The sequence below is a fragment of the Bacillus sp. JH7 genome, assembly GCF_001563515.1.
GTDB lineage: Bacteria > Bacillota > Bacilli > Bacillales > Bacillaceae_G > Bacillus_A > Bacillus_A cereus.
Genome location: NZ_LPUS01000001.1, coordinates 2,593,337 through 2,708,679, shown reverse-complemented (window position 1 = coordinate 2,708,679; position 115,343 = coordinate 2,593,337). Strand labels below are relative to the sequence as shown.

Below are 115,343 nucleotides of genomic sequence, written 5' to 3'. Positions count from 1 at the left end.
TACTACCTTATTCATCTTTATTTGTTTACAACTTATAAATTGTGGTGGCAGTTCATCTTCTATAACTAAATAAAGTAAGGGAAAAGGAAATTTTCTTTTTATTGTAATCGTGCTTACAAATTGTTCTCCTACTACATATCCATTTTGGTTTGTTATTCGCTTTACTTCAGCGTCCCGTAAAGCGTAGAAGGGAAGTAGTAGTGAATAAAGAGCAATGGGAATTATGCTGTAAAATAAAAACCAACTGACAAACCCTCCTTGAAACATAGCGTACACAAATGTTAAGACTAGGCATAAAGGGAGTAGCAATAACTTCATAACGTGATATAGCGCTCGCAGCATTCGTTTCATCAAGGGTTCATCGCCCTTTGAGTAGGCACGGTAGTTCGTGCAACGATTTTTGCGATAACTTGTTCGCCAGTTATTCCTTCAAATTTTGCTTCCATTTTTAGAATGAGCCTATGCGCTAAAACGTAAGGAGCTAAAAGTTTAACATCGTCTGGAATAACATAATTTCTGCTATGGATAAATGCATAAGCTTGTGAAGCTTTCATTAAAGCAATTGAGCCACGTGGACTTGCACCTAGCTGTATAGAACTGTACGTACGAGTCTGATTAACAAGCTTTACAATGTAATGCTTAATTGCTTTGTCCATACTTACTACCCGTACGCTTTGTTGTAAATAAAGTAATTCTTCTATTGTAGTAATGGTCTGTAATTGAGAGAGTGGATTCGTTTTTTCCATCCGGTTTAAAATTTCAAATTCTTCTTCTGGTGTAGGATATCCCATTTTTAGTTTCAATAAGAAACGATCGAGCTGAGCTTCTGGTAGAGAATATGTTCCTTCATATTCGACCGGATTTTGTGTAGCCATGACAAAGAACGGCTTTGGTAAAGGTCTTGTAATACCATCTATTGTAATATTGCCTTCTTCCATACATTCAAGTAAAGCAGATTGTGTCTTTGGAGATGTACGATTAATTTCATCAGCAAGTACAAAATTCCCCATAATTGGTCCAGGCTTGAACTCAAATTGGAGCTCTTTCGGATTATAAATAGAAACTCCTGTTACATCTGACGGCAATAAATCAGGTGTAAATTGAATTCGCTTATAATCAGCATCAATGGATTTAGAAAGAGCACGTACTAGCATTGTTTTCCCGACACCAGGAACATCTTCTAATAGCACATGACCTTCAGCTAAGAGAGTTGTCAAAACTAAGATGGTTTCTTTTCGTTTTCCGACCATTATTTTTTCAATATTATTGATTATTTTTTCTACAGTGGGATGTAATGAATCAAGCTGGGGCATCGTAATCCTCCTAATGTTATTATCGTTTTCTAATCTATTTAGTGGACATATTTCTAATTCTATTTGTAGATAGTAAAACTTCCACCTTTAATTCTGAGAATATTCAGATTATTTATTTCGATTACATCTAGTATAATTGTTTCCGTAACTAAGGGCAATACAGTAAATAATGATTTGTAGTTTTATGTAAAATATATCTTGATATAAACTATTGTTGTGGGTAAAACATATAGGAAGGGAAGGAAAGATTGTCCTCAATGAGCAAAATAAATAGCGTAGGAAACCCTACGCGTAAAGTTTGGAACATATATTAATATGCCTTGTGATTAAAATGTATATGAATAAAAAATAAAGTCGACTTCACATGAAGAGGTCAGCTATTTAATTTATTACACTCTTTTATTTTTTATCTTTCTTATATTCTTTTCGTTTATTTAACCAAATATGAATTAATTCTACCAATTCCATTGTTTCAATCTCACAATATTCTCCTTTACCATCTTCGGCTAAATTGTTTAATACAGTAGTTGTGTCGTTCCGAATTTCTAAACCACAAATATTGCCATTTACTACTACATAATTTTTTTCTCCGTTTAAAACATTATGTATTTCTTCTAAAATCCAATCTCCAAAAGCTGTAACTTCAATTCCTAAAAAAGTTTCAACAAGTTTAATTTCTTGAGGAAGTCTCATAACTAAATCACTACTGTTAAGCACTTCAAAACTATATGGATATTTCATGACTATTTTACTCCTTTATTTCTGGCTTTAGTGACTCTATTTACTTCTCTATTAATCTCATAAGCTCTATTAAGGTAATAAATTCTTATACTATCATCACTATTTTCCTACTTAAATTATAGTGAAAATAGATTATTATTAAACTTATCTATCCAATATTTCTCTGATGTAGGTATGAATTCAGTGAAATCTTCATATGTACCACTCCAATCTTTTGGTACATAGTTTTCGTAGGATGCCAGTTCTGGAAACATTGAATATAGTATTTTATTATCAAAGTTAATTAATAAGATTGGACTAAAATCTAATAGATCTTCTCCTGCATTTTTCCTTTTAATATTTTCAAGTAGTAAATAATTTAATTCTTCTTTAGTTGTTTTATATTGATTAATCCTTACTAAAAATACTTCTACATTTTCATGATCTAATACTTTTATTCCATTTCTTTCTTCCGTTTCGTCATTATCTTCAATGCTTATACCTAAATTTTTATATGCATTATCTAATTTATTATAATCTAAAAACCATAGTTCTTTATCTGTTACATACCATCTAAACTCATTTTTATATATGACGGCTACTATAATGTTTTCTGCGTAAAGCGGTTCTAATTTCATAATATACTCCTTGTATTATTATCTTAAAATCCTGCCATTCTTGTTGTATTCTTCTATTGATTCAATCTAAGTTGCTGACAATTCATATGGATTTCCTGGCGTTTTTTGTTCAACTATTTTCAGGATAGTTGCCCTTGATATGGTGGATTTAAAGTATTGTATTTTCATTTATTAACTCATCTAACGATTTAGGTATATTAAATTTAACTACTCCCAAATTACTGCCTCTATTATATAAGAAATTTTTTGCAAGCTCATTATTATCTGTACTTCATCTTAAACTTTGCTAGAAGCAAGGAAGTAATTTAACAGTCGGTGAAGGATGTGAGCCCTCCACACTGATTAGATTTTCACTTTTTTATATTTTTTCCGGAATTTTTGACAATCTCTTGAACTGTGCGAAATGTCACATCTGTATTTTACAACCTCTCTTATAGTAAGGGTATGTAAGAGAGACGTATTAAAGGAGTGAACAGTATGAAGAAAAAAACTTCAGCACTAATGAGACGTTTAAAATATTTTTCACCAATAGATCGTTATAACGATAATCATACACAAGAAACATATGAAGATCGCGAATGGGAAAATGTGTACAGAAAGCGTTGGCAGCATGATAAAGTAATTCGTTCTACACACGGCGTGAACTGTACTGGTTCATGTAGCTGGAATATATATGTGAAAGATGGAATTGTAACTTGGGAAGGGCAGGAGCTTAACTATCCGACTACAGGTCCTGATATGCCAGATTTTGAACCGCGAGGATGCCCACGTGGAGCAAGCTTTTCTTGGTACATTTATAGTCCACTTCGTGTGAAATACCCGTATGTACGTGGTGTTCTTTGGAATATGTGGCAAGAAGAATTGCAAAATAACGAGTCACCATTAGAGGCTTGGAAAAGCATTGTGGAAAACCGTGAAAAGGCACGTACGTATAAGCAGGCGCGTGGTAAAGGGGGATTCATTCGTGCGAATTGGGATGAAGTGTTACAACTCGTTTCAGCTTCATTACTGTACACAGTAATGAAATACGGTCCAGACCGAAATGTTGGCTTTTCACCAATTCCAGCTATGTCGATGTTAAGTCATGCTGCTGGTAGTCGCTTTATGCAACTTATGGGTGGACCGATGCTTAGCTTCTATGATTGGTATGCGGATTTACCACCAGCTTCTCCTCAAATTTGGGGTGATCAAACAGATGTACCAGAAAGTAGTGACTGGTATAACTCTGGTTACATTATGACATGGGGTTCAAATGTACCAATGACGAGAACACCAGATGCACACTTTTTAGCAGAGGTTCGATATAAAGGAACGAAAGTCGTTTCTGTCAGTCCTGATTTCGCTGAATCAACAAAGTTTGCGGATGATTGGATTAGTGTGAAACAAGGTACAGACGGTGCACTTGCGATGGCAATGGGACACGTAATCTTACAAGAATTTTACGTGGATAATCAAGTGGAATATTTCACAAAGTATGCGAAGCAATATACTGATTTTCCTTTCTTTGTCACATTGAAACAAAAAGGAGATCAATTCGTTGCTGATCGGTTCTTAAATGCTTCTGATATTGGACGAGAAACGAAGTTAGGGGAATGGAAACCTGTTCTTTGGAACGAGAATACGAATGATTTTGCAACACCTCACGGCACAATGGGGTCACGTTGGGATAATGAAAAGAAATGGAACTTGCGTTTAGAAGATGAAGAAACAGGTGAAAAGATTGATCCACGTCTTTCTTTACTTGGAATGGAAGAAGCGATTGGAACTGTACAAATTCCGTACTTCTCTGATGATGGAAACAAAGTATTAGAACGTACGATTCCAGTGAAAAAGGTTATGACAGAAGAGGGCGAATTGTTCGTTACAACTGTATACGACTTAACGTTAGCAAATTACGGTGTGAACCGAGGGCTTGGCGGACAAGAACCGAAAGACTTCAATGATGATATACCGTTTACACCTGCATGGCAAGAGAAAATGACAGGAGTAAAACGTGAGCTTATTATTCAAATCGCTCGTGAGTTCGCACAAAATGCTGTTGATACGAATGGTCGCTCAATGATAATTGTCGGAGCGGGTATTAACCATTGGTTTAACTCTGATACGATTTATCGCGCCGTTTTAAATCTTGTTCTTCTCGTTGGAGCACAAGGTGTAAACGGCGGTGGTTGGGCTCATTATGTTGGTCAAGAAAAATTAAGACCAGCAGAAGGATGGCAAACAATCGCGATGGCAAAAGATTGGCAAGGTCCACCGAAATTACAAAACGGTACATCCTTCTTCTATTTCGTAACAGATCAATGGCGTTATGAAGATACACCTGTTGGACATTTAGCATCACCAGTTGAAGGTAACTCTCGTTATCAACATCACGGTGATTACAACGTATTAGCTGCACGACTTGGCTGGTTACCTTCTTATCCAACATTCGAGAAAAATGGAATTGAATTATATAAAGAGGCTGTTGCTGCTGGTGCAACAACGCAAGAAGAAATCGGAAAATACGTTGCACAAAAATTAAAAGAAAAAGAACTGAAATTTGCGATTGAAGATCCAGATAACAAAAACAACTTCCCGCGCAACTTATTCGTATGGCGTGCGAATTTAATTTCGAGTTCTGGTAAAGGACATGAATATTTCTTAAAACATTTATTAGGTACAACAAACGGGTTAATGAATGACGACAGTGATTCATTACGACCAGAAGAAATAAAGTGGCATGAAGAAGCGCCAGAAGGGAAGCTTGATTTACTCATTAATTTAGATTTCCGTATGGCTGGAACAGCACTGTATTCTGATATCGTCTTACCTGCTTCAACTTGGTACGAAAAACACGATTTAAGCAGTACAGATATGCATCCATTTGTACATCCATTTAATCCGGCAATCGGTTCACCGTGGGAAGCGCGCTCTGACTGGGATATTTTCACTTCTCTTTCTAAAGCAGTGTCTGATTTAGCGAAGAAAATCGATCTTGAACCAATGAAAGAAGTTGTGGCAACACCGCTTCTTCATGATACACCGCAAGAATTAGCGCAACCACTTGGCAAAATTAAAGACTGGAGTAAAGGTGAATGTGAACCAATCCCAGGTAAAACGATGCCACAAATTCACGTTGTTGAAAGGGATTATAAAACGATTTATGACAAAATGACTGCGCTTGGACCAAATGCCGGAAAACAACCGATTGGTACGAAAGGGATCTCTTGGTCAGCAGAAAAAGAGTATGAGCAATTAAAGAGCAAATTAGGAGTCGTTCGAACGGATTCTATCGCGAAAGGTTGTCCAGACATCAAGGAAGCAATCAATGCTGCTGAAGCGGTATTAACACTATCTTCTACAACAAACGGTCATATGGCAGTAAAAGCATGGGAAGCACTTGAAAAACAAACAGATTTAAAACTACGTGATTTAGCAGAAGAACGTGAAGAAGAATGCTTTACATTCGAACAAATTACAGCACAACCGAAAACAGTAATTACTTCTCCGGCCTTTACAGGTTCAGAAAAAGGTGGACGACGTTACTCACCGTTTACAACAAATGTGGAACGTCTCATCCCTTGGAGAACGATAACTGGTCGACAATCTTTCTACTTAGACCATGACATGATGAAAGAATTTGGTGAAACGATGGCAACATTTAAACCAATTCTGCAACATAAACCGTTCCGTAAATCACGACCTGAAGTAGAAGGGAAAGAAATTACATTAAACTATTTAACACCGCATAATAAGTGGTCGATTCATAGTATGTACTTCGATTCATTACCGATGTTAACGCTATTTAGAGGTGGTCCAACTGTTTGGATGAATAAAGAGGACGCTGCTGAAGCGGGTGTTGCAGATAATGATTGGATTGAGTGCTTTAATCGTAACGGTGTTGTTGTAGCGCGTGCTGTTGTAACGCACCGTATACCGAGAGGAATGGCATTTATGCATCATGCGCAAGATCGTCACATTAACGTACCTGGTACGAAATTAACAAGTAATCGCGGGGGAACGCATAATAGTCCAACTCGAATTCACGTAAAACCGACACATATGATTGGTGGATATGGTCAATTAAGTTATGGATTTAACTATTATGGTCCAACTGGGAACCAGCGTGATTTAAATGTTGTAATCCGTAAACTGAAGGAGGTAGATTGGCTTGAAGATTAAAGCACAAGTCGGAATGGTAATGAACCTAGATAAATGCATCGGCTGTCATACTTGTAGCGTAACATGCAAAAACACCTGGACAAATCGTCCAGGTGCTGAATATATGTATTTCAATAACGTAGAAACGAAACCAGGTATTGGTTATCCGAAACAATGGGAAGATCAGGAGAAATATAAAGGCGGCTGGGAATTGAAAAATGGTGAAATTCAGCTAAAATCCGGTTCGAAAATGAAACGTCTTATGAATATTTTCCACAATCCAGATCAACCAACGATTGATGATTACTTTGAACCTTGGAACTATGATTATGAAACGTTAACAAATAGTCCGCAGCGTAAGCATCAGCCAGTTGCTCGTCCGAAATCAGCAATTACAGGCGAATTTATCGACAAAATTGAATGGGGTCCAAACTGGGAAGATGACTTAGCAGGCGGACATATAACTGGATTGCAAGATCCAAACGTAAAGAAAATGGAAGAAGAAATTAAAACAGATTTTGAAAACGTCTTTATGATGTATTTACCACGCATATGTGAACATTGTATGAATCCATCTTGCGTATCATCTTGTCCATCTGGTGCGATGTATAAACGTGAAGAAGATGGAATTGTTCTTGTAGATCAAAATGCATGTCGCGCATGGAGATTCTGCGTATCATCTTGTCCATATAAAAAAGTGTATTTTAACTGGCAAACGAATAAAGCTGAAAAATGTACAATGTGCTTCCCACGTATTGAAGCTGGTATGCCAACAATTTGTTCAGAAACATGTGTAGGACGTATCAGGTATATTGGAGTAATGCTATATGACGCTGATAAAGTAAAAGAAGCAGCTTCTGTTGAAGACGAAAAAGATTTATATGAATCTCAGCTTACTGTTTTCCTAGATCCAAATGATCCAGAAATAGCAGCTGAAGCGAAAAAACAAGGCATTCCTGAAGAATGGATTAAAGCAGCACAACAGTCACCTATCTATAAAATGATTATCGATTGGAAAATTGCTCTGCCTCTTCACCCGGAGTATCGTACAATGCCGATGGTTTGGTATATCCCTCCGCTTAGCCCAATTATGAACATGGTGGAAGGGAAATGTAGTAACTGGCAAGCAGAAGAGGTTTTCCCTGCAATTGATAATATGCGTATTCCAATTCAATATTTAGCGAATTTACTCACTGCAGGGGATGAATCACACATTCGTCTTACATTGAAAAAAATGGCTGTTATGCGAACATATATGAGAGCACTGCAAATTAATAAAGAGCCAAATGAAGCTGTATTAAAAGAACTTGGTTTAACGAAACAGGATGTAGAAGATATGTATCGTCTTCTTGCCATTGCGAAATATAAAGATCGCTTCGTTATCCCGACATCTCACCGTGAACAAGTGGCAGATTTATATAGCGAACAAGGAAGCTGTGGTTTATCATTCACAGGTGGTCCAGGCTCTTGTATGACAATTTCTTAAATAAAGGGGGCAGAAAATTATGAGACAAAGTTTACAAACAGCTTTTTCTTGTTCTTCTTTTCTTCTCTCCTATCCTGAACTAGGGTGGAGAGAAGCTGTAACTGAATTGCAAGAAGAGGTTGAAACAATAAAACAGGAAGACGTTAAAGCGTCACTTACAGCCTTTATAAAGCAAGTGCTAAATAAAACGAATGATCAACTCATTGATAGTTACGTATATACATTCGATTTTGGTAAGAAAACAAATATGTATCTTACTTATATGAACACTGGTGAACAAAGAGAAAGAGGTATTGAATTACTGGAGTTAAAACAGCATTATAAAAAATCTGGTTTTGAAGTAACAGATAAAGAATTACCTGATTATTTACCGCTATTGCTTGAGTTCTTTGCAAATGCAAATGAGATAGACAGTGAATCAATTATGAGTAAATACACGGAGAATATACAAGCGTTACACGTTCAATTAAAAGAAGCAGACAGTATGTATGAACCAATTCTTGCGGCTGTTCTACTCGCTATCGAAACATGGGGTGTACAGACAAATTAGAAAGGAGAGTTGTTAAAATGATGGATCAATTTCTATGGGTATTGTTTCCCTATATCATTTTTGCAATCTTTATCGGTGGACATATTTTTAGATACAACTATGATCAATTTGGATGGACATCAAAATCTAGTGAACTATTAGAAAAGAAAATGCTCCGACTTGGAAGTCTATTATTTCACTTTGGGATCATGTTCGTAATTGGCGGTCATGTTATGGGGATTTTAATTCCAGAAGCTGTATACCGTTCAGTAGGTATCTCTGAGCATATGTATCATGTAGTAGCAATTAGTTTTGGGCTTCCGGCAGGTGTTGCTTCTATTAGCGGTTTAATTATATTAACGTACCGCCGCGTAACTGTAAAACGTATCATTGCAACGAGTACAAAGGGAGATTATATTGCGCTTATTTTATTACTTATCGTAATGCTAGCAGGACTTTCCTCAACATTTTTAAATATCGATTCAAAAGGATTTGATTATCGTACAACGATTGGCCCTTGGTTCCGAAGTCTCTTTATTTTCCAACCGAAAGTTGAATATATGATGGAAGTACCAATATGGTTTAAAATTCACATTCTCGCAGGGATGGGGCTTTTCGCAGTGTGGCCATTTACAAGACTTGTACATGTATTTAGTGCCCCAATTAAATATGTAAGCCGTAGTTATGTGATTTACAGAAGACGTATTCCTAATGAGTTGAAAAAATAATACTGCTGTAAACGGATAGGAGCTAATGGTTAAAACGAAACGAGGTCTAATATGGAAGGCCTCGTTTTTGTTTACATAGGGAATAAATGTTAATAAGTAGTTTAAATTGAAAAAAGATTAGCATCTAAATAAGATGCTAATCAATGCTACAAACAGAAGCAGAGCAATCTTCACAAGCAATTTCACATTTTAAAAATTGTAAATCGTGGATTGTAATCTTTCCTTTATGAATTGAAATTGTACCTTGCTTTTTTAATTCATTTAACATTCGATTTACACTTTCACGTGAAGTTGCACAGAAATTAGCGAGTTCTTGATTCGTTAATGGTAAATCGATGAGAATACCATTTTCTTTTAATACACCGTAACTATTTGTCATTCGTATAAGAGTAGAGTACAGGGCACCTTTTTTGCCGTGTAATACTAAATCTCGGAACTTCGTTTGCATTCTTCTTAAATGTTCACTAATCCATTTCATAAATTCAAATACAAGAGCGGGTTTTTGGAGTAATGCTTTTTCTAACGCTTCACGTTTTATTACACCTACTTCAACATCTTCAAGACATTTTGAGTTTAATAAATATTTTGCATTATCCGTGAACAATGTTAATTCTCCAATAATGTCATATTCCGAACAAATTCGAAGTGTTAATTCTTGTCCGTCAGCACTAAGTTTACTAATTTGTACTTTCCCTGAGTGAATGATATAGAGTTCTGTTGCCTCCATACCTTCTTGAAAAATAAAACTACCTTTTTTTATCTGCATTTTATATTCAACAGATGCAAGTAATTCTTTTAAATCTTGAGATAATGTCATACTGTTTGCCACAGTGATCACCTTTCTTCTTATAAGCAATACATTTCCTATTTTGAGTGTAAGTATGATGAAAATGCAAGAGCTATTTAAAAATAAATTGAAATTTCAATGACCGTAAGGAGGAGTGGCTAAAGATGTGAACAAAATGCGAACGGATTTGTGAAAATTTTTTGAATGGGGAAAGTGATGTGAGAAAAGTCACATTGAATATGTAGCTTCTTTTTTATAATGAAGGCAAATAAAAAAATGAAAGCTTACTAAGGATTGCAGCAGAAAAGAAGGGATATAGATGCACGAGAACATGAAAGATTCTTTAAAGCGGCCACTTCAAGATTTACGCATTTCAGTTATTGATCGTTGTAATTTTAGGTGCACATATTGTATGCCTGCTGAAGTGTTCGGACCTGATTATGCTTTTTTACAGAAAGAGTGTTTATTAACATTTAATGAAATAGAAAGGTTAGCTAGATTATTTATAAGTATGGGAGTTAATAAAATTAGGCTTACTGGCGGTGAACCTTTATTGCGTAAAGACTTACCGAAATTAATTGCAAGACTTACAAATCTAGAAGGCTTAAAAGACATTGGACTCACAACAAACGGAATTCATTTAGCAAAACAAGCTAAGGCGCTAAAAGACGCGGGATTAAAACGTGTAAACATTAGTTTAGATGCGATAGAGGACCATGTCTTCAAAAAAATTAACGGAAGAAATGTAAGTACAAAACCTGTACTGAAAGGAATAGAAGCAGCAAATGCTGCTGGATTAGAAGTAAAGGTAAATATGGTCGTAAAAAAAGGGATGAATGATAGTCAAATTCTTCATATGGCTCGTTATTTTAAAGAAAAAGAAATTCAGCTCCGTTTCATTGAGTTTATGGATGTAGGCAGTACAAACGGATGGAATTTTGAAGAAGTCATTACGAAGGAACAATTAATAGAGAAAATTAATCGTGTATATCCAATTGAGCCCGCTCAGCCTCGTTATTTTGGAGAGGTTGCGAAATTGTATCGATATGTAGGGAGTAATGCAGAAGTTGGATTTATTACTTCTGTTTCTGAGTCATTTTGTTCTTCTTGTACGAGAGCTCGTATTTCGGCAGACGGCAAGTTTTTCACGTGCCTATTTGGAGCGAAAGGAACGGATTTGCGAACGCTTCTTCGAGAAAATATTTCTGATGCATCACTATTAAAAATTTTAAATGATACATGGCGATATAGAACAGATCGATATTCAGATGAAAGAACGGTTGAGAATACAAGTAAACGTCCAAAAGTTGAAATGTCTTACATTGGTGGATAGTGAAAGGAGGATTTCTTATGCAAGAGCGTTATTCAAGACAAGTGTTGTTTTCTGGAATTGGTGAAATGGGACAAAGAAAAATAAGAGAAAAGCATGTGCTCCTAATCGGTGCGGGTGCGCTAGGAGCTGCGAATGCAGAAGCACTTGCTAGGATGGGAATTGGGAAATTGACAATTGCTGATCGTGACTACGTCGAATGGAGTAATTTACAGCGGCAGCAGTTATATACAGAAGAAGATGCGCAGCAGTGTAAACCAAAAGCAATTGCAGCAGCAGAACATGTAAGAAAGATTAATTCTGAAGTGGAAATTGTACCAGTTGTAACAGATGTCACAATGCGAGAAATAGAAGAGTTAACAAAAGATGTGGATCTCATATTAGATGCGACTGACAATTTCGATACGCGTCTACTTATAAATGACATTTCACAAAAAGAAAATATACCTTGGATATATGGCGGATGCATTGGGAGTTACGGTGTAACGTATACAATTCTTCCTGGGAAAACACCATGTTTTCGCTGTCTAATGGATCATCCTATGGGCGGTGCAACATGCGATACAGCCGGAATCATTCAGCCAGCTGTACAAATGGTTGTTGCTCACCAAGTTACAGAGGCGATGAAAATATTGGTGGATGATTATGAATCATTAAGAGGGACAATGTTATCATTTGATATTTGGAACAATCAATATCTCTCATTAAAAGTAAATAGACAGAAGAAAAATACATGTCCATCTTGTGGAAATACACGCACGTATCCAAGTTTAACATTTGAAGCACAGATGAAAACGGAAGTGCTATGTGGACGGAATACGGTTCAAATCCGTCCAGGGATAAAACGTGTTCTTCATTTAGAGGAAGTTCAAAAACGATTACAAAAAAGTGTACTTGTCCAAAAAACGCCTTACTTACTATCATTTCTAATTGATGAATATCGTTTCGTTTTATTTACAGACGGTAGGGCATTTATTCATGGAACAAATGATGTGAAAATAGCAAAACGATTATACGCAAAATATATAGGATGAACAGAAAGAGAGTTGCCCCTTATTAAAACGAGGTGAAAAAAGAATGTTAGAAAAACGTATACCAATTCCAGTGGCAGAAGCAGTTGCACGTGTAATGGAATATGCTTACCAAGGTGAAATAGAAAAGGTTTCTCTTATAGAAAGCTACGGTAGAACACTTGGAGAAGATGTTATTGCAGATCATGATGTTCCGCATTTTGATCGCTCTCCGTACGACGGGTTTGCGATTCGAGCGGAAGATACAAAAGAAGCGAGTAGTAGTAACCCCATTCAGTTTGAAGTAATTGGCGAAATTGGAGCAGGCTTTGTTTTTACAGAAGAAGTGAAAGCATTTCAAGCTGTCCGTATTATGACAGGTGCCGCAATTCCGGAAGGGTGTAATGCGGTTGTTATGTTAGAGCTAACGGAAGGATTTGAAGAAAACGAAAAGATTTATATGGTATTAAAACGCTCTTTCTCTTCTGGCGATAACATTTCTCTTAAAGGAGAAGATGTAAACCAAAATAGCATCCTTGTGAAAAAAGGGACTGTTATTAATCCTGGAGTTGCAGCGCTTCTTGCTACGTTTGGTTATAGTACGGTATATGTTGTAAAACAGCCAGTCATTGGAATTGTAACGACAGGAAGTGAACTGCTCGAAGTACATGAACAATTAAAGCCAGGGAAGATTCGAAATAGTAACTCTTATATGGTAGCTGCTCAAATTGAACGAGCCGGCGGAGTTGTACAGTATTATGGGCAATTCGCTGACAATTTTGAGACGTGTTATAACACTGTAAAAAAAGCGATAAAAGAAGTTGATATATTAATTACAACTGGTGGCGTTTCAGTAGGAGACTATGATTATTTACCGGCTATTTATGAGAGATTACAAGCTAATGTACTTTTTAACAAAATAGCGATGCGACCAGGAAGTGTGACAACTGTAGCTGAGTTAGAGGGAAAACTATTATTTGGTCTATCTGGTAATCCTTCTGCTTGTTATGTCGGATGTGAATTGTTTGTTCGACCTGTCATTGGAACATACTTGCATAGGAAAGATCCGCACATATATCGTGCAGAGGCAATATTACAGAAAGACATTTCGAAAGCAAATCCGTTTACTCGTTTTGTAAGAGGGAGAGTGGAATTTGTAGATGGTCAATTACAAGTTACACCAGTTGGTTTAGATAAATCTAGTGCAATTTCTTCACTTGCAGAGGCGAACGCATTTATCGTCCTGCCAGGAGGAACGAGAGGATTTGAAGCAGGAATAACTGTTTCGGTACTGTTATTAGAATCAAACGCTGGAAGTGAGTGGCCGTGGGAAGAACCACTTCGATCATACAAATAATAGAAAAATAGATTACTAACTTATACAAAGATAAGAGGTGCAAAATGATACAAACGTATTATGAAGTAATTGATACACCTATTTCAATTGAGGAAGTTACAAACAAAGTAATTCGTCGTGAGTGCGGCGCAGTTACTACTTTCGTTGGTACTGTTAGAGAATTTACGAAAGGGCGTCGTACGCTACATTTAGAGTATGTAGCATATAAAACAATGGCAGAAAAACAACTTGAGAGAATTGGTACTGAAGTAGGAGAGAGGTGGCCTGGGACATTTGTCGCCATTACACATCGCATTGGTACATTACAAATTTCTGATCTTGCTGTTGTCGTCGCTGTTTCTACACCACACCGGAAAGCTGCATATGAGGCGAACGAATATATTATGGAGCGTATAAAACAAATCGTTCCAATTTGGAAGAAAGAATTTTGGGAAGATGGTGAATCATGGATTGGTGATCAGTTAGAGAATGTAGCATATGAGAATGGTGAGCCTGAAGAGGAGATGAGAATATGATTGAAGTACTATTATTTGCACATTTACAAGAAGAAGTAAGTAAGCCAGCATTACAAATCGATTGTGAAAATATTACAGTTGCTGAACTAAAGAAGGTACTCATTAAGAAATACAACGTAGCGATTTCAAATGAAATCATGGTAGCTATAAATGAAGAGTATGCAAATGAGGATGACATCATTCAAACTGGCGATGTCATAGCGATAATTCCGCCAGTAAGTGGTGGTTGATTCTTTTCGACTTAATCATGTTACGACGTGATTAGGCTGGAGAGAATGAATATAAATATGCATACATAGGAGGGAACAGGATGAAAAGTCCTAATTTTCAATTAAGTTTACAAACTTCTAATCTAATTATAGGTTTTATGGTATGGGTCATTTTATCATCATTAATGCCTTATATTAAAGTGGATATCCCATTAACTGCGGGGCAAATTTCTATGGTCACAGCAGTACCCGTTATTTTAGGTTCTGTTCTTCGCATTCCAATTGGTTATTGGACAAATCGTTTCGGAGCAAGAAAATTATTCTTTATTAGTTTTATTCTATTATTACTTCCTGTCTTTTATATTAGTGTTGCCAATTCTATGATGGATTTAATTATTGGTGGATTATTTGTAGGAATCGGTGGTGCTGTATTCTCTGTAGGAGTAACTTCTTTACCAAAATACTTTCCGAAAGAGAGTCATGGTTTTGTAAATGGTATTTACGGTGTCGGTAACGCCGGAACAGCAATTACTTCGTTTTTAGCGCCTGTTATCGCAACTTCAGTTGGCTGGAGAACGACAGTACAATGTTATTTAGTTTTACTTGCAGCATTTGCACTTATGAACTTTTTATTAGGTGATCGTAAGGAGAAAAAGGTGAATACACCATTAATGGAACAAATAAAAGGTGTATATAAAAATGAGAAACTTTGGTTTTTATGTATCTTTTACTTTTTAACATTCGGATCATTTGTCGCATTTACAGTATACTTACCAAACTTTTTAGTATCTCACTTCGGATTAGAGAAAGTAGATGCTGGTATGCGAACTGCAGGATTCATTGTACTCGCAACAATTATGCGTCCGATTGGTGGTTGGCTCGGCGATAAGTTTAATCCATTTAAAATATTAATCTTCGTATTTATCGGTTTAACACTTTCAGGTATTATTTTATCATTCATGCCTAGTATGAACGTGTATACATTTGGTTGCTTACTAGTCGCATTTTGTGCAGGCATTGGTAATGGTACAATCTTTAAACTCGTTCCAATGTACTTCTCAGAACAAGCAGGTATTGTAAATGGACTTGTTTCAGCTTTAGGCGGACTAGGAGGGTTCTTCCCGCCCCTAATTTTAACATTACTATTCCAACTAACAGGCCATTATGCAATTGGATTTATGGCATTATCAGAAGTCGCACTTGCTTGTTTAATCATTACAGTGTGGATGTATAGTCAAGAAAAGCTGTTAGTGATGTTAAAAAATCATTAATAAGGAAAAAGAACCATCCCAAAGTATTTTGGGATGGTTCTTTTAGTAATAGGCTTCAACATGTTTTTATTGATCTCTCAATAAACGCTTATTTTCTATAAGAATTTGCTTTTAAAATGAAGATGTCAAAAGTTATTCAATTAAAGGGCAGATTAGTTAAGGAAATCTTAAATCTATTCTAAAGATCGAACTCATTTTTAGAATGCAAATATTTAATTGAATCGGGATGTTTAGATGAAAAAAATATAAGTCCACTCAAGATAAACAAGTATCAGGTGTGTTAGGTAGTTTAAGCGACAAGTATAGGATTGATGCAAGTATTCTTCGCATAGTAACTGCATTATCAGATTTTTTTAGGCCAAATTTTTTGGTAAGGTTAATGGATATTGTGAAAAAGTATACTTAAAATAAAGAAGATAGTTTAGGTCAATAAGATAAAATTATGAATTTGTATAAATAATCCATAATTTTCTTTATGAGTTATATTTGGTATGTTAAAGAAAAGAGAGGAGAGGGAAATGAAATAAGAATTTTTGATGCACATTTTCATATTATTGGTTTAAGTTTTTCTGATTATTGAGAATTGAAGGGGTTTTCCGACTGATTAAATGTGATTCATATTTAGTAAAGTGTTTAATCCAACTAAAATATATTTAGAATGAGGTTTTACATGTTTGTTTTTATTATACTAGACGTAATATTACCAATATTAATATTAATGCTAATTGGTGCAATCTTACAAAGAAAGTTCCAATTTAACTTAAAGCAGCTTTCTACACTTATTACTTATTGCTTAATGCCAGCGGCTGTATTTGTGAATATATATGATATTAGTATAGAGACAGGTTTGTTGCTCCAAATAATATACTATTTAATGCTTTATAGTCTGAGTCTGATCATAGTAAGTCATTTCATTTCAAAAACATTAAAGTTAGAAAAAGGAGAAAGTGCAGCTCTAAAAAATAGCATTTCGTTAATGAATTCCGGTAATTATGGGTTACCAGTAAGTCAATTGATTTTCAGTCACAATCCAGTGGGGGTTTCCATTCAGATTTTTATTGTGATTTTCCAGAATCTTTTAACTTATTCATATGGGATATATAACTTACTATCAGCAACAAAAACAATCGGAGGTATTATTCAATCATTTCTAAGACTGCCTGTATTTCATGCGCTCGTATTAGGGGTTCTCTTTCAATCTTTTAAAATTCAAATACCTAATTCTATCTTGCTACCTCTTAATCAGCTTGCGAATGGTTTTGTTGCAATAGCACTCATATTGCTAGGGGCGCAATTATCCAACATTAAACTTAATTTTTTCCATCGAGTCATAACATGGGCTTTAATTGGAAGGTTACTGATGGGACCATTATTAGCACTTGCTGTAATATACATACTAAACATCGATGGTATTGTTGCACAATCGTTATTTATTGCAAGTTCTTTTCCTACTTCAAGAAATACATCAACCATTGCTATGGAATATCAAATAGAGCCTGAATTACATGCACAAATCGTTTTATTTTCAACAATTTTCAGCATTATTACAGTAACTGTCGTTATTTATTTATCATATATTTTGTTTTGAATATACGTGCAAAAACGAAAAGATTTGAGGCGGTAAATGATGGACAGAAGTCCTATAGATATGAGAAGAAAGCAGTCTTTCATATATTGGGTGTCGTTTACAATTGTACCATGTTTCAAAATCTAGTGATTTAATTCAAAAAAAGAAACTTATTAGGGTTTATTTCGTATGGAAATCTTTAAAGTATTTACATATAGACTGGCGAAAAAAAGACACAATCTCGCTTATAATTAAAGTTATATGAGCTTAGGGTGATAGCGATGGGGTGGGAGTGTCAAGTAAGAATTTTATGCATAATTGCCACTAAGGGAGATGATTAAAAGTTGAGTAAACAGAATATCAGCACAATAGTTTCAGGAGATTTGATTGTTACCCATCTAATTGGCCAGATTAATACAGAAGATGTGTATGAATGGTTTAATGATTTTGAGCAGGTTTGTCAGCAATTTATTTCTGAGGGTCGGAAATACAAAGTGTTGGTGGATAGAAAAGGATATACCCCAAATCATTTTTCTGTTCAAAAAGTATGGAAAGATAAGTTCTTCAATGAAACCATTTTGAATCATAGTAAGGCAATTGCATTTCTTCTTGAAGAAGGAGAGATACTGAAGTATTTACAACAATCCAATACAAAAGAATCCGTGGAGTTTTTTGATGATTATGAACAAGCGCTAATTTGGTTGAATGAATATCCAATATAAAAACTGAATAGAAAGAGTTGCTCGTAATGTTACACTTGTCATGAAATTTATTTGTTTACAAGTTGCAAACACCATTTATTTTCTTCATAGATTACTTGTGAAATAAAAGAACGGAACTACAACAAAAAGAACAAACGTCCCCTAAAAAACGTTTGTCCAAAGGTAATTACTATTTTAACTAAGAAATAGATTACAATTTATGTGTACGAGAAATCTTTTTTATAAGTTTAGGCAATATAGATGTTAGTTCTTGCTTCAAACGCTTCGTAAATGATGGATCTTTACCAGAAGTTGAAATAGTGACAACATATTCATTATTTCTTATAACGCCAGGTGTGTGAAAAGATGATTCTGTACCATCACTTACAACGTTAACCCACTGGAAATCATGAGCGGCCTGTTTGACCATCATATTTACAGCGTGTTGATTTGTAGCTGCATAAATAAGGTGAGCATCTTTAATATCATCATTACTAAAAGCTTTTTGCTTCCAAGTAATATAAGAAAGTTCCTTCATTTCCTCGCAAATTTCTGGGCTGACAACAGTGACGAAAGCGCCTGTATCTTTTAATCCAGACGCTTTTCGATATGCAATTTTACCTCCACCAATGATAACAACGACTTTATTTTGTAGATTAAACATAAGAGGGTACATGTTATACATATATGCATTCCTCCATTCGTTCTAACAATGTTAGTTTCATATATGTATCAAACTGAAGACAGTTACAAGTCGTAACATGATTATATTTTTTTGTATGCAATTCAATTTTTTGAAGTAATAATCCGGTAAAGAGAAGGTATGGCATGACATATACATGGGACGCAGTCGATGTTATATCCTTGAGCTCGGCAGTAAAAGAGGGAGTTCCTTTCGTTAAAAAGGAACAGGATACTGGCATACCAAGTTTTCGTTCGACAGCTGCTCCGATTAGTTGTAACTCATGTATCGGTTGTGTATCACTACTGCCTCGTCCTACGAGTAAAATACTACTATTTTGCATTGGCATAGCTTCACGTATTCTTTTCACTACAAGTTCCACCATATGTGGATGTGTACTAAAAGGAGGTACAACTGAAAATGTTATTTGTGGATATTTCTTTTGTAGTTGTTCTATTTCAAAAGGAATATCACGTTTATAGTGAGCTGCTGCAAATAATAAAACAGGTACAATCATTATTTCAGTTACTCCCTCTATTATCGTTTCTGTAACTGCATCCGAAATAGTAGGTGTCGTTAGTTCTAGAAAAGCTATTTTTTGAATTCTTTCGTTTCGCTCTTTCATAACAGATTGAATAAATTGAATGAATTGTTCATTACCTTCTTGTAGCCGGCTCCCATGTCCAACATATACAATTCCTTTCATTGTCTCACCATGTCTTTCTTCATAAGAGTTTCTTGTAATTGATGATCTACGTTATGAAACCCAACTTTATTTGCATAGTATAAAGTTGGAACGTCGGTATACGAGAATGGGAGAGTAAGAATATTGATAAAGCCAAGGCGTTTTATTTCTGCTAGAAACGTATCAATAGAAGCACGACCTTCAAATACAATGCTATCCCATGAGAATTCAGAAAGCATACGTGAATGAATTTCATCGAAGCGATGATCAATTGTGTACTCATGAGTCATCATATAGGAACCAGCACCAATTTTTTCTTGTATAAAAGCAATTCGGTTAATGTTTCGTCCTAAATAAACTGTTGTATTGGAAGAGAACTCTGCTTGTTTACTTAGTAGCCCATATTGCATAAGTTTTTCTTGAGTGGCAACGTTCATATGTTGTAGTTGCGCTTGTAAAGAACGAATATCTTTTTGGTGTTTACTACATGATTGCATCAATATTTCTACACTTTCAGCTGAACAAAAAACAAGACGATTAACGTTAAAAATTTCATTGATTTGTTCAAGTGTTAATGTGTATTCTACCTTTTTGAAAGTAGGAATTTGATATATTTCTGCACCGGCTTCTTGTAACTTTTGCTTCATTGAACTTGTTTTATTCGTTGCAGATGCAAATAAAACTTTCTTGCCGTGCAATGGCTTGCGTTCTTTCCAAGAGATTTGATCCCGTAAGGAAACGACATCACCAACAATTGTCATAGAAGGATTAGAAATATTTTCGTTTTTGACAATAGAAACAATGGTAGACAGTGTCCCTGTGACAACGCGCTGTTTACCAGTTGTACCCCATTCAATGACTGCTACTGGCGTATCTTCTTTTTTTCCTGCTTGTAGTAAGTTTTCACAAATTGTAGGTAAGTTTTTTATACCCATGTAGTAGGCAATCGTGTCGCTATTGTAAGATGAATTATATTTTCCATGATCGGTTAAAGGACCTTTTGCATGTCCGGTTAATAAAGTGACGCTATTACTGTAGTCACGGTGGGTGAGGGGAATACCTGCATAGATACTAGCGGCGATGCTAGATGTAATACCTGGTACAATTTCATATGGAATATTTGCTGATGCTAAAGTTTCTGCTTCTTCACCAACACGGCCAAAAATAGATGGATCTCCGCCTTTTAAGCGGACTATGATTTTTCCTTCTTTCGCAAATTGAAGGAGGTGTGAGTTAATCATTTCTTGACGCATAGTATGATTCTTTGGCATTTTTCCGCAATAAATAAGTTCACATGTTTCTTTTGTATAATTAAGAAAGGAAGGGTTTAATAAGCGGTCATATAAGACGATATCTGCACGATTTAAGCACTCTATCGCTTTTTTTGTAATAAGCCCTTCATCACCTGGTCCTGCACCAACTAAATATACATATCCGTTCATATTCGCACCTCGTCTATTTTTATTTAAAAGGAAGCCAGGGGAGGCTTCCTTTTTTAAATTACATGTATATATAAATATCCCCGTCAATAACTTCTACTTCATACGTTTGAATACAACCGTCATCAGGTTTTTGAACTTCACCTGTTAGTAGTGAAATTTTCCAATCATGTAGGGGACAAAAGACGAATTCTCCAGATACAATACCTTCCGCTAATGGCCCTTTTTTATGAGGACAACGATTTTCTACAGCTCGAATATCGCCATTTGAAAGGCGGAATAGGGCGAAAGACATACCTTTCATTTGCACCTCTTTACCGATTTGAATAGGAAGGTCTTCTGCACGCATAACTTTTATTTTTTCTTTCGTTTGTATCATATAGATCACAGCTCCTTATTTCACAGTTTCTACTTCATACATCGCTTTTAATGATTTCGTTTCTAGTGCTTGTCCCCATGCTTCTTTATATGTGCCACGAGCTTTTTGGAAACGTTCATTTAACTTAGTGACCATATTTGCATCTTGCAGTATTTCCTTTATGTGATCGAAGCCTAATCGTTCTGTCCAGTAGGCAGTACGCTCTCCATAAATACCAGTTTCACGATAATATTGCATGTAAGCTGTAGCGATGCGAAGGACATCATCTTCAGTAGGGACAATCATTACAAAATCAGCTTCGCGTACTTCCGTACCACCATTTCCGCCAATATAAAGTTGGTATCCATTTTCGACACAAACAACGCCAAAATCTTTCGTCAGTACTTCCGCACAGTTACGTGGACAGCCCGTTACACCCATCTTCATTTTATGAGGTGTATCTACCATTTCTAATGATTGTTCAAGCAACATACCAAGTCCTAATGAATCTTTCGTACCGAAACGGCAGAAACGAGAGCCAACACATGATTTTACATTACGAAGAGATTTTGAATACGCATATCCAGAAGCCATATTTAATTCAGCCCATACGTTAGGTAAATCTTGTTTCTTAACACCGTATAAGCCAATTCGGCTCGCACCTGTAATTTTCACAAGTGGAACATCGTACTTTTTCGCAACTTCAGCAATTTTCATTAAATCATCTGCTGTTGTAACGCCTCCGTACATACGTGGAATAACAGAGAAGGTACCATCGTGCTGGATGTTACCATTCATTCTTTCATTCACGAAACGGGATGATTTATCATCTTCATATTCTTCTGGAATCGCCATACGTAAATAGTAGTTTAAAGCAGGACGACATTTCGAACATCCATCTTCATGTACAAAACCAAGAACGTTTCGTACTTCTTTTGGAGATTTTAAACCTTTCTCATGAATGGCCGCTACGACTTCATCACGTGATAAAGGTGTACATCCGCACATACCGGTAGACTGTGCAGAAGCATCAAAAGCATCTCCAAGTGTATGAGATAAAACTTGTTCTACAAGCGGACGACATTTACCACAAGACCCTGCGGCTTTCGTACAGGCTTTAACTTCTTCAAAAGTCTTTAACTCCTGTTCTAAAATGGCGTGAACGATTGTGCCTTTCGTAACACCATTACATCCGCAAATTGTGTCATCCGCACTCATAGTAGCAACGTCAAGTTCACATTCTTCACCAGCTTTGTGAAGAATGGAAGCTGGTGTATATTCTTGTATATCTTCTTCTTTCTTTAACATGCTAAAGAGGCGGGTACCGTCAGCTGTATCACCGTATAAAACGATACCGACGACTTTATTATCACGAATTAATACTTTTTTATAGGAACGTTTACATTCATTAAAGATGGATATTGCTTTCGTTTGATCATCTTCATAAATTTGGCCAGCAGAGAATAAATCACAACCAGCAACTTTTAATTGTGTACCGACGATACTGCCCGAATATCCATCAGTTTGTAAATTTGTTATATGTTTTGCTAATATCGCACCTTGTTCATAAAGAGGAGCAACAAGTCCATATGCGATACCGTCATGCTCTGCACATTCTCCAACTGCATAAATGGACTCATCATTTGTTAGCATATAGTCATTGACTACAATACCGCGATTTACAATTAGACCAGCATCTTTTGCTATTTGCGTATTTGGGCGTATACCGACAGCCATTACGATTAAATCACAATCTACAACTTCACCATCTTCAAATTGAATGCCCTCAACATGGTCTGTACCAAGAATTTTTACAGTTTTCTTTTCCATTAAAAACTTCATGCTTTGTGCTTCTAAATCTTCACGCAGAAGAGCAGCTGCTTTCGTATCTAGTTGTTGCTCCATTAAGCTAGGCATTAAATGAACAACATGTACGTCCATTCCTAAATCAATTAGACCTCTTGCGGCTTCTAAACCGAGTAACCCGCCACCAATGACAACGGCCTTTTTCTTTTCTTTAGCGGTATCTATCATAAATTGTGTATCTTCAATAGTTCGAAATCCTGTTACACCAGAAAGTGCGGAACCTTCAACAGGTAAAATAAAAGCACTAGAACCTGTTGCGATAATGAGCTTGTCGTATGTAAGAGTACGCTTCTTTTCTGTAATAATAATTTTTTCTTCTCGGTTAATACTTTGAACTCTTTCATTCGTATACAAAGTTATTTCGTTTTCTTCATACCAACTGTATTCATTCATAATGATATCTTGCATATTTGTTTTGCCTTGTAAAACATGAGAAAGCATAATGCGGTTGTAGTTTGGATGCGGTTCATCTCCAAAAATAGTAATCTCATATGAATCACTATCATGTTTTAAGATTTCTTCCATACAGCGAATGCCAGCCATACCATTTCCGATCATAACTAAACGTTTTTTCATTTTCGTTTCCCCTTTTTATGTGAAATATTGAACAAAGGATTATATTTTTATTATAGAAAATCAAATAAGGGGAAGATGTGATATTTATCACATTTTTATAATGATTCACAAATTGTTAAAATTCGGTTTTATGTGAAGGGGATGTGAATATTTTTCGCAAAACGAAAAAGCAGGCCATAAGTATTTACACTCATGTCCTGCACTTGATTTATGCTTTCGTAATGGCACGCGGAAATAAAATATTATTTTCTAAATGAATATGCTCAAATAAATCAGACTCTAGAGCTTCAAGACGTTGGTAGACAAGTCGATAAGTACCGCAAGCGCCTTCTGGAGGAGTAAAGTCATTTGTCACTTTACGAAGTTCTTTTATAATATTTCCGGCATGATTGTGCTCATTTTCTAGTTCATCCACTACTTTACGTAACTTTGTATAATTTTCATCAGTTGGATTTTGTTCAAATTCTAAAATTAATGGGAAATCTTCCATTTCTTCTTTAATTAAATGCTGTTCTAATTCCATTTTAAGTTCATGAAATAGCTTATGAATTTGAGCTAAATGAGGCTGACTTGCCCCATGAACACGTAATACTTTTGTCACATATGGACTTAACTGTGGTAATTCTTCATTTAAATAGCGATGATGCTTATTTATAACATAATCAATCAATTCACGATAAGAAGCATTTTTCCAATCAATTTCCGATTCATTTAATCGTTTCGTATTATGATAAAGCGTATTTAACTCTGTAAGCACTTCAGTAGCTGATAAATTTCTTTCATGAATTGCATCAATAAGTGGCTTATTACCGCCACAACAAAAATCTATTCTATATGATTTAAAAAGATCACTAGCTTTCGGAAATTGTGTAACAATCTCACCAACAATTGAAGTTTCAGTAAATGTATGTTCCATATGAATGCCTCCATAAAATTTTAATGTAATATCTGAATTAAGAATAGCGATAAATTAAAATCTATGTAGTGATTGAAATCACTTATTCTGTGTCGTTTTTGAGAATAATAAGAAGAATGTTATTAAAATAAGGGGGAAAGTAATAAGTGGTAATATTTTACGTTAATAAAAAAGAAGCTTAGTAAAAGCTTCTTTTTTATTACTATTTTTCACATGCAATTCCATCGCCATCACGATCAAGATGAGAGCTATAACCTGGTTGCCCTTTATGTAAAGGAGCTTTCCCAGCTGCTCTAACTGCAGCACAATTTTTGTAGTATGCACTATCAGTATTACCATTAGCTGGTTGTGTTTGAGCTTGCTGTGCTTTTTGTTCTTCTTGTTGTTTGCGAGCTTGTTCATCAGCCAGACGTTTTTGTTCTTCTTGTTGTTTACGAGCTTGTTCATCAGCCAGACGTTTTTGTTCTTCTTGTTGTTTACGAGCTTGTTCATCAGCCAGACGTTTTTGCTCTTCTTGTTGTTTACGAGCTTGTTCATCAGCCAGACGTTTTTGTTCTTCTTGTTGTTTACGAGCTTGTTCATCAGCCAGACGTTTTTCATCCTCTTGCTTACGAGCTTGTTCTTCGGCTAGACGCTTCTCATCTTCTTGCTTTTGAGTTTTTTCGTCCGCCTCTTTCTTTTCTAGCTCTTTTTTCTGTTCGCTATCTTTTGGCTCTTCATTATTAGAGGCAACTTTTGTACTAGTTGCTGTCGTTTTTTCAGAAGAAGGAGCTGAAATACCTAATAACGCAACAAAAATGACAAATAATACAGCTGTAATAATAAATTGTTTTTTCGCTACACCTGTTTTCTTAATAACAGATAAGATTGCTAGAACAAGGAAGAATATAAATAGAATGAAACTTAAAGTAGAAAAAAACTCGACGACGGGGTGTTCCGATTTTGGTGTACCGGCCGTTATTAATATAATAGAAATCATAAAAAGAATAACGGTAGGACGTCCATATTGTTTTGATTTTCCATTTTTCTTAAAGAATGAAATGATACATAAGATTAAAAGAATAAAAGCAATAAAAAATAAAGCTGCACCAATATTACTTAAAATCGACATTTTCATACCTCCATTTGTAAGATTCTTCTTATTGATTATATAGGAATTTATTGGATATTACACGTTTTGTATAAATTTAGAAAATTAATATTTTTAATAGACTTATAAACATTTATTTTATATATAAGGAAAAATGGATATATTTCCTATTACTTTTTGAAAGAGATTTCATAAATTATAGTATATCGATTGAAAGGAGGAGATTTGAATGGAATTTCAATTGTTGGTAACTTGTATATTACAAGAAGGTAATGCTTACTTTTTAGTAACGAAGGTAGATGATGTTATTACGTTAAAAGTACCGATTACTGCGGGAGTAGCAGGTTTATTTTTAGCTTTAGGTGTACCAAGATGTTCTTAATTTAAATCTCTATAGTAGAAGGGGAAGGGACATGCCTTCCTTTTCTACTATTACATAATATAATTATGTAAACTTAAATATCATATTTGTGATAGCACGTTTGAAATGGACATGCATATACTATAATGTTTCATTGGATGTTAGCGGTGAAAGGTAGTTTTAATAAGTGCATCCAGTGATATTTTTAAGCTATGAAAATAAAAGAGGTGCTATTATATATGAAAAGAAAAACATTGGATATTCCAGTTACATTGCGAAGAGAGTGGTTTTTAATAGAGTTAGCTCATTTAACGAAAAAATATGGAATTGAAATTGCAACTAGTAAAATGGATGCTGCACCGTTTTTAAAAGATCAAGTTACGGAGTCAAAGATAGGGAAAGGGCTACAATACGATAAATATGATGATGAGTATATAATTGAAAATTAAAGGGTAACAACAAAATTAAATTAATTTATAACAAAATATAAAATAAAGCAGATTCTAAATATAGAATCTGCTTTATTATGAAATACTTGTAGTCAACTAGCCTCTTTCTAGTGTTTTTCCTACATATTTCTCTTGCGTTATTCCAAAAGAGTCACGAAGAATGCGAGCATAATCTTTAGATTCTATTGGTCGTTTATTTTTGGTGCCTTTAAAGGTTTCTGTATAATTTTTATTTGTTAATGATATGTGACCATAAGTAGTTAATTTACAAGTGATAGCTCCTTTATTAAAAGGAGATTCTTTATGCTCTACAATCACTTTTTGAATCTTATTCACTTTTTTCTCATCTATTGGATCTACAGTGAAAGCATAGCCTATTTTCCATTCGTTTGAAGGTTCAGACTGTAAGAAACTTGTAGATTCCCCGTTAGCTCCTTTTCTCATTTCTAAAATATGCGTACCTTTTCGAGTATTTCGCTTACGAATTCGATATTCTCCTGTTTGAGAGGAGATGACTTCTCCGTTAAAAGGGACTGGATGTAAAGGGAGATGAGATGCAAAACCTGCATCCACAACATAATCTTTATCCTCATGACTTAATATGATAATGACATGACCATCATCGGGTTTCCATTTATTATCGTAAAGGTCATAAACAGTACCGGCTACTTTGTATACTTGAAACCCACAATCAATTAAAAAATAATACAATAGGGAGTTTAATTCATAACAAAGTCCACCTCGTTTTTGAATAAGTAACTTTTCTATTAAGTTATCTTTTGAGATATTTTTAATAGTACCAGCCATAATATCAAGATTTTCATAGGGGAGAATCATTCCCATTTTCAAGAGAATTCCATCTAAATCATCAAATGTTATTTCTTTTGCAGGAATTTCTAAGCGTTTAAAAAACTCCTTTTGTAATTTGGTCATCATAAAGTATTCTCCTTTCTTTTTACAGAATTTTCTTCTGCTCACCGATAGGTTAGTACTTCTAAAAAGTTAATTCAAGTGTGCGGAAATTATCATAATATATGTTTCTGGAAATATGATTTTCTATTCGGAAATTTCAGTTTAATTTTTAATCGTAGGAAAGTCTTATAATACAAGCTCCTTTAAAATTAGTTTGTATTTAATGAAAAGAAAGTACATATCTTTATTATATTTTTAAATAACTAACTAGTAATAAAATGTTTTTTTACTAAAATTTTTTCAAGATTTGTATGCTTTATATAAACAATAATGATTTAAAAAATATCTGGGTGTAGCGAAGTTAACAATTATTGAGAAACTTTTTTGTCGTATTCTATCAAAAGGAAGAGGTAGAAACAAAGAGAATAACGAGAGTTAAGGAAGAGGGTATACAACTAGTAACCTTCTAAAAATAGGGCTAACATCTTTTAAAAATAAAAGATTAGCTATTATTAAGGAAGGGAAAATATAAAATATTATAAAGAACACCTTCTTTCAAAAAAATAGGGGGAGTAATATGCGACTGATGAGAAGATGTGTGGCCTTACTAATTGTATTTTTTATCATGGCTCCAACGATTAGCACAAATGTACAGGCAGAAGTTATAAAAGAGCTTGGAAAGGGGGTTCCTGATACAGAAGTATTCACACCTGGAGAATGGTTTTTAGGCCAAAAACCTGCTAATTATGATGAGAATAAACCGCCAATTCTCTTTGTACAAGGAAGAAATGGTAATGCTGATAGTTGGTATGGAAAGACAGTATATCATGATATAAATGATATGTATGATTATGCTTTAAAAGCAGGCTATCAAACAGTGTTTATACAATTGTATGATGCTGCAGGGAAAGGTTCGGCTAGTCAGTGGGATAACGGAAAGTTGTTAGCACAAAAACTTGAAGAAATATATAATCATTTCGGTAAAAAAGTTAATATTGTAGCGCATAGTAAAGGTGGTATTGATACACAAGCCGCATTAGTTGAATATGGTGCGAATCGATTTGTTGGAAATGTTATTACACTTGCTACACCGCATCACGGCTCAAATTTAGCAGATTTGTCATATAGTTGGTGGGCAGGGTGGCTTGCTTCTATATTAGGTCAAAAAGATGATGGTACGTATTCGTTACAAATAGGTGAAATGGCAAAGTTTCGTTCAATAATAGATAACAACCCAGCAGCTAAATTAAACCGTTACTATACGGCTACTGGAACTAGCTGGGGGCCAACATTTTCTGCATTATCTATGGGTGGGTTATATTTATCATCGTACGGTTCAAATGATGGACTAGTAAATGAATGGAGTGCGAAGCTATCGTACGGTACACATTTATTTACAGATTCCAGATTTGATCATGACAATATAAGAAAAGGATCAGCTGTTTTTGCACGAATTGAACCATATTTACGTACGACAAATGTGGGATTACCAGCTTTAGTAGCATCCAGCACTAGTTCAAATGGAGATCTAGAACAATTAAATACAACTTCAAATCAAAATATTTTAGGAGGCGAATTACCACAAAATCAGTGGATAGAGCAAAGTATTTCTGTTGATAAAAAGGCTGAAGGAATAGTTTCTGTACTAACTGCTTCTTCTGATGTAGAAGTACAAATGGTATCTCCAAAAGGAAAAATCTATGCAAATAAAGATAGCGCTATAACGACTGGTGAAGGCGAATCTTTCTTTAATGGGGCGACAATTAGAACATTTAAGTTTGATAAATTGGAAGTAGGCGAATGGAAAATCAAAATGATGGCGAAGCAGTCGAAAGATGCATATTTAGTTGTAAGCGATTACAAGGATGACGCACCATTTGTTCTTCGAATGCCTACAAAAGTTAAAATAAATAAACCTGAGTATAAACTGAAAAAATCACCTGTAGCACCTGAAATGAAAGGGGATCTTTCCATAACAGTAAGAGTCGTTAATAAAGAAGGTAAGTTAGTCTCTGAATTTAATGAATTACAAAATGTTAATACGAATACATTTACAGGTGCTTTGAAAGATATAAAACAACCGGGAGTATATAACGTTACGATGGATATAAAAGGGATGAATAAAGAAGGAAAACCATATAATCGTACGATTGTTAAGTCGGTTTATGTAGAGAAATAAGGAAGAATAAATAAGTATAATAAAAAAGTGCAGAAATCTTGTGTTAGAAAGAATTCTGCACTTTTTTATGTGGGGAGAGATAATAAAAGTTGAAAAAACTGTTATTCAATAAAAAAAGATGCTGAAATAGCATCTGAATGTGAAGAAATAATTTTAACTTAGTTTTGTAACTGTTAATTCAACTGAATTTATACCATTGTCACAAGTTACAATACTTTGACGATTAAAACCACTATTATTTCTAAGTTGAAGAGTTGAATTAGCAGGCACTGTAACAATTGTTTCGCCAACGAGTTGAAGACATTCGTTATTTGATGAAGTATTCATTTGAATAGCGAAGTCACCTTGACTATTAGCAAGTGGATTGTTATTTAAAAATATAGTTATGACTGGGATATGTGGAAATACAGGATTTAAAGTAGTATTAATACTGGAAATGAACGAAACTCTATAATCACCAGCTTGTCTAAAGTGTATAGTAGTAGGATTTAGTAAGGAAACACCTCCTGCTAAAGGTCCAACGTGATTAAATGGAAAAGGATCGCCAAAAGGAACAGTTATAAATTCAGTTTGCCAAAAAGTTCCGTATGCAGGACAGCTTCGTTTATGTGAATGGTCACATGAACATTTTTTATTTGAACTGGAAGAAGATTTGCATGAGCATTTTTTATTTGAACTGGAAGAAGATTTGCATGAGCATTTTTTATTTGAACTGGAAGAAGATTTGCATGAGCATTTTTTATACGAGTTTGAAGAATGATAGTATGAACCCAATATATTACCTCCTATTCTTAATAAATTTAAATCACATAGTAGTTTATGAAGATGAATCACAATTGGCGTGTATGCTTGTACTATAAAAGGAGATAGATTTGGAATATAAAGTGGTCAAATGATGAAGTGTAGTATTTGGGTATTACCTGTAACACCTTTTGAAGATGGCAAGGTTTATAATTTGATAGAAAAATAAATGGAATTTCTAAATAGATTGAAGTAATGAGGAAACGTTTATCCCGCTATTTTCCGAGCAGTAAGACTCCCACCTCAAAATTCAGCGAAAGCAAAGAAGTTAGGTGGGGGATGAATTAAACCCCCACTCATTAAAATTTCACTTTACTATATTTATTTAGTCTGACAAAACAGAAATATTACCTTTAGCTGTATGGATGTTATCATTTGGTGAAGTTATAATATTTATCTATATTTACATTAGGTTATTCAGTTTATTTTTTATTTGCGTAGCTGAGCAGGAAAAAGTCAGAAAATATAGAATAATGTACATATGAAGCATCGTTTGTTTTTGGTGTGAATAGTAATTAAAGATACGCTAAAATATTTAAAATTGTAACGAAAGAGAGATTAAATAATAGAGGGAGCAACTTACATGGAAAATATATTAAAGGTATCTTCAAAATCAAGCCCAAATTCAGTCGCAGGTGCAATAGCAGGAGTACTAAGAACAAGTGGTAATGTGGAAATTCAAGCGATTGGGGCTGGAGCTATAAATCAAGCGATTAAAGCAATTGCGATTGCAAGAGGGTTCGTCGCTCCAAGTGGTATTGACTTAGCTTTTGTTCCAGCGTTTCAAGAGATTTCTATCAATAATGAAGAAAGAACAGCGATTAAATTAATTGTAGGCCCTAGAAAGAAAAGGTCTTAGTAGAAGAGAGCGTTACTATAAGGGCAAAAGGCCAATAGACTTCCCAGGTTAGATACGCTATTTTATGTAACCGATCCTTGGGTGTGGACACGGCATTATACCGGACTCATGTCTGTTAATTTCTCCTTAAATTTAGCGCGTGTTCTAGATACTTAAAAATGCCAAATCCTTTGTGATATAAGGGATTTGGCATTTTTGATGTTTTTAAAAATAAACAACCTTAAAACTGCTCATTCTTTTCCCAAGATTCAACGATATAGTATGAAAAACCTTATTATATCAAGGTTTATAAGTGTTGATTTTCCTTAATGCTCACATTTTGCTCACATTAAATCTTTTCATTTTTTATCAGACGTTTTCATTAGATTTTATTATGTTCTCGAAGTTTTCTGCTGCTTGTTGCTGCATGTTCTGTGTGATGTGACTATACTTGTCTAAAGTCATTTGAATAGATGAATGCCCCAAGCGATCTTGTACGATTTTAGGGTGTTCTCCAGCCTGAAGCATGAGTGTAGCGTGAGTATGTCGTAAGTCGTGTATTCGAATCCGAGGAACACCAGCTTTTTTATAGTGATCATTCAAAAAGCGATGAGGAGCATCTATATGTAAGGGCGAATGTATCGTATTGCCTGTGAAAATAAAGGCCTCTTCACTCAAATGTATACCCCAGCGGAAAAATTCTTTCTTTTTATAGGAGTAGTAGGATTGTAACTTCCCTATAACAAAAGAAGAGATACTAATACTTCTATTTGAAGACTTAGTTTTCGTAGCGGCTTTAAATAGTCCTGTTTCTGTTTTTACAAGCGATTTATTAACCAGGATACGTTTATTATCAAAGTCAATATCTTTCCACGTTAGTGCAAGTAATTCTCCGCGCCTCATACCTGTATAGATTGCAAGTAAGAAGAACATATGGTATTTAATATTTTTTTCTTTTAGATACTGGAGGAATCGATTACATTCTTCGCTAGACCATGTTTTCATTTCACCTTGCTCTTCACGTGGTTTTTTAACCTTATTCATTATATTATCATGTATGATTTCCCATTCTACAGCGTGTTTGAAAATGCATCTTAGGCAGCGATGGATATTGGTGATTGTACCATTTGATAGTCCTTTTTCCTTAAGTTCAGCATAGTAGCTTTGAATCATTACGGGCTTAATACTTTTAATTTTTTTATAACTAAATGGGGGAAGGATATAGAGCCTAACTAAGCTCATGTCTTTTTCATAAGATGTAATTTTTAATTCAGCTTTACGAAGAGGCTTTAACTTTTCCCATACATCTAAAACAGTTAATTGTTTGTCATCAAAATATATTCCTTTCTCTATCTCTGTAATCATTGTAGCAGCAGCATTTTGGGCTTCTTTTTTTGTTCTAAATCCACTCTTACTTTTTTGCTGGCGTTTTCCTGTGGCCGGATCTATACCGATATCTATTGTAAAAGACCACGTATTTCCACGTTTACGAAAACTTCCTTTCATATTTAATACCTCCTGAATCGTTATTTTTGAAAATTACAGTATTGTGATATTTGACTCTGTAATTTACTTGCTAATAATTGATTTTCATAATGTAAAAGCCTTTTTTCAGCAAACTGTGTTGTTACATTGAATTTTTCTGAGATTATATATGCTTTTAACTGTAGGGGAGGAAGCTTTCGTAACATAAAAGTAGGTACACAAAATTGTTGTGCGAAGTTTTTAGCCTTTGCTTCTTGGTAATCTAGAAACATTTGATGCATTAATAATTGATTACCAGAATGAAATAGAATGTGACAGGTCTCATGGCCAAAATCCTCCCATTGTTCTTGCCGAGAGATACGATTATCAATAACTAGGTTAGCTATTTGATTTCTTTCCATTGCATGACTTCCAAACGGAGCAAAGTACAGCCAAATGTTTAGCTTTTTCGCAATCTCTATCATATCAATTTGTTCGGGAACAATGATAGATAATGATTGGTACAAGTGCTGGATATAGTCTTCAAGTTGTGTTGTGTAGTAGGGTTGCGATTGAAACATATTTTCACTCCATTCGTATATTAGGAACGTATGTTCTTAATATACAACAAAAATAAAAAACTTGGAAGAGTAGCCAAGAAGAGACAATGGATAGATAAATTAAGAAATCTTATTTCCCCTAGATCTACAATACGATAGTAGTATCTTAGATTTAGTGGGGAAATATTGACGAATATATACGATATTATCTGTTTATGTTTTAGAAAATAAGGTAAGATATATATGGTAAATTATTCATGACTTTTCGTTTTTTACCGTAGGAATGAGAATGTGATTAAAAAGGCAATTGACTTTATTTTATCTGAAGTTGACGTACCAGCACTTAATCATCCTGAGATAATTAAGGAGATTAAGTATAAAGTTACAAATACTAAGGTTAGAATTAACTCTTTCAAGAAGATAGGTAATTTTTAAATTTATATGAATGGATTTTCAGATGCTTCTGAGAATAGAAATAATTTAGTGTATAACTCGCTAAAGAATAAAAGACTGAAAACTTACAAGGATATATATCCTGAGTTCAAGGAGAAGTTTCAACATTTTTTGATAATGTTACAGTCTCAAATGATTTTGTTAAAGGGAAGACATATACATTTTTGGATATCTCTAATTTTGCTAGAGATTATGATAATAGAAAAGGTATTTATTGAATAGGAGAACCCTCCAATTTGAGCGCAATTTTTATTAAAGTGACTACAGAGAATGGGAAATATGATTTGCTAAATTCCAAAATTAAGAGCTATTTTGAACGTTTGAAATCAGTCTTTTTATCAAAAAACATATATATAGGGAGAGTAAGCAATATATGGGGAAGTTAACTTTGCAGGCTAATTAGAACGAAGGATACTTGAATTACTTAGATAAAAAGAAATCAGGCATTTTTGAACAAAATAAAATGTAGATTTGAAGTTCTTTATTTTATTAACAAATAAGAAGGAGACTATATGTTTATCAAATACTTGAGTATAAAAAAATATAGAAAATTAAAAGATTTTAAAGTTTCATTTTTAGGTAATAGAGATTTTAATAAGCAATATAAAGATTTTTATGGAAATATGAATTTTACAGTCCTAGTCGGTGAAAATGGTGTAGGAAAAACAACAATTATGAGTTTTATTACTCAAATCTTTCATAATTTAGAAAGGTATCATTCTCGTATACCATCTGATTTTGAGCTGCATTACGATATCATTGATGAAAATACAAAGATATCTCAAGAGATAAAGTTACGTAAAGTTGAAAATAATATTTTCATAAAAACATCTAAGGATGAAGAGGAGTATTTGTTATTAGAGTGGACTCATACCGGACAAGGAGAAGGACATTATAGAAGAAAAAATCATCAATTAAAAATAGAGAATAAAGATGTACAGTTCAAAGATATTATTCAATATTTACCATCAGAAGTAATTACTTCAGTTTTCTCAATTCATGGAGAGTACCCATTAAGTAGAAATAGTAATTATTATGGAGAGTATTTAATAAAAAATTACAATATTAATATGATCTATGGAAAAAATCATTTTGGAGGACCATCTATTTCAAAGGGCATTTCAAGGTTTATTCAGTTGTACATTAAGCAATATAAATTAGTGAAAGAACTATTAGCAAGCTTGAATCTAGAATTTATGGGTATGTTGAAAGTACATGATAATACTTTTACGATATATAAAGAAGACTGGTTTATTGATGAAGATTGGATTGATTTATCAATGATAAGTAAAAAAGAGCGAGATATCCTTTTTTATTTAGAAGATAATAACGAAGTTTATTTCAACGATTTAAAATTCATTAAACAAGAAACAGAAATTACTCTGGAAGATATGAGTTCTGGAGAAAAAATGTTTTTTTATAGAATTTTTTCAATAATGAGTTCAATAAATGATAATTCATTAATAATAATTGAAGAACCAGAATTGCATTTGAACCCATCTTGGACTAAACAAATAATAACAATGTTCTATTTACTATTTCAAAATTATAACTCGCATTTTATTATTGCTACTCATTCTTATTCGTTTATTAACACGCTATTTCCAGACAATATTTTGATGTTTAAAAATAGTGAAATAAAGAATCCATCTTTTAATACATTTTTAGCTAATGAAAAAGAGATTATATATAATATGTTCGAAAATTCAAATAACCATAATTACACAGAATTAAAGTTATTGCATAAAATTAAAGTGGCTGATAAAAAAGAGTTAAATGAAATTATGGGCTATCTTGGTGAATCTTTCTACAGGTTCTTAGTTTTTAATGAATTGGAAAATAGTGGAGATTAACTTATGTGGAGAGTAACAAACGAAAAAAACGCAGAAATATTAGAAATTTTCGAATCAAAAGTTATATATTCTTTTTTTCATTTACTATTAAATGCAAGTAGCATGCAAGAAAATAATACATATAAAATTAAGAAAGATGAAGATATTTGGAAATCTACAAAATATTATCAAAACCTTTCAATCAAATCAAAGAAAGTTATTGATAGCTATTTTATAAAAAAGAAGGGAGAAGAATATTTTTATTGCGTTTTCAGGAAAATTGTAAGTCAGTATAGTAAAGAAGAAATAAAGAGGGTAATTTTGTTGTATTTTAGACAAAATAGCCAATTTTTAATTTTTAAAAAAGGTAAAAAGAATAATAACTCCACCATCCAATATATACCGTTTTTAAGAGAGGTAGCCATCATACCAGAAATCGCAACAATTTTTAAAGAATTCTTTTTTGATCATTTTTTAAAGGTAAAATCTATTTGGAAATTGATATATGGTGAGCCAATAAATAAGTTAATTATGCATGATAATTTTCATGAAGAAAATTATCAAATGAGCGTCTGTCCATTTTGTGATATTACTTTAACCTTATCTAAAGGAAGTAGTGAGTGGGAACATTTTTTACCAAAAGTTAAATTTCCACTTTTAGCTATGAACCCGTATAATTTATTCTCTGCTTGTAAGCCATGTAATACTGCAAAAGGAACTAAAGTTATACCAGGAATATATTCACCAGCTACTTTTCAGGTGGGTGATTTTATAACATTTACAATTGGAAAAGATTGTATTAATGTGAAGAATTTAATGGGGATAAAAGAAGTACAACATTTTTTGGATTTATTTAGCATTGAATCTAAATATAAAGAGAAAAAAGTATTTAATCATATGCAAAAAGAACTTGAAAAGTATATTGAGACTTTACATATGGCTAAAATGTTTGAAAAAAAGGAAATTGAAAAGTATTTATCAAAAAGTTATAAGCATAGTTCAATGAGCTTAGCGACAGTGAGTATTTTAAAAACTTATCCAGAATATCAAAATGCAAGATAGTTTATGAAAAGTAATGAATAATGTTAAAAGATAGCTATAGAAAATACACGCAGTTAAGCGTGCTTTTTCTATAGCTAATTATAGATTATCTATTTTTCTTTATGCTGTATAATGAATTCCCAAAAGCGCTTTAACTCATCGCGTTTTTCTGGGGATGAATGCTTAATGTCTTTAAACCATAGGCCTAGCTCAGAATCGTTAAAAATTTCTTGTGAATCGTTTTTCTTAAGAATGCTTGTTCTTCCGAGTAGAAAATCTGTCGTCACCTCAAAATAATTTGCAATACTATTAAGTGTAGCGTAATCAGGTTGACGTTCATTTCTTTCGTACATACCAATAGTACTTTCACTAAGTTTAAGAGTTTGAGCTAATTCCCTTTGGGTAAGTTTTTTTTCTTTTCTTAATTCACGTAGTATATTTCCGAATGTTTTCATTTTATCACCTGTTTATATAATAACACACAGTGTGTTATTTAATTAAGTTTCTAAATATAAACCACACATAAAGTGTTGACAACACGAAATGTGTGGTTTATATTTAGGATTAAGCGCACAAAATGTGTTGGAGGAGGAAGATATGGATAAGAAAAAAGTAGCTGAAAATCTTGTTAATTTAAGAAACGGAAAATCTAGAGAAGAAGTTGCTGAATTAGTAGGAATCAGCGTTAGTACATTACAAATGTATGAAAATGCACAGAGAATTCCAAGAGATATTATAAAAGTAAAGCTGGCAAATTTTTATGGTGTAACAGTTCAATCTATTTTTTTTGATTATCAACAACACAAAATGTGCGATTGAGGAAAATCTTGTCAAGGAGGATAAATATGATTAATTTCGATATTGAATCATTCCGTAAAATAGTCCGGGAAGAAGTACAAAAAGCAACTGAACATCTACAGCCAATGAAAGAATTACCACCATTTTTAACTATTACAGAATTAATGGAACTATTACATATTAAACGTACCAAAGCATCTGAGTTATTAAACCGTTCTGATTTTCCAGTATGTCGTGAAGCCGGGGTTCTTATTCCTACACACCTTCTTTTTAAGTGGATGGAGAATCACACTGAATGGGTAGAAAACAATACTGAGTATTATAATCCATTTAAAGAATCCGTCTAATAGTAACTTACTATAGTAAGTTGTCACAAATAAATATTGCTTTAGGTACGAATGGGGGAAGTAAACGATGTCCATAGGAAAAGAAGTTGCTATGGCACGCAAACGAAAGGGAATCACCCAAGAGCAACTCTCCTTAGAAATCCCCGTGAGTCGTGAGTCACTAGCAAAATATGAAACTGAACAACGACGTTTACCAGAAGATTTACGAAAATGCATTACTGAAGGAATTGATGATCCACAGTTGTTTTTTAAAATGTGGAGTGAGGCAGCAGGATATGTAAGTATCCCGTTCTTTAATGGAGAGCAAATAGATCTTCATCCTACAAGTATGAGATATATGGTTTATCAAGAAACAAATGAAGCTTTGAAACAACTAGATACAGTATGTTGGTTTAAAGCTTCACAAACTTGGTCCGAAAGTGAGAAAGAGGCATTGAAAAAGGTAATGCATGAAATCTTGGATGCTACAGGTTCAATGATGAGCCTTGTAGCGGTCCTATGTGATCAATATGGTATTTCAATGAAAGAAGTCTTTAAGTACTGGAAAGTATCATTACGAGCTAGGAAGTATATAAAAGCTTAATTTAATTATTTTATTGGGGAGGTTTAAGTTATGACGATTAATTATGCAAGTCCAACTTTAAATCAATATAAAGCTCTAATTCGTAAGGAAGCAAATTTATATGGTGATATTCGAATTGCATCAGTTTGTGGAGACTATATGAAAGCTAGGGATCTAAAACAAGAGAAGAAATTAATGGAGATAAGAATTCGAATTATAGAAGCAGCGTTCGTTTTGAAAAACAAAAATAAAAAAGAAAAGACTACCGCATAGCCCGCGATAGCCAAGAAAATTAACATGTGAATTATAGCATACTTCGATTTAATGCGACAAGCAATTGTGCTTGTCGTTATGATCAGAAAGGCTGAGTCCCCATATTTTATTAGATGCTGCTTTTTCTTTCTGTTCATAACGATGCGTACAGTATCAAATTACTAGAAATGAGGAATAAGTCATGAAATCAGAATGTAATCGTCTGTTTGATTTAGTTCTACCAGGGGATTTTACCTTTGCAAATGAATTACATAACTGTATGGTGGCATGTATTCATAACATGTTCAATGCTAGTTCATTAGATGAAGCAAATCATTGGGAGAAGGAATTAAATAGATGCGCAAAAGAATTCAAGAGCCTTCGTAATGAAAAAGAGGATCACGATGTATCAAAGAGTTATCGTGTAGTTGTTAAAAGTCTTCAAGGGCAGGGGATCAATGCATCAGTAGTTAGTCGAAGAAAATAAAAAATCTATCACTTGGCAGAGTGATAGATTTTAGACTCTTATAGAGAGTCTTTCTAAAAATAGAATTGGATTAAGTATACCAAAGCAAATCAAGTAAAACAATGGAGGATGAATAATATGGCAGTTTATAGACCTGTTCAAGTTTCATATTGGCAAGATGCATTCGTTTTAGATCTTACACCGGAGGAAAAATACTTCTACCTGTATTTGATGACTAATAGCAAAACTTCTCAGAGTGGTATCTATGAGCTTCCATTACGAGTGATAGAAATGGATACAGGGTATAACCGTGAGACGGTTGAGAAGCTGCTAGAGCGGTTTGCTGATTACGGGAAAATTCATTACAACAAAAAGACGAAAGAAATTATGTTGCTCAATTGGCTTAAATTCAATGCTATTACAAATATGAATATTGAAAAGTGTGTGTTAAAAGAAATCCAGAATATTAAGTGTGAAGATTTTTTAATTGATTTTTATGAGACATGTTTAGATTTAGAACAGCAGCAAGATTTTAAAATTCCTCGTATTAAGGAATACTTCCAAGCTCGTTTTGAGTGGCTTATAAGGGGCTTGGAAGACCCTATGAAGGAAAAAGAAGAAACAAAAACAAAAACAGAAACAAAAGAAAAAGAAGAAACAAAAACAAAAGAAGAAGCAGCAAGCTGCTCAAGAGATAAAAAAGTTGCAGAAGAAAATCCAATAGCATTTTATGAGCAAAACTTTGGAGTTCTTAAACCATTTGTGGCTGAAGGGATTAATGCGTGGATTGAAGATTTGAATGCACAGCTTGTTATTAAAGCAATGAAAATAGCTTTAGAAAAGAATGCACCTAATATGTCTTATGTACAAGGTATTTTAAGAGATTGGCATGCCAAGGGTTATAAGAGTATTACTGATGTTGAAGCTGCACAAACTCAATTCCGTAAGAAATACCAGTCTCGTGGTGGGAGAAGTAATGCTCGAAAAGAAATTGTTCCTGATTGGTTACATACACAAGATACAGAAGTGCAATCTCAGCCTGTAAAGCACGATGAAATGGATTTAGAGGGTGAACGTAAACGTTTAGAACAAGTATTAGCTAAATATAAAAAAGAGGCTTAGGAGGATTGTAATGCCAAAGCAGTTAACAATATTTGATGTTGAGCCTGTAGTAGCATTCGATACTGAGAAAGCACACATTCATCGATTAAATTCTAAAGTTCGTTTTACGGATGTAGTTGTTCAAGTACCAAAGCAAGTAAGAGCTACTGATGAATTAAAACCAACAACAGCGCCAAATGATCAGTATGAATTATTTGAGGAATATACAATTGGAATTTGGAGATTTAAGCGAGTGGAAGATAAGCAGTTCGATTGGGAAGAAGCGGAGGAGCTTTGCAAGTCTGCGAGAGATAATAAAGAACCGATTTCAATACGACTTTATTTATCATTAGAACAATCATTTATTCCTGATAATGTTGTGGAATATCTATAACAAAATAAAAAAGTCGAGATTGCTCCCGACTTACTTCGACAAAATAATCATAACATACGGGAGTGGTCTTAATGGGAATTATTAAAGAAAATCTTGTAGAAATGACAGCTGAAATAGATTTGGAAATAAACGGAATATATGTTGTTAAAAATGGTCAGGTCCAACTGATAGAACCACCTCAAGGTGGATTTGGTGAACAATCATTTGTATATCAAAATGGAAAAGTAATTCGTATGGAAGAACGAAAAACACAGTTATTATAATCGAATTTGAATTTTATAAAAATAAATATTGAGGATAGCCCTTATAAATAAGGGCTCCACTCTCAAAAGGATGAGAGTGGAGCCTGTGGATGAAATTACTGAGTTCTTGGGATGGTGAACACCAGCACATAAATAATATCATGAGTATTCAGAAAAAACATTGAGTAAATGTTTACGATTATTCAAATAATAGTAAATTAGTTTGAAACGAACAAAAGCGTTATTTTAATCGAAAAAGAGAATACGAACATGAAATAAGACCGTCCCCTTTATAGGAACGGCTGTACAAATATCATGTGCTGGAGGTTGCTCCAAATGGCATAAGACGTTTTCTCTAAACATTATAGACAAGAATATTTACGATTATACGCAAAAACGGCAGGCAACCGATTAAGTTACCTGCCATGTCCTGAAAAGATACGGAGGAGAGAGCTCCGATTTGAAAGAGTGAAGCCGGTGGGAAGTCGGTTTGCAGGTAGTATGTGTAATATAAAAAGGATTATTCATAAAGGAGAATGGGAGATGGACAAACAAAAACGCATTGAAATCGTGAATTCACTTATTAAGTATCTTGTAGATTATGAGAGGGAGTTCTTTCGTTACAAGGATAGAACAGCACATTTTAAGCATGATGGTAGAAATCTATGGTTCATTAATCATGGCACGAATGTTCCGATGCGTATGACAAGAAGTTCTTACATGAACAAGAAACAGGAACATAATTTCTCTGGTGGCGGAACAATGTGGGGATTAATCAGAGATTTCACGGACTTTATATTTGGTAATGACAATTCGAACGGTAGAAATGGTTATGGAGGATTGTACTGTACTCATTGGGGTTGGTCAGAAGAAGGGATGGAAAAGATGCGTGAATATGCACGGGAAATCGGATATTTAAAAGCTTCATAAAATAGTTAATTTAATAAAAAAAGCAGTTCACTTTTTGAACTGCTTCCTAATAGAGTTCTGGTTATGTAATTTAGATGAAGATGCTACTTACTAGGAATAGAGCTCCTAGCAAAATTAGAGAATCAACTAAAATCAAGAACTGGTTTTTTTGTGGCTTTTTCAATTCCTTTATTAAGCTAAAAACTGCACTCAATCCGAAACAAATGTATAACAAAATCATTATTGTTTCTGACATAATTAACACTCCTAATATATTGATAATTTAATTATATAACGAAAAACATTTGTATGTAAGTTTTTAACAAAATTCTTATTTTAAAGCTAAAGAGCGCCTTGTAGTGCGCTCCTTATGCCTACTAATTATAAATGTTTATGTTTGATCTTAGATTTCTTGCTTGGAAATAAAATACTCTTAAACAAAGTTTAGATAGACAATACAGCCCATAATTACAATATAAAACAATGCACAAAAGAAGATTAAAATGTATTTTAATGTCTTGTTCATATTAGTACCGTCCTAAAAGAGGATTATTTGGATTTTAATATGGTATGTAAAAAAGGTGCATTTATACAAGGGAAGGGTAGCTAGCAAAAGTAAATAAAATCTTTATTTAAATAAAAAGAGCGCTAATCGTGAGCGCTCCTTATACCTCATTATAACGACAGTGACGAACTCACATTATATAGAAAGGCACTATTATTGTATGTCAGAGTATGAGATTAGTGAATAGATATAGATAAAATCTTTATTCAAAAATTAAAGAGTGGTTTTTAAGTGGCTCTATGACTAAGAGTTATTTTAAATTTTTTATGGTTTTGAAGTATTTAAGCAATAATTTTGTTTAAGACTAAGATATTTTCTCATTAGTAATACCGATTTGCTTCAGTAGACATGGCAATCGCTTTTGTTTCATGAACTGTACCATAGGGATGTTCTGGCGGTGCATATATAGAGTAAATTTTAAGTGGTTTATTCCCCATATTAATTACATTATGCCATTTTCCAGCAGGTATCATAATTGCATAGTCATCATAGACCATTTCTTGAAAATCTAATTTATCTTTGTTATCACCCATTTGAACGAGTCCTTGACCCTCTTCAATACGTATGAATTGATCGGTTGTAGGGTGTACTTCTAAACCTATGTCATCACCAACATTAATACTCATTAAAGTTACTTGTAAGTTTTTTCCTGTCCAGATAGCGGTTCGGTAAGTATTGTTTTGTTTGGTGGCTTGATTAATATTCAATACAAATGGTCTAGCTCCATAATCTGTTAATCTAACATTTTCACAACAAGGATTTCGGTTGTGGTCCCAAGCATTATTGTTGTAACTGTAATAATAAGGATTCCAACCGTAAATCCAATTATTGTTATTCCAGATGCTATCCATTGAGCTTTGACATTGATAATAACGTGGATTATATTGCATATCCAAGCTCCTCTCATGATTTTATCATTTACTGTTTATCCTATGCTGTTGTCTATTTATAGGAATGCAGAATAAGAGGAAATGGGCAGTAATAAAAAATACAAACAAACTTTATTATTTTTCCAGGAAAAATAAAAGAACCCGTCTTTTATAAACGGATTCTTCCCACAAGGTCTGCAAGAAATTCAAGGTAACTGGACCAGAGCAACCTGTGGAATTCCTTGTGATAATATTGTATGCCAAAGAATCAGTAAGGTTAATGAAATCTAAACAAAATCTTATTTTAAAGCTAAAGAATGCCTTGTAGAGCGTTACTTATGCCTAATTATAAATGGTTATGTGCGATCTTAGATTTCTTGCTTGGAGGAATAAAATGCTCTGAAACAAAGTTTAGATAAATAATACAGCTAATTATGGCAATATAAAACACTACACAAAAGAAGGTTAAAATGTATTTTAATGTCTTGTTCATATTAGTACCGTCCTAAAAGAGGATTATTTGGATTTTAATATGGTATGTAAAAAAGGTGCATTTATACAAGGGACGGATAGCTAGTACAAGTAAAACAAAATCCTTATTTAACAACAAATAAAAAGAGTGCATTTTTATATGCGCCCTTAGTAAGGTAGGTGAATGTTTCATGAGATATAGAAAATCTAAAAAAATCGTAATCAGATTTTCACGAGTAAATTTTTAATATTGTATGCCTTACATGGAATTATGGAGCCTGTCATTAAATAATAAAGAGCGCCTTGAGAGAAAGGCGCTCTGACTAAAACTAATGTTGAAAAAGAATACCCATAATATTGTATGTATGTTTTTGATTTAGGTGCGAGATTAAATAAAATCTTTATTTAAATATAAAGAGCGCTTTAAAAAGCGCTCTCTGACCAAGATTTTTAATAGAAAATAGGTGTCAGCTCACTAGGCTTAATTTGTAAGCATGAATACATGTGCAGCCCATATTAATATATGTATTTTCTTATGAAGTGTGAAAAAACATATATAACAAAATCGTTATTTTAATTAAAAGAGCAGCTAGCAAAAGCTAACTGCTTGTTAAAAAAAGAATCCACTCTAGGTTATTAACTGCTAGAGTTTCAAGAAATAAATGATTAAATTAATTTAATTTTTCAATTACAATCGAAGCATTTATATTCGTTTGTGTTCCACCTGCCAAAGTCTGCAAAGTAACTGCAGCAGCAGAAGTATGATTATTAAGGGTAATAATATCGCCTGCAGCTAAAGCGAGGATTGTTTGGCCGTTGTTTGGTTGAGTCCCTGCGCCTGATCCATAAACTGCGCTGGTAACCGGAGCACCATTTAAAAAAAGTGTGAATTGATTAGGCTCAACTCCTGATACAGAAAAAGAAATTTTATAATCTCCTGCATTAAGAACCATTAATTGAGAAGTTCCCAGCGTATGAGTAAAACCAGATGTCATTCTACCATGTGAATTAAAAAGAATAGGTGCTTCTAAGGCAACAACTTGAGCTGCTGTATTGAAAACATAAGCATAATGAGCTAACCCAGATACTGTAAGTCCGGTAGGTCCGGTAGCTCCAGCGGTTCCTGGTAATCCAGTAGGCCCAGGAATGCCTTGGATGCCTTGGATACCTTGAAGCCCAGTTGGGCCAGTCGGGCCGATAGGTCCAATAAGTCCTGGATTACCTTGAATACCTTGGATACCCTGAATTCCAGTCGCCCCAGTTATTCCAGTGGGTCCAATAGGACCAATAGGCCCCGGATTACCTTGAATCCCCTGAATCCCTTGACTTCCTTGAGGTCCAGTGGGGCCAGGAATCCCTTGGATCCCTTGAAGTCCGGTTGGTCCTGGTGACCCAGTGGGTCCAGTGGGTCCAGTCACTCCGGTTGGTCCTGGTGGTCCCCCAGAAGGTCCAGTCGGGCCCGTTGGTCCTGGCGGTCCCCCGGAAGGGCCGGTAGGTCCAACAGCTCCAGAAGGTCCAGTTGGACCTACAGAACCAGGAATGCCAGGAATCCCTTGAGGGCCGGTCGGACCAGGAATCCCTTGAATGCCAGGAATCCCTTGAATGCCAGGAATCCCTTGAATTCCAGTGACCCCTGTTATTCCAGTGGGTCCAATAGGACCTTGAATGCCAGGAATGCCTTGGATACCTTGGATACCTTGAATTCCAGAAGGTCCAGTTGGACCAATAGATCCAGAAATCCCAGGAATCCCTTGAGGTCCAGAAATACCTTGAGGCCCAGTAGGTCCCAGGCTACCTTGAATTCCAGTAGGTCCGGTAGGTCCCGGAGGTCCACCAGAAGGTCCGGTTGCTCCGGTTATCCCGGTAGGTCCTGTCGCTCCAGTTATTCCAGTAGGCCCTATTTGAGGTAAAGGAAAGGAACATGGAAAGGGTATGTGACAATTCTTTTTAAATTTACTCATGTTTACACCTCCCTTATAAATTAACTAACAATTTATATTTATACTTTAACAACTTATGAGTAAACAGACACACTGGTGTAAGGAACCCCCCCACAATAATTACATAAAAGGTTTTAAGAGCAAGCCTTTATTTCACATTCCATACCAAAAAGAGCACTATATTATATATAAGTGCTCTTCGGATCAAAGCTCTTAGTGTAAAAGAGTACGTGATACCAAATGTAATTTTTTCATGGGCGTGAAGTATTTGAAAAAAAGCTATTTTAGTAGGGAACAAGTTTAAAAGGCCCTGGTTGACACAGGACCTTTTAAAAGGGAACAACACTTGACATGTTAATAATTTTGACTGAAAGTTACTTTCATATTAACATTATTGGGATTTTAATTCCAATAATGGTTGTTGAGAAATAAAAAATTATTTGGCACAACAAATCAGCTAGCTGAAGTAGCTAACTGCTCCATTGTACGCTTTTAGAAGTAGCATAGGATACAACTATAGTATAAACGGATATCGAAATATTATGCAGGAAAGAAAACTAAACAAAAATTTCATTTTGTATAAAAACACCAAAGTAAAACGAGCACTTGTTCCAGAGTGCTCGCATAAAAACATTCCATGTATTGGGGTTATGTTTGTAAGTCATGAACCAGTGAATGGATGAAAAGTAAGGTTCAAGATAGTTTATTCATTTTAAAGCAAATAGGAACTTGTATGGCAAAAAGAGCAGCTAGTAAAAGCTAACTGCTCCATTACGAAAAAAGAGCACCTTCGAACAGTGCTCTTCCACAGAGTGTATAGTGCATGATACTTCATGAAGGTTTTTAAGAAATAAAATGAATGAGCTCACAACTGAAAAGATGCGGCTACAAAATAACATATGAAAATGCCGTATTAGGAGTGACAATGAAATTTAAATAAAAAAGAGCAGCTAGCAAAAGCTAACTGCTCGGTACTCCAAGGGAGAAAGTGATTATTTACTATGTAAATTACATCAATTTCTTTGTTAACAAATATGTAAACCCTATGAAAATCAAAAAATTGAACGAAATCAAAAAGATATTTTTTTGAGGCTTTTTAAACTCTTTTATCAAAGTAGCGGATGCACCAACTACTACAATGATATAAATAATGATTCTTAATGTATCAGGCATATTTAGCACTCCTGTTAATTAATAAATTGTATTATACAGGAATTCGTTTGTGTATTAAGAAGTAACAATAAGATTTAAGGAAGATTTAAACAAAATAATCCTTTTGTAGTGAAGGTGAAATTCAAAAAGGGCCTGATGTGAGAGAACAGGCCCTTTACAAAAATTGCATATGAGGAAAATCAATGTCAACAGTATAGTATCAACAAATGAGACTTAATTCCAGATGTTAAGTATTGAGAAATAAAAAATATTTAACGTAACAAAGTGGTTAACTTTATGAGCTAACCACTTGTTACACAAAAGAAAATTAGGCCCTACAAGTAATAGTTGTGTAACTTAAAGTTACAGTTATAGTGTAAGCAAGATTGGAAATGTTATATGAAAGTAATTCGGTTAAAAAGTTTCATTTGGTCATAAATAAAAGAGCAGCTAACAAAAGCTAGCCGCTCTAAACAGGGATGTGTCTCTAGATGTAGTTTTAATATAAACAGAATGTTGAGTTTTATTCATGGGGAGAGAGAAATGGGCTTGAAAACAGAATATAGTCCGGCTAGAAAACTAGAGGACACCAATTTTTAGAGCAGCGATAAAGCTGTTTTAAGATTTGGTGTCCTCTTTATTTTTGAAAGGGGATGTGGGGAATGAAGGTATTAAAAGATCAATTACGTGAATGGAAAAAGCAATCGAACCAATCGAAAAAGAAAAAAAAGGAAAAGAGAAATTTAGTACTCGTGAAATTGAAGATTTAATGGGGATACATAGACCTTGCTATGAACGTAGACGTGGAGCGTTAAGACAAAAGTAATAAAAAATAAAAAGGAGTGGTCTTACATGACTAAACAATTATCTTTCTTACCAAAAATCGATAGAGCAGCAACACAAGAGAAGTTAGAGGGTGTTCTTGAAAGTGTACGTATATATAGACAGTTCGGAGTGATTCGTAAGGAAATGAAAGTCACTCCTTCTTATGAAGTTAAAGAACATGGTCCAACACATGCTGTTGGAAAGCCTTTGGAGGATGTGGCAATTGCAAATATACAACAAAGTGAGCATGAAGAGTGGTTGGAGTTAATGTCATTCCGTATTAATCAGTTTTTAAGTCGCTTAGGTAATAGTTGTGCAGGAAAGATTCAGAGGGATATTATAAATAAGCGTTATTTAGACGAAGAAGCCATATGTGATTATATGGTTTATAACGAAATTGGAATGGCTGAACGTACATATCGCCGTTGGAAGTCCAGGGCGTTTTATAATTTAGCTTTTGCACTTAGATTAGAAGTTTATGAGACTGAAGAAGCTGGAGGTAATGAGTAATGAACTTTGTTCAACCAATACGTGATCCAGAGCAAATAAAGCAAATTAAAGAGTATTTAAAAGAAATGAGTGAGCGTAATTATATCTTGTTTGTAATAGGGATTAATACAGGTCTACGTATTAGTGACATTTTAAAACTGAAGGTTGGAGATTTAAAGGGTAGTCACATTTCAATGCGTGAAATGAAGACAGGTAAGCAGAAACGTATTCAAATTACTGCAGCATTAAGAAGAGAGTTAAAGTGGTACATTGAAGATATGGAAGACTATGAGTATTTAATTAAGAGCAGACAAGGAAAGAATCGACCAATAGGAAGAAGCATGGTATATAAAATACTTAGTACCACAGCAGCAGAGTTTGGTTTAGACGAGATTGGAACACATACACTACGTAAGACATTCGGATACCATATGTACATGCAGACAAAGAATATAGCTTTGCTGATGGAGATATTCAATCATTCAAGTGAACGAGTAACATTACGATATATAGGAGTAAACCAAGATGCAATGGATAAAGCAATGACTAGGTTTAAAATTTAATCATTGCTTTTTCTTTTTAGTTCGAGGATAGCAACACATGCCTATCGACTTAAGAACAGAAACTTACGCTTGAACATAATATCAAATCTAGATGAGCAAAGCTATTTCAAGTGAATAGAATTCACTCTTTAAGAATACATACAATATATACATACAAGCTTAGTCTAATCACTACATCATTAGTGAAAGTAGAATTCTATAAATTTTGGAGGAAGAGATATGCAAAAAAAGGTTCTCCTGTTCACAGATTTGGGGATTGATGATGCGTTTGCTATATTGTACATCTTTTTTCGTAAAGACATTCAACTTGTAGGAATTGTAGCCGATTATGGAAATGTATCAAGAGAAAATGTAATAAGGAATATTAACTATTTGAAGTACATTGCGGGAAGAGAAGAGATACCTGTATTCCTTGGTGCTTCTGTACCGTTGACAGGTATATTGATTCAGTATTTCCCTGAGGTACATGGAAAAGTCGGATTAGGACCTATTAGTCCCCCTGAAATTCCATATCCAGTTTATTCCTTAAATGATATTTATCAAATTATAGAATCAAATTTAGAAGATCTTACAATTATCAATTTAGGAAGACTTTCTTCGCTAGCTACGACTTTTGTATTGAATTTAGAAACAATGCGAAACGTAAGAGAATGCATTTGCATGGGGGGAGCTTTTTTCTACCCAGGTAACGTAACTGCTGTGGCTGAAGCTAACTTTTACTCAGACCCTTATGCAGCAAACTTAATTCTGCAGCATGCAAAGAACTTGACGGTTATTCCTTTAAATGTGACTCAACATGCGATTGTTACACCCGAAATGGTCCAGCAAATCGATGCATTTCATCGGAATACACAGGATCTTGCAGGACTCATCATCAAACCTATGTTAGATTATTATTATAATTTCTACTCCAAGTCGAATCCTGGTATAAGTGGAAGTCCTATGCATGATTTTGTAACGGTGTGGTATTTGCTGAATCAAGAGGCTGTTAGCCTTTCAAGGGTACCCATTAAAGTAATTCCTGATCAAGGGGAAGGATTTGGTCAAAGCATTGCAGACTTTCGTTTTGTTACTAATCCAGGCTATAAAACGCATAATGTAGCTTTTCAGTTTGATTATGAAAAGTTCAAGAAGGATATTATGGAAACGTTCCTAAAGAAGAGAGTGTAACGGACTTTATTAACTTCAGATAATACGGATTATATGAATGAAATATCACTGCACTTCACGTACAAGAATTCGAATTTTTTAGGTTAAAATTCGTCTAACATACAAAGCTTCCGAAATGTTGGCTGTATCCTATCACTATCAAGCTAACAGAATAAAATCTTCCTAATTTCTGGTACATTAAACCTTTAACTTGATGAACATGTGGTGCTACCCTATTCTATACGGTTATTCATTTTTATTATGTTGTGTAACTCAAAAGAGAAAGTGCTATGAAGCTATCAATATCAAGGGCTGTAGCGTTTGGCGTAGTTACACAAAATATAAGATAAGGGTAAGTGGTAGTATCAAGGAATTGAATGGTGTATATACATAAATATAAAATGTAAGGGGGAGGTAATTGTAATTCATGTTAAATGAAGAACTATTAGAAGTAATAATTAGATACAAAAGGAATACTGGAAGAAATCCTGATGTGTTAAAGCTAAATCCAACTTATTTTAGAAATATTCTAGAAGAATTGAATTATCCACAGTGGATTATAAAAAAGAAAATGACAGAAATGAAAAAAAGTATTTTCGGTGTATCAGTGGAATTAACAGATGCAGTGGAAAAATTTGAACTATGAAAAAGTTGGCAGAGTCGTGACCGCTTTTTGGCAGGAAATGTGCCGGTTATTTTGGAATTAACGTGTTATATTTGTATTGTGGGAAGTGGCGGGAAACACAACTCATTATGTTGTTTTTAAAATTCTAAACGGTTCGTAATGATGGCACATAAAATCCGAAACCAGCAGATGGTAACGATTGAATGATACCGTTATTAAGGAGAGCTTTTGCTCTTCTTCCAGTTACTTAATAGTGTATTAATAGATTGATACTTAATATTAGGTGATTGGAAGAAGGATAAAACTTCATTTACCGTAATTGAAGTACAAATTAATAATTTATATCAAAGCATCCATTCGTGCGCTTTTTATTATTTGTGTGGGAGGTAGAATTTATATGACGGAAACACATTTAAGTGATGAAATTGCAGGGAAACATTATAGAAGAAGCTAACAAGCTGCATAAGTAACTCGGATTCAATGTAGATTTAGAGTTGCTTATACTAGTGCAGAAAAGATTATTGATTGTCTTGAAGAGAATAGAGTTATTGGTCCGTATGAAGGAAGTAAACCAAGAATAGTATTAATTAAAGAGTAGCATCCAAAACGGGTGCTTTTTTCTTTGTTATATAGAAATTACACATTAAACGTATTTAAATACTGTTTTAGGTATAACATGAATTGACCATCAATGGTACAGATAACGGATATTTTTCTATTTAGATTAGATGTTAAATGTACCGTGAAACTCTTGGAAATACAATGCTGGAAAAATATAATGATATTGGTATATTACAGGAGAAGGCGCAATTGTAGGAGTAAAGGGGATATGCCCAGGTTGCATACCATATTGACCATATGAAGGATGGTGAATTAAATGTTGCCAAGTCGAAGCTGGAGCTACAACAATCCTCATCGGGAAAGGATTCATAATATAATCACTCCTAAAGTAGTATTCATGTAATAGGGTATGCGCTTACTGAATATAGATGTGCATAATCTAGGTCTATAAACATAATAATCAACGGACAGAAAATAGGGTTACTAATCTTATGATGTGATGTGTCCATTATGGGTGTTTTATTTTACTATGTAGATAGAACAAACATGTGTATAGCAATTATCGTAGGCGCTGCCGTGATCTGGGTGGTGCCTTGTTTGTTGTTAAGGAAAGATAAGGATTAACAAAACAAACTCAACTCAACCCATTTAATGGTAATTGATTGAAAATATAGTCTAATGTAACACATCATATATTTTGTTACATTAGATTTGTGAAGATAAATGCTGTTATATCAACGTTTTTTGTCTATTTATAAAAATAACTACCATATTTTATGTAACATATTGTATAATAAAGATACATCTAATGTAACATAACGTATGGAGGGGTAAGGAATGAAGTTTGTGCAACCAATTCGAGATAAGAAAAAATTAGAAGAAGTGAAAGAGGTTTTACGTCGCCAATCTTATCGTGATTTGTTTTTATTTGAAATGGGAATCAATACAGGTCTAAGAATTAGTGACTTATTAAAGTTACATGTAAATGATGTGAAAGAAAGAACTCACATTGTAATTAAAGAACAGAAGACCGGAAAAGATAAGCGTTTCATTATCAATACAACGTTAAGAGAAAAAATAAATGAGTATGTAAATGGAATGAACGAAACAGATTGCTTATTTGCTTCTAAAAAGACAGGGAAACCGATCACGAGAATCCAAGCTTATCGAATTATGAACGCTGCTGCTGAAAAAGTAGGGCTTGATGAAATTGGAACGCACACTCTTAGAAAAACTTTTGGATATCATTATTACCAAAAGACAAAAGATGTAGTAATGCTACAAACAATCTTTAATCATTCTGCTCCATCAATTACATTACGTTATATAGGAATCCAACAAGATGAGATAGATAAATCATTAGAAGATTTCAGTTTATAAATAAGAAACAACTAAAGTAGCGAATCCGCTGCTTTTTTATTTTAAAAAAAGAACCTGCAAACCTGCAGATTCTCCTGACAATGATTTATATAAGTAAGATTCGAAAATGAATTCAAGATCGCTTGTTAATTCAATCTGTTCTATAATCATTGTTTCTAATTTTCTTTTTTATATCTAAAAATCCTATAAGCATAATTGCTATAAATATTAATTTAGTCCAATGAAATTCTTGATGGAACATTAGCCCATAGAAGAATTCACAAGCATATATTAGCCCAATGATGGGGAATAGCCAAATCATAAATTTTAAATCTTTTAAATGATATTTGTAATTATTGATTTTTTTCCACATATGTATCAGCTCCTTTTATGATGAGTTACTTATAATACTACATTTAAATTAATAGATTAACAATAAAATACAAAGAAATTATCGTGAGGTGGTGTAAATGGAAGAAGAAACTATAAACGTTCCTACATGCTCTGTTTGTAATGAGTCGTGCATGTGGACCTTAAAAATGCCATTAACTATTACTCATTTTGATAAAACATATCTCCGTGAAGCAAATACGGATAATGCTCATATATGCATTGAGTGTTTAGAGAAGGAAGTGCAAACAATTGGATAAGGGGGCAGGTGTTATGTAATTATGGCCAGACAACGAAGTCCAGACCGTAACAAAGCGTATGAAATATTTAAAGAACATAATGGTGATATTACGAATCGTAAAATTGCCGAATTGTTGTCTACATCCGAAAAAACTGTAAGTGAAAAAACGGTTGGCGGATGGAAATCCAAAGATGGATGGATAGACAAATTAAATGGAGTACTCCATAAAAATGAACGGAGTACTCCAAAGAAAGATACGGAGTACTCCAAAAAGAAACCAGGAGCACCCAAGGGTAATAAGAATGCTGTAAACAATCGTGGTGGAGCCAAAAAGGGTAATAAAAATGCTATTGGTAATTCCGGTGGCGCTGCTCCACTACGTAATGGTAATGCTGCTACTCATGGTTTATATAGAAAGTATTTACCAAGAGAATTATATGATTTAAAAGAAGAGCTAGAGGAAGCAATTAAAAATGATCCTTTATCGATTCTATGGGAAAGTATAATGCTGCAGCACGCTCAAATTATTCATGCTCAACGTATCATGTTTGTTAAAGATAATAAGGACATGACAAAGGAGCTCCGTAAGAATAAACTTAGCGAAAGCGGATTTGAAGAAGAGTGGGAAATTCAATTTGCCTGGGATAAACAGGCCAGTTTCTTAAATGCTCAATCTAAGGCGTTATCTACTTTATCTGCTCTTATTAGAGATTTTGATAGATTAGCAAATATAGATGATGAGAGACGCGCCAAACTTGAATTTATCCAGGTTCAAATCGACAAAATTAAATCTAATACTAATAATGATGATAACAATATTGAGCCGGTTGTCATTGTAGATAATGTCAGTGGTGATTTAAATGTCTAAAAAGCAAATCGGTGAAATACTTCCACCGGCATTTCATCAAGTTTGGTTAGCGCGTAAATGTGAATCGATATTAAAAATTGTTTGTAAAGGCGGACGTGGTTCAGGGAAATCTACTGATATATCCATTTGCATTGTTATGGATCTTATTCAGTTTCCTATTACAGTTCTTTGCATACGTAAAGTAAAGGATACAATAAGAGAATCCTGCTATGAACAAATAAAAGAAGCAATAGAAATATTAGGTGTAGAACATTTATTTCGTTTTAAAGAAAGTCCAATGGAAATCATTTATAAACCGCGTGGGAACAAAATGATATTCCGTGGTGCTGATGACCCTGCAAAAATTAAATCTATTAAGATAGCGAAATATCCAGTTGCTATTGCATGGTTTGAAGAATTGGCTGAATTTAAATTAGAGGAAGATGTTTCTACAATAGAGAAATCTATTTTGCGTAAAGAGTTACCGAATGGATTGCGTTATAAGATGTACTATTCATATAACCCACCTAAAAGGAAACAATCCTGGGTTAACAAGAAGTTTGAAACGCAATTCAGACCAAAGAATACATTTGTACATCATAGTACATATCATGATAACCCGCATATCTCTAAGCAATTCGTGGAAGAAGCAGAAGAAACAAAGAGACTTAAACCACAGCAATATGAACATGAGTATGAAGGGAAACCAACAGGCAGCGGTGTTGTTCCATTTAGTAACCTTAAATTCAGACGTATTACAGATGAAGAAATTAAATCATTTGATAATATACGTCAAGGGATTGACTGGGGTTATGGGAATGACGCGCTGTCTTTTGGTCGTATGCATTATGATAAAACGCGCAGAAAGCTTTATATATTCGGTGAAATACATGGCGTTAAAATTAGTAACCGCTCATTAGCTGAAAAGATTAAACAACTTGGTTGGGATGACGTGGAGATAATTGCGGATTCATCGGAACCAAAATCAATTGATGAAATGAAAAATGATCATGGTATTAAGAGAATCAAAGGAGCAGTTAAAGGCCCTGGCTCTGTTGAATACGGGGAAAAATGGTTAGACGATTTAGAAGAAATAATAATTGACCCCGAGCGTTGTCCAAAAACTGCAGGTGAATTTGAAAATATTGATTATGAAGTTGATAAAGACGGTAATCCAAAAAATAGATTACAAGATAAAGATAATCATAGTATCGATATGACCCGTTACGCATGTGAGGACGATATGAGTAAACGTAAAGTAGTTATGGGTGGAAAGGTGAAAAGAGTGTAGTCGGACATTTATTGTTCGGCTATTTCTTTTGCCCTTGATTAATAGAAGAAAGGAGGACATACAAACGATATGAGCGATAAGAGAACAATTAAGAATGTAAAAGTATTTGGTATTAATAAAGCGGCTGATGATCCAAAGAATAGGGAAGACAACAGTAAGCAAATGACTGTAGATCCATTCGCGCAAATATATGGCGATAAAGGGTTGGTTAAACCACCTTATGATATGTTGGTGCTGCTGGAAATAAAGGAAAGTAATCCAATCCATTCTGCTTGTATTAGCGCAAAAGTCGATGATATTGCTGGTGTTGGTTTTGACTTTGCGCCGTTTGAAGAAGTGAAAGAAGCAGCGAGCCAGGAGCAATACAAAAGGTTAAAAGACTTTATGCGGAATTGTAATCCGGAAATGACAAGTTCAGAAATCCTTAGAGCTGTATGGGAAGATTATGAAACAGTTGGATGGGGAATTTTTGAAGTTGTTCGTAATATCAAAGATGAACCGTCAGAACTATACCACATTCCAGCTCATACGGTTCGTGCCCATAAAGATAAAGTACGCTTTGCTCAAATTGTAAATAACAAAGAACGATGGTTTAAAAAGTTCGGTTATCCGGATGATTTTCGTCTTGTTGATGGTAAGCCTTTAGGGGCAGAAGATATTGCAGAAGACGGAACAGAAAAAGCCGGAGAAGTAATTGTTATTCGTAAATTCGGTTCTCGTTCTTCTTATTATGGGATACCTAATTACGTTAGTTCTATCGGCTCAATAGTAGGTTCTCAAGCGGTGAGAGATTATAATATTAACTTTTTTACAGGTAAGACAATTCCTGATGCTTTGCTATTCCTTGAGGGAGTAGATGAAGTGGATCAAGGAACGGAAGATGAATTAAAAGCATTTTTCTCTGCAGAAACAAAAGGAGAGCATCATAAGTTAGCCGTTGTTCCGGTACCACCAGGAGCAAAAGCTAGATTAGAAAAAGTTAGTCCGGATGTAAAAGAAGGTAGTTTCCGTTTGTATAAGCAGGATAGCGCAATGGAAATATGCGTGGCGCATCGTGTACCGCCTTATCGTATCGGTTGGGCTATGACAGGTTCATTAGGGCAAACAACTGCTAAAGAAATGAACGAGATGTATAAGCGTTCTATTATTGAGCCTGGCCAAGAGATCTTAGAACATCGATTGAATAATCAATTGTTCCGTGTATTTGCTGAAATACTAGGCGGTTTAGATTGGTATTTTAAATTAAATGAAATTGATACAGATGATCGTGAAGCTGATATGCAATATGCAGCTGATGGTTACGAAAAACGTATATTAACACGTAATGAATCCCGTAAAGTAGTAGGCTATGAACCTGTAGCAGATGGGGATACATTCTTTGAAGGTGTAACAGCTGCTTCTCAATTAGAACCTATTGCAAAAGCTGCAGACAATGAGCAAGATAACTTAATTGCTATTAATGCATTTAGGGAAAAGCATGAAGAAGTAGAGAAAGCTATGCAAAAGAAGGTAGCTGATTTTTTTCAAATCAGGGAAAACGGCTCTTAAACCTGCTTCCCGTAATTCGTATTAATAAAGCAGAGGAAGAGATTAATCTTGTAATTGCAGAAGCAGAAGTTGATGAATTTCTGGATAGTGTTGATTGGGATGAGGAACGACAAATGTTTGTCGATGAAGTCACGGACACACTACAGGATGATGTAACAGAATTTGTACAAAGTACTCTAGCTTCTAACGGTTTAACCTGGATGGTATTAGATCCAATTGGTGACGTTGCTGCAAAATGGGTAGCTACTTACGCTTTTGAATTAGCAAAGGGAATCCATGAAACCACTAAAGATAGATTAAGAGAAACAATGTTAAAGAATCTTAGTGAAGGAATGGGTGTCGATGCATTAAGTGTTTCTATTGCAGATGTGATGTCAGAAGCAAGTAACTACAGAGCAATGATGATTGCACGTACAGAAACAACATATGCAATGAATTACGGCAATTTAATTGCTTATAAGGGCGCAAATAGAAACAAGAAAACATGGCTTACAGGAAACGATGAGCGTGTTTGTAAAGAATGTGGTGGTTTACATGGGGAAACGGTAGGTATTAATGATCTATTTAGTAATGGAAAGATGTGTCCGCCAGCTCATCCACATTGCCGCTGCACTATGATTTCAGAAGAGTAGTAAAATACACCTATTTGATTGGGGTTTCATCGTCAAAACGTATATGGCTTCAAATTGGCTGCTATGCGTTTTGACAGTGGAACCCCAATATTTATAGGGAAGGAGGTAAAACGATGGGATACGAACTAAAAAACGCCAATATTAGTTATGTTTCATTAGTTACAAAGGGCGCAAACGGTCGTCAATTTGCCATTATGAAAAGTGAACCTGCTAAACAACCAAATATATCAAAGCAAGTTCCAATCCTTAAAACAGAGGAAGAGAAGCAGCTTGTTACAGGAGTTGTGTATGAACCGGATGTAGAAGATTCACATGGGGATACAATGACTGCAGAAGAAATAGAAAAGGCCGCTTATACCTTTATGGAAAATTACCAGCACATCGACAAGCAACATGACGAAATCGCTGGTAAAGGTACAGTAGTCGAAAACTGGATTGCTAAAAGTGATATGACAGTAGGCGAACAAGAAGTACAAGCAGGAACATGGCTTATGACTGTTCGCGTTGATGATGCAGATACCTGGGAAGAAATAAAAAAAGGTGAAGTCACTGGTTTTTCTATGGGTGGATTTGGTGAACGTGTGGAAATCGCTAAGACTGATGATTTTACTCATGAAGATAAAGGTCTTATTCGAAAGATGTTAGATTTCGTTAAAGGTGAAACTCACAAAATCACAAAAGGCGAAGTAAAAGACCGCTTTATTGATGAAAAACAAAAACGTGATTTACGAGCTGTATTTAATTTGTTTGAAGATGTGTTCTATTGGGAGATTTGGGAAAGTAAGCCCGATATCGACCGTATGGCAGCTGCTCTTGATGATATGAAGGACATACTTTCTTCCATTAAAGACGGTTATACCATTGCGAAATCAGAAGACAGTGTACAAGCAGCAAGCATTGTTTTAGAAAGTATTAAAAAAGCTGGGAAAGTATTGTCCCAAAAGAATCATACAAAATTAGATGAAGCATTAGCTTTAATTACTGAAATAAAAGAAGCTGCTTCACCACAGGAGGAAAATGAAATGAAAGCAGAAGATATTGCAGAGATTGTAAAACAAGCAGTAGAACCACTAGCTACTAAGTTAGAAAAGATTGAAAAGCAGGTGAATGGTGAAGAGGTAGAGCCGACGCCAGAAGAGCAAACAGAAGAAGAGAAAGCTGCAGCAGTTATTCAGAAAGCATTAGAGCCAATTACAAAACGTCTTGAAAATATCGAAAATGCTGCTTCTATTCGTAAAGGTTTAGATCCAGATGTAGAAGTTGCACCAGGACAACAACCAATTAAAAAATCTAAATGGGCAGGATTAAACCTGTAAGGGGAGGATTACCACTATGACAATGACTAACACAGAATTATTAGCTCATATGCAACGAATCGCAAAAAGCACAATGACGACAGGAGGGACAGATGCAGGGTTATTAAATCCAGAACAAAGTAAAGAGTTCTTCCGAATGGCATTTGATACAACGCCATTCTCACAATTACACCGTAAAGAAATGCGTAAAGCAAAACAAGGTGAATTAGATAAAATTGCAATTGGTGGCCGTATCTTACGCAAGAAAACAGAAAACAGCGATGATAATTACCGCGCAGGTGTTCAAACTTCTAAAATTGAGTACAATACAAAGGCTATTCGTTTACCTTGGGAAATTACAGAAGAATTACTCCGCGAAAATATTGAAGGTGAAGGTTATGAAGATACTGTAATGGCTCTTATGTCTACACAATTAGGTATCGATTTAGAGGATTTACATTGGAATGGTGATACAGAATCTTCCGACGGAATGTTATCTATCAATGATGGATGGTTGAAAAAAATCAAGAAATCAAAAGAGTCTCATATTGTCGATCATGCTAAATTAGTAACTGGTACAGGTGAAGCCGCTGCGGCAAATGGATTTGGGAAAGGTTCTATCTTTGCTTTATCTGGTGCAATGCCGAATAAATATAAAAACAGCAACCTACGTTGGATTATGTCTCCAAGCCGTAGAGAGAAATGGATTGAGTATTTAACAAATCGTCCTACTGGTGCTGGTGATGCTGCGTTACTTGGAGCAGGAGATCAAGTTAATAAACCAATGGGATACGGAATTGTTACGGTTCCATCTTTAGAAGACGATGTTATTATTCTTGCAGATCCTAAAAACTTCATTGCGGTTAATACATACGACACTCGTGTTCGTAAAACTACAGAAGGTAAAACGGCAGTAATGGAAGATAAACGATTTTATGTAATCCACTTTGACGATGATGCTGTAATTCAAGAAATGGATGCAGTAGCAATCCTAACAAATATTCCGGATACGTTTGGAGCTTAATATCCAGGCGTATTTTTTATGGGAATAAACCCTTTGTTATTAGGGTTTTGAATGTATACCTTTTTAATGTTTTCTTGTTTTTAACGGAAAACGAGACAGAACCAATAAAACCAACAATACGAATGTAAATTTTCGTGTAATAGTTTACATTCGTGAAAGGGGTGTTAATTATGAAAGTAGTTACGCTGCGATACGGTGGCACTTACACCGCTTATGGACAAAAGTTTAAGAATGGCCAAGAAGAAACAGTTGCAAATGATAAAGCTGATTACCTTGTAAGTACTGGACATTTTGAACTTGTAAAAGAAGTCGATAAGAAGGAGAAAGAAACATAATGATTATTACCGTACAGGACATTAAAGACCGCGTAAATGTACAGAAGATGCCTGATACAGTAATTCAAGAACTAATAGATTACTATGCGGTTATTGCTAAGAAGTATTTAAGAGTTAAGCCGGAGAATCCAATGAAAGAAATCATCCAAACAAGTAAATTAGCCTGGCTTTCTTTTCCTGCTGAATCTATAGCAAAAGTAACTCATGTTAGTTCGAAACAAGATATGACCGATTCTATTACTGTAAATGGGCGTATTGTTTATGGTTTATCCGAAAATCAGTTATATGAATTCGAATATAAGATACAAGATTATGATGATCTGCAGGTACTTATGAAGAAATGTATTATTGATTTGGTTGTTTCTGCAGTAGTTCGTGCTAACTTACAAAGAAAAGGTATGAAGACATCGGAGAGTATAGGGGATTATTCGTACCAGATTAGCCCAGAAACGCTAGATGAACCAGCTACAAACAATAAGATACTCAATGGTTTAAAAGGCTTTAGAGCAAGAGTTAAGCCGGTGATGGCCACATGAACGAAATGTATTTCGATGATGGTGGAATGGATGATTTATATATTCATGAGGTAGTAGTAAAACGAAAAATGAAAAAGAAACAATCCTCAGGTAATTATGCAGAAGTAGATGAAGACGTTTATGAGAATATGACTTGTCGTGTAACTACTAATTCTGCTGCTGATAATGAGAGGTTTAAGCGTGATAAACAAAATTTCGATACAACCTTTAAGATATATGCACCTGCTTCTTACAAAATTAAGCCTAATGATCGTATCCATTTCAAAAGTGAAGAATTAGGCGTTGATTATATGTTTGAAGTAAAAGGCGAACCACGTAATCCTGCATTTATGAATCATCACATTGAAATTTATTGTGAAAAGGTATGATTCTATATGGCGAATTCAGTAGAAATTGAGTACTCAAGCAATATGGAGCAAGTAAAGACACTTATTAATGCTATGTGTGTTGAAAAAGTCACAGCAGCATCTATTCATTTACAAAATCAAGTGAAGAAGAATCTCACAGGTAGCCGTAGCGGTAAGCAATACAAAATACCTCATACGAGTCGTAAATATACTGCTTCTAAACCAGGTGAAGCTCCTGCTGTTCGTACCGGTGACTTGTTAAATTCGATTAAATACAATGTTAAACGGTCACAATCAGAGGTATTGGGTGCAGTAGGGAGCGATTTAAAAAAAGCGATATGGCTTGAAACTGGTACAAGTCATATGGAAGCCCGTCCATTCCTATTAAAAGCGTTTGAAAAAGAACGTAGAGAACTTAAAAGAATGATGGGAGGGTAATACATGTCTAACGCTATTGCAGCTATTAGAATGCTTGTAGAGAACGATGAAATAATAAAAGCTAATCTATCAGAATATGGTGAAGGCGAGGACAAAGGCCCTGCTCTTACATTCCAAACCGCACAAGATGATATGAATATGCCTTATGCAGTTATAAGAATTGAAGCAAATAATCCGGATGATGTTGAAATTATAGACCGAATGATTCTTAATTTTGATGTGTATTGTGATAACGGGGATTATGATAAGGCAAATGCAATTGCTACACGTATTGAGAAGTTATTAGATAGAGAAGTTGGTTTAAAAGATGATGGGATACTTTCTATACATCGTGCAGGTAGTATCCCTGTACCAGATGAAGACCCATCTATCATTCATATAAATGTAAAATTTCTTGTCCGAACCATGCGAACGGACTTGTATTAGGGGGTAGGACAAATGAGCTGGAAATTAATTAATGGTGTCCGTGAAGGGACTACTGATAATTTTGTTATCGGTCCTGGTGTCATGTACAAAGGGTTTAAAAGTGTAAAAGAATTAGGTGAACTTGTAGGAGCGACTACAGGCGGAACTAAAGTGGGTTTTGATCGTGAGTATTATGATGCAGATATTGATGGTGTGCTAGGTAAAATGGTGCGTGGTAAGTGGTTATTAAAAGATGAACCGCATGTAGAACTTACATTAGTGGAGTTTACAAAAGAAAACCTGCAGTTGGCTTTACCTGGGATGACGGTAGATAGTACATCTGAAACTGATTACGATATTATGAAACCTTCAAATGATATTCCTGATTCAAACTATCATGATATTGCACTCATTGGTATGATTTCGGGTAGTGACTTACCTGTTATATTCGTAATTCGTAATGCAATGGTTGTTTCTTCTATTGAGGTGGATCTAAAAGACGGTAAAGGAACGGTAGGTTTGAAATGTAAATTTATCGGTCATTACAGTGAATCTGCACCAACTACACCACCATACGAAATCTATTTACCAAAGAAAAAGAAAGCAACAGTACAAAAAGCACCGGCTACCGCATAAATGGTAGTCGGTTTTCTATTGCATAAAACGAGCTGAATACAAAAAAAGGAGCGGACAAAATGACTTCTATATTAGAAAAAATGATGAATACCGGTACAGAAATAACAATTTTAGGCGAAAAAGTAACAATGCGACGATTAAATGTAACAGACGTTTGGCGATTCGCTAAGATTATTTCGAAGGTTGGACGTAGCGCAATAGTTAACTTTGCTGATTTCGGTAAGGATAAGCAAGCAATGGATGAACTTACTAAAGCAGCAGAATCTCTTCCAGAAGAAGAAAAACAAGCACAATTAGTTGCACTTAAAGAGAAGCAGCAACAAAAAGGATTAGAATTTGCTTTCCGTGTTCTAACGATGATTCCTGCTTGTGAGGATGATTTTACAGAGTTCTTTGCTAGTTTATTAAAAGTGAAAGCCGAAGAATTTAGACAGTTCCCTCCGGAAGCAATGGTTTCTGTTATTCAAGGATTACTGGAAAGTGAAGACTTAATGACTTTTTTCAACCAGGTCAAGGGACTCGTGAAAGTTCAGAGCGAGAAATGGAGTCAATCAGCAGCAGCTCCGATTCAAGCTTAAACGAAAATTCAGATGAATATTTAGAGGAAGCCGAACAAAATATGTTACGTGCTTTCGACAAGATCCAAAAACGGTATGGATGGACAGATGATTATGTCTTATCAATACCGTATTCGCGTTTAATGGACCTGTTTTCTTTAATTGCAAGAGAAGAGCAGCAAGAAGAACTAAATGAGTGGAAGAAGATGGCGTTCATTGGCTTTCAAACTCGTCAACTTGAAGAAGGTACTACTTTTAATGATTATCTTCAAGCCTTTGGACTAACTGACACCCAGGATGATAAAGAATCATCTTATGAAATAGGTGAAGTATGGACGAAAGAAGAGTGTGAAGCGTATGTTGCTCAAATCATGGCTCACTTCCAAGAAGACGATGAAGAATAAAATGGTTATCGGCCCCGTGAAAGGGGGTGCGTAAATGTTAGCTGAAATGTTCCAACTGTTCGGAACGATTGGTATTAAAGCAGAAGGCGCTTATAAAGATTTACAACAATTCGAAGATCGTGTACAAAAAACCGCAAATGGAATGCATGATAAGTTTCAAAAGGCAGGGGAATCAATTAGTCATGTAGGTAACAAAATGAAAGATGTTGGTACAAACATGACAACGGGCGTTTCCTTACCTTTAGCTGGTATCGGTGCTGCAGCTGTAAAAGTGGCTTCTGATTTCGATACTTCTCAAAGAAACATCCAATCTTCTTTAGGTCTTACTGAAAAAGGTGCTGAAAACCTTGGTAAAATCGCAAAAGAAACTTGGAAAGATGGATTTGGCCAAAGTATTGAAGAAGTGGATCAGTCTCTTATAAAAGTGTATCAGAATATGAAAGACGTTCCTCACGAAGAATTAGAAGAAGCTACAAAAAGCGCTATGACACTAGGGAAAACATTTGATTCTGATATCAATGAAGTAACCCGTGGTGCAGGGCAGTTAATGAATCAGTTCGGTATTTCTTCAAAAGAAGCATTCGATTTATTTGCTGCTGGTGGACAAGAAGGTTTGAACTATTCAAATGAAATGTTTGATAATGTGGCCGAATATGCGCCATTGTACAAACAAGCCGGCTTCTCTGCTAACGAGATGTTTACCATTATGGCAAACGGGACTCGTGATGGCAGTTATAATCTCGATTACATTAACGACCTTGTAAAAGAGTTCGGCATTCGGGTACAGGATGGTTCTAAAGGTGTATCTGATGCCTTTGCTGAAATGTCACCCCAAACACAAAAGGTCTGGGATAACTTCAACAAAGGTAAAGGAACTTCTGCGGATGTGTTTAATGCCGTCTTAGGTGATTTAGGTAAGATGGACGATAAAGTAAAAGCAAACCAACTTGGTGTTGCAGTATTCGGTAGATGATAAGTTGTGCCGAATTAAAATCGCGGTATGAAGCAAAGAGGGTGCGAATCCTAATTTGAACCGAAGGATATACAAAGTATAGCCAGGGGCAGAGCATAGAAGGTGAAAAGATATAATCCTTCCACGAGACCGCGACACTTATTAGTGAAAACGTATGCCGAACTTACAGGAAATGAACTGTAAGAAGTAGAGGATAAAAAGCCTTTACGATAACACAATTGACAAAGTGGGAAGACATGGGTGCTCAAGCTGTCTTAGGTCTTAATAATGCAAATGGTGCGTTAGGCGATGTCGAGGGCACAATGGGAAAAATGCAGAAGACGCAGCAAGAAGCTTTTGGGGTTCGTTGGCAAAAGTTAATGCGTACTACAATGGCATCTTTAGAACCATTAGGACAAGCTATTTTAGATATTGCAGAAGTGGCACTTCCTCCAATTATTAAAGCAGTAGAAGTTGCTGCAAAAGCATTTAGTTCTATGCCTAAGCCAATTCAAATTGGTATTGTAGCAATTTTAGGTATGGTCGCTGTATTAGGTCCATTAGTCGCCATGATGGGATTTATGACAAGTGGGGTTGGTGCATTTGTTGGTTCATTAAGATTCCTAGTACCGATACTTACTAAAGTACCATTATTATTTACAGGTATTCTTAAAGTCGGCCCTAAACTTATCGGTATGTTTGGTGGAATTGGGAAAGCCCTAGCGCTGTTGGGTAGATCCATGATGACCTTACTGATGAATCCCTGGACGATTGCCATACTAGCAATTGTAGGATTAGTATATCTAATTTACAAAAACTGGGATGACATCGTAAAGTACACCAAGAAAGCAGTTAAATGGATTGGCGATGTCTGTTCTAAAGCTTGGGATGCAACCGTAAAAGGTGCAAAAAAGGCATGGAATGGTTTAGGTAAGTTCTTCTCTGGATTTTGGAATGGTACAAAAAAACTTTTCAAATCTGCTTCATCATTTTTGGGGAAGGTCTTAGAAGAAGCTTGGAAATATATAAAACAAAGAATTGAATACAACATTAAAATTTGGAAAAACATTTTCGAATTTGGATGGAACGCTATTAAATTTGTTTTCAATCTAGCATTAAGCGGTTTGAAAAAGATTGTAGAAGGCACATGGAAATTCATTAAGAATAGTGTCCAAAAGGCAGTTAACACCTGGAAGAAAATTTTCTCTACTGGATGGAATGCTATTAAAAGAATTTTCTCTATGGCTTTAGCAATAATAAAGCAGTACGTAAAAACCGAATTCGAAAAAATGAAAAATACAATATCCAGTGTTTTTAACACGATTAAGGAAATTGTAAAAAAAGCCTGGGACGTAATTAAATCAACCTTTACTACAGTATTAAAATTCTTAAAAGATTTTGTGAAATCTTCTTGGGAATCTATTAAAGATACAATTTCTAGCGTTATGAACACAATTAAAAATGTGATTCAATCAGCTTGGAATTTTATAAAGTTTACAATCATTAATGCAGTTCGTGAATTTGTTGGGTTTGTAATTAATAATTTCAACAAATTATATAACACAATAACAGATGTTGTTGGCGGTATAAAAGAATTTATTGTTAGTAACTTTAAAACTATAAAGAAAGCAATCACTGGTGCATTTACAGGGGTTGTAGATACTGTAAAAGATGTATTTAGTAAAGTAGGTTCCATAGTAAAAAATGTAGCAAAAGATGCAGTTAGCTGGGGAAAAGATATTATCGCAGGTATCGGTGAAGGTATGTCCGGTATGGCAGATTGGCTTATAAAAAAAGCTAAAGGAGTAGTTTCGGGAATACCTAAAGCAGTATTAAAGTTCTTTGGTATCCGAAGCCCATCCCGGTTAATGATGGAATACGGGGGTTATATTACAGAAGGTCTTGGTGTAGGGATGGAAAAAATGATTCCTGCAGTAGACAAAGCTTCTGAACTATTAAATAAAGCTGTCGTTCCACCTAAACCAATGAAACTAGTAACCGATGTATCTAATCAAATTGGACAAATGGGAGCACGTTCTGCTGATCTAATCGGTAAAACTGCACATCCATTTGCTGGACAAACCCACGTTGAGAAGAAAACAGATAATGGCGTATCAATTCAAAATGCTACATTTAAAGTCTCTGTTGAAAAATTACAATCTGCAGACGACTTTGTAAAAATGAGAAAGCTGCTACAAAACGTAGTTGCTGATGATCTAATGGGAATGGCGGTGCGAAATGTATGAGTATATTAAAAACATTGCATAGAAGAGCTGGTTCATATCACCTCTTATGGGATGCCACAGAATTAAAAAGTACAATTAAATATACTATTAATTTTTCATGGCCTGGGACATATAACTTTTCTTTTATGTCCCAAGTTCCTATTGGTTCTGATGGTATGTTACCGGATAAAAACTTCATTGTTCGGGTAAATGGCATTGAAAAATTTAGAGCAAGAGGTGCCTATGCCTGGGAATCCAGAGAAATCTTTGTCGGTGCAGGACCACAAACAATTGAATTCACAACAAGCGGTTATGGTGGTGCAGATGTAGCTTATATACGTGACGTTCATTATTACGCTTTTGGTTTCGTCCCAAACATCGCAATGATTGAGCAAACAAAAATGCCGAAATCATTAGACGGATTAAAAAACTATAATGTTATGCATGGTTATCCTCGTTTCCAAAGTAACGGGAATAAAGGGTGCGAGGTAGAATTTAATGTTTTATTCAACGATATCAGTTATTGGCGTGATTTCATGAGAGAAATATACCGTCCTCATATTATTACTGGTGATTACGGTACCTATGGGGGTATAATTCCACCGAATGAAGTAGATGCAATACGAAAAGGAACGCTAGTCATAGCAAAATGCAAATTAATATCTATGTCACAAGCAGGAATAGGAGTTGATGGAATGTGAGAGAAGGATCTATTTCTTTAATTAGAATGTTGGGGAGCTATTTCCAAGTCGGGAATAACTCCCCTAATTTAATTGTTTATATGAAAAGAAGAGACTCTTCTTCTTACGTACAAATACAATACCGTGTAGTAGGCTTAGAAGTGCAGGAGAACGCAGATCAGTTTGCTAGTACATTTACTATTACCTTTGCGAATGAATACGGTCAAATGGCTCCTGATAACTGGTATGGCAAGTTCTATTCTATTCAAGAATGGTTTTATAACAGTGAGGTAACAAATACAAATCAACTATATCCTCAGACTGAATTTAAAGTGTCTATTGGCTACGGTGAGGAAGCATTACCTTATATACATGGTTTTGTATCTGATGTGAAGGTAAATGCCGAAAGCGGTACGATTTCAGTTACCTGCACTACATCCTATAAGAAGGTTTTACATAAATCAGTAATTCCTACACCTGGATCAGACGAAATCGTTGCGCCTACCGGTAATGTTTATGATGTTGTGAAGTTCTTCTTTGAAAAAGCAGGAGTTCAATTGCACGGTAGCAGAGTAAATATTCCTGGTACCAATCAAAGTTGGATTGTTGAGGGAGCAACCGGTAAAAGGTTTCAAAAGTGGGATGAAATTGTACGCGATATTATAGATACAACATTCCATTATATAAAACATGAACCGGATGGAAGTTGCACATTCATGAAGATGCCGGACTATGCAATTAACGAACCTGCAAAATTTAGTTTTAGAGAAGGGGAAAATCTTATCTCTTTAGATATGCAGCTAACTGACCAGGACATAAGTAACAGTATTGTTGTTAAATGCGGTGATTACGCAAACGGATTTCTTAATTCGTTTCTATTAAAAAACGTATCGCAAGGTGATTTACGGGAGGAAATGGTAGAGGTTCCTTGGGCGACAACGTTCTTTGCAAGAAGAGCGGTTGCTGCAGCTTATCATTTAAAAGCGATTCAGAAGTTCAGAACACTTACAGTCGCAGTAATTGGTGATCCAAGGATTCAATTATTTGATGTTATTTCTGTTTACAATAGAGATTCTGGCCAACAGTGGAATTACTTTGTTAAAGGGATTAATACAATGATTTCTGCAGATGATGGATTCTATCAAACTTTAGATTTAACTGTTAACTACGGTTATGAACCTGCCCCATATACAGATATAACTGGTATTACAGTAAATGTAGATACATTAAGATTAAAGCTTTGGGATTGGGATGTAGAGGATGGCGACTTATTAAATATTTACTGTAATGATAAATTAGTCGCGGAAAACTATTTCATCCGAAACAATCCAACATATGTTGATATTCCACTTGAATATGGTGTGAATATTATCGTATTTGAAGCAGTTCGAAATCCTAAGGGGATTCTTACAGGGCGTTTGCAAGTACTGGATACACAGAATAATATCTTGTTCGATTATGGTTCCTTACCAGATTTATCATTTCCTCGGGTAAATCAAGACAAAGATCACTATTATATCCAACGACCAGCAAAAACTTGGTCTGTTACGAGAGTGAACTAGGGGTGATTCTATGATAATGCAAAAAAACTTATATGATCCAATTATGTATTTGATGAAGGGATTAATCGATAGGCAAATTTATAACGGTGGTAAACCAATGCCTGGGAATGATCCAAATGACGTATTTAAAGAAGGCATGACCGAAGGATATACGCTTATTCGTGACGGTGCCCGCCTATCTGCAGTCGATGGTGATAAATACCTACACTATGATTTAGCTTTCAACGCACAAGGTATGCTAGAAAAGGTCCTTGTCTCACATAAAGTAACTGGAAAAGAGATGGAGCTACAATTAATATATAATGCGCAAAAGCAGCTAGAACGTGTGCAACCACGCCTTCTAAACAAAGGTAACGGTATGCTGTCTGATTTACCAATTCCCGATGTATCGTGATGATGCACGGGAATTTTTTAATACACGAAAAAGGGTGATTACTCTTGTTTGAAACAACCTATTTAGCCGGTGGTCGATTAGATCCGCCTTTTCATCCAACTAAAACAGAACCATTCATACCTGGATTCATTATGGATTCTTTTTCATTCCAAACAAATGAAACTACATATACTGTACCTGTAGATATGGAGCTGTATGCAATAAGTATAAGTGCATCTATATATGAATTAGATGATAAATGGAGCTTAATTGTAAACGGTAAAACGATTTGTAAAAACATATATACCAAGGATATTCCTGAAGGTATGCACTTTATGGTTTATAAACCTTTAGCAGCAGGAAGTACGGTTCAATTTTCATTTAAAAATCAAGGCATCCTTGATAAAACAGTATGGTTCGAATTGCATTTTTTATCATAAAGGAGGGATAGCATGAGTTTTGCTGTTACATATATGGCGGGCGGTAGATTTGACGCTCCTTATTTCCCTACAAAAACGGAACCGTATATAGAAGGTAGAAGAATTGGAATAGATGATGCAGTAAAAAAAGATGAATTCTCACTACCGTTCGATACAGAGTTAATTGCATTTTCTATAGCTGCATCAAGTTATAGTGATCGTGATTATTGGAATCTATTTATCGATGGAAAACAAATATTTAAAAATGTTTATGTAAAAGACGTACCAGAAGGATTCAATTTTTCTATTATTAGACCTATTCCGGCTAACGCTGTATTAAAGTTCGAATACCACAATATAACCGGAACATCCAAAGTAGTAAAACTGAATTATCAACTATTAAGAGATTAGGAGCGTGAAACCTATGGCATATATTGAAAAAATAGTATCAGAAGCAGAATTCCATATGGAGTTAATAAACACCATGATTGAAAATGGATGGAAGAAAGTAAGCAGCTTTTACAAGGTTATTTATAAAGCTACGAAATCGGACGACCCTGTTCATAATTATTGGGCTGCAAAGCATGTAATTTTAAAAAATAGTGATGGTGGTTTATACGGAATTGTTCAAGCTTGGAAGTGGACCGCAAAGACTCAATTAGACATCGATTTTTCTAAGCCTGATGGTAAAACTGCATTTAAAACATACTTAGAAAACAACCCACAATATAAAGATCGTTCATGTATGTATTTATATATGATTGAAAAACTACCAAGCTATCAAGAGGATAGTGTAGTTATTATGGGAGCCGAGGACAAGAAAGAGTTCCAATCCATTATAGATGTAGAATTGGCCGAAGTGATAGCTACAGAAAAAACAGAAATAAACAACGGAAGACCTTATACATATACCGTTTATGACTATACAGATAAGCCTGATTTAATGATGTCGCCTTGGGTTAAATCTACTTTGAGAAACCCTAAATTGCTAAATATAGACGCTGATACAAATTGGTGGCCAGATTCTTTAGTTCGTATTACAGGACAAGTTGATAAAAATAGAGTTGTCCTACTAATACAAGCAGATAAAACGCCAGCATTTGAAAATAATACTGTCCCTGTAACCCCAGTATACATGGGACGCTTAGAAAGCTATGGAAATGACGACACCATAGCAGATGCTCTTTGGGCTGGAACTGCTTACGATGAAGGTGGAGAAAGCTCATCTCACAGCTTTAATTTTGAAAGTAAAACGCCATTTAGGGACGTATCGAACTATATGCCACGCACAAAGAAATACCCTAAATCACCAGGTAACGGCATTGATAACGTAATTATTAAACGTTCCCGTTTTGGCGCAAGGTACCAAGCGCATTATATTGCATGGAATATACCAAGTAATATTATGCCACCTGATCGGAAAGGTGCTAATGGTGGCCAATATCCTACAGCATGGCAAAGCCATGATAATGACGAATATAAGTATCAATTCAATCCATCTTTATATAGCGGAAGAGTTCATACATCTAGGGCTTATATTGTACATCCAGATGAAGGGGTACGTGGTTATATGCCGTATGTTGTACTTCTCTCCCCGTTAGGATTGCTAAATGGAGATAAATTAAAAGTTAGAAAAAATACATGTCCAGATACACACGACATCTACAGATTCTTTACCGTAGATGCAATTTCACCAATTACAAAGATGCCAGCTACTGCATATCGTCCAGCAGGATTAGGTATTTTCGAGAAAACTATATAGGGGATGAATATAAATGTGGTTCGATAAAATTGTAAATTTACAAACCTTACCTACTGAATTAGAAAAGTTATTTGTAGATCACGGATGGAAACGTGATCTATTTTTCCGTATCCGAAGAGAAACCAGCAAATTCATAGATGTGCGATTATTCGAATCCGCTGGAAGTGATTTGGAGCGTAGAAGATTTGGTTTTGCAGTTGCATACGATACTGCTGATTCTGATTTCGCAGATTCAAGATATGTAGCCACTGAATCGCGATTAGGGGATTTCGGAACGGGAGATGGAAAGAAAACAGACTTCATTATTCCTACTTCTCCAATCATTGCTAGTTCCTTATCTGTTTATATAAATAGTATCTATCAAGAAAAAAACACATATACAGTGGATGGTAGAACAGGATTAATTAAATTTAATACACCAGTAGCAAAAGGAGCCAGAGTTACGGGGGAATATCGTTTAGCAAATGACGCCTATGAACCAACAAATGATATTATTTTCTTCACTTATACACGTTACTTTATTGAGAAGGAAGTTAAAATAAGTGATCCAGATGCAGATTTAGGAAATGGAAATGGTACAAAAACAGTATTTAAATTACCATACCCAGATTTTGATGAAAGTCGTTTTGGAGTATACAAAAACGGAACAATTTTAGATGCAAATAACTATACATTTACAGGCGATACAATTATTTTCAAAGTTGCTCCTGCAAGTGCAGACAACATAAAAATCGCGGGTACACGTTTACTAGAATCTAGTAATGGTAGTGATGTAACAGAAATCCTACCTGCTAAGACGCAATTTACCGTACAGAGCACAAATAGTGTCCTGGCTGAAATTTTTACATCTATCAATTTTGTGAACGCTTCTCCCTATACAGTACTAAGTTTGACACCGGAGCAAAGATTCACAAAGGACTGGAAACGTGATTCCGTTGTTTACATGTACGGTAACGCTCATAAAGATCGTGTTGTAATGTTTATGAGAATTGATCCAACACCAAGCCCTGTACGAGCATTATTTGTTCCATTGTACATCGGAAGAATGTATACATTTGATAATAAACCGCAAAAGAATTTAATTATTATGGGTGGCTGCCGTTCTGGGGAAGAATTCAGCAATTCTACAAAGAAAATTGGTAATGCAAATATGGATTATGGCGAAAATACATCTGGTGGAAATCTTACGCCTGTTTTGTCTCAATCATTAACTGGATCTATGTATCAGCAGCATTACCTTGCCTTTATAACTCATAATGCCGATATCGATAGTGGACAAGGGAGATTTAATCCTTCTATGTATAGCGGTAAATACCATTTATCACAAATTTATATCGTACATCCTAATGATGGATATGTAGGGAAACTTGACGATGTATACGCAGTACATCCAAAAAATATTCAACAAGCAGATGAGCTTGAAATTGAAAAAACTGTAACAGATGAAGTGATTGGTAAAGGCGATGGAACTAAAAAGATATTCCATTTAGAGCACAAACCAAAAGAAAATACATTAAATCTATTCATGGATTGTAAGGAAGTTCCTAAAACGGATTACGATTATAATCCGGAAGATAAAACTGTAACTTTTAAGGAATACCCTGGTGGTGAAATTCTAGCTAATTATCAAATGGCGCAATTATATCGCTACACATTACCAACAACAGCAGTTTCTCCATTCACAAGTAAGTTTTCGCCTTTCAATCCAATTGGCCTAGCAATCTATAAAGAAGATATTTAAACAAGAAAGGGGGAAGGCAAAAGATGAACGAGAAAAATTATTCGATTGCTGCCCCTTCTTTATTTATAAATGAAAAGAATCATATAGTTGCTGTTAGTCCAAGTCTTTCGTATGAAAAGACTTATTGTGTTTCTATTTCAATTGCTAATCCTTTTGGTGAAAACGTGCATGAGTTTCCTGTAAGTATGCCACCTAATTCAAGGTTTAAGGCTGTTAAAGAGGATAATGCAGGTGTATTCGCAACAAGAGTAAACAAAATTAAAGGTGTCTTCTCTGATGTAATTAACCAGGCTTCCAGGGACATTGAAGTTGAAGCAAGTATTACAACGTTAAATGCTTTTGATATAGATCGTAACGTTAATATAGATATTTCTGAAATGGAAAACCTCACACAATCAAGATGCTTTGCAATAGATATTACAGCTGATGAGTCAGCGCAGCAACGCAGTCGTATTTTTCATATGGACCATGTGAAAGAAGAACTTGCAGATAAACCATTTGATACGCGTGAAATTAAAATCGTAAATGAATCTATTATGTCTAGAACTACAGATGAATATGAAATGAATGAAAGTATAGAAGAAGAGCTTCTTCATAAGAAAATTCGTGAGTTTGCTACAGAAGTAGAAGAACTTCCCGAATGGGTGAAAGTAGCTCGTGTATTGTATGGAGAAAAATTCTACGAAAGTATATTGGCAGACCGAAAAGAAAAAGAACTGCAGTCTAATATATTTGAGAATGGCACGGGTGAGATTGTAATTAAAGAGTTAACTGCAGTAACAACACATCATTTAGAAATGGCAGATAGATGTATTCATGAAGTTGCTGCTTCTTATGAAGAGTATGATTTATTTAATGAACTAGGAATACCTGTTTATTTACCTGATTATGATCTATTTGCAAGAATCCAAAGAGAATTAAAAGCAGATTATACAAAATTTGATACTGCAGATAGAAATATTATTCAAGTTGATGGAGGTTCAATATCATTCGAATTAGTTGAAAGAGAACAGATAGAAACCATAGCAGCGGTCCCAACAGACGAAACATTTATACGAAAAAAATTATCTTTGGAACTAGAAACCTTTGATATGGAAGATTCAAAAAGAACTCAAAATGAAGTAATAGCATCCTCTGCACGATATGAACAGGCAAATAAAATTCACTCATATTACGAAAGTGAAATTGGAGATGAAACACAATCTATTCGAGTTACGAACCAAATAACCGGGAATTCTATCGAAGGTATGGAGTCAATGGATAATAAGAGTCGTGAACTTGCTATTGATGTGGTCGATACTGCAGGTGATTTTGTTTTAACTCGGGATCTTATCGCAGAAAACATTATTGGATTTGATAATGCTACTCGTGAAAAAGAACTAATCTATACCATATTAGACAATGAAACTAATGCCCACAAAGTAGTGCCAGAAGTAATAGCAGATTCCATTGAATCACGGGAGTTTAATAGGAAATCACAAAATATCCTTTCATACATTACAACAGATGAATTGAGCACACGAGAAAACAAACAAATTGATGTTATAGAGGGAGAATCCTCTACAGCAGAAAGAAGTGTTATCGAATTAGAAGCCCAAAATGAAGAAATGGATTTATTTGAAGGTATGGGATTACCTGTTTATTTACCCGATTATGATTTATTTGCAAGGGTTAAACGGGAGTTACAAGCAACGACGGTGTTGTCCGATATAATGGATCGTTCCAAAGTTACTATAACTTCTGAAATTGTTGATAGTATTGATATGGAGCGTTGCACACCAAATATCATGACGGATGTGTCCGGAATAATAGATTTTAAAAGACCTGTATTAGAATTAGATTCAAAAATTGCTAATGATTATGATGCAGCTGACACACCTGCAAAGCAGTCTTTAATACTAGAACTAGATACATTTGATAGAGATGTAAGTATAGCAACTAATATAGAGGAATTCGAGCAATTTAACAGGGATACTTGCATAGAAAGTTTAGTGGAGGAATTTGAACCAGCTGAGAAAGTTCTGGGAATTGATACTGAAATCATCGAAAGTGAACGGTTTATTATTAATAAATTCATTGATACCGAGTGCATACAATTTGATGATTTTATTGTTAATAATATTTACCCTACTGAAATCATTGAAGTTGATGAAAATAGAAAAGTTCAAAAAGAAAAACCGAAACTATGGTTACGTCATAGCCGTTCTTCTTGGTGGACAAATTCTAATTGGAAGAAAACAAGATAGAAGGTGATGAAATGGCTACCATTGGACAAGTGTTAAAGACGCCCGAAATGGGGTGGAGAAGATATGACTGTAATTCTCAAAATTTCTCACTATTTGATACAGATTTTGACCTAAGTAGCTCTGACCGATTTTACTCCGGTATTACAAATGGTCAATATATACGATTCAAGTTTTTTGGTAAACAGCTACGTGTTATTGCGGAAGTTTCTAATCTTCCTGGACAAGTTTCTATATCGATAGACGGAAATAAAGATTACTTCTCTTTAAATAGCAAAGCAGATGAAATTTATGTTTTAAAATATGAAAAGCAATTCACGGAACAGGCAATCCGTGAGTGTATTATTAAAATCGAAAACAACAATATATCATTCCATAGGTTTAACGCTTTTGATATTGATAGTTCTGGATACTTAATTGATTTCATGAGAAAAGTCTCTTTATATAAAAAAGAAGCAGGGAAAATATTTATAGAGGATTTCGATTCCATAAACCCGGAATGGATTATATCACCTTCCGAATCTTTTAGTATTGCTGCAAGAAAAGGCTTTATAAGATTGAATCATACAGCAGATAAAGATGTAATGTTACTAATCAACAAACCGCAAGGAGATATAGCGATACAAGTCATTGCTGATTATACTCCTGATGTTGAAGGGGATAAGGGCGGATTGATTATATATCAAAACGCTGATAATAAAATAGAATTTCTTGAATCTCATTCTATTAATAGTTCTAAAGAACACAGGGAATGGCTTGCTACTTCTACTGGTGAACAATGGGACTTTTACAGCAAGGTAGATGCTACCTTTGATTATGCAGATAGCGACAAATTAGAAGCGACTAAAATCGGTGTTGTATTAAAGAAAGGTGTCGCAGATCCATACAAGCCACTAGATATTGATCGTATCATTATCACGAGTGGCCACAAATTAAAGTTAAGACAACTGTTCCCAAATAACAGAGTAATTTTAAAAGATGAAAATGGCACTACACTATCTATTAATCAAGTGGGAAAATTAAATACCGGTATAGATATAAACTTACCATCTTTAGAGTTCCAAGGGACCATTGAAGTTTACGATGAACAAAATAGCCTTATAGCTGAAAAGAAAGCCTTGTTTTATGGCGGTGACATCTATAATATGGGTTCCCCTATAAAAATCATAATGGACTCTAAAGAATTAAACGATACGGATCCAACTGATTTAGGCTATATGATTGAGGGAAAAAGAATCATTAAAATGATTATCCAAAACGAAAATTCTGTATCCGTTCGAAATCTCAAAATTTCTATTGAACAATACATGGAAAAGGTGGGATATACGTGGGCAAATATTTCGTTAGATAGCTTAGCTTGGGTAAAACAAATTTCAATAAACACATTAAGCGCAAATAGTTCTAGGGAGTTTTGGGTACTGGTAACTAAAGATTTAAACTACATTGGGTTTGAACCTATTTTATTTAACATTAAATTGCAACATGATTGAGGTGTTTACATGGGTACTGAAATGAAAATCAATCGTTATAAAGGAACTGTAGGTGATAGTTCATCACCTGTACTTATCGAAAAATCCGTACAAATACTCGTGCAAAACGGACAAACTCAATACCTTTCAATGAATATGGAATACAACAAATTTGATATTCGAACTATTCATGTAACAAACGATAAAGATGTTGAATCTATTATTTCAATTTTTGATAAGAAACAAAATGGACTACAGATATATAAGAGTAATCAAGAGAAGAAAACTTACGATATCTTAGCAATCCCTTGCGAAGATAAAGATACAACAAGCGCTGCTCATGTTTTTATTGAAAACAAAGGAAATGAACCAGCTTTATTTACAATAATCATTAAAGCAGTAAGTTTACAATAAAGGAGTGTCTTCTATGACAGAACATATCTTCAAAAGATTCACACCGTTAAAAAAGAATATATTTAATCTGGTTATTGACGAGATGTTACGTGTTGGTTGGAAACAACTAAATGAAGGAAAACCAACTTCAAATGATGTCTATGTCATGTATTCGAACGGAAATGATGGTAAAAAAAATATCTATATCGAACTTATACCATATGATGGAAGAAACATGGAGGACAGCTCACAAAAATTAGATTTTGATGTGAGATCAACGCTATATTCTGATGCTTTCTTTAAATTTTGTTATGGATATGATAAAGAGAAAGGTCGTGGGACTACTCCGGATCAATCTTGGCCGACTAGTTGGTTCCGTGGAAGGAATTACTCTGATGGTGCTACTTCAAATGGCCCTAAAATTGCTATAGATACTGAGATTGAATTCTATCTATTTGTTGATAAGGAAAAAATTATAACTTGCACAATTCCACCTGCAAGTACAAGATTAGCTCCTGCAGTTACATACATTGGGGTACTAGGAGAATTGATGTTAGAAGAAAAACATGAACCATATACACGCGCTTTAGTTTGGTACGCTAGTGCGTGGAGTGGAAATTATTCAACCGCTAACACCGGACTTACTTTTAATCGTCCAAAGGGATCTAATGAGACAAATATCTCCCAATCATATCGTAGTACTTGGTTGCAAATACCTATAGGATTAAATCCAAATATCGATAATACCTTTCTACTATCTCCGTTTTATATTTTATCAGATAGTTATGGTGTGCGTGGGAAATTGGAAGGAATATATCGGACTTCAGATGCAAGTATAGTAAGTGGCGATATATTAGAAGTTGAAGTGAATGGGAACATACAAAAATACAAATACGTAAATGCAAGTGGTAGTTATGGTTCCTTACCTGCTCCATTAGCATTTCGTATTGAATGAGGTGATTACCATTACTGTCTTTAAAGGTATTATTTTTGATCCTGAACTCCTATCATTAAAGAGAAATTCAGTTCAAAGAACCGGAAAAATTATTGATGATATTTTTTTTATCGGAAGTAGAAAGTCTCTAAAACGAAATGGAATGATTTTTTGTGAGGATTTAATAGTAAATAATGATTCAAAACAAGAGGTGAACTACCCTCGTCAAGAACCATTAGAGCATTCTTGGAAGAGACTAAATACGTAAATTCTAAGCGTACAGCAGTAGGCTTTTTTATTTTGGTCAAAATTTGAAAAGAGGTGAGAAATTGGAACGAATTCACGAACTCATCAAGGCATTGAATATAAGCGATGTCATTACAAGTACTCAATTTAAAGTAGGTGGTGCTATAGGCGGCGGATTAGGAACAATAATTAATTTGTTATACGGTAAAGCGAACTTAATTTGGATATCGATCTATTGCTGGATTATCATGCTCGACTGGATTACGGGTAGTAAAGCTTCAAAGTTAGATGGAACATACTCATCACAATATGGAATTGAGGGCATCACGAGAACCGTGGTGCTTTTATCATTACCAGCTCTTGCACATTTATTTGATATTGCTCTTAAACTACCTGATTTCTTTTTCTTCATGGTAGTCGGTGGATTGAGTTACCACATTTTTAATAGTTTCGCAGCAAACTGTGCACGAATCGGCTGGGAAAAATGGATTCCTGCATGGTTATTAGAAAGTGTAGCATCCGAAATTCAAGCGAAAATCCAAAGAAGTGATGCACGAAAAGAAAAATATAATACCAAATAAAAAAATACACGCCTTACATAAGGAGAGCATTGTCAAAAGACGGTGCTCTTTTTGTTTGGCAAAAAGGGGAAAATACACAATGAAAAAACCAATTAAACTATTTAGCTCGTTATTTATGACTCTATTGCTCTTATTTTCGTTTGCTACGGCTTCTTTTGCCGATAGAGTACTAATTATCCAAGACTTACCGAAACAAGCATATCGCTACGGTGTGGGCGCTTATGAGGGCGTTGTTGCACATAGTACTGCAACACCAGAAGCACCAGCAATTAACATTCGAAATTATGAAGCTAGAACATGGAGAAATGCATTTGTACATTATGCTGTAGATTGGAACGAAACAGTCCAAATTGCTGATACAAAATATGTTGCTTATGGTGCTGGACCAGTTGCAAATAAAAGATTTGTTCACGTAGAACTTTCTGAAACTAGCAACCCAGATAAATTTAAATCTTCTTACGAGCGTTATGTAAAACTATTAGCTAAGATTTTAAAAGATAGAGGAATTCATCCAAGCAAAGGTTTATGGACACATAAAGATATTACTTACAAATTAGGTGGAACTGACCACGAAGATCCGATTGATTACCTTCGCAGTCACGGTGTATCAGAATCACAATTCAGAGCGGACGTACAAAAGGCGTATGAAGGCGCAACAGTTACAGTTAAACCAAAACCACAAGAACCATCTCAAAACGTTGTAGGCGAAACAGGAGTAGCTTATATTGAAGGATTTAACGTCAATCTAAGAAGTGGACCATCAACAAATTATGGTGTTATCCGTCAATTAAATAAAGGAGAAGCATATCAAGTATGGGGAAAACAAGGTGATTGGTTAAATCTTGGCGGTAACCAATGGATTTATAACAACCCATCTTACATTAAATATCAAGGGGAACAAACTACTACTTCAAGTTCTGTAGTAGGAAAACGTGTTGTTTCTAAAGTGGACGACCTTCGTTTCTATGACTCTGCTTCTTGGTCTGATAAAGATGTAGCAGGAACGGTAGATGAAGGGCTTGGATTTACTATTGATGCTAAAGTATCGGTGAATGGTTCACCACAATACAAGGTGCACAACAGTAAAGGTGCAACATACTATATAACTGCAAATGAAGCCTATGTGTATGTGAAGTAGAGAAAAAGGTCTACTCAATATGAGTAGACCTTTTTTATAAGTTTCTAGAAAATAACGTACTAATAACTATTTAGAATAATTTTCAAACCCCTTGCTAATAACTACAAGTCCTATTATGAAAGAAAGTATTCTTATTATTAATTCAGCAACTAGCAAATCACCCATAGTCTTTGAAACATCATATAATTCACCAGTAATAATAATTGGTGCCATGATTATTAGTATTCCTATTAGAATTTGAATGAACAGAATATATTTAGGTTGCAGAGAGATCACCTCCATTAAATTAGCATGTATAATGAACGTAACATGTAATTAAGAAGGAATCGATCATTTAAAAATTTATCAACTTTAAAAATATACATATCCTTCTTTATAAGTATATTTATAGTGACTCGTCGCATAAGATGCATTAAAACCTACACTTCCTGTCTTCCCTACAGTAATGGATACATTGCCATTAAAAGTAGTTGTGCCATTATTATGAAAATCACCATTAACAATATAGAAAATTCTGTTAGGATCCTCTAAATTTGCTTGAACTGTACCACTGAACGTTTTAGAAAGACCATTTGCATCTCTATTCATATTAATATGTTTTATTTCCTTAATACCCCTGAAGCTTCCACCCCATTCATTTGTTTCACAATAAAACCTTAATGAAGGGCTATAGAAAGGTGTTACTGAAAAATTGGTTGTTAGTGTTCGGTACGTAGCGGCAAGTGTTGCAGCAGATGATTGTCCACGAGCTTTCCCCTGAGCCATGAGCTGCTGAGAAATTTCTTCTCTAGGTTTATTGGTATCTGCAGCAATTTGATTAACAAGTTCCCCAAACGTTAGTACTTCACCTATTTGTACATTCGATTGATCTGTTAAATCTAATACATTACCTTTTTTTATAGTAGAATCAACTGTGTTATTCTCAGCTGCGCTTGCAATTGTTCCTCCTCCGAACATAGCAAGAGATAATCCTGCAACACTTAAAACTTTACTAATCTTTTTCATTTTTCATACCTCCTAAAATATTAATTAAGACAATATCATGCTAATTTACCTTTATTTGTTAGCATAATTCAGATATTAACCCCGAAATAATGGGAAATAAATACTTATAAACCAAATAATTACCAAAACTTTTCGACAAATAAGGTTCACGCTATACCATTACTAGCATTACAATTAGTTTTATATAGATAATTCTTTCTTTACAATCTAACGATTTACCGATGTTTTTACGTCAATTGATAAAAATGAAATTAAATATTCTGAATATTATTTATAAAATTGTTTTTTACAACTTATTACAATTAAACTTTGTTATGATTGATTTTATATAAACTAAATAAAGGAGATTGTGATATGATAATTCTGAATAATGAAAAAGTTACTAGACTATTAAATGAATGGTATAAGGTTATTCTATCTAAACAAATAACAAAGGCGACAAGAATGAAAGAAGAAGTTGATGAAAAGATTAGTGTCTTAATGGTCGAACAAAATCGAGATTTACAAGATCAAAATCTCTTATTGTACTATTCTTTATTGGATTATAGTTATAAAGTGTTAATAAATAAATCATATGTAACTCGTAGTGATTTTGATGCAGTTGAAAAACTTACAACAAAAACTATTGATGAGTATTTAAGATACTACTACCATTTCTATAAAGCTGTGCATAACACTATGATTGCTAACTATATGGAAGCGATGGAGCAATTTGAAGAAGCTGAACGACTTTTAGAGTATATTCCTAATGACATTGAAAAAGCTGAATTTAATTATAAACTTGGTGAACTATATTACCACCTTCAACAACCTTTATTAACAATTAAGCATGTTATGAAAGCAAAAGACATATACAAAAAACATGAAGATTATGTAATAAATCAAATTGAATGCGATACAATCCTAGGATTGGCAAGTGTCACTTTAAGTCAGTTTGAACAAGGAGAAGAGCTTTTTGTTAAGTGCGTGGATATGGCTAAAAAACATAACTGTACTCGACTAATTACCTTAATTCAATACAACTTAGGTTTTCTTTATGCAAAACAAGGTATATCCGCAACTGCAATTCGACATTTAATGGATGTGTATAAATCTGAAAAACCATATCATAAAACTGTATTCTTACTGGCTCGAGAACATTTCAAAGTAAATGAAATTGAAAAAGCACAAGAATTTTTGACTCAAGGCTTTGAATTAGCTGATGTTGAATATACACATCATTTACGAATACTTCGAGCACAATACGATGAAAATTATAAGCAGAATCTAGAAACAACGATTGCAGATGGACTAGATTACTTTGAATCCCAAAAACTTTATGGATTTATGGAAGAGTACTCTGGAATTTTAGCGAAAAAACTTTATCAAGAAGGTAATCATGAGAAGGCTAGCCAATACTTTAATATATCTTATGATGCTAAAGAATTACTTCAGAAGGGAAGTGCGTTAAAATGAAAAAAGTACTAATAGGATTTTTTAGTTTTGCTGCTGTTTTAACTATTGGAAGTTTTACAGAATCTTTTACATCACAAGCTGATCATGGTAGACCACCTGCACCACAAAGACCAGATTATATTTCTAATGTGGCCGATTTTGATCACGGTAGACCACCTGCGCCGGCATACGAATACGGCGATACTTATATTGATCATGGTGAGCATATCTAAAACAAAAAGAGGACGTGATATATACGTCCTCTTTTTGTTTTATTTTAATTACGACCCAATTATATTTGAAATAATATAAAGGATAATGTTCTAGTATATCAATTCCATCAATAATAATGTCTGCGTGTGGCTTGCTATCAAGAAACTGTCCAAGTGTCAACAGGAAAAAGTGTTAGTTTCTCATATAAATCTCATAATTGAGAATTGGTTTAAATAACCGGTGCAACAACAGCGAAATGCGATTCGTATATTTGCACACATTTTGCACACATTTTGTTCACGTACTATATAAAAAAGTACGAAAATCTATAAAAATAATTATTTCGATAAAATTTTTCTGGATTTTAAAAAAGTGCTAAAACCCTTATATCACAAGGGTTTTGGCACTTTTGTATTTTTTGTATTTTATCAAATAAACAATCCTAAAATTGTTCATTCTTCTCCCAAGATTCAACGATATAATGTGCGATCGTCGGATTGAAGCCTTTACCAACTAAAAACATAATCGCAGCAACTTCTGTTAATGCGTGTTCATGTGATGTATGTTTTGCTTCATTTAAACCGTAATCTACCCATGGTTTTACGAAATCTAGTACGGGTTTCTTGAAAGGTAAAAACTGTGTACCGACAACTTGTTGAATTTGTTGTTGTGTTGGTTCAGTAATTGGTCCAGGTGGTAAGATTTGTGGTTGTGTAATGTCTAGTGTTGGTCCAGGTGGTAAGATTTGTGGTTGAGTTGGATCTATTGTTGGTGGTTTAGGTGGTGAGACACGTGCGTCGTAGTTTGGTTGATACATTTGTTGTTGGTATTGCGGTTGTTGTGGTTGAGTTGTGTATGGGTTTTGTGGTGCTGCATATGGATTTTGTTGATATTGTTGTTCTTGGTTTTGTGGTGCTGCATATGGATTTTGTTGATATTGTTGTTCTTGGTTTTGTGGTATTACATATGGATTTTGAGGATATCGCTGTTCTTGATTTTGTGGTGCTGCATATGGATTTTGAGGATATTCATAATTTGGACGTGTGTCATATGGATTTTGTTGAAATTCAGTTTCTTGGTTTTGCGTTGTTGCATATGGGTTTTCGTCATATTGTGGTTCTTGCTGTTGTAACTCTTGTTCTTCGTATTGTTCTGTGTATCTCTGTTCTTGTTGTTGAGGATACAATGGTTGCCTTGGATAAGGCGGTTGATTATTATAGAACATGTTTATTCCTCCTTCATGATGATGCCTACCACCTAGTGTATGGGCGGACAAGAAAATATGTGATGAAAAAATGCGGGCGTGTTACAATAAGTAACTGGGTGAAGATAAAATGACAAAACAAGAAAAAATTCAAAAAACAATTACTTTTGTAAAACATATTTTAGAAAAAGATGCGAGTGGGCATGATTGGTATCATATTGAACGTGTACATAAAATGGCGATTTCTTTATCTGAGCAAGAAGGTGGAAATCGTTTTATAATTGAAATGGCAGCATTACTTCACGATGTGGCAGATGAAAAGCTAAATGAAAGTGAAGAAGCAGGAATGAAAAAAGTTTCTGATTGGTTAGAAGAGCTACGGGTTGAAGAAGAGGAAAGTAAACATATTCTTCATATCATCGCCAATATGTCTTATAAAGGTGGCCATGGCGGCACAGTAGAGTCACTTGAAGGGAAAATTGTTCAAGATGCGGATCGTTTAGATGCTCTTGGTGCAATAGGAATTGCTCGTACATTTGCATATGGTGGGGCGAAAGGGAGATTAATGTATGACCCAACTATTCCGCCGCGTGAAGAAATGACGAAAGAAGAGTATAGAAAAAATAATGATCCATCTTTAAATCATTTTTATGAAAAACTTTTGAAATTAAAAGATTTAATGAATACGAATGCAGCAAAACAAGAGGCTGAAATTCGTCATCGTTATATGGAACAGTTTATTGAACAATTTATGAAAGAGTGGAATGCACAAATATGAAAATGTTAACTGTGGAGAACTTATCAAAATCATATGGAGAAAAGCCGTTATTTGATGGATTATCATGTAGTATTACAGAAGGACAACGTGTCGGAATTATTGGTGTAAACGGAACTGGTAAATCGACATTATTAAAAATTATTGCAGGATTAGAAACTCCTGATACAGGTGATATGACGCATTCACGTGGGTATACAATTAGTTATTTATCACAGCAACCAGAGTTTGATGAAAAACTGACAGTATTAGAGCAAGTGTTCCATGGTGATACACCTTTAATTCGTCTTCTTCGTGATTATGAAAAAGCACTATTAAATATTGAAAAAGATCCAAGTAATGAAAAAGTACAGGAACAATTGTTTGCAGTGCAGCAACGTATGGATGCAATGAGTGCATGGGAAGCAAATGCAAATGCGAAATCTCTTTTAACGAAATTAGGAATTACGGACTTCACTGCAATTGTTGGGAATTTATCTGGTGGACAGAAAAAACGTATCGCAATGGCACAATGTTTTATTGAAACACCGGATCTATTAATTTTAGACGAGCCTACGAACCATCTTGACCATGAGACAGTTGAATGGTTAGAAGAATATTTAGCGAGATATACAGGTTCGGTATTACTTGTAACCCATGATCGTTATTTCTTAGATCGTGTGACGAATCGTATTTTTGAATTAGATAATGGTAAACTATATAGCTACGAAGGAAACTATAGTACATTTTTAGAAGCGAAAGCACTTCGTGAAGAGCAAGAATTGGCACAAGAATCGAAACGCCAAAATTTATATCGTCGTGAACTTGCTTGGATTCGTCGTGGTGCAAAAGCCCGTTCTACGAAACAAAAGGCGCGTATTCAGCGTTTTGATGAGCTAAAGGCACAAGAAGGACCAGCTGCAAAACAGTCAGTTGATATTGCACTTAGCGGTAGCCGTCTTGGGAAAAAAGTACTTGAGTTAAAAGATGTAACGAAAAAATTTGGTGATAAAACGGTATTAAACAACTTTAATCATATTGTGAAACCAGGCGATCGCATCGGAATTATTGGAGCGAATGGAAGCGGGAAATCTTCGCTATTAAATATGCTTGCAGGTAAGTTATCTCCTGATAGTGGTGAAATTGAAGTTGGACAAACTGTAAAAGTTGCTTATTATACGCAAGAAAATGAAGAGATGAATTTAAATCAGCGTATGATTGAATACATTAAAGAGATTGCAGAAGTTATTCATACGACAGATGGAAAAGTAATTGGTGCATCTCAAATGTTAGAACGTTTCTTATTCCCGACGCATTCACATGGTACACCACTTGGTAAACTATCTGGTGGTGAAAGAAGACGTTTATATTTATTACGTATTTTAATGGGAGAACCAAACGTACTTTTACTTGATGAACCTACAAACGATCTAGATACACAAACATTAACAGTACTAGAAGATTATTTAGAAGATTTCCCAGGTGTCGTTTTAACTGTATCGCATGACCGTTACTTCTTAGATAAAGTAGTAGATGAACTGTTCATCTTTACTGGCGGAGGCGAAGTGCGTGAATTCCTAGGTAGTTATACAGATTATTTAGAAATGGAAAAAACGAGAGAACTTATGGAGAAAGCGGAAGTTCAAAAAGAGAAAAAAGTTGTAGGAGAAGCTCCAAAACAACAACGTAAACGTAAACTTTCATACAATGAACAGCGTGAATGGGAAACGATTGAAGATACAATTGCCGAACTTGAAGAGAAAATTGAGTCAATTGGAGAAGAACTTGCGAAAGTTGGATCTGACTTCACAAAGGCACAGGAATTATCTGAAGCACAGCAGAAAACAGAAGAAGAGCTAGAAAAACAGATGGAAAGATGGAGTGAACTATCAGACATCGTTGAAGGATTAAAATAAAAACAAGCTGCATATATTGAAAAGTAAAGAGAAAAACTTTACACTATTGGTAGAACCTATTTTAGGAGGGAAAAAATGAGAACATCTAATCCAATGTTGAAAAAAGAGGCATTCCGTAAAGAGGGAGCAAGCGCTTCTGCGATGACGATTGGCGGAACAGTAGGCAAAACGTTCATTATGCTTATCTTGCTACTTGCAACGTCTGTCTATTCATACATACAGATGATGCAGGGGACGATGAAGATGCCAGTATTAATTGGTGCTTTAATCGTTGCGGCAATCATCGCATTTGCGTCTATGTTCTTCCCGCGCATTTCACCTTTTGGTGCACCAATCTATGCAGCGGTAGAAGGGGTTGTGTTAGGAAGTATTTCAGCAGTTTATACAATGAAATTTGGCGATTCTATCGTTTTAAATGCTGTATTACTAACAATCTCAATTCTATTTGCAATGTTAGTGTTATATGCAACACGCGTAGTAAAAGTAACGGATAAATTCCGTACAGGCGTTATGGCAGCAACACTTGGAATTATGGTTATGTATTTAGTCGTATTCCTACTAAATATGTTTGGTGTAACTGTTCCATACATTCACCAAGGTGGTACAATCGGTATTATTATTAGTGCAGTTGTTATTGTAGTTGCTGCATTAAACTTATTACTAGATTTCGATTTAATCGAAAATGGTGTACGTAGTCAAGCTCCGAAATATATGGAGTGGTACACTGCGATGGGACTAATGCTTACATTAGTATGGTTATACTTAGAAATTCTTCGTTTCGTTTCTTACTTTACGAAAAATGACTAATAAAAAATCCTGCATGAGAAATGCAGGATTTTTTTATTTTTAAAGATAAATTGATTTTATGGTATAATATGGATATTGGTAACTTGAGTTAAGGGGGATGGAATATGATGAAAGAGAAGAAAGGGATTATGAAAAAGCTATTTTCTAAAAGTTTTTTCATAGAACTAGATGATGCTTTAACGTATCCATCATCAAAAGTCATTACTTCAGCAATAGAGAGATATGCGGCTGAATGCAATGAAAGACTAAAATTTGAGAGTAAAGTTAAACAGATTACTTTCTACTTAGAAAATGTAATGTACCGTGCTGAAATAAAGATGGCTCGCGGAGGATATTACATATCTTGTACTGAAGTGTAATAAATTTTGAAACTATACATGTTTGAACTATGTATGGTTTCTTTTTTTGTTTTGTAAGGTCCAAAATAATACTTTCTACTTACGGATATATCATTTTGTGCTTTTTACCATTCAAACATTTCTCCTTACAATGAAGAAAAACATGTGAGGTGGTATAACTTATGATGAATCGAGTTGTATTAATCGGTAGATTGACAAAGGAGCCAGAATTATACTACACAAAACAAGGCGTCGCTTATGCACGAATATGTGTTGCGGTGAATAGAGGATTTCGAAATAGTTTAGGTGAACAACAAGTCGATTTTATTAATTGTGTCGTTTGGCGCAAATCGGCTGAGAATGTAGCTGAATATTGTAAGAAGGGGTCGCTCGTTGGGATTACAGGGCGTATTCAGACTAGTAATTACAATGATGAACAAGGCAAGAGAATATATAGAACTGAAGTTGTGATTGAGAGTATTACCTTTTTGGAGAGAAGGCGGGAGGGGGCATCGTAATAAAAGGTGATTTTAAGTAATAGCTTCGGAAAAAATTGTGGAAAGTATTTTAATAAACTTAAAGAGGGGATACCGCCAGCTTTTTTGAAAAAACAAGTAAAGAGTATACAAAATTTTATAACGTTTTTTGGCTAATCCAGTAACAAACGAGAATCGTAAAACCCATCACAGGATAGGAATGTATAAAAAGATGAATCGAGTGATAGAAAATAAAAAAAGGGATTCCTTCTGAGAGTAAGGAATCCTCCTTTTTGTTGCTACCGATAATAGGACGTTATGTTAACTTTACATGAATATGTTATACAATAGATAAAAAAGAGATGGGGAGAACAATGAGTATAAACTATCCATTTAAACCAAAATCAAATCGTTATTTAGTACCAGGACAATTTTGGACTATTCCTTTAGATAACAGTAAATTTGCATGTGGTAGAGTAATTGAAACAGATCCAAATAGTAGAAGGTGATTTTTAGCAGGTTTGATGGACTGGATCGGAGATAGCCCACCTATGGCTGAGAATTTAAAAGGTTGTAAAACGTTAATACAAATAGATGTTCATATTAAAACCATTCATGAAACAGCATTGGATGGTTTTATAAGTGGCTATCGTTCATTAGAATTAGATGGAATTGAAACAGAGTATTTCACTTCACAAATGGTTCATGATGAGAATTGTATGTTAATGAAAGGATATTCAGTACTTAGACAGGCGACCAAAGAAGAAGCAGATACGTATGATCAGTTCGGTTACGCAGGTTACATGATGATTAAATGTTACGCAGAAGATTTATTAGCAAATAAATAACTTCCAATAACGAAAATTATGTAAATAAGCTATCCATATGGATAGCTTATTATATTTTTTTGCTTAGCGTGTTTTTTTCAAAAATAATGGCGATGCCTCAAGAAATGGATAAAAAATAAAAATCATCGGAAACGAAAGCTTTTAAAATCCCGTTCCTAATTTAAAATGTAAAAAGAATGAAATAGTATGGTAGCGGGAAGAAAGTAGTAAAATTAAGCATCCGAGTAGGAGTATAGAGTGATAACATGTTACAATACAGCTAAGAACATGCAATAAAGGAGAGTTTTTTACGTGAAGATTAAAGCAATTGAACCGACGCCAAGTCCAAATACAATGAAAGTTATTTTGAATGAAGTATTACCATCAGGAGCGCGTAATAATTATACAAATGAAAATAAAGAACAAGCACCAATGCAAGTGCAAGAAATTTTGAAAATTGAAGGCATTAAAGGTGTATATCATGTAGCCGACTTTTTAGCAGTGGAGCGAAATGCGAAGTATGACTGGAAAGTTTTATTACAACAAGTTCGTGCTGTTTTCGGCGAAGAAGTAGTGGAAGAAAGTGAAGAACAACAACTTGCTCATTTTGGAGAAGTGAAAGTGTTTGTTCAAATGTTCTTTACAATTCCAATGCAAGTAAAGTTAACAGATGGAACGACGGAAGAACGTGTTGGTTTACCAGATCGTTTTAAAGAATCAATTATGAAAGTGCAAATGTCTGCACCAAACGTTGTAAAAGAGCGTAAATGGGTGGAACAAAGTACACGTTACGGTAATTTTGAAGAAATTGGGAAAGAAGTAGTGGAAGAGATTGTTGCTGCTTATTCAGAAGAACGTGTAAATGAAACGGTTAAAGAATTATTAAATCAAGCAGGTGCTGTTGAAGTAACGATTCAAAAGCGTGAGCCATATAAAGTAACAGAAGAGATGATGAAAGATTCTGACTGGAAAAACCGTTTTGCAGCATTAGAACAAATGGATCCTACTGAAGAAGATATTCCAGTGTTGAAGATGGCGTTAGATGATGAAAAAGTTTCAATACGCCGCTTAGCAACAGCGTATTTAGGTATGGTAAAAGGTGATGAAGTATTACCGTTATTATATAAAGCGTTGTTAGATCGCTCTGTAAGTGTTCGCCGTACTGCAGGAGATTGTTTATCAGATGTAGGTGATCCGGCAGCGATGTTCGTTATGATTAAATCTCTGAAAGACCCAAGTAAATTAGTACGCTGGCGTGCAGCGATGTTCTTATTTGAACTTGGAGATGAAAGTGCGATTCCAGCATTAAAAGCAGCGCAAGATGATCCAGAGTTTGAAGTAGCGATGCAAGCACGTCTAGCATTAGAGCGTATTGAAGGCGGAGAAGAAGCAAAAGGTTCTGTATGGAAACAAATGACGGAGTCACGTAAAGGGGAATAATGCATGATTGTTTTCTATGATAGTTGGTGTCCGATGTGTACGGCCGTTGCAGAACGTACGAAAAAATTAGATAAAAAGGGTAAGATGAAATTTGTTTCATTTCGAAATGAAGATGTAGTTGAGAAGTATGAGCTTTCTCAAGAACTACAAAGTAAGATGGAACAAAGACTGTATATTTTAAAAAATAATAAGTGGTATGACGGTATTCAGAGCATAGATGTATTAGCAAAGGCCGTTCCATCTTATTGGTTTGCAGTTCCTTTTATAAAGTTATCTATCGTACTTGGTTTTGGAAGTAAAGTATACGATTATATCGCTAATAATAGAAAACTTGTTCCAGTGGGACATTGCCGCGGTGGGGTTTGTGAAATCCCTACAAAAAAATGAAATCATCGTTATCTTTCTTTTGCACCTATTAATAGAGCGTGATATGATGAATTTGGAATGAAAGTTGAAGGAGAGATTACAAGATGTCAAATGCTTATGAAGAATACATGCGCCAAATGGTAATCCCAATGCGCCAAGAGTTAGTGCGTTCTGGGTTTGAAGAGTTAACTACAGAAGAAGCTGTAACAGAATTTATGGAAAATACATCAGGTACAACTTTAGTAGTTGTAAACTCTGTTTGTGGTTGTGCAGCTGGTTTAGCACGTCCATCAGCAGGTCAAGCGGTTGTTCGTGCTGAAAAACAACCTGATCATCTTGTAACTGTATTCGCAGGTCAAGATAAAGATGCTACTGCAAAAATGCGTGAATACTTCGGAGAAATTCCTCCATCTTCACCATCTATGGCATTATTAAAAGGAAAAGAAGTTGTTCACTTCATTCACCGTCATGAAATTGAAGGTGCAACTATGGACGAAATTATTACGAACTTAGAACAAGCTTTCGAAAAGAATTGCTAAAGAAGGGGGAGAGTAAATCTCCCTCTTTTCTTTATATAGAGGTGAAACAATGATCGTAACAACAGCAGGAAGAACGAATAAAGAAATGACAGATTATGCAAAGCTGGTAGCCGCAGAATTAAATGCTTCTTTCGTTAAACGTAATGACATACCAGTACATAAGCTGCATGAGCAGTATGAACAAGATGTGCTTGTCGTAGGGAAGAACCGATTAGCTATTTATCCGAAAGGTACGGAAGAATCGTTTTTCTTTCATCCGAACTCAGCGATGTTTCGTGTGAAAAGGTTAATGCGTGGAGAACACGATCCGTTTGTACAAGCCACGCAATTAGAGAGAGGAATGACAGTGTTAGATTGTACGCTCGGGATGGCATCAGATAGTATTGTAGCTAGTTATGTTGTTGGTGAAAGCGGAAAAGTAACAGGACTTGAAGGCAATGAGTATATGGCTTATATTATGGAAAATGGTTTGAAAACATGGTCTTCATCCGTTTCTGAAATTGATGAAGCAATGCAAAGAATTCAAGTAAAGAAAACGGAGCATTTTTCATTTTTAGCGCAATGTGAAGACAATAGTTACGATGTCGTTTACCTTGATCCGATGTTTGAAGAAACTGTCATAGAATCCGACGGAATTAAAGGATTAAAACACTTCGCTTTGTATCATGATATTACTGATGAAACAATTGCGGAGGCAAAACGAGTGGCGAGAAAATGTGTCGTTTTAAAAGATCATTTTCGTAGTTCTAGATTTGAAAAACACAATTTTTATGTATACAAAAGAAAAAGTGCTAAGTTTCACTTTGGTGTAATTCACCCTTGCTAATTGTTTGAAAAGATGTATAATAAGCAATAATTAATTAAATATACTGTCTGTGATGAAGAGAGTAGTCTTTTTTAGAAGGAAAGCGAGCTAGGGATGGTGTGAGCCTAGTACGGAAGAAAAAGATGAAGCGCACTTCGGAGATGCTTCTTGAACGAATAGTAGAGAAAGCCGAGGCCCCCTGTCCTCGTTATAAACGGGAAAGTGGTTCGTAACGAACAACAAGGGTGGTACCACGGGTTAAAACTCGTCTCTTTTTTAGAGACGAGTTTTTTGTGTTTTAAAAAATAAGGAGGTTGTATCATGGATTATAAAATGCAGTTTGTGGAAAGTTTATCTAATATTTTCACGAATGAATTAACGCAAAAACAAATTTTAGATTTAATTGAAACACCGAAACAAGATGAATTTGGAGATGCAGCGTTCCCATGCTTTTCATTAGCGAAGCAATATAAAAAAGCACCAGCTCTTATCGCAAAGGAAGTTGCTGAGAAATTAAATAATCCGTTTTTTACGAAAGTAGAAGCCGTTGGTCCTTATGTAAATGTATTTTTCAATCGTGAAACTGTAAGTGATGCAGTATTAAAAACAGTTTTAGCGGAGAAAGAAGAGTTCGGTCAAAACCACTTTGGCTGTGAAAAAACAGTAGTAATTGATTATTCCTCTCCTAATATCGCGAAACCTTTTTCGATGGGACATTTACGTTCTACAATGATAGGAAATTCGCTGAAACATATCGCTGAAAAATGTGGCTATGAAGTTGTAGGGATTAATTATATAGGAGATTGGGGAACACAGTTTGGAAAGTTAATTACGGCTTATAAAAAATGGGGAAATGAAGCAGTAGTTAAAGAAGATCCAATACGTGAGCTATTTAAGTTATATGTCCAATTCCATGAAGAGGTAAAAGACGACGAAGAACTAGAAGAAGAAGGACGTGCTTGGTTTAAGAAATTAGAAGAAGGTGATGAAGAAGCGGTAGAGCTTTGGAATTGGTTCCGTCATGAGTCCCTTAAAGAATTTTCTCGCATTTATGAACTTCTCGGCGTAGAATTTACTAATTTTCAGGGAGAAGCATTTTATAATAATTTAATGGAAGATTTTATTGGGATTTTAGAAGAACATGAGTTGCTTGAAGAATCAGAAGGTGCATTAGTCGTTAATTTAGAAGAAGAAGGAATGCCGCCTTGTTTAATTAGAAAATCAGATGGTGCGACGATTTATGCAACGCGTGACTTAACGGCAGCTTTATATCGTCAAAACACTTATGGGTTTGATAAAGCGCTATATGTTGTTGGTCCAGAACAAAGCTTACATTTCAATCAATTTTTCACCGTATTAAAAAAACTTGGCTATACTTGGGTTGATGGTATGGAACACGTACCATTTGGCTTCATTTTAAAAGATGGTAAGAAAATGTCGACACGTAAAGGAAGAGTTATTTTACTTGAAGAAGTACTCGAAGAAGCAATCGAACTTGCAAAACAAAATATTGAAGAGAAAAATCCAAACTTAAAACAAAAAGAAGTAGTAGCAAAGCAAGTCGGTGTTGGTGCAGTCATCTTCCACGATTTAAAAAATGAGCGTATGCATAATATCGAATTCTCATTAGAAAATATGCTGAAATTTGAAGGAGAAACAGGACCTTACGTACAGTACACACATGCACGTGCTTGTTCTATTTTAAGAAAAGAAAGTGTAGAATTTGAAACATGTACATTTGCTTTAAAAGACGATCATAGCTGGAGTGTCGTAAAATTACTTAATAAATTCCCTCAAGTAATTGAAGCGGCTTTCAATAAAAATGAGCCATCTATTATTTCGAAATATATATTAGATGTAGCACAATCATTCAATAAATATTACGGTAATGTTCGTATATTAGAAGAGAGCAAAGAAAAAGACAGCAGACTCGCATTGGTTTATGCTGTGACGGTTGTATTAAAAGAAGGATTACGTTTACTTGGGGTGGAGGCACCTGAGGAGATGTAACATAGTAGTAAACTGACAAACTGGGTCTAGTATAAACCTGGTTTGTTTTTTTATTGGATATATATTTTTTTTGCAAAATCAATTAAAATCTTTTTAGAGAGGGTGATTCATATTGATTCGAACTTTTATTTTACAAATTCCTTGTCATAGAAGATTAGATAGGAGTTTTTTTAAACTACAAAAGTACATACCTTTATGTGCGCGTTGTACAGGCATGCTTATTGGTATTTTAATGTTTCCAATTTATTTTTATATGACACCTTCATTTCTTTTGGCAATCATACTATCATTTTTCGCTCAAATTCCGTTACTTATCGATGGGTTCACCCAAAAGTGGAAATGGAGAAGTAGCTCAAATTTGCTAAGAATAACTACTGGTGTATTAAGCGGTAATGGTATGGGATTATTCATTTCCTCTAGTGTTATATGGATATTATCTTAAGATATATAGTAATGGAGGTATTTACATAGATGTTCTGGATTTATTTAATTCTAATTTTTATTTCAGGCGGAAGTGGAATTGGTTTTATGATTCAAAATAAGTATACAGAAGCAATAATAGCTTTTGTTATTTGTATACTATTGTTTGGGCTACTGTATTATTATCTTAAAAGAAACAAAAGAAAGAGAAAAGCAGATTGTGACGATTTAGACTGTACGGATTGTTTTGATTGTGATTGTACTTGTTAAATTTTTCTTCCAAATAAAAAGCTAGTGTATTATTAAAAATACACTAGCTTTTTTGCTTTGAAGTTTTAAGAAAAGTGTAGGAATACGGCTATTATATAGAGAACTTTAGTTTTGTATATAAAAGGAGGCGGGAAAATAATCTGTTTTGAACCACATTAGATTTCTAATATGGCTTCTTATTTACTAGATGGGGAGAAACAATCGGAATTTATTCAGCTAGGTGTTTTGCAGAAATTATTTGAAAGTGATACGCAAAGAAATGGTAAAGATGGCAATATAGGCATGAAAATACCGATATATTTAAGTGAATTAGGTGTGAAAAATATTGAATGTAGAGTAAGCGATAAAGTGAACTTTTTAGATTCAAATATGCATCATAATGATAAAAACGATTTGTATCAATCATTAAAAGAAGAGGGGATTGCAGGTGATCCGGGTAATAAGCAACAATTTGTAGAACGTTTAATAGCCAGAGGATTAACATATGATAATGCGCTAGCTCAATATGAAGCTGAACTACGATTTTTTAAAATATTTCATGTGTATTCTTCTTTTGTATACGCTCCCAATATGAAAATTACATTTGGTGACATAGTTTGTTAAAAGGTATGATGTATAAGGCTTGTCGTTTAATGTCGATAAGTCGATATTCGACATATAATCGCTGATATATGTTAAGAATCGGTCGATATAATTTGAAAATCGCCGATAAAATGAAAGAATCGCTGATATATTTGAATTATCGCCGATATAATTTTATGTACTAATTTCAGCTTCTACAAGATTAAAACCGCATGTTACGTTATTCCATATAATTAAACAAAATACGGAGAAAAACAATCATTTTTACTATATTTTGTTATAAATTTGAATAATATTAATTAATAACATCTATTATAAGAGATTTTAGTTGAATACATACTATATGGTGTGTAAAATCTAAGCAAGTAGCAGTTTAAATATAAATTCGAGGTGAATGCATGCTAGATTTTAAGCAGTTAGAAACTTGTTTAAAAGACAAGAGATTTGTAGATGGATTACAGGAAATAAATAATGAAATTGCATATATAAAAGAAACGAATACTTTATCCTATGTGAAGAATTGGCTTGCCAATATTCCTTCGCATAAGGAGTTCGATATATTAATTCGCCTTACTGATGAAGGGCTTATGCACCAATACAGTTCATTCCTCATTCGTTACGCTTATAAAAAATTCCCAAATATGAGAACGCTCTCTTTATATTGTGATGAGTTAATTGATGAGCGGAAAATTCTTGAAGCAGAGCAGTTGTTAAAATCTTCTTTAGAAGAGTTAAGTAAAGAAGAAATAGATGCAGATTTTTTAGCGAAAACATATTTTACGTTAGTACGATGTCTTTTAGAAATGAAACGAAACGAAGAAGCGTTAATGTATATGCAAAAAGCAGAGGAGTACAGTGCGCGCGCAGTGTTTGATAAATGGGGCTACGTTTATATGCATACAGGTGAATGGGAGAAAGCGGAAGAACAATTTATTGCTGGCATGCAGCATGAAGATTGTGAAGAGTTATCTACCTATTTATTATCACAATTGTATGCGAATAAAGGAGAACAAAAACGCGCGATACAGTTAATCGATGATGCGATTGTAAAATTCCCACAAGTACCATATTTTCATTTTGAGAAGATAAAGTATTTATTAGATTTAGAGCAATATGAAGAGATGTTAGCGGTAATAGATAACATAAATACTCAGCTGCCATATCATGCCTATAATACTTACTTTGTACATTTACGTGCAGAAGCACTGTACAAAATGAATAAATTTGCAGATTTACAAAAACTATTAAAAGAAGAAAAGAGTTTAAAAGAATCTTTATATCATAATTTAGAAAAAAATCCGGATGGAAAAAAGGTTCACTTGCCGATAGTTCCTATTGTACAAAAGGATAATTATTGTGTTCCGACAAGCTTAGAGATGATGTTGCGTATATGGGGAGAGAAACGTACACAAGATGAAATAGCAGAGTTTATTTTTGATATGACAGGTTCGAAGTTTTCAGATACTGTTTCTTATTTAGAAGAATTAGGTTATGAATATCGTTATTTTAAAGGGAATGAAGAGAATTATAAGAGACTGATTGACGAAGGAATTCCTGTTTTATTAAGTATAGATATTGAGCATGCTTCACACGTACAAGTTCTATCTGGATATGATGATACATTGCAAGCTTTCTATGTTCAAGATCCAAACTTTATAGAACCAGTTCTTGTGGAATATAGTAAATTACAAGAAAAATATCGTTATACAGGCTGTTTAGCAATCACGTTTGTTCCGAAAGAAAAGAAGGAGCAACTAGCGTTTCTAAGTGAAGAAGAAGATCGTTATTTTAAATCTATTTTTTCTCTTACGGATCATTTAGATGAACATGACAAAGAGGGAATTAGTAACTTAGTACAATTTTTAAAAGAAACGAGTGATAATCCAAATACGTGGTTATATACGATAAAGCACTTAGATGTTGAAGTAGATAAAGAATTTATTTTATATTGTATCGATAAGTTAATGGAAAAGTTTCCGAACTCGGACTTTGTTAAATTGCATGGTGCACAGTGTTTTATTCGTCTTCAGGAAGTAGAGAAAGCGGAGCAAATGCTGACAAGCGTTGAGAAGAAAAATAATCGTGCTTTATATCATTTAATAAACGGAAGATATGCGTTTGAACAGGAAAGTTATCTAGAAGCGATTTCAAGCTTTCGTTCATCGTTACAATTAGACGCAGATCAGCCTATTGCTTGGAGTTTTCTCGCTTTATCCTATATGTATATTGATCAATCTGAAAAAGCATTGCAATACTCTCAAGTTGCGTTAGAGCGTAGTCCTGAAAGGTTCACTTTAACAAATCACGGTTTAATATTAATAGATTTAGAAAGATATGAAGAAGCATATGAAATCTTTAATGACTTGTTAAAAGAGTATAAATATGAAGCGCATGTATGGTATGAACGAGCGAGATGTGCACATCAACTAGGGAAATTATATTTAGCAATAAAAGGGCTTAAAGTAGCGATTCATTTGGATAGTAATGCACCTTACATTTATACGAAACTTTCGGAAATATACGAATCTGATTTGAAGGATGAGGAAAGTGCGAAAGAAATTTTATTAAACGGTATTGAGAATTGTGATGATAAAGCACCTCTTTACGTAAAATTAGGTGACTATCATTTTCAAAATGATAGCTTGGAAGAAGCAGAAGTATTGTATAAGCGTGCTTTAGAAGAAAATGATGAGGATGTTTATTCTCACTTCGGACTTACACAAGTTTATATGGCAAGAGAACAATATAAGGAAGCAAAAGAATATATTCTTGGTCTTGAGAAGCAAATTGAAAAGAGCCAAGATTTCCTCATGAATGCAGGAATGGTTTTATGGGATGCTGAAATTGAACTTGGTGGAAATGAAGAAGGATTTAAAGTAGCGCTATCTAAGTTAGAAAATGGTATAAAGAAAAGTGATTATAATGTAGCAAGTGCGTTAGATGAATATGTGAATCGAATTAAAGGAACGGAATTTGTACAACGAGGTATAGCATTTTTAAGAACGTTACACAAAGAAAGAAATGAAGTAAGTGAGTACGGTTGTTATGCAGGTATTTTGTATGAATCTATTGGACAGTACGGCCAAGCGATGAAAAGATATAATAAGGCGATAGAACAAATGGAAACGGCATTACCGTATTACCGAATTGGCGAAACACTTATGGCATTAGGGCAATTGACGGAAGCAAAGCAGGCGTATGAAACATGTTTAGAGCTTGATGGGAATTTCGTAGGTGTACATTTACAGCTTGCGGAAATATACGAAAAAGAAGAAAACCGTTCTAAAGAACAAAGTCATATGGTTCAGGCGATGAAAGAAGAGCCGTTGCATATTAATATGGAATATTTGGCACAGCTTTCAGTAGAAATGAACCTTCAGGAAGAATTGCTGATTGAACTAGAACAATTAGCGGACGAAGTACCTGAAATATGGCGTTTAGATGCGATTGCATATGTGTACGGAGCGATGAATGAAACAGATAAAGAACAAGCACAGATTGAATACGCGCTACAATTAGATGGTGAGCATATAGAAGTACTATATCATTATGCAAAAGTATTAGTGAAAAAAAGAAATGTAAAAGCAATTGAAGTTGCAATGAAAGTAATACAAAAAGATTTTGATAATGAACGTATATTTGATGTTTATGTAAAAGCAGTAGAGCAACATAAAAAATTGTCTAACATACGAGATTTTCTTCATACATTAAAGGTGAAAAAAGCAGAAAGAAGTGCAGCATTCATGTATGCTGCAGCTGCGGTTACGGAAATATGGATTGAACGCCAGCTGCATGAACAGCCGAAACGATCTATCATTACGAGAGCTTTTTATCGTATGAAAAATCGTGCGAAAGAAATTTCAATGGTTACTATGATAATTGATTTATATGAAATCTCTTTAAAGTTAAATCCGAAAAATAGTATGGCAGCACAGCGATTTGCGCTATTTTATGAGAATGTAGAGATGAATAAAGAAGCAATAGAGATTCTGCACACGTCACTACAAAATAAATGGGATTATGACGTAGCGAAGCAACTTGTAAATCTTTTCGTTGAGTGCGAGGAAGAAGATATGTTAAGAGATGCTTTGGAATTAACGAAACAAATGGTTCGAGAACTACCAGATGATTATGATACTCTTCTTCTGCAAGCACAAGTATTCTTTAAAGCAGGGGAAGAAAGAAAAGCAGAAAAGATTATCTTACAATTAACAGAGCAAACACCGTTTGTAAGTAGAGCATTTCTTGCTTTAGGAGAAATATATCAAAGTCAAGAAAGGTTTGAAGAGGCAATTCAAGTATTAGAAAATGCTTCTATACATCATCCAAATGAAACAGTAATTCTTCTTTCTTTAGCGTCTTCATATCATGGTGCCGGCCAAACACTAAAGGCAGAAAAAATAACAAATGAAGTATTAACAATGGATGCAAGTGATTTGTTAGCAAGATATGATCGTGCTTGTTATTTAGCACAGTTAAATAGAAATGAAGAGGCGAAGGAAGAGCTTGAAATTGTCCTTCGTGAGGATGACTCGGGATTCTTTGTTGAACTTATTGAGGATGATGAAAATTTAGCAGCATTGCGAGAATTTGAAAAGTAATTGTATAAGAATAGGGGAAAAAGATAAGGATATATTTTGAATTAGTTGACAATTAGTTGCTAAATGGCATAAAATAACTTTTAACAAAGTATACAAATCTGAAGACGAGAAAGAGTAAAATAGTGAGCTGTTCTCCAGAGAGCCGGTATATTGCTGAAAGCCGGTGTGCAGACGTTATTTGAAAATCATCTCCGAGGAGCTGAGGCTGAAAGTAAGTAAGCCCGGACGGATGTCTACCGTTACAAAGAACACGTATGATAGTACGTTGCTAAGTGCTATTAGTGAAAAAGCTAATAGAATTAGGGTGGTATCGCGGGTAAACCCGTCCCTACTTTATAGGGACGGGTTTTTTGTGTGCTTTAAAATATTCAAAGGAGTGATTGTATATGGAAAAAGTAGATGTAAAAGAATCAGCTGTAGGAAGAGAAATGCGAATTCGCAAACAGTGGAACGAACAAAATATTTTCGAACAATCAATTCAGAATCGAGAAGGCGCACAGTCTTTCGTATTTTATGAAGGACCACCAACGGCGAACGGACTACCGCATGTAGGTCATGCACTTGGACGAACAATTAAAGACTTAGTAGCAAGATATAAAACGATGGCTGGTTATAAAGTGTTAAGAAAAGCGGGATGGGATACACATGGTTTACCTGTAGAATTAGGCGTTGAGAAGCAACTTGGTATTTCTGGTAAACATGAGATCGAAGAATATGGCATTGAACCATTTATTCAAAAGTGTAAAGAGAGTGTTTTCACATATGAGAAGCAGTGGCGTGAATTCACTGAAAGTATTGGTTATTGGGTAGATATGGATGATCCATATGTAACTTTAAAGAATCCATATATCGAAAGTGTATGGCATATTTTGGGGACAATCCATGAAAAAGGATTGTTATATAAAGGACATAGAGTTTCACCATACTGCCCAAGCTGCCAAACCTCATTGAGCTCACATGAGGTTGCACAAGGGTATAAAACAGTAAAAGATTTAAGTGCAACTGTGAAGTTTAAAGTGAAAGATAGTGAAAATGAGTATTTCTTAGGTTGGACCACAACACCTTGGACACTTCCAGCAAACGTTGCGCTTGCTGTCCATCCAAATATGGAATACGTTAAAGCAAAACAAGAAAGTCATGTATACATTGTTGCGAAAGAACGTGTACAAGAAGTATTAAAAGAGAACTATGAAGTATTATCTGTTCATAAAGGCGAAGAATTATTAAACACATCTTATACAGCGCCATTTCCGATGAAAGAAGTTACAAATGGTTACCGCGTTATTGCAGCAGATTTTGTAACGGGAGATAGTGGTACAGGACTTGTTCATATTGCTCCAGCATATGGAGAGGACGATTATAGAGTCGTTCAAAGTGAAGGATTGTCATTCTTGCACGTTGTAGATGAAAAAGGTGAGTATACAGAAGCGGTACCATTTTTGAAAGGGAGATTTGTAAAAGATTGTGACGTGGATATCGTTCGTTATTTAGCGAAGGAAGGTTTACTGTATCATAAAGAAAAATATGAACATAGCTATCCGCATTGCTGGCGTTGTGATTCACCACTACTTTATTATGCAGGAGAAAGTTGGTTAATCCGAACAACTGCAATTAAAGATACATTTTTACAAAATAATGATTCTGTTACTTGGTATCCGGATCATATGAAACATGGACGTTTTGGTAAGTTTTTAGAAAATATGGTGGACTGGAATATTAGCCGAAATAGATATTGGGGAACACCATTAAACGTGTGGGAATGTGAAAGTTGTAATCATCAGTTCGCACCGAAGAGCATTGCCGAATTAAGAAAGCATAGTACGAAAGAAACACCGGAAGATTTGGAATTGCATAAGCCGTATGTAGATGAAGTGCAAGTCTGCTGCGAGAAATGCGGAGGAACAATGAATCGTACACCAGAAGTAATTGATGTTTGGTTTGATAGTGGTTCTATGCCATTTGCACAATATCATTACCCATTTGAAAATAAAGAGTTATTTGAAGAGCAGTTTCCAGCGGATGTTATTGCAGAAGGAATTGATCAAACACGCGGCTGGTTTTATAGTTTATTAGCAGTATCAGCACTATATACAGGAAAAGTACCGTATAAACGAGTGTTATCACTAGGGCATGTTTTAGATGAAGAAGGGCAGAAAATGTCTAAAAGCAAAGGAAATGCACTAGACCCAGTTGATTTAGTAGATAAATTTGGTGCAGATGCGCTAAGATGGGCTTTACTTGTTGATAGTGCCCCGTGGAATGCGAAGCGTTTTTCTGAAAGAACAGTACTGGAAGCGAAATCTAAATTTGTAGATACATTAGTCAATGTGTATAGCTTCTACGTTTTATATGCAAATTTAGATGAGTATAATCCGAAAGAAACGTATGATGTAAAGCTTACGAAATTAGACGAATGGGTATTATCAAGATTGCATAGTACAACGAAAAAAGTGAGAACGGCACTTGATGATTATCAATTTACGAATGCAGCTCGTGAAATTGCAGCACTTGTAGATGAAGTGAGTAACTGGTATGTAAGACGCTCACGTAATCGTTTCTGGGAATCTGGTATGAACGCTGAGAAAGCAGCTGCGTATGAGACACTTCATGAAGTACTTGTAACAATTAGTAAATTAATTGCACCATTTACACCATTTGTCGCGGAAGACATTCATCTGAATTTAGAAGGAAGCAGCGTTCATTTAGCCGATTATCCAGTTGTAAATGAATCACTACTTCAGCCGAAATTAGAAGCGGAAATGGATGCTGTTTTACAAGTTGTTGAACTTGGAAGAAGTAACCGTAATCAGCATTCTTTAAAAGTAAAACAGCCGCTAGCAGAACTTGTATTACTTGAGCATAACGAGAATGATATGGATTGGGAATCTTATCGTGATATCGTTATGGATGAGTTAAATGTAAAAGCGTTCCATGTTGAACTCGATGAAACAAAATACACATCATATCAATTGAAGCTTAATTTTAAAACAGCGGGGCCGAAGTTCGGTAAAAATGTGAATGCAGTGAATGGTTGGCTAAAACAATTATCACAAGAAGAAGTGCAAAACTTTGTATCAACAGGAAGAGCAGTTTACGAAGCAACACCAGGAGAAGAAGTAGTTGTAACTGCTGAAGATGTGTTAGTTGAGAAAGTTGCAAAATCAGGATTCTCTAATACGACTAACGGACAATATACAGTTATGTTAGATACGAATGTAACGGAAGAATTGTTGCAAGAAGGAGTAGCGCGTGAATTCATTCGTGCGGTTCAAGAATATCGTAAACAGTTGAATTTACCAGTTAATTTACGAGTCGATGTTATTCTTGATACAGAAGTAGAGCTACAGCGAACGTTAACGAACCATAAAGATTTATTGGAAGAAAACTTACTCGTTAAACAATTTACATTTGGTCACTTAACGAACGAAGACGATGAACTTTCTTTGGGTGAAACAAAACTTAGAATTAAATTAAGTGCAGCTAATTAAAGAAAAAAGGAAGTTGGAATGATTCCAACTTCCTTTTTGTATGATGGAAATTTATCCGGCTAATTTCCTCATAATCCATTCGATAGGACCTCTAGAAAATTTCTTTCTCCATAACACACTAATTAAAATGCTGAAAATGAAAAATGCAGTAGCAAATAATAAAACGAATAGTAGTGATTGATTTTCCATTCTATTTAATAGAATTAATATCCCAATACCGATAAATACATGACTGACATAATGAGTTAATGTTAATTGTCCTGTTTGCACAATGGAAGTGACAAACCAATTATTTCTATATTTTTCAGCGATATAGAGGCAAATGATTAATATAGCAATAGAGGATCCTGTAGCAGATAAAATATATAATACATTTGGTAAGATGGGTCCTGTATTAAATAAAAATGTGGCGGTCTCTCTGCCGATGTATGGAATAAAAAAGTGTGTAAGTCCTTTTGATAAAAGTTCTGTCAATATTGTGATTGTAATACCGAGTAAGAGTAATCTTTTTTTTATTTTTTTATTATGAAGATCTAACCTGCCAATTAACATACCGATTAAGAAGAACGAGAACCAAGGGAAAATAGGGTGATAGCCATTAAAGAATAAGTTGCGAAGAAAACCCTTTATTGTCCAGAAGTCTACATAATTTATAAATGGAGTTGGACCTACCCAACCCTCGAAAGTATTGAAAGTAAGCTGAAGAGATTGTGCAAACAATAAAATAATGATAGAAAGAAAAAGTAATAGTTTTTTGCGTACTGTCATGAGTAATGCAGCAACGAAAAGGTAAACACCATAGTAGTGTAATATATCCCCAGTCCACTCCATTACATATAGTAGTAATCCTAAAATAAATAAGAAAAGTGATCGTTTCCATATGGTCTTTCGGCTATTAGAAATTTTTATTTGTTCATTGCTAGCAACGGCTGACCTAGTCATTAAAGTTATACCAATGCCAGCAAGTATAACAAACAAAGCAGAGGCTCTACCTTCAAATAGTGACATGAAGGTTATTAAAAAAGGGGGACCATTTCCTTCTGCACCTGTTATCACCATGAAATTAACAAGTAGCATACCAAACATCGCCCAAGCTCTAGCAAAATCTAAGCCGATAATGCGTTTTTTTGTATTCACTTCAACCCCTTCTTTCAAAAATGTTATTTACAGCTTCAATCCAAATTTGTTTATAATCTATCTTTGCACCAATCATCATAAAATTTCCGATATTATCAAGCACTAATGCTAACATATGAGCTTTTGAAACTAGATTTTTATTTTCAATTAATTGAAGTTCATTTGCTTTTATAAGGAGTACTTCAAATCCATGTAAGTATTCTGTTTGCACAGTTAGTAATCGATCTTTGTACATCTTGTTTCTTGAAGATAGTAATACATATTCTTGTAACACTCGGTTAAAATAAGGGTCGTTTCGCTGTTCATCAATTATTTTAAGGCCAATTGCAATACATTTTTCAATAAAATTTGATTTTGTAAACTCTTCTGTATGGAAATAAGAAGAGAACTGCATAGCTTTACATAATTCAGTAAAAATACATTCAATTAAAGCATCTTTAGACTTAAAGTAGTAATATATAGATGGTTTTGCGATACCAACCTCCTCACCAATCATCGTATAAGTTGTTTTAACAATACCGTACGTAGCAAAAAGGCGATAACTTGCTTCCATTATTGAAGAGAGTGTTTCTTCACTTTTACTCATATAGATCCTCCTAAAAAAAGGTTATTTAAATCGTATCACTTACAAGTGATTTTTTCAACCTACCGTTAGGTAAAAAATAGTCTATTTTTTTAAACAGTAATATGAAAAGCTTTAGGGATAAGGAATGGATTTAGAAATTTCTTTCTAAAGTATTGTGTTCACTTTACACATAAATATTGAGAAAATTTCACTTACCCTAAATGGAAAGGTAATAGAAGTGTTCATAGAGAATTACTCGTAGATTCAATTTTTATCCATCCGTTTTGCAGGGAATGATTGCCTAGTGGTAATGGGATAAGGTTGAGCTACTTTATTAGGGGGAGTGGTTCTATGTTTAATAAAAAAATGGTGGCAATGGCAATGACCGTGCCGTTAGTAATGGGGACGATTTCTACGGTTTCGGCATTGGAAAAACAACAGCAAGTAAAGTTAGAAGCTTATTCGCCACAGAAAAAAGCAACTGAATATTTAAAAGAAAATGCTGCGCAGTATGGATTGAAAACAGATCTTTCAGACTTGCAATATATTTCTACAACAGAAACATCAGTAGCTTCATATGTTAGGTTCCAACAAGTTGTTAATGGTGCACCTGTATTTTCAAAACAAATAACAGTTACGCTTAACGGAGAGGGAAAGGGAGTACTCGCTGTTTCTGATTATCAGCCTGTTACAGGTGTGAAGGAAGTAACGACAAAAATTAGTGAAAAAGATGCAATACAAAAATCAATGGCGTATGTTGGAGAAGCAAGTGAGCAAAATTTATGGGCTCCTACAGATAAAGAGTTCGGATATATTGTTGAAGAAGGAATTGCTCGTCCAGTATATAAAGTTGTAGTCCATTCTAATAATCCGTTTGGTGCATGGGAAACATTTATTGATGCAGAAAATGGAAAGTTAATTAAAAAGGTTGATATAAACCGAAAAGCTGAAGGGTCAGGAAAAGTATTTTTACCTAACCCAGTCGTATCTAGCGGTAGTAAAGTAGGCTTAAAAGATAATAACGATGCAGATTCAACAGCTCTAACGAACCAACTGAAAACTGTTACGTTAAAAGGTTTAGATGGAACAGGATTTTTAATTGGAGAATATGTAACGATTTCTTCAAAAGCGAAAACAAAATCTACGAATTTACAATTTAACTATACACGCGCAAATGATAGCTTTGAAGATGTTATGTCGTACTATCATATCGACACATTGCAACGTTACATTCAAAGTCTAGGTTTTAAAAATATTAATAACCGTTCGATAAAAGTGAATGTTAATGGTACAACTGATGATAACTCATTCTATTCTCCATCAACAAAAGCTTTAACTTTCGGTACTGGCGGTGTTGATGATGCAGAAGATGCTGGTATTATCGCACATGAGTATGGGCATTCGATTCAAGATAACCAAGTTCCTGGCTTTGGTAGTTCAGCAGAAGGTGGAGCGATGGGAGAAGGATTTGGCGACTTCTTAGGTGCTACATATGAAGATGCAGTATCGACTACTGGATATGGTAAAGCATGTGTTGGAGAATGGGATGCGACAGCTTATTCTAGTTCAGATCCAACATGCTTACGCCGATTAGATACGAATAAAGTATATCCGAAAGATATAACGAATGAAGTGCATGATGATGGTGAAATTTGGGCTCAAGGCCAATACGAAATGGCACAAGCTTTTGGCCGTGATGTAGCAACAAAAATCATTTTACAATCACACTGGTCATTAACACCAAACTCTAAATTCAGTGATGGAGCGAAAGCGATTAAGCAAGCGGATGCTCTTTTATATGGCGGACAACATGCTGCTGATATCGATCGCATTTGGGCAGCGAGAGGCATTAGTACGAATTAATATAAAAAGTCGTGGCATTTATAAGCCACGACTTTTTAATTTGCTTAAGAACTGGTACTAGTAAATAAAGCTATATCAATGATAGTGTGAATATATCCGTATCCCATTTACTTTTTAGCTTCTTTAAAAACAAAATGCTCTTTAAATTTTCTAGATTCAACTTTTTGACCATTTCGCATCGATCGGAATGGGTGTTCTTGCCATGTAATAATAACATCAACTTCATCTGCTTTTGTAGCAACGGGTAAATTAGCGTGTTCAAATCCAGTTTTTCCACTTGCCAAACGACTTTCCTTTAGGGAAAAGAGTTCATATTTCGTTTTCTTATTTGGTTCGTTGCGGAATACTTCGACGTTTACATTATATACTTCACTATTCCCGACATTCTTTACTGAAAAATGATATGTTTGAAATTCATCTTTTTTAGTTTGAAGCATATTCTTGTTTGTTTTTTTCGGTTTATCAATATTCACTTGCCATTGATCAGAGTTTTGAGAGATTGGTAAAGATTTTGGTGAATAGGCATACGTTTCGTTTACTACAATTAAGCAAAACAAAAGGAGAAAGAAACTAATTGCTTTTTGCATATACACACCTCGCTTTAAAATTTTTATTAATATGCGTAAATGAATTAGTTTTTATGTAAAAATTGGAAAATATTAAAGGTGTAATTTTGGATGTAATACATAAGAATATGTATTACAAAATTAACTTTTCACACTTTAGAAGAAGTTAGGAGTTATAAAACCAGAATGTTTCAAAAAAAGCTTGCGTTTTATAAGATAAGGAGTTAGAATACTCTGTAAATATAAAAAGTGATGATCAGGAAAAGTACATGGTGCAAAGGTCTACAGAGAGCAGCCGGTTGCTGGGAAGGTTGCGATACCGCATGATGGAAAGACACCTGTGAGTGTTGCTTTGAACGTGATTATTAGTAAAAGCAAACGGTACCTACCGTTATCAGGGCTAAGATGGTCAGTATGACAATTTGGGTGGTACCGCGGAAAAAAATCCGTCCCTATTTATAGGGGCGGATTTTTGTATTCTTTGAAAGGGGGTGAGTGACCGTGGATGATGACGATGACAACAATAACGTAAATAAATATAAAATTACTGGAGGGAAAAATAATGGATTCAATAATGAAGCGTTCACTCACAAAAGAATGTAAAAAGCAAAGTGGAAAGGTTGTATTACTTCAAGGATGGGTAAAAAAGATTCGACATCTTGGAAATGTTAGTTTTTTATTATTACGGGACAGAACAGGAGTAATTCAATGTGTATTAGAAAATGAATTGGCTGGATATAAAGTTGATGTAGAAAGTGTCGTCCACGTAATTGGTGAAATAGTCGAGACATCGAAAACAGAATTGGGTGTTGAAGTACTTGCTCATGAAGTGAAAGTAATAAACGGTGCAGAGCCACTTCCATTTGAAATAAATAAAAAGAAGTTACAAGTTGGCTTAGATCAACTACTTAATGAGCGAGTAATATCATTAAGGCATGAGCGAACCGCAGCGATTTTTAAAGTGAAATCTACACTCGTTCAGAGCTTTAGTGAATTTCTTATAGAGAACGATTTCACACGGATCTTTACGCCGAAAATTGTTTCGCAAGGGGCAGAAGGAGGAGCAAATGTTTTTAAGCTTCCATACTTCCAAAAAGAAGCTTATTTAGCACAATCACCACAGTTCTATAAGCAAATGATGGTGGCAGGTGGGTTAGAACGAGTTTTTGAAATTGCACCTGTATATAGAGCGGAACATCATAATTCTTCCCGTCATTTGAATGAATATATATCGTTAGACGTAGAGCTTGGTTTTATTCATGATTTTTATGAAGTGATGCAACTAGAAACGGATGTTTTACGATATATGTTTCAACAAGTAGCGAAAAAATGTGAAATAGAACTACAACTATTACAAATAGAAGTACCTGTTATTACTGAAATACCTAAAATTACATTGTTAGAAGCACAAGAAATTTTGAAAAGTAAGTATCGTAAAGAATCTCCTGTAGGGGATTTAGTTACAGAAGGTGAAAAGTTACTAGGGAAATATGTGAAGGAAATATATAATAGTGAATTTGTTTTTATTACGCATTATCCGAAAAAAGCGAGACCGATGTATACGATGCCGAATAAAGAGAATCCAGCTATTACTGATTCATTCGACTTATTATATAAGGGATTAGAAATAACGTCAGGGGCACAGCGAATTCATAATTATGAAATGTTACTCGCTTCGTTTAAAGAAAAAGGATTACACCCAGATAAATTTCAATCTTATTTAAATACATTTCGATATGGTTGTCCACCACATGGAGGTTTCGGAATTGGGTTAGAAAGGGTTGTATATAAACTTTTAGAATTAACAAATGTACGAGAGGCGAGTGCTTTTCCGAGAGATTGTACTCGTCTCATACCGTAAAAAGAATCTTCGCGATTATCGCGAAGATTCTTTTTTTATAGTTCGTTTAAAAAGGTGAAAATATAGACTCTTTCTTTTTCTAATAAGCTTAGTAAAAGTCAGTTGAAATATGAACTATTTCGACAAAAAAATCAATATACCCTTGACAGTTACAAATATAACAGATATACTTCATATTAATTTCAAAAGAAAATATATTCTAAATATTAAAATGTGTTGAATAGGAGTAGTAAGGTCATGTATTTGTACAGAGAGCTATGGGTTGGTGTGACATAGTCAAATGACATCCTGAACTCGCCTAGGAGCAGTAAGGTGGAACGGAATTACATTCTTAGTAAATCTTAACGGTTAACCTTCGATATTAGGTTTGTAATCAAACGATTACTACTAAGGTGGATTCATAATGGAATCAATAAGGGTGGTACCGCGTTAAGTAAATGGCTTAGCGTCTCTTTATATAGAGATGCTAGGCCATTTTTTTATTATATGGAAGAAGAAATGGAGGGTTTATTTGAATAGGTTTATAAAATTTATTTATTTATATAAAAAGATTTAATTGGGAGGAAAATGAGATGAAACAGACGGAGCAATGGACTTCAAAATTAGGTTTTATAATGGCGGCAGCCGGATCAGCAATTGGACTTGGTGCGATATGGAAGTTCCCTTATATCGCTGGGAAGAGTGGGGGAGGAGCATTCTTTTTAATATTTATATTATTTACTGTTTTAATTGGACTACCGCTACTTATAGCTGAATTTATGATTGGACGCAGTACGCAGAAACAAGCAGTTGGAGCATTTAAAAGCATCGCACCAAATACAGGATGGCATTGGATTGGACGCCTTGGTGTTGGAACTTGTTTTATACTACTTTCGTTTTATAGTGTTGTAGGTGGATGGGTATTAATTTATTTATTCAGAGGAATAACTGGACAACTGATTACTCCAGGACAAAATTACGGTACATTATTTACTGAAACAATTGGGAATCCTGCTTGGGCTATTATGGGACATTTCGCTTTTATGTTCATTACGATATGGGTTGTATCAAAGGGTGTACAAAACGGAATTGAAAAAGCAAGTAAATATATGTTGCCAGCATTGTTCGTTTTATTTGTCGCTCTTATTATTCGTTCGTTAACACTTGATGATGCAATGAAAGGTGTGAAGTTTTTCTTACAACCAGATTTCTCAAAGATTACTTCGGAAAGTATTTTGTTCGCAATGGGGCAATCATTCTTTGCAATTAGTATCGGGATTTCAATTATGGTTACGTATAGTTCCTATTTAAATAAAAAAGAAAGTTTACCAAAATCAGCAATAACAATTGTTGGATTAAATTTATTTGTTTCATTATTTGCAGGTCTTGCTATTTTTCCAGCCGTATTTTCATTAGGAATGGAGCCAACAGAAGGACCTGGATTACTATTTATCGTATTACCATCTGTATTTAGTCAAATCCCATTCGGTGGATTTTTCTTAACAGTATTTCTTGCACTATTTACATTTGCGACATTAACATCAGCATTTTCTCTACTAGAAACTGTTGTTTCAGCATTAGCAAATGGTGAACAAGAAAAGAGAACGAAATTATCATGGCTGATCGGTTTCGGCATTTTCTTGGTAGGTATACCATCAGCGTTATCATTTGGAGTATGGAGTGATATTACGATTTTCGGAAAGAATATTTTTGATGCAGTAGACTTCTTATCTAGTAATATATTAATGCCACTTGGAGCACTATTTATTAGTATTTTCGTTTCATTCAAAATGGAGAAGAAGGTACTAGAAGCAGAGTTTTTTGTAGGTGGAAATTATGGAAAGAAAGTATTTACTTATTGGGCATTTTTACTTCGATTTGTAGCACCACTTGCAATAATTATAGTCTTCTTAAATGTAATAGGGATTATTTAATATTAAATGTTATAATATTCAGTAAAAAAAGGGGTGATGATCATAAAGAAAAATTTGATAGAAGCAGGGAAATATATGAATATTAGAGGGAAAAAGCTATACGTTGAAACACATGGAAATCCTAAAAATAAGCCAGTCTTATACTTGCATGGTGGACCAGGAGAAAGTTGTTATGATTTTTCATTTCATCAATCGGAACGTTTAAAAGATTCTCTATATGTAATTATGATAGATCAAAGAGGTGTTTGTCGCTCAGAAGAAATTACTGAGGACGAAGCTTTTGGATTAAATGATTTGATTGAAGACTGTGAGGAATTAAAAAAAGTATTACAAATTGAGAAGTGGTCTATAATTGGACACTCTTTCGGTGGATATGTAGCATTGCTTTATGCGTCGATATATCCAAGTTCAATAGAGAAAATAATATTTGAAGGACCAACTTTTGATTTTGCATTAACAAGTAGGGCTTTGTTACAAAAGACAGGGCATTTATTAAAAAAGTATGGAAAAGAAGAAGTAGCAGAAGAGTGCTTTGCTTATTCATCTAGCGAGGCTAGTTCAGAAGAGTTGTTAGAAGCTTATATAAGACTAAGCGCTGAATTAGAAGAAAAAAGAATGGAGATTTACAATAATAAGGAAGATAGGACAGATGAGAGTTTATACAGTGATGAAGAGTGGGAAATATTTTCAAATCGCTCCAAAATTCACTTTGATAGATTAAAATTAGAGGGAGCATGTCATACATCATTATTATCAAAAATAAAAGATGGACAAAATCTAATGTTATTAATAGTAGGAAAACATGATGTAGTAACGTGTGAAGAACAAATTAAAACATTTAATAAAGATGCCCGAAACGGCAAGTATATCGTATTTGAAGAGAGCGGTCATTCACCTCATTATGAGGAAGCAGATAGATTTGCAGAAACAGTCATACATTTTTTGAAATGAAGAAAAGGGTGCTTCTATAAATGAGAGGCACCCTTTCTAAATTTCTGGATATGTGATTGTGATGTTAGGCCACTTACTTTGCCAATTCTTTTTTATAACTCTGTTTTTGTACATATGTAATCGTTCTTTCGATTCAAGAAAATGAGCTGTTGGTTTCACTTGTAAGGAAAGGACATCTTCAATACCACATGGGGCTGTTAAGATAACGTTGTTTAGTTCATCAAGTGTAACTCCTAAAGCCGTTGCTGTTTCAGGGAATTTAGAAATAGCATTAACAGAAGAAGAATATGGTGGCATATTATTCACTACATGCATACGAGCTTGATTTTTTACAGACCAAGGGATAGTAGCATCAATATTCATTAATTTCGTTTCTAATGATTGTTCGTATATCTCATCTTGATGTAGACTATCATAATAAATCACATCAACATCAGGCATAGCCGTTTTAGCTTCATAGTCATGTAAAGTATCCCAAATTTTAGAACGAACAAATCCGGCACAAATCCACCAATCAGGTAGCTCTAGTGATTTTGCCATTTGTAATACATTCATCATCCATTCGTCGTTTTCTATTAAGCGAATTATATCTTTCTCTGTTTTGATCTTCATTGATAAATTCACCTTTCTAGTAAATTAATGCATCAGTTCAATAATCCATAAAATCCAGTAAGCACCTGGTACAAATAGCAGTTGTGCTAATAATGTGCCGAGAAGTCTAGAAATCATTAGCCAACCATACATTTTACTCATAGATTCAGCACCGCTTTCTGATTGTAGAGCACGTTCTGTTAAAAGAGCAATGCGTGGATCGAGTAATACAGTTAATAAAATAGTGGCGAAACCATTTACAAGGCCAGAAGCTGTACTTGCATTTGTTGCATAATCTGGATTTAAAAAAGAAGCGTAAAGGGCTGAAAGTACCCCTGCTGTATAAATAGCAGTAGCAAACATGTTAATAAGCATAATACGCTTTGGAATACCACCGATACGCAGTCTATGAATCATTTCTAACTTTGGAAAACGGACATATTTTTTTGTGTACTTTAATTTTTGAATGTTATTCGTTTTCATCATTCGAATGAAAGAACCGTCTGTTTCAAAGTTTTGAATGACATATCCAAATAATTTTGTCAAAGTTGGATAAAGAATGATCGCGATTAATGTACCGATAGAAGCCGATAATAGTACGAGTCGTATAATATGCTCTAAATTAATAGAAGAATCTAGTTTTGCTTCATCGACAATACCACCGATTAAAAAGGCTTGTAGTAAGTTTGATGTTCTTGAAATAAGTAACACCATTCCTACAACAGACAAGGCAACCGCAATCTTCTTTAAACGTACTCCAGCTAATCGAATACTATAAGAGCTTGTTTCAACTGCGTGGATCACAATTGTGAAAGCCATTATAAAAATTAACGTAATTGACATTTGTTTCACCAGTTTCTATTAAAATAATTGTAACTTTTTTACTGTATCATATCTATCGTATTTTGTAACTGAAAGTATGTGACATATGGAAATTGATTTTTCGAAAAAATAGATAATAATAGTATAATAGGGAGAAGTGGAAGAGATGTTAGCACTTATTTATACAGCAAATTAAGTGGAGGAATGAAGCATGTATAAAACATTTCTATTTGATTTAGATGGAACTTTAACGGATCCGAAAGAAGGGATTGTAAACTCGGTTTTATATGCATTAAAAAAAGTAGGAATTGAAGAAGTACATATAAGTGAGTTAGATTCATTTATAGGTCCTCCTATTCAGCAATCATTCATAGAGAGATATAATATGAGTGAAGGAGAGGTTGAACGTGCTGTTTTTTACTTCCGTGAGTATTTAAAGCAGCGTGGATTGTTTGAAAATAATGTATACGAGGGGATTCTGAAGCTCTTGCAACAATTAAAAAGTTCAGGGAATCGCATATTCGTAGCAACTTCAAAGCCCACTGTATTTGCGAAACAAGTTATAGAGCATTTTCGATTAACGAATTATTTCGAAGACATCATTGGAAGTAATTTAGATGGTACGAGAATAAAAAAAGAAGAAATAATTGCTCATATTTTACAAACACATGAAGAACTAAATAAAGAAGAAATGATAATGATTGGTGATAGAAAGCACGATATAATAGGTGCAAATCAGAATGGAATTGCTTCAATTGGTGTTTTATATGGCTATGGCTGTGAAAAAGAACTGACTGAAGTTAGTGGACCTACATAGTGAAAGATGTTGAAGAACTGTATCATTTTTGTGTAGAGAAAAATTTAATACAGCAGTAAATATAGATTCTAGCAATCCCTTTATAACGTATGACGATGAATTCGTTTCTGTTTAAAGGGATTTTTCATATGTAATCGAATAATTATAATTAGACATTTTTAGCATAAAAATTTGTATGAATAAGAGGAGGGATGTCAGAATTGAAAGGTTAGTAGAAATTTATCAATAAAATTTAGAATATTCTGTTTAATGGAGGGGTAAAATTGGAGTTAGTTATTATATTATTAGCACTAAGTTTACTTATGTTCGTAGCATACAGAGGTTTTTCTGTTATTTTATTCGCGCCGATATTTGCATTATTTGCAGTATTTTTGACAGAACCTAGTTATGTATTACCTTTCTTTTCTAATATCTTTATGGAGAAAATGGTTGGATTTATAAAATTATATTTTCCTGTGTTTTTATTAGGAGCAATATTTGGAAAAGTAGTGGAAATGTCAGGAATTGCAGATTCTATCGCAAAAACAATTATTGAGTTAGTTGGTGAAAAACGTACTATATTAGCGATTGTATTAATGGGGGCTATTTTAACGTATAGTGGTGTTAGTGTGTATGTAGTAGTGTTTGCTGTTTATCCGTTCGCAGCTAAGTTGTTTCGACAAGCTAATATTCCAAA

General features: G+C 34.6%; 112 protein-coding genes, 6 pseudogenes and 4 other annotated features (2 of these 122 running past the window's edge). Of the genes and pseudogenes, 89 read left to right on the top strand and 29 right to left on the bottom strand.

Going from position 1 to position 115,343, the window contains the following annotated elements; translation table 11 throughout:
• The 4 genes from AU379_RS13520 to AU379_RS13505 form a co-directional block, all read right to left on the bottom strand.
• Window positions 1-351 carry the beginning of a DUF58 domain-containing protein gene (locus AU379_RS13520; protein WP_000827541.1) on the bottom strand. The gene continues 864 nt to the left of window position 1, outside the view, so 351 of the gene's 1,215 nt are visible here — the first part of the coding sequence; it begins with the start codon at window positions 349-351; its stop codon lies beyond the left edge, outside the window.
• Entirely contained in the window at window positions 351-1,313 is a 963-nt protein-coding gene (locus tag AU379_RS13515; RefSeq protein WP_044584400.1) for a MoxR family ATPase, read from the bottom strand. The genes AU379_RS13520 and AU379_RS13515 overlap by 1 nt, the downstream gene beginning before the upstream one ends.
• Before the next feature lie 399 nt (window positions 1,314-1,712).
• The gene (locus AU379_RS13510) at window positions 1,713-2,054 is read right to left on the bottom strand and encodes a hypothetical protein (RefSeq protein WP_061139409.1); all 342 of its coding nucleotides are present in this window, start codon (window positions 2,052-2,054) and stop codon (window positions 1,713-1,715) included.
• Between the two features lie 116 nt (window positions 2,055-2,170).
• The gene (locus AU379_RS13505; RefSeq protein WP_000764324.1) at window positions 2,171-2,671 is read right to left on the bottom strand and encodes a hypothetical protein; all 501 of its coding nucleotides are present in this window, start codon (window positions 2,669-2,671) and stop codon (window positions 2,171-2,173) included.
• 477 nt (window positions 2,672-3,148) lie between these two features.
• On the opposite strand from AU379_RS13505, the gene AU379_RS13500 reads away from it, so the two are divergent.
• Genes AU379_RS13500 through narI form a run of 4 tightly spaced genes read left to right on the top strand, consistent with a single transcriptional unit; the run spans window position 3,149 to window position 9,554 of the window.
• Window positions 3,149-6,832, top strand: coding sequence for a nitrate reductase subunit alpha (locus tag AU379_RS13500; RefSeq protein WP_000730782.1), 3,684 nt, complete (start codon window positions 3,149-3,151; stop codon window positions 6,830-6,832).
• Entirely contained in the window at window positions 6,822-8,297 is a 1,476-nt protein-coding gene (narH, locus tag AU379_RS13495) for a nitrate reductase subunit beta (RefSeq protein WP_061139408.1), read from the top strand. The genes AU379_RS13500 and narH overlap by 11 nt, the downstream gene beginning before the upstream one ends.
• A gap of 19 nt (window positions 8,298-8,316) precedes the next feature.
• Window positions 8,317-8,847, top strand: coding sequence for a nitrate reductase molybdenum cofactor assembly chaperone (narJ, locus tag AU379_RS13490; protein WP_001249926.1), 531 nt, complete (start codon window positions 8,317-8,319; stop codon window positions 8,845-8,847).
• Window positions 8,848-8,864: 17 nt separating this feature from the next.
• Entirely contained in the window at window positions 8,865-9,554 is a 690-nt protein-coding gene (gene narI / locus AU379_RS13485) for a respiratory nitrate reductase subunit gamma (RefSeq protein WP_000969222.1), read from the top strand.
• 136 nt (window positions 9,555-9,690) lie between these two features.
• On the opposite strand, the gene AU379_RS13480 is transcribed toward narI, so the two are convergent.
• Window positions 9,691-10,383: a Crp/Fnr family transcriptional regulator gene (locus tag AU379_RS13480; RefSeq protein ID WP_000013866.1), complete on the bottom strand. Its 693-nt coding sequence runs from the start codon at window positions 10,381-10,383 to the stop codon at window positions 9,691-9,693.
• Between the two features lie 277 nt (window positions 10,384-10,660).
• Here AU379_RS13480 and moaA point away from each other — a divergent pair, with 277 nt between their 5' ends.
• The 9 genes and pseudogenes from moaA to AU379_RS13440 all read left to right on the top strand — a co-directional run bounded on the left by moaA (window position 10,661) and on the right by AU379_RS13440 (window position 18,322).
• A complete protein-coding gene (gene moaA / locus AU379_RS13475) occupies window positions 10,661-11,674 on the top strand; it encodes a GTP 3',8-cyclase MoaA (protein WP_000545033.1) in 1,014 nt (337 codons plus the stop codon).
• A 17-nt stretch (window positions 11,675-11,691) separates the two neighbouring features.
• Window positions 11,692-12,705 (top strand): molybdopterin-synthase adenylyltransferase MoeB, encoded by a 1,014-nt coding sequence (locus AU379_RS13470; protein WP_001158128.1) that lies wholly within the window; start codon window positions 11,692-11,694, stop codon window positions 12,703-12,705.
• 43 nt (window positions 12,706-12,748) lie between these two features.
• Window positions 12,749-14,038: a gephyrin-like molybdotransferase Glp gene (glp, locus tag AU379_RS13465; RefSeq protein ID WP_061139407.1), complete on the top strand. Its 1,290-nt coding sequence runs from the start codon at window positions 12,749-12,751 to the stop codon at window positions 14,036-14,038.
• A gap of 44 nt (window positions 14,039-14,082) precedes the next feature.
• Window positions 14,083-14,553: a molybdenum cofactor biosynthesis protein MoaE gene (locus AU379_RS13460; protein ID WP_000616829.1), complete on the top strand. Its 471-nt coding sequence runs from the start codon at window positions 14,083-14,085 to the stop codon at window positions 14,551-14,553.
• Window positions 14,550-14,783, top strand: coding sequence for a molybdopterin converting factor subunit 1 (gene moaD / locus AU379_RS13455; RefSeq protein ID WP_000573681.1), 234 nt, complete (start codon window positions 14,550-14,552; stop codon window positions 14,781-14,783). The genes AU379_RS13460 and moaD overlap by 4 nt, the downstream gene beginning before the upstream one ends.
• Before the next feature lie 80 nt (window positions 14,784-14,863).
• The gene (gene narK / locus AU379_RS13450; protein ID WP_000841857.1) at window positions 14,864-16,033 is read left to right on the top strand and encodes a nitrate transporter NarK; all 1,170 of its coding nucleotides are present in this window, start codon (window positions 14,864-14,866) and stop codon (window positions 16,031-16,033) included.
• A 277-nt stretch (window positions 16,034-16,310) separates the two neighbouring features.
• A pseudogene (locus AU379_RS31215) lies at window positions 16,311-16,388 on the top strand (hypothetical protein); the annotation flags it as partial.
• 315 nt (window positions 16,389-16,703) lie between these two features.
• Entirely contained in the window at window positions 16,704-17,621 is a 918-nt protein-coding gene (locus AU379_RS13445) for an AEC family transporter (protein WP_000497508.1), read from the top strand.
• A gap of 323 nt (window positions 17,622-17,944) precedes the next feature.
• Window positions 17,945-18,322, top strand: coding sequence for a hypothetical protein (locus AU379_RS13440; protein ID WP_000043364.1), 378 nt, complete (start codon window positions 17,945-17,947; stop codon window positions 18,320-18,322).
• A 190-nt stretch (window positions 18,323-18,512) separates the two neighbouring features.
• Here AU379_RS13440 and AU379_RS13435 read toward each other — a convergent pair whose 3' ends face one another.
• The 7 genes from AU379_RS13435 to AU379_RS13405 all read right to left on the bottom strand — a co-directional run bounded on the left by AU379_RS13435 (window position 18,513) and on the right by AU379_RS13405 (window position 25,934).
• The gene (locus AU379_RS13435) at window positions 18,513-18,986 is read right to left on the bottom strand and encodes a precorrin-2 dehydrogenase (RefSeq protein ID WP_000282595.1); all 474 of its coding nucleotides are present in this window, start codon (window positions 18,984-18,986) and stop codon (window positions 18,513-18,515) included.
• The gene (locus AU379_RS13430; protein WP_000676474.1) at window positions 18,979-19,689 is read right to left on the bottom strand and encodes a sirohydrochlorin chelatase; all 711 of its coding nucleotides are present in this window, start codon (window positions 19,687-19,689) and stop codon (window positions 18,979-18,981) included. The genes AU379_RS13435 and AU379_RS13430 overlap by 8 nt, the downstream gene beginning before the upstream one ends.
• A complete protein-coding gene (locus tag AU379_RS13425; protein WP_061139406.1) occupies window positions 19,686-21,110 on the bottom strand; it encodes a uroporphyrin-III C-methyltransferase in 1,425 nt (474 codons plus the stop codon). The genes AU379_RS13430 and AU379_RS13425 overlap by 4 nt, the downstream gene beginning before the upstream one ends.
• A 58-nt stretch (window positions 21,111-21,168) precedes the next feature.
• Entirely contained in the window at window positions 21,169-21,486 is a 318-nt protein-coding gene (nirD, locus tag AU379_RS13420; RefSeq protein WP_000616682.1) for a nitrite reductase small subunit NirD, read from the bottom strand.
• A gap of 15 nt (window positions 21,487-21,501) precedes the next feature.
• Entirely contained in the window at window positions 21,502-23,907 is a 2,406-nt protein-coding gene (gene nirB, locus AU379_RS13415) for an NADPH-nitrite reductase large subunit (protein WP_044584405.1), read from the bottom strand.
• A gap of 208 nt (window positions 23,908-24,115) precedes the next feature.
• A complete protein-coding gene (gene ric, locus AU379_RS13410; RefSeq protein ID WP_000401360.1) occupies window positions 24,116-24,823 on the bottom strand; it encodes an iron-sulfur cluster repair di-iron protein in 708 nt (235 codons plus the stop codon).
• A 202-nt stretch (window positions 24,824-25,025) separates the two neighbouring features.
• Complete coding sequence (locus tag AU379_RS13405; protein ID WP_000025815.1) at window positions 25,026-25,934, bottom strand: excalibur calcium-binding domain-containing protein; 909 nt, start codon at window positions 25,932-25,934, stop codon at window positions 25,026-25,028.
• Between the two features lie 208 nt (window positions 25,935-26,142).
• Here AU379_RS13405 and exsG point away from each other — a divergent pair, with 208 nt between their 5' ends.
• Both exsG and AU379_RS13395 read left to right on the top strand, forming a co-directional pair.
• Complete coding sequence (gene exsG, locus AU379_RS13400) at window positions 26,143-26,295, top strand: exosporium protein ExsG (RefSeq protein ID WP_000395679.1); 153 nt, start codon at window positions 26,143-26,145, stop codon at window positions 26,293-26,295.
• 218 nt (window positions 26,296-26,513) lie between these two features.
• Window positions 26,514-26,723, top strand: a complete 210-nt coding sequence (locus AU379_RS13395) for a hypothetical protein (RefSeq protein WP_000824205.1) — start codon at window positions 26,514-26,516, stop codon at window positions 26,721-26,723.
• Window positions 26,724-26,819: 96 nt separating this feature from the next.
• Here the strand turns inward: AU379_RS13395 and AU379_RS13390 are convergent, their stop codons facing one another.
• Entirely contained in the window at window positions 26,820-27,659 is an 840-nt protein-coding gene (locus tag AU379_RS13390; RefSeq protein ID WP_000988428.1) for an arylamine N-acetyltransferase, read from the bottom strand.
• A gap of 553 nt (window positions 27,660-28,212) precedes the next feature.
• Between AU379_RS13390 and AU379_RS13385 the strand changes: the two genes are divergently transcribed.
• Entirely contained in the window at window positions 28,213-29,814 is a 1,602-nt protein-coding gene (locus tag AU379_RS13385) for a hypothetical protein (protein WP_061139405.1), read from the top strand.
• A 153-nt stretch (window positions 29,815-29,967) separates the two neighbouring features.
• Here AU379_RS13385 and AU379_RS13380 read toward each other — a convergent pair whose 3' ends face one another.
• Window positions 29,968-30,648: a preprotein translocase gene (locus AU379_RS13380; RefSeq protein ID WP_089455247.1), complete on the bottom strand. Its 681-nt coding sequence runs from the start codon at window positions 30,646-30,648 to the stop codon at window positions 29,968-29,970.
• Window positions 30,649-31,198: 550 nt separating this feature from the next.
• On the opposite strand from AU379_RS13380, the gene AU379_RS13375 reads away from it, so the two are divergent.
• The gene (locus tag AU379_RS13375) at window positions 31,199-31,474 is read left to right on the top strand and encodes a stage V sporulation protein S (protein ID WP_000427801.1); all 276 of its coding nucleotides are present in this window, start codon (window positions 31,199-31,201) and stop codon (window positions 31,472-31,474) included.
• 348 nt (window positions 31,475-31,822) lie between these two features.
• On the opposite strand, the gene AU379_RS13370 is transcribed toward AU379_RS13375, so the two are convergent.
• On the bottom strand, window positions 31,823-32,959 hold the full coding sequence (locus AU379_RS13370; RefSeq protein ID WP_061139403.1) for a site-specific integrase: 1,137 nt from the start codon (window positions 32,957-32,959) through the stop codon (window positions 31,823-31,825).
• Between the two features lie 20 nt (window positions 32,960-32,979).
• Complete coding sequence (locus AU379_RS13365) at window positions 32,980-33,498, bottom strand: ImmA/IrrE family metallo-endopeptidase (RefSeq protein WP_061139402.1); 519 nt, start codon at window positions 33,496-33,498, stop codon at window positions 32,980-32,982.
• Window positions 33,499-34,442: 944 nt separating this feature from the next.
• Between AU379_RS13365 and AU379_RS13355 the strand changes: the two genes are divergently transcribed.
• Together AU379_RS13355 and AU379_RS13350 are read left to right on the top strand one after the other, a co-directional pair.
• Window positions 34,443-35,783 (top strand): ATP-binding protein, encoded by a 1,341-nt coding sequence (locus AU379_RS13355; RefSeq protein WP_061139401.1) that lies wholly within the window; start codon window positions 34,443-34,445, stop codon window positions 35,781-35,783.
• Between the two features lie 3 nt (window positions 35,784-35,786).
• Complete coding sequence (locus tag AU379_RS13350) at window positions 35,787-36,824, top strand: hypothetical protein (protein ID WP_061139400.1); 1,038 nt, start codon at window positions 35,787-35,789, stop codon at window positions 36,822-36,824.
• Between the two features lie 89 nt (window positions 36,825-36,913).
• Here AU379_RS13350 and AU379_RS13345 read toward each other — a convergent pair whose 3' ends face one another.
• On the bottom strand, window positions 36,914-37,258 hold the full coding sequence (locus AU379_RS13345) for a helix-turn-helix transcriptional regulator (RefSeq protein WP_061139399.1): 345 nt from the start codon (window positions 37,256-37,258) through the stop codon (window positions 36,914-36,916).
• A gap of 142 nt (window positions 37,259-37,400) precedes the next feature.
• Here AU379_RS13345 and AU379_RS13340 point away from each other — a divergent pair, with 142 nt between their 5' ends.
• The 9 genes from AU379_RS13340 to AU379_RS13300 all read left to right on the top strand — a co-directional run bounded on the left by AU379_RS13340 (window position 37,401) and on the right by AU379_RS13300 (window position 41,895).
• Window positions 37,401-37,622 carry a helix-turn-helix transcriptional regulator gene (locus AU379_RS13340; protein WP_061139398.1) on the top strand — a complete coding sequence of 74 codons (222 nt, stop codon included), beginning with the start codon at window positions 37,401-37,403 and terminating at the stop codon, window positions 37,620-37,622.
• A gap of 26 nt (window positions 37,623-37,648) precedes the next feature.
• A complete protein-coding gene (locus tag AU379_RS13335; RefSeq protein WP_061139397.1) occupies window positions 37,649-37,948 on the top strand; it encodes a helix-turn-helix domain-containing protein in 300 nt (99 codons plus the stop codon).
• 67 nt (window positions 37,949-38,015) lie between these two features.
• On the top strand, window positions 38,016-38,531 hold the full coding sequence (locus tag AU379_RS13330; protein ID WP_061139396.1) for a helix-turn-helix transcriptional regulator: 516 nt from the start codon (window positions 38,016-38,018) through the stop codon (window positions 38,529-38,531).
• Window positions 38,532-38,561: 30 nt separating this feature from the next.
• Complete coding sequence (locus tag AU379_RS13325; protein WP_061139395.1) at window positions 38,562-38,783, top strand: hypothetical protein; 222 nt, start codon at window positions 38,562-38,564, stop codon at window positions 38,781-38,783.
• A gap of 181 nt (window positions 38,784-38,964) precedes the next feature.
• Window positions 38,965-39,249, top strand: a complete 285-nt coding sequence (locus tag AU379_RS13320; protein ID WP_061139394.1) for a hypothetical protein — start codon at window positions 38,965-38,967, stop codon at window positions 39,247-39,249.
• 117 nt (window positions 39,250-39,366) lie between these two features.
• A complete protein-coding gene (locus AU379_RS13315) occupies window positions 39,367-40,350 on the top strand; it encodes a DnaD domain protein (protein ID WP_061139393.1) in 984 nt (327 codons plus the stop codon).
• Window positions 40,351-40,360: 10 nt separating this feature from the next.
• Window positions 40,361-40,723: a hypothetical protein gene (locus tag AU379_RS13310; protein WP_001125986.1), complete on the top strand. Its 363-nt coding sequence runs from the start codon at window positions 40,361-40,363 to the stop codon at window positions 40,721-40,723.
• Window positions 40,724-40,794: 71 nt separating this feature from the next.
• Window positions 40,795-40,986 (top strand): DUF3954 domain-containing protein, encoded by a 192-nt coding sequence (locus AU379_RS13305; RefSeq protein ID WP_061139392.1) that lies wholly within the window; start codon window positions 40,795-40,797, stop codon window positions 40,984-40,986.
• Between the two features lie 522 nt (window positions 40,987-41,508).
• Entirely contained in the window at window positions 41,509-41,895 is a 387-nt protein-coding gene (locus AU379_RS13300) for a hypothetical protein (RefSeq protein ID WP_061139391.1), read from the top strand.
• 864 nt (window positions 41,896-42,759) lie between these two features.
• Here AU379_RS13300 and AU379_RS13295 read toward each other — a convergent pair.
• The gene (locus AU379_RS13295; protein WP_001199851.1) at window positions 42,760-43,329 is read right to left on the bottom strand and encodes a cupin domain-containing protein; all 570 of its coding nucleotides are present in this window, start codon (window positions 43,327-43,329) and stop codon (window positions 42,760-42,762) included.
• A 1,121-nt stretch (window positions 43,330-44,450) separates the two neighbouring features.
• Window positions 44,451-45,740, bottom strand: a complete 1,290-nt coding sequence (locus AU379_RS13290) for a hypothetical protein (RefSeq protein ID WP_061139390.1) — start codon at window positions 45,738-45,740, stop codon at window positions 44,451-44,453.
• A 1,983-nt stretch (window positions 45,741-47,723) separates the two neighbouring features.
• On the opposite strand from AU379_RS13290, the pseudogene AU379_RS13285 reads away from it, so the two are divergent.
• From AU379_RS13285 to AU379_RS30290, 5 genes and pseudogenes are all read left to right on the top strand, one after another.
• Window positions 47,724-48,231 (top strand): annotated as a pseudogene (locus tag AU379_RS13285) (ArpU family phage packaging/lysis transcriptional regulator).
• Window positions 48,206-48,748, top strand: coding sequence for a site-specific integrase (locus AU379_RS13280; RefSeq protein ID WP_061139388.1), 543 nt, complete (start codon window positions 48,206-48,208; stop codon window positions 48,746-48,748). Before AU379_RS13285 ends, AU379_RS13280 begins: the two are co-directional and overlap by 26 nt.
• Before the next feature lie 219 nt (window positions 48,749-48,967).
• Window positions 48,968-49,918, top strand: a complete 951-nt coding sequence (locus AU379_RS13275; RefSeq protein ID WP_061139387.1) for a nucleoside hydrolase — start codon at window positions 48,968-48,970, stop codon at window positions 49,916-49,918.
• A gap of 406 nt (window positions 49,919-50,324) precedes the next feature.
• The gene (locus AU379_RS13270) at window positions 50,325-50,543 is read left to right on the top strand and encodes a hypothetical protein (RefSeq protein WP_000930974.1); all 219 of its coding nucleotides are present in this window, start codon (window positions 50,325-50,327) and stop codon (window positions 50,541-50,543) included.
• Between the two features lie 433 nt (window positions 50,544-50,976).
• A pseudogene (locus AU379_RS30290) lies at window positions 50,977-51,120 on the top strand (DNA translocase FtsK); the annotation flags it as partial.
• Window positions 51,121-51,246: 126 nt separating this feature from the next.
• Here AU379_RS30290 and AU379_RS13265 read toward each other — a convergent pair.
• Entirely contained in the window at window positions 51,247-51,453 is a 207-nt protein-coding gene (locus AU379_RS13265; protein ID WP_061139386.1) for a hypothetical protein, read from the bottom strand.
• A 467-nt stretch (window positions 51,454-51,920) separates the two neighbouring features.
• Between AU379_RS13265 and AU379_RS13260 the strand changes: the two genes are divergently transcribed.
• On the top strand, window positions 51,921-52,463 hold the full coding sequence (locus AU379_RS13260) for a site-specific integrase (protein WP_061139385.1): 543 nt from the start codon (window positions 51,921-51,923) through the stop codon (window positions 52,461-52,463).
• Window positions 52,464-52,593: 130 nt separating this feature from the next.
• Here AU379_RS13260 and AU379_RS13255 read toward each other — a convergent pair whose 3' ends face one another.
• Window positions 52,594-52,815, bottom strand: coding sequence for a hypothetical protein (locus AU379_RS13255; protein ID WP_000265602.1), 222 nt, complete (start codon window positions 52,813-52,815; stop codon window positions 52,594-52,596).
• Window positions 52,816-52,912: 97 nt separating this feature from the next.
• On the opposite strand from AU379_RS13255, the gene AU379_RS13250 reads away from it, so the two are divergent.
• The 30 genes and pseudogenes from AU379_RS13250 to AU379_RS13110 all read left to right on the top strand — a co-directional run bounded on the left by AU379_RS13250 (window position 52,913) and on the right by AU379_RS13110 (window position 80,086).
• Entirely contained in the window at window positions 52,913-53,092 is a 180-nt protein-coding gene (locus AU379_RS13250; protein WP_061139384.1) for a hypothetical protein, read from the top strand.
• A gap of 21 nt (window positions 53,093-53,113) precedes the next feature.
• Window positions 53,114-53,941, top strand: a complete 828-nt coding sequence (gene terS / locus AU379_RS13245) for a phage terminase small subunit (RefSeq protein ID WP_061139383.1) — start codon at window positions 53,114-53,116, stop codon at window positions 53,939-53,941.
• Window positions 53,934-55,211: a PBSX family phage terminase large subunit gene (locus AU379_RS13240; RefSeq protein ID WP_061139382.1), complete on the top strand. Its 1,278-nt coding sequence runs from the start codon at window positions 53,934-53,936 to the stop codon at window positions 55,209-55,211. The genes terS and AU379_RS13240 overlap by 8 nt, the downstream gene beginning before the upstream one ends.
• A gap of 69 nt (window positions 55,212-55,280) precedes the next feature.
• Window positions 55,281-56,759 carry a phage portal protein gene (locus AU379_RS13235; protein WP_061139381.1) on the top strand — a complete coding sequence of 493 codons (1,479 nt, stop codon included), beginning with the start codon at window positions 55,281-55,283 and terminating at the stop codon, window positions 56,757-56,759.
• A gap of 113 nt (window positions 56,760-56,872) precedes the next feature.
• Window positions 56,873-57,391 (top strand): phage minor head protein, encoded by a 519-nt coding sequence (locus AU379_RS13230; protein ID WP_061139380.1) that lies wholly within the window; start codon window positions 56,873-56,875, stop codon window positions 57,389-57,391.
• Window positions 57,392-57,504: 113 nt separating this feature from the next.
• Window positions 57,505-58,707, top strand: a complete 1,203-nt coding sequence (locus tag AU379_RS13225) for an XkdF-like putative serine protease domain-containing protein (protein WP_061139379.1) — start codon at window positions 57,505-57,507, stop codon at window positions 58,705-58,707.
• Between the two features lie 16 nt (window positions 58,708-58,723).
• Window positions 58,724-59,710 carry a phage major capsid protein gene (locus AU379_RS13220; protein WP_061139378.1) on the top strand — a complete coding sequence of 329 codons (987 nt, stop codon included), beginning with the start codon at window positions 58,724-58,726 and terminating at the stop codon, window positions 59,708-59,710.
• A gap of 170 nt (window positions 59,711-59,880) precedes the next feature.
• Window positions 59,881-60,045 carry a YqbF domain-containing protein gene (locus tag AU379_RS29130; RefSeq protein ID WP_000869887.1) on the top strand — a complete coding sequence of 55 codons (165 nt, stop codon included), beginning with the start codon at window positions 59,881-59,883 and terminating at the stop codon, window positions 60,043-60,045.
• On the top strand, window positions 60,045-60,581 hold the full coding sequence (locus AU379_RS13215) for a hypothetical protein (protein ID WP_061139377.1): 537 nt from the start codon (window positions 60,045-60,047) through the stop codon (window positions 60,579-60,581). The genes AU379_RS29130 and AU379_RS13215 overlap by 1 nt, the downstream gene beginning before the upstream one ends.
• Window positions 60,578-60,949: a hypothetical protein gene (locus tag AU379_RS13210; protein WP_061139376.1), complete on the top strand. Its 372-nt coding sequence runs from the start codon at window positions 60,578-60,580 to the stop codon at window positions 60,947-60,949. The genes AU379_RS13215 and AU379_RS13210 overlap by 4 nt, the downstream gene beginning before the upstream one ends.
• Window positions 60,950-60,955: 6 nt before the next feature.
• Window positions 60,956-61,366 carry an HK97-gp10 family putative phage morphogenesis protein gene (locus tag AU379_RS13205; protein ID WP_061139375.1) on the top strand — a complete coding sequence of 137 codons (411 nt, stop codon included), beginning with the start codon at window positions 60,956-60,958 and terminating at the stop codon, window positions 61,364-61,366.
• Between the two features lie 3 nt (window positions 61,367-61,369).
• Window positions 61,370-61,792: a hypothetical protein gene (locus AU379_RS13200; RefSeq protein ID WP_000063397.1), complete on the top strand. Its 423-nt coding sequence runs from the start codon at window positions 61,370-61,372 to the stop codon at window positions 61,790-61,792.
• 12 nt (window positions 61,793-61,804) lie between these two features.
• Entirely contained in the window at window positions 61,805-62,407 is a 603-nt protein-coding gene (locus tag AU379_RS13195) for a hypothetical protein (protein ID WP_061139374.1), read from the top strand.
• A 59-nt stretch (window positions 62,408-62,466) separates the two neighbouring features.
• Complete coding sequence (locus AU379_RS13190; RefSeq protein ID WP_061139373.1) at window positions 62,467-62,985, top strand: hypothetical protein; 519 nt, start codon at window positions 62,467-62,469, stop codon at window positions 62,983-62,985.
• Window positions 62,949-63,368, top strand: a complete 420-nt coding sequence (locus AU379_RS13185) for a hypothetical protein (RefSeq protein ID WP_061139372.1) — start codon at window positions 62,949-62,951, stop codon at window positions 63,366-63,368. The genes AU379_RS13190 and AU379_RS13185 overlap by 37 nt, the downstream gene beginning before the upstream one ends.
• A gap of 34 nt (window positions 63,369-63,402) precedes the next feature.
• Window positions 63,403-64,335: pseudogene (locus AU379_RS13180) on the top strand (phage tail tape measure protein); the annotation flags it as partial.
• Window positions 64,336-64,559: 224 nt separating this feature from the next.
• Entirely contained in the window at window positions 64,560-66,566 is a 2,007-nt protein-coding gene (locus tag AU379_RS13175) for a hypothetical protein (protein ID WP_061139371.1), read from the top strand.
• Window positions 66,563-67,246, top strand: a complete 684-nt coding sequence (locus tag AU379_RS13170) for a hypothetical protein (RefSeq protein ID WP_061139370.1) — start codon at window positions 66,563-66,565, stop codon at window positions 67,244-67,246. The genes AU379_RS13175 and AU379_RS13170 overlap by 4 nt, the downstream gene beginning before the upstream one ends.
• A complete protein-coding gene (locus AU379_RS13165; RefSeq protein ID WP_061139369.1) occupies window positions 67,243-68,787 on the top strand; it encodes a hypothetical protein in 1,545 nt (514 codons plus the stop codon). The genes AU379_RS13170 and AU379_RS13165 overlap by 4 nt, the downstream gene beginning before the upstream one ends.
• A gap of 10 nt (window positions 68,788-68,797) precedes the next feature.
• The gene (locus AU379_RS13160) at window positions 68,798-69,181 is read left to right on the top strand and encodes a hypothetical protein (RefSeq protein ID WP_017673854.1); all 384 of its coding nucleotides are present in this window, start codon (window positions 68,798-68,800) and stop codon (window positions 69,179-69,181) included.
• A 44-nt stretch (window positions 69,182-69,225) separates the two neighbouring features.
• Window positions 69,226-69,600 carry a hypothetical protein gene (locus AU379_RS13155; RefSeq protein ID WP_061139368.1) on the top strand — a complete coding sequence of 125 codons (375 nt, stop codon included), beginning with the start codon at window positions 69,226-69,228 and terminating at the stop codon, window positions 69,598-69,600.
• Between the two features lie 12 nt (window positions 69,601-69,612).
• Window positions 69,613-69,990, top strand: a complete 378-nt coding sequence (locus tag AU379_RS13150) for a hypothetical protein (protein ID WP_017673856.1) — start codon at window positions 69,613-69,615, stop codon at window positions 69,988-69,990.
• Between the two features lie 13 nt (window positions 69,991-70,003).
• Complete coding sequence (locus AU379_RS13145) at window positions 70,004-71,341, top strand: hypothetical protein (protein ID WP_017673857.1); 1,338 nt, start codon at window positions 70,004-70,006, stop codon at window positions 71,339-71,341.
• Window positions 71,342-71,354: 13 nt separating this feature from the next.
• Complete coding sequence (locus tag AU379_RS13140; RefSeq protein WP_061139367.1) at window positions 71,355-73,082, top strand: hypothetical protein; 1,728 nt, start codon at window positions 71,355-71,357, stop codon at window positions 73,080-73,082.
• 23 nt (window positions 73,083-73,105) lie between these two features.
• A complete protein-coding gene (locus AU379_RS13135; protein ID WP_061139366.1) occupies window positions 73,106-75,328 on the top strand; it encodes a hypothetical protein in 2,223 nt (740 codons plus the stop codon).
• A complete protein-coding gene (locus tag AU379_RS13130; RefSeq protein WP_232487790.1) occupies window positions 75,310-76,815 on the top strand; it encodes a cell adhesion protein in 1,506 nt (501 codons plus the stop codon). The genes AU379_RS13135 and AU379_RS13130 overlap by 19 nt, the downstream gene beginning before the upstream one ends.
• A gap of 9 nt (window positions 76,816-76,824) precedes the next feature.
• Window positions 76,825-77,208 (top strand): hypothetical protein, encoded by a 384-nt coding sequence (locus tag AU379_RS13125; RefSeq protein WP_061139365.1) that lies wholly within the window; start codon window positions 76,825-76,827, stop codon window positions 77,206-77,208.
• An 82-nt stretch (window positions 77,209-77,290) separates the two neighbouring features.
• Window positions 77,291-78,142 (top strand): hypothetical protein, encoded by an 852-nt coding sequence (locus AU379_RS13120; protein WP_253724512.1) that lies wholly within the window; start codon window positions 77,291-77,293, stop codon window positions 78,140-78,142.
• 308 nt (window positions 78,143-78,450) lie between these two features.
• Window positions 78,451-78,948: a phage holin family protein gene (locus tag AU379_RS13115; RefSeq protein WP_000439588.1), complete on the top strand. Its 498-nt coding sequence runs from the start codon at window positions 78,451-78,453 to the stop codon at window positions 78,946-78,948.
• Window positions 78,949-79,027: 79 nt separating this feature from the next.
• Entirely contained in the window at window positions 79,028-80,086 is a 1,059-nt protein-coding gene (locus AU379_RS13110) for an N-acetylmuramoyl-L-alanine amidase (RefSeq protein ID WP_061139363.1), read from the top strand.
• A gap of 66 nt (window positions 80,087-80,152) precedes the next feature.
• Here AU379_RS13110 and AU379_RS30590 read toward each other — a convergent pair whose 3' ends face one another.
• A complete protein-coding gene (locus AU379_RS30590) occupies window positions 80,153-80,368 on the bottom strand; it encodes a hypothetical protein (RefSeq protein WP_340637552.1) in 216 nt (71 codons plus the stop codon).
• Window positions 80,369-80,437: 69 nt separating this feature from the next.
• Window positions 80,438-81,091: a hypothetical protein gene (locus tag AU379_RS13105; RefSeq protein ID WP_061139362.1), complete on the bottom strand. Its 654-nt coding sequence runs from the start codon at window positions 81,089-81,091 to the stop codon at window positions 80,438-80,440.
• Window positions 81,092-81,445: 354 nt separating this feature from the next.
• Here AU379_RS13105 and AU379_RS13100 point away from each other — a divergent pair, with 354 nt between their 5' ends.
• Together AU379_RS13100 and AU379_RS13095 are read left to right on the top strand one after the other, a co-directional pair.
• Entirely contained in the window at window positions 81,446-82,546 is a 1,101-nt protein-coding gene (locus AU379_RS13100; protein WP_172794111.1) for an aspartate phosphatase, read from the top strand.
• On the top strand, window positions 82,543-82,758 hold the full coding sequence (locus AU379_RS13095; RefSeq protein ID WP_000756629.1) for a hypothetical protein: 216 nt from the start codon (window positions 82,543-82,545) through the stop codon (window positions 82,756-82,758). Before AU379_RS13100 ends, AU379_RS13095 begins: the two co-directional genes overlap by 4 nt.
• 422 nt (window positions 82,759-83,180) lie before the next feature.
• Here AU379_RS13095 and AU379_RS13090 read toward each other — a convergent pair whose 3' ends face one another.
• On the bottom strand, window positions 83,181-83,963 hold the full coding sequence (locus AU379_RS13090) for a hypothetical protein (RefSeq protein WP_000499720.1): 783 nt from the start codon (window positions 83,961-83,963) through the stop codon (window positions 83,181-83,183).
• A 109-nt stretch (window positions 83,964-84,072) separates the two neighbouring features.
• Here AU379_RS13090 and AU379_RS13085 point away from each other — a divergent pair, with 109 nt between their 5' ends.
• The 17 genes and pseudogenes from AU379_RS13085 to ileS all read left to right on the top strand — a co-directional run bounded on the left by AU379_RS13085 (window position 84,073) and on the right by ileS (window position 103,581).
• Entirely contained in the window at window positions 84,073-84,720 is a 648-nt protein-coding gene (locus AU379_RS13085) for an HD domain-containing protein (RefSeq protein ID WP_000165966.1), read from the top strand.
• Window positions 84,717-86,612: an ABC-F family ATP-binding cassette domain-containing protein gene (locus AU379_RS13080; protein ID WP_061139360.1), complete on the top strand. Its 1,896-nt coding sequence runs from the start codon at window positions 84,717-84,719 to the stop codon at window positions 86,610-86,612. Before AU379_RS13085 ends, AU379_RS13080 begins: the two co-directional genes overlap by 4 nt.
• A gap of 75 nt (window positions 86,613-86,687) precedes the next feature.
• A complete protein-coding gene (locus AU379_RS13075) occupies window positions 86,688-87,419 on the top strand; it encodes a Bax inhibitor-1/YccA family protein (RefSeq protein ID WP_001260655.1) in 732 nt (243 codons plus the stop codon).
• 104 nt (window positions 87,420-87,523) lie between these two features.
• Complete coding sequence (locus AU379_RS13070; RefSeq protein WP_000975131.1) at window positions 87,524-87,778, top strand: DUF4318 domain-containing protein; 255 nt, start codon at window positions 87,524-87,526, stop codon at window positions 87,776-87,778.
• Between the two features lie 161 nt (window positions 87,779-87,939).
• Window positions 87,940-88,275 carry a single-stranded DNA-binding protein gene (locus AU379_RS13065; RefSeq protein WP_000982015.1) on the top strand — a complete coding sequence of 112 codons (336 nt, stop codon included), beginning with the start codon at window positions 87,940-87,942 and terminating at the stop codon, window positions 88,273-88,275.
• Window positions 88,276-88,607: 332 nt separating this feature from the next.
• Window positions 88,608-88,742, top strand: a complete 135-nt coding sequence (locus tag AU379_RS30970) for an Imm26 family immunity protein (protein ID WP_000026685.1) — start codon at window positions 88,608-88,610, stop codon at window positions 88,740-88,742.
• A 15-nt stretch (window positions 88,743-88,757) separates the two neighbouring features.
• Window positions 88,758-89,081, top strand: a complete 324-nt coding sequence (locus tag AU379_RS13060; protein ID WP_000383793.1) for a hypothetical protein — start codon at window positions 88,758-88,760, stop codon at window positions 89,079-89,081.
• Between the two features lie 291 nt (window positions 89,082-89,372).
• Window positions 89,373-90,500: a conserved virulence factor C family protein gene (locus tag AU379_RS13055; protein WP_000692580.1), complete on the top strand. Its 1,128-nt coding sequence runs from the start codon at window positions 89,373-89,375 to the stop codon at window positions 90,498-90,500.
• Between the two features lie 3 nt (window positions 90,501-90,503).
• Window positions 90,504-90,887, top strand: coding sequence for a DCC1-like thiol-disulfide oxidoreductase family protein (locus tag AU379_RS13050; RefSeq protein WP_000634887.1), 384 nt, complete (start codon window positions 90,504-90,506; stop codon window positions 90,885-90,887).
• Between the two features lie 83 nt (window positions 90,888-90,970).
• Window positions 90,971-91,405 carry a BrxA/BrxB family bacilliredoxin gene (locus tag AU379_RS13045; protein ID WP_000063706.1) on the top strand — a complete coding sequence of 145 codons (435 nt, stop codon included), beginning with the start codon at window positions 90,971-90,973 and terminating at the stop codon, window positions 91,403-91,405.
• 49 nt (window positions 91,406-91,454) lie between these two features.
• Window positions 91,455-92,231: a class I SAM-dependent methyltransferase gene (locus tag AU379_RS13040; RefSeq protein ID WP_061139359.1), complete on the top strand. Its 777-nt coding sequence runs from the start codon at window positions 91,455-91,457 to the stop codon at window positions 92,229-92,231.
• A gap of 40 nt (window positions 92,232-92,271) precedes the next feature.
• Window positions 92,272-92,486: a binding site (T-box leader), on the top strand.
• A gap of 45 nt (window positions 92,487-92,531) precedes the next feature.
• The gene (argS, locus tag AU379_RS13035) at window positions 92,532-94,220 is read left to right on the top strand and encodes an arginine--tRNA ligase (RefSeq protein WP_000384929.1); all 1,689 of its coding nucleotides are present in this window, start codon (window positions 92,532-92,534) and stop codon (window positions 94,218-94,220) included.
• A gap of 112 nt (window positions 94,221-94,332) precedes the next feature.
• A complete protein-coding gene (locus AU379_RS13030) occupies window positions 94,333-94,662 on the top strand; it encodes a DUF2085 domain-containing protein (RefSeq protein ID WP_000621475.1) in 330 nt (109 codons plus the stop codon).
• Window positions 94,663-94,691: 29 nt separating this feature from the next.
• On the top strand, window positions 94,692-94,910 hold the full coding sequence (locus tag AU379_RS13025; protein ID WP_000498601.1) for a hypothetical protein: 219 nt from the start codon (window positions 94,692-94,694) through the stop codon (window positions 94,908-94,910).
• 117 nt (window positions 94,911-95,027) lie between these two features.
• Window positions 95,028-95,513 (top strand): annotated as a pseudogene (locus AU379_RS13020) (class I SAM-dependent methyltransferase); the annotation flags it as partial.
• Between the two features lie 377 nt (window positions 95,514-95,890).
• Window positions 95,891-100,093, top strand: coding sequence for a bacteriocin-processing peptidase family protein (locus tag AU379_RS13015; protein ID WP_061139358.1), 4,203 nt, complete (start codon window positions 95,891-95,893; stop codon window positions 100,091-100,093).
• 92 nt (window positions 100,094-100,185) lie between these two features.
• Window positions 100,186-100,426, top strand: a binding site (T-box leader).
• A gap of 53 nt (window positions 100,427-100,479) precedes the next feature.
• Complete coding sequence (ileS, locus tag AU379_RS13010; protein WP_000416540.1) at window positions 100,480-103,581, top strand: isoleucine--tRNA ligase; 3,102 nt, start codon at window positions 100,480-100,482, stop codon at window positions 103,579-103,581.
• Between the two features lie 51 nt (window positions 103,582-103,632).
• Here ileS and AU379_RS13005 read toward each other — a convergent pair whose 3' ends face one another.
• Together AU379_RS13005 and AU379_RS13000 are read right to left on the bottom strand one after the other, a co-directional pair.
• On the bottom strand, window positions 103,633-104,718 hold the full coding sequence (locus AU379_RS13005; RefSeq protein WP_061139357.1) for a heparan-alpha-glucosaminide N-acetyltransferase domain-containing protein: 1,086 nt from the start codon (window positions 104,716-104,718) through the stop codon (window positions 103,633-103,635).
• 1 nt (window position 104,719) lies between these two features.
• Window positions 104,720-105,304 (bottom strand): TetR/AcrR family transcriptional regulator, encoded by a 585-nt coding sequence (locus tag AU379_RS13000; protein ID WP_000045223.1) that lies wholly within the window; start codon window positions 105,302-105,304, stop codon window positions 104,720-104,722.
• 330 nt (window positions 105,305-105,634) lie between these two features.
• Here AU379_RS13000 and AU379_RS12995 point away from each other — a divergent pair, with 330 nt between their 5' ends.
• Entirely contained in the window at window positions 105,635-107,146 is a 1,512-nt protein-coding gene (locus AU379_RS12995; protein WP_000482274.1) for a M36 family metallopeptidase, read from the top strand.
• A 107-nt stretch (window positions 107,147-107,253) separates the two neighbouring features.
• On the opposite strand, the gene AU379_RS12990 is transcribed toward AU379_RS12995, so the two are convergent.
• Window positions 107,254-107,733, bottom strand: a complete 480-nt coding sequence (locus AU379_RS12990; protein WP_001167918.1) for a hypothetical protein — start codon at window positions 107,731-107,733, stop codon at window positions 107,254-107,256.
• 222 nt (window positions 107,734-107,955) lie between these two features.
• Window positions 107,956-108,169: a binding site (T-box leader), on the top strand.
• Between the two features lie 105 nt (window positions 108,170-108,274).
• Between AU379_RS12990 and aspS the strand changes: the two genes are divergently transcribed.
• The 3 genes from aspS (at window position 108,275) to AU379_RS12975 (ending at window position 112,437) form a co-directional block, all read left to right on the top strand.
• A complete protein-coding gene (gene aspS / locus AU379_RS12985; protein ID WP_030025509.1) occupies window positions 108,275-109,573 on the top strand; it encodes an aspartate--tRNA(Asn) ligase in 1,299 nt (432 codons plus the stop codon).
• Between the two features lie 207 nt (window positions 109,574-109,780).
• Window positions 109,781-110,029: a binding site (T-box leader), on the top strand.
• A 116-nt stretch (window positions 110,030-110,145) separates the two neighbouring features.
• Window positions 110,146-111,486 (top strand): sodium-dependent transporter, encoded by a 1,341-nt coding sequence (locus tag AU379_RS12980; RefSeq protein WP_000814538.1) that lies wholly within the window; start codon window positions 110,146-110,148, stop codon window positions 111,484-111,486.
• 75 nt (window positions 111,487-111,561) lie between these two features.
• On the top strand, window positions 111,562-112,437 hold the full coding sequence (locus AU379_RS12975; RefSeq protein WP_030025511.1) for an alpha/beta hydrolase: 876 nt from the start codon (window positions 111,562-111,564) through the stop codon (window positions 112,435-112,437).
• Between the two features lie 36 nt (window positions 112,438-112,473).
• Here the strand turns inward: AU379_RS12975 and AU379_RS12970 are convergent, their stop codons facing one another.
• Window positions 112,474-113,049 (bottom strand): nucleotidyltransferase family protein, encoded by a 576-nt coding sequence (locus AU379_RS12970; protein WP_000695357.1) that lies wholly within the window; start codon window positions 113,047-113,049, stop codon window positions 112,474-112,476.
• A gap of 24 nt (window positions 113,050-113,073) precedes the next feature.
• Entirely contained in the window at window positions 113,074-113,871 is a 798-nt protein-coding gene (locus AU379_RS12965) for a lipid II flippase Amj family protein (RefSeq protein ID WP_000028915.1), read from the bottom strand.
• A 190-nt stretch (window positions 113,872-114,061) separates the two neighbouring features.
• Between AU379_RS12965 and AU379_RS12960 the strand changes: the two are divergent.
• A pseudogene (locus AU379_RS12960) lies at window positions 114,062-114,726 on the top strand (HAD family hydrolase).
• Window positions 114,727-114,930: 204 nt separating this feature from the next.
• A protein-coding gene (locus tag AU379_RS12955; RefSeq protein WP_000424329.1) for a GntP family permease crosses the window boundary here: on the top strand, window positions 114,931-115,343 show its beginning. 1,027 nt of this gene lie beyond the right edge of the window; 413 of the gene's 1,440 nt are visible here — the first part of the coding sequence; the start codon lies at window positions 114,931-114,933; its stop codon lies beyond the right edge, outside the window.

What these genes read in the sequence shown, in the direction of transcription:
- AU379_RS13515 (WP_044584400.1), bottom strand. Translation starts at nt 1,313, where the DNA reads ATGCCCCAGCTTGATTCATTACATCCCACTGTAGAAAAAATAATCAAT.
- AU379_RS13510 (WP_061139409.1), bottom strand. Translation starts at nt 2,054, where the DNA reads ATGAAATATCCATATAGTTTTGAAGTGCTTAACAGTAGTGATTTAGTT.
- AU379_RS13505 (WP_000764324.1), bottom strand. Translation starts at nt 2,671, where the DNA reads ATGAAATTAGAACCGCTTTACGCAGAAAACATTATAGTAGCCGTCATA.
- AU379_RS13500 (WP_000730782.1), top strand. Translation starts at nt 3,149, where the DNA reads ATGAAGAAAAAAACTTCAGCACTAATGAGACGTTTAAAATATTTTTCA.
- narJ (WP_001249926.1), top strand. Translation starts at nt 8,317, where the DNA reads ATGAGACAAAGTTTACAAACAGCTTTTTCTTGTTCTTCTTTTCTTCTC.
- narI (WP_000969222.1), top strand. Translation starts at nt 8,865, where the DNA reads ATGATGGATCAATTTCTATGGGTATTGTTTCCCTATATCATTTTTGCA.
- moaA (WP_000545033.1), top strand. Translation starts at nt 10,661, where the DNA reads ATGCACGAGAACATGAAAGATTCTTTAAAGCGGCCACTTCAAGATTTA.
- AU379_RS13470 (WP_001158128.1), top strand. Translation starts at nt 11,692, where the DNA reads ATGCAAGAGCGTTATTCAAGACAAGTGTTGTTTTCTGGAATTGGTGAA.
- glp (WP_061139407.1), top strand. Translation starts at nt 12,749, where the DNA reads ATGTTAGAAAAACGTATACCAATTCCAGTGGCAGAAGCAGTTGCACGT.
- AU379_RS13460 (WP_000616829.1), top strand. Translation starts at nt 14,083, where the DNA reads ATGATACAAACGTATTATGAAGTAATTGATACACCTATTTCAATTGAG.
- moaD (WP_000573681.1), top strand. Translation starts at nt 14,550, where the DNA reads ATGATTGAAGTACTATTATTTGCACATTTACAAGAAGAAGTAAGTAAG.
- narK (WP_000841857.1), top strand. Translation starts at nt 14,864, where the DNA reads ATGAAAAGTCCTAATTTTCAATTAAGTTTACAAACTTCTAATCTAATT.
- AU379_RS13445 (WP_000497508.1), top strand. Translation starts at nt 16,704, where the DNA reads ATGTTTGTTTTTATTATACTAGACGTAATATTACCAATATTAATATTA.
- AU379_RS13435 (WP_000282595.1), bottom strand. Translation starts at nt 18,986, where the DNA reads ATGTATAACATGTACCCTCTTATGTTTAATCTACAAAATAAAGTCGTT.
- AU379_RS13430 (WP_000676474.1), bottom strand. Translation starts at nt 19,689, where the DNA reads ATGAAAGGAATTGTATATGTTGGACATGGGAGCCGGCTACAAGAAGGT.
- AU379_RS13425 (WP_061139406.1), bottom strand. Translation starts at nt 21,110, where the DNA reads ATGAACGGATATGTATATTTAGTTGGTGCAGGACCAGGTGATGAAGGG.
- nirD (WP_000616682.1), bottom strand. Translation starts at nt 21,486, where the DNA reads ATGATACAAACGAAAGAAAAAATAAAAGTTATGCGTGCAGAAGACCTT.
- nirB (WP_044584405.1), bottom strand. Translation starts at nt 23,907, where the DNA reads ATGAAAAAACGTTTAGTTATGATCGGAAATGGTATGGCTGGCATTCGC.
- ric (WP_000401360.1), bottom strand. Translation starts at nt 24,823, where the DNA reads ATGGAACATACATTTACTGAAACTTCAATTGTTGGTGAGATTGTTACA.
- AU379_RS13405 (WP_000025815.1), bottom strand. Translation starts at nt 25,934, where the DNA reads ATGTCGATTTTAAGTAATATTGGTGCAGCTTTATTTTTTATTGCTTTT.
- exsG (WP_000395679.1), top strand. Translation starts at nt 26,143, where the DNA reads ATGGAATTTCAATTGTTGGTAACTTGTATATTACAAGAAGGTAATGCT.
- AU379_RS13395 (WP_000824205.1), top strand. Translation starts at nt 26,514, where the DNA reads ATGAAAAGAAAAACATTGGATATTCCAGTTACATTGCGAAGAGAGTGG.
- AU379_RS13390 (WP_000988428.1), bottom strand. Translation starts at nt 27,659, where the DNA reads ATGATGACCAAATTACAAAAGGAGTTTTTTAAACGCTTAGAAATTCCT.
- AU379_RS13385 (WP_061139405.1), top strand. Translation starts at nt 28,213, where the DNA reads ATGCGACTGATGAGAAGATGTGTGGCCTTACTAATTGTATTTTTTATC.
- AU379_RS13375 (WP_000427801.1), top strand. Translation starts at nt 31,199, where the DNA reads ATGGAAAATATATTAAAGGTATCTTCAAAATCAAGCCCAAATTCAGTC.
- AU379_RS13370 (WP_061139403.1), bottom strand. Translation starts at nt 32,959, where the DNA reads ATGAAAGGAAGTTTTCGTAAACGTGGAAATACGTGGTCTTTTACAATA.
- AU379_RS13365 (WP_061139402.1), bottom strand. Translation starts at nt 33,498, where the DNA reads ATGTTTCAATCGCAACCCTACTACACAACACAACTTGAAGACTATATC.
- AU379_RS13355 (WP_061139401.1), top strand. Translation starts at nt 34,443, where the DNA reads ATGTTTATCAAATACTTGAGTATAAAAAAATATAGAAAATTAAAAGAT.
- AU379_RS13350 (WP_061139400.1), top strand. Translation starts at nt 35,787, where the DNA reads ATGTGGAGAGTAACAAACGAAAAAAACGCAGAAATATTAGAAATTTTC.
- AU379_RS13345 (WP_061139399.1), bottom strand. Translation starts at nt 37,258, where the DNA reads ATGAAAACATTCGGAAATATACTACGTGAATTAAGAAAAGAAAAAAAA.
- AU379_RS13340 (WP_061139398.1), top strand. Translation starts at nt 37,401, where the DNA reads ATGGATAAGAAAAAAGTAGCTGAAAATCTTGTTAATTTAAGAAACGGA.
- AU379_RS13335 (WP_061139397.1), top strand. Translation starts at nt 37,649, where the DNA reads ATGATTAATTTCGATATTGAATCATTCCGTAAAATAGTCCGGGAAGAA.
- AU379_RS13330 (WP_061139396.1), top strand. Translation starts at nt 38,016, where the DNA reads ATGTCCATAGGAAAAGAAGTTGCTATGGCACGCAAACGAAAGGGAATC.
- AU379_RS13325 (WP_061139395.1), top strand. Translation starts at nt 38,562, where the DNA reads ATGACGATTAATTATGCAAGTCCAACTTTAAATCAATATAAAGCTCTA.
- AU379_RS13320 (WP_061139394.1), top strand. Translation starts at nt 38,965, where the DNA reads ATGAAATCAGAATGTAATCGTCTGTTTGATTTAGTTCTACCAGGGGAT.
- AU379_RS13315 (WP_061139393.1), top strand. Translation starts at nt 39,367, where the DNA reads ATGGCAGTTTATAGACCTGTTCAAGTTTCATATTGGCAAGATGCATTC.
- AU379_RS13310 (WP_001125986.1), top strand. Translation starts at nt 40,361, where the DNA reads ATGCCAAAGCAGTTAACAATATTTGATGTTGAGCCTGTAGTAGCATTC.
- AU379_RS13305 (WP_061139392.1), top strand. Translation starts at nt 40,795, where the DNA reads ATGGGAATTATTAAAGAAAATCTTGTAGAAATGACAGCTGAAATAGAT.
- AU379_RS13300 (WP_061139391.1), top strand. Translation starts at nt 41,509, where the DNA reads ATGGACAAACAAAAACGCATTGAAATCGTGAATTCACTTATTAAGTAT.
- AU379_RS13295 (WP_001199851.1), bottom strand. Translation starts at nt 43,329, where the DNA reads ATGCAATATAATCCACGTTATTATCAATGTCAAAGCTCAATGGATAGC.
- AU379_RS13290 (WP_061139390.1), bottom strand. Translation starts at nt 45,740, where the DNA reads ATGAGTAAATTTAAAAAGAATTGTCACATACCCTTTCCATGTTCCTTT.
- AU379_RS13280 (WP_061139388.1), top strand. Translation starts at nt 48,206, where the DNA reads ATGAACTTTGTTCAACCAATACGTGATCCAGAGCAAATAAAGCAAATT.
- AU379_RS13275 (WP_061139387.1), top strand. Translation starts at nt 48,968, where the DNA reads ATGCAAAAAAAGGTTCTCCTGTTCACAGATTTGGGGATTGATGATGCG.
- AU379_RS13270 (WP_000930974.1), top strand. Translation starts at nt 50,325, where the DNA reads ATGTTAAATGAAGAACTATTAGAAGTAATAATTAGATACAAAAGGAAT.
- AU379_RS13265 (WP_061139386.1), bottom strand. Translation starts at nt 51,453, where the DNA reads ATGAATCCTTTCCCGATGAGGATTGTTGTAGCTCCAGCTTCGACTTGG.
- AU379_RS13260 (WP_061139385.1), top strand. Translation starts at nt 51,921, where the DNA reads ATGAAGTTTGTGCAACCAATTCGAGATAAGAAAAAATTAGAAGAAGTG.
- AU379_RS13255 (WP_000265602.1), bottom strand. Translation starts at nt 52,815, where the DNA reads ATGTGGAAAAAAATCAATAATTACAAATATCATTTAAAAGATTTAAAA.
- AU379_RS13250 (WP_061139384.1), top strand. Translation starts at nt 52,913, where the DNA reads ATGGAAGAAGAAACTATAAACGTTCCTACATGCTCTGTTTGTAATGAG.
- terS (WP_061139383.1), top strand. Translation starts at nt 53,114, where the DNA reads ATGGCCAGACAACGAAGTCCAGACCGTAACAAAGCGTATGAAATATTT.
- AU379_RS13240 (WP_061139382.1), top strand. Translation starts at nt 53,934, where the DNA reads ATGTCTAAAAAGCAAATCGGTGAAATACTTCCACCGGCATTTCATCAA.
- AU379_RS13235 (WP_061139381.1), top strand. Translation starts at nt 55,281, where the DNA reads ATGAGCGATAAGAGAACAATTAAGAATGTAAAAGTATTTGGTATTAAT.
- AU379_RS13230 (WP_061139380.1), top strand. Translation starts at nt 56,873, where the DNA reads ATGTTTGTCGATGAAGTCACGGACACACTACAGGATGATGTAACAGAA.
- AU379_RS13225 (WP_061139379.1), top strand. Translation starts at nt 57,505, where the DNA reads ATGGGATACGAACTAAAAAACGCCAATATTAGTTATGTTTCATTAGTT.
- AU379_RS13220 (WP_061139378.1), top strand. Translation starts at nt 58,724, where the DNA reads ATGACAATGACTAACACAGAATTATTAGCTCATATGCAACGAATCGCA.
- AU379_RS29130 (WP_000869887.1), top strand. Translation starts at nt 59,881, where the DNA reads ATGAAAGTAGTTACGCTGCGATACGGTGGCACTTACACCGCTTATGGA.
- AU379_RS13215 (WP_061139377.1), top strand. Translation starts at nt 60,045, where the DNA reads ATGATTATTACCGTACAGGACATTAAAGACCGCGTAAATGTACAGAAG.
- AU379_RS13210 (WP_061139376.1), top strand. Translation starts at nt 60,578, where the DNA reads ATGAACGAAATGTATTTCGATGATGGTGGAATGGATGATTTATATATT.
- AU379_RS13205 (WP_061139375.1), top strand. Translation starts at nt 60,956, where the DNA reads ATGGCGAATTCAGTAGAAATTGAGTACTCAAGCAATATGGAGCAAGTA.
- AU379_RS13200 (WP_000063397.1), top strand. Translation starts at nt 61,370, where the DNA reads ATGTCTAACGCTATTGCAGCTATTAGAATGCTTGTAGAGAACGATGAA.
- AU379_RS13195 (WP_061139374.1), top strand. Translation starts at nt 61,805, where the DNA reads ATGAGCTGGAAATTAATTAATGGTGTCCGTGAAGGGACTACTGATAAT.
- AU379_RS13190 (WP_061139373.1), top strand. Translation starts at nt 62,467, where the DNA reads ATGACTTCTATATTAGAAAAAATGATGAATACCGGTACAGAAATAACA.
- AU379_RS13185 (WP_061139372.1), top strand. Translation starts at nt 62,949, where the DNA reads ATGGAGTCAATCAGCAGCAGCTCCGATTCAAGCTTAAACGAAAATTCA.
- AU379_RS13170 (WP_061139370.1), top strand. Translation starts at nt 66,563, where the DNA reads ATGAGTATATTAAAAACATTGCATAGAAGAGCTGGTTCATATCACCTC.
- AU379_RS13160 (WP_017673854.1), top strand. Translation starts at nt 68,798, where the DNA reads ATGATAATGCAAAAAAACTTATATGATCCAATTATGTATTTGATGAAG.
- AU379_RS13150 (WP_017673856.1), top strand. Translation starts at nt 69,613, where the DNA reads ATGAGTTTTGCTGTTACATATATGGCGGGCGGTAGATTTGACGCTCCT.
- AU379_RS13145 (WP_017673857.1), top strand. Translation starts at nt 70,004, where the DNA reads ATGGCATATATTGAAAAAATAGTATCAGAAGCAGAATTCCATATGGAG.
- AU379_RS13140 (WP_061139367.1), top strand. Translation starts at nt 71,355, where the DNA reads ATGTGGTTCGATAAAATTGTAAATTTACAAACCTTACCTACTGAATTA.
- AU379_RS13135 (WP_061139366.1), top strand. Translation starts at nt 73,106, where the DNA reads ATGAACGAGAAAAATTATTCGATTGCTGCCCCTTCTTTATTTATAAAT.
- AU379_RS13125 (WP_061139365.1), top strand. Translation starts at nt 76,825, where the DNA reads ATGGGTACTGAAATGAAAATCAATCGTTATAAAGGAACTGTAGGTGAT.
- AU379_RS13120 (WP_253724512.1), top strand. Translation starts at nt 77,291, where the DNA reads ATGTTACGTGTTGGTTGGAAACAACTAAATGAAGGAAAACCAACTTCA.
- AU379_RS13110 (WP_061139363.1), top strand. Translation starts at nt 79,028, where the DNA reads ATGAAAAAACCAATTAAACTATTTAGCTCGTTATTTATGACTCTATTG.
- AU379_RS30590 (WP_340637552.1), bottom strand. Translation starts at nt 80,368, where the DNA reads ATGGAGGTGATCTCTCTGCAACCTAAATATATTCTGTTCATTCAAATT.
- AU379_RS13105 (WP_061139362.1), bottom strand. Translation starts at nt 81,091, where the DNA reads ATGAAAAAGATTAGTAAAGTTTTAAGTGTTGCAGGATTATCTCTTGCT.
- AU379_RS13100 (WP_172794111.1), top strand. Translation starts at nt 81,446, where the DNA reads ATGATAATTCTGAATAATGAAAAAGTTACTAGACTATTAAATGAATGG.
- AU379_RS13095 (WP_000756629.1), top strand. Translation starts at nt 82,543, where the DNA reads ATGAAAAAAGTACTAATAGGATTTTTTAGTTTTGCTGCTGTTTTAACT.
- AU379_RS13090 (WP_000499720.1), bottom strand. Translation starts at nt 83,963, where the DNA reads ATGTTCTATAATAATCAACCGCCTTATCCAAGGCAACCATTGTATCCT.
- AU379_RS13085 (WP_000165966.1), top strand. Translation starts at nt 84,073, where the DNA reads ATGACAAAACAAGAAAAAATTCAAAAAACAATTACTTTTGTAAAACAT.
- AU379_RS13080 (WP_061139360.1), top strand. Translation starts at nt 84,717, where the DNA reads ATGAAAATGTTAACTGTGGAGAACTTATCAAAATCATATGGAGAAAAG.
- AU379_RS13075 (WP_001260655.1), top strand. Translation starts at nt 86,688, where the DNA reads ATGAGAACATCTAATCCAATGTTGAAAAAAGAGGCATTCCGTAAAGAG.
- AU379_RS13070 (WP_000975131.1), top strand. Translation starts at nt 87,524, where the DNA reads ATGATGAAAGAGAAGAAAGGGATTATGAAAAAGCTATTTTCTAAAAGT.
- AU379_RS13065 (WP_000982015.1), top strand. Translation starts at nt 87,940, where the DNA reads ATGATGAATCGAGTTGTATTAATCGGTAGATTGACAAAGGAGCCAGAA.
- AU379_RS30970 (WP_000026685.1), top strand. Translation starts at nt 88,608, where the DNA reads ATGAGTATAAACTATCCATTTAAACCAAAATCAAATCGTTATTTAGTA.
- AU379_RS13060 (WP_000383793.1), top strand. Translation starts at nt 88,758, where the DNA reads ATGGACTGGATCGGAGATAGCCCACCTATGGCTGAGAATTTAAAAGGT.
- AU379_RS13050 (WP_000634887.1), top strand. Translation starts at nt 90,504, where the DNA reads ATGATTGTTTTCTATGATAGTTGGTGTCCGATGTGTACGGCCGTTGCA.
- AU379_RS13045 (WP_000063706.1), top strand. Translation starts at nt 90,971, where the DNA reads ATGTCAAATGCTTATGAAGAATACATGCGCCAAATGGTAATCCCAATG.
- AU379_RS13040 (WP_061139359.1), top strand. Translation starts at nt 91,455, where the DNA reads ATGATCGTAACAACAGCAGGAAGAACGAATAAAGAAATGACAGATTAT.
- argS (WP_000384929.1), top strand. Translation starts at nt 92,532, where the DNA reads ATGGATTATAAAATGCAGTTTGTGGAAAGTTTATCTAATATTTTCACG.
- AU379_RS13025 (WP_000498601.1), top strand. Translation starts at nt 94,692, where the DNA reads ATGTTCTGGATTTATTTAATTCTAATTTTTATTTCAGGCGGAAGTGGA.
- AU379_RS13015 (WP_061139358.1), top strand. Translation starts at nt 95,891, where the DNA reads ATGCTAGATTTTAAGCAGTTAGAAACTTGTTTAAAAGACAAGAGATTT.
- ileS (WP_000416540.1), top strand. Translation starts at nt 100,480, where the DNA reads ATGGAAAAAGTAGATGTAAAAGAATCAGCTGTAGGAAGAGAAATGCGA.
- AU379_RS13000 (WP_000045223.1), bottom strand. Translation starts at nt 105,304, where the DNA reads ATGAGTAAAAGTGAAGAAACACTCTCTTCAATAATGGAAGCAAGTTAT.
- AU379_RS12995 (WP_000482274.1), top strand. Translation starts at nt 105,635, where the DNA reads ATGTTTAATAAAAAAATGGTGGCAATGGCAATGACCGTGCCGTTAGTA.
- AU379_RS12990 (WP_001167918.1), bottom strand. Translation starts at nt 107,733, where the DNA reads ATGCAAAAAGCAATTAGTTTCTTTCTCCTTTTGTTTTGCTTAATTGTA.
- aspS (WP_030025509.1), top strand. Translation starts at nt 108,275, where the DNA reads ATGGATTCAATAATGAAGCGTTCACTCACAAAAGAATGTAAAAAGCAA.
- AU379_RS12980 (WP_000814538.1), top strand. Translation starts at nt 110,146, where the DNA reads ATGAAACAGACGGAGCAATGGACTTCAAAATTAGGTTTTATAATGGCG.
- AU379_RS12975 (WP_030025511.1), top strand. Translation starts at nt 111,562, where the DNA reads ATGAATATTAGAGGGAAAAAGCTATACGTTGAAACACATGGAAATCCT.
- AU379_RS12970 (WP_000695357.1), bottom strand. Translation starts at nt 113,049, where the DNA reads ATGAAGATCAAAACAGAGAAAGATATAATTCGCTTAATAGAAAACGAC.
- AU379_RS12965 (WP_000028915.1), bottom strand. Translation starts at nt 113,871, where the DNA reads ATGTCAATTACGTTAATTTTTATAATGGCTTTCACAATTGTGATCCAC.